The 112131-nt window shown below is 71.3% G+C and carries 97 protein-coding genes and 1 tRNA gene (2 of these 98 only partly in view); 46 read left to right on the top strand and 52 right to left on the bottom strand.

From position 1 onward, the window contains the following. Both DA075_RS23805 and DA075_RS38205 read right to left on the bottom strand, forming a co-directional pair. Positions 1-78, bottom strand: the start of a protein-coding gene (locus DA075_RS23805) for an ABC transporter substrate-binding protein (RefSeq protein ID WP_099955332.1). Its footprint begins 1272 nt before the window's first position; only the first 78 of its 1350 coding nucleotides appear in the window; it begins with the start codon at positions 76-78; its stop codon lies off the left edge, out of view. Positions 79-140: 62 nt separating this feature from the next. Continuing rightward, positions 141-3140, bottom strand: a complete 3000-nt coding sequence (locus DA075_RS38205) for an ATP-binding protein (RefSeq protein WP_276330916.1) — start codon at positions 3138-3140, stop codon at positions 141-143. 273 nt (positions 3141-3413) lie between these two features. Here DA075_RS38205 and DA075_RS23795 point away from each other — a divergent pair, with 273 nt between their 5' ends. Next, entirely contained in the window at positions 3414-3935 is a 522-nt protein-coding gene (locus tag DA075_RS23795; RefSeq protein WP_099955330.1) for a phasin, read from the top strand. Between the two features lie 231 nt (positions 3936-4166). Here DA075_RS23795 and DA075_RS23790 read toward each other — a convergent pair whose 3' ends face one another. Beyond that, the gene (locus DA075_RS23790; protein ID WP_099955329.1) at positions 4167-4406 is read right to left on the bottom strand and encodes a hypothetical protein; all 240 of its coding nucleotides are present in this window, start codon (positions 4404-4406) and stop codon (positions 4167-4169) included. 154 nt (positions 4407-4560) lie between these two features. On the opposite strand from DA075_RS23790, the gene DA075_RS23785 reads away from it, so the two are divergent. Further along, positions 4561-4872, top strand: a complete 312-nt coding sequence (locus tag DA075_RS23785; protein ID WP_099956764.1) for a hypothetical protein — start codon at positions 4561-4563, stop codon at positions 4870-4872. 98 nt (positions 4873-4970) lie between these two features. Here DA075_RS23785 and DA075_RS23780 read toward each other — a convergent pair whose 3' ends face one another. From DA075_RS23780 to DA075_RS23750, 7 genes are all read right to left on the bottom strand, one after another. Further along, positions 4971-5636 (bottom strand): L,D-transpeptidase, encoded by a 666-nt coding sequence (locus DA075_RS23780; RefSeq protein WP_099955328.1) that lies wholly within the window; start codon positions 5634-5636, stop codon positions 4971-4973. A gap of 178 nt (positions 5637-5814) precedes the next feature. Continuing rightward, the gene (locus tag DA075_RS23775; RefSeq protein ID WP_099955327.1) at positions 5815-6621 is read right to left on the bottom strand and encodes a transglutaminase-like domain-containing protein; all 807 of its coding nucleotides are present in this window, start codon (positions 6619-6621) and stop codon (positions 5815-5817) included. Positions 6622-6821: 200 nt separating this feature from the next. Then, entirely contained in the window at positions 6822-7067 is a 246-nt protein-coding gene (locus DA075_RS23770; RefSeq protein ID WP_099955326.1) for a hypothetical protein, read from the bottom strand. Positions 7068-7342: 275 nt separating this feature from the next. Further along, on the bottom strand, positions 7343-8005 hold the full coding sequence (locus DA075_RS23765) for a NepR family anti-sigma factor (RefSeq protein WP_099955325.1): 663 nt from the start codon (positions 8003-8005) through the stop codon (positions 7343-7345). A gap of 84 nt (positions 8006-8089) precedes the next feature. Further along, entirely contained in the window at positions 8090-9139 is a 1050-nt protein-coding gene (locus tag DA075_RS23760; RefSeq protein WP_244936307.1) for a transglycosylase SLT domain-containing protein, read from the bottom strand. A gap of 261 nt (positions 9140-9400) precedes the next feature. Further along, positions 9401-9625, bottom strand: coding sequence for a hypothetical protein (locus DA075_RS23755; protein WP_099955323.1), 225 nt, complete (start codon positions 9623-9625; stop codon positions 9401-9403). A gap of 96 nt (positions 9626-9721) precedes the next feature. Further along, a complete protein-coding gene (locus tag DA075_RS23750; protein WP_099955322.1) occupies positions 9722-10300 on the bottom strand; it encodes a hypothetical protein in 579 nt (192 codons plus the stop codon). 331 nt (positions 10301-10631) lie between these two features. Here DA075_RS23750 and DA075_RS23745 point away from each other — a divergent pair, with 331 nt between their 5' ends. The 3 genes from DA075_RS23745 (at position 10632) to DA075_RS23730 (ending at position 12058) form a co-directional block, all read left to right on the top strand. Continuing rightward, positions 10632-10931, top strand: a complete 300-nt coding sequence (locus DA075_RS23745; RefSeq protein WP_099955321.1) for a hypothetical protein — start codon at positions 10632-10634, stop codon at positions 10929-10931. 462 nt (positions 10932-11393) lie between these two features. Then, positions 11394-11678 carry a hypothetical protein gene (locus DA075_RS23735; RefSeq protein ID WP_099955319.1) on the top strand — a complete coding sequence of 95 codons (285 nt, stop codon included), beginning with the start codon at positions 11394-11396 and terminating at the stop codon, positions 11676-11678. 191 nt (positions 11679-11869) lie between these two features. Then, positions 11870-12058, top strand: a complete 189-nt coding sequence (locus DA075_RS23730) for a hypothetical protein (RefSeq protein ID WP_099955318.1) — start codon at positions 11870-11872, stop codon at positions 12056-12058. 32 nt (positions 12059-12090) lie between these two features. Here DA075_RS23730 and DA075_RS23725 read toward each other — a convergent pair whose 3' ends face one another. Next, positions 12091-12303, bottom strand: a complete 213-nt coding sequence (locus DA075_RS23725; protein WP_099955317.1) for a ribbon-helix-helix protein, CopG family — start codon at positions 12301-12303, stop codon at positions 12091-12093. A gap of 213 nt (positions 12304-12516) precedes the next feature. Between DA075_RS23725 and DA075_RS23720 the strand changes: the two genes are divergently transcribed. Next, positions 12517-12894, top strand: a complete 378-nt coding sequence (locus DA075_RS23720) for a VanZ family protein (protein ID WP_099955316.1) — start codon at positions 12517-12519, stop codon at positions 12892-12894. Positions 12895-12928: 34 nt separating this feature from the next. Here DA075_RS23720 and DA075_RS23715 read toward each other — a convergent pair whose 3' ends face one another. After that, on the bottom strand, positions 12929-13219 hold the full coding sequence (locus tag DA075_RS23715; protein ID WP_099955315.1) for a DUF6894 family protein: 291 nt from the start codon (positions 13217-13219) through the stop codon (positions 12929-12931). Positions 13220-13355: 136 nt separating this feature from the next. Continuing rightward, positions 13356-13432: transfer RNA gene (locus tag DA075_RS23710), tRNA-His, on the bottom strand. Between the two features lie 183 nt (positions 13433-13615). Here DA075_RS23710 and DA075_RS23705 point away from each other — a divergent pair. The 3 genes from DA075_RS23705 (at position 13616) to DA075_RS23695 (ending at position 17633) form a co-directional block, all read left to right on the top strand. Further along, the gene (locus DA075_RS23705; protein WP_099955314.1) at positions 13616-15436 is read left to right on the top strand and encodes a chloride channel protein; all 1821 of its coding nucleotides are present in this window, start codon (positions 13616-13618) and stop codon (positions 15434-15436) included. 63 nt (positions 15437-15499) lie between these two features. Then, a complete protein-coding gene (locus DA075_RS23700; RefSeq protein WP_099955313.1) occupies positions 15500-16579 on the top strand; it encodes a tartrate dehydrogenase in 1080 nt (359 codons plus the stop codon). A gap of 160 nt (positions 16580-16739) precedes the next feature. Further along, a complete protein-coding gene (locus tag DA075_RS23695) occupies positions 16740-17633 on the top strand; it encodes a DUF1236 domain-containing protein (protein ID WP_099955312.1) in 894 nt (297 codons plus the stop codon). Positions 17634-17653: 20 nt separating this feature from the next. Here the strand turns inward: DA075_RS23695 and DA075_RS23690 are convergent, their stop codons facing one another. Beyond that, entirely contained in the window at positions 17654-18781 is a 1128-nt protein-coding gene (locus DA075_RS23690; protein WP_123834407.1) for a helix-turn-helix transcriptional regulator, read from the bottom strand. A 295-nt stretch (positions 18782-19076) separates the two neighbouring features. Between DA075_RS23690 and DA075_RS23685 the strand changes: the two genes are divergently transcribed. Together DA075_RS23685 and DA075_RS23680 are read left to right on the top strand one after the other, a co-directional pair. Beyond that, positions 19077-20279, top strand: a complete 1203-nt coding sequence (locus tag DA075_RS23685) for a pyridoxal phosphate-dependent aminotransferase (RefSeq protein WP_099955310.1) — start codon at positions 19077-19079, stop codon at positions 20277-20279. Between the two features lie 525 nt (positions 20280-20804). After that, the gene (locus DA075_RS23680) at positions 20805-21050 is read left to right on the top strand and encodes a hypothetical protein (protein ID WP_099955309.1); all 246 of its coding nucleotides are present in this window, start codon (positions 20805-20807) and stop codon (positions 21048-21050) included. 244 nt (positions 21051-21294) lie between these two features. Here DA075_RS23680 and DA075_RS23675 read toward each other — a convergent pair whose 3' ends face one another. Further along, positions 21295-22215, bottom strand: a complete 921-nt coding sequence (locus DA075_RS23675) for a class I SAM-dependent DNA methyltransferase (RefSeq protein ID WP_099955308.1) — start codon at positions 22213-22215, stop codon at positions 21295-21297. 92 nt (positions 22216-22307) lie between these two features. On the opposite strand from DA075_RS23675, the gene DA075_RS23670 reads away from it, so the two are divergent. The 5 genes from DA075_RS23670 (at position 22308) to DA075_RS23650 (ending at position 27197) form a co-directional block, all read left to right on the top strand. After that, complete coding sequence (locus DA075_RS23670; RefSeq protein ID WP_099955307.1) at positions 22308-23387, top strand: ligase-associated DNA damage response exonuclease; 1080 nt, start codon at positions 22308-22310, stop codon at positions 23385-23387. Further along, positions 23384-25078: a cisplatin damage response ATP-dependent DNA ligase gene (locus DA075_RS23665; RefSeq protein ID WP_099955306.1), complete on the top strand. Its 1695-nt coding sequence runs from the start codon at positions 23384-23386 to the stop codon at positions 25076-25078. Before DA075_RS23670 ends, DA075_RS23665 begins: the two co-directional genes overlap by 4 nt. After that, on the top strand, positions 25075-25527 hold the full coding sequence (locus DA075_RS23660; RefSeq protein ID WP_099955305.1) for a secondary thiamine-phosphate synthase enzyme YjbQ: 453 nt from the start codon (positions 25075-25077) through the stop codon (positions 25525-25527). The genes DA075_RS23665 and DA075_RS23660 overlap by 4 nt, the downstream gene beginning before the upstream one ends. A gap of 519 nt (positions 25528-26046) precedes the next feature. After that, entirely contained in the window at positions 26047-26313 is a 267-nt protein-coding gene (locus tag DA075_RS23655) for a hypothetical protein (RefSeq protein ID WP_174800116.1), read from the top strand. A gap of 218 nt (positions 26314-26531) precedes the next feature. Beyond that, positions 26532-27197: a response regulator gene (locus DA075_RS23650; protein ID WP_099955304.1), complete on the top strand. Its 666-nt coding sequence runs from the start codon at positions 26532-26534 to the stop codon at positions 27195-27197. Between the two features lie 88 nt (positions 27198-27285). Here the strand turns inward: DA075_RS23650 and DA075_RS23645 are convergent, their stop codons facing one another. From DA075_RS23645 to ptsP, 3 genes are all read right to left on the bottom strand, one after another. Then, on the bottom strand, positions 27286-29007 hold the full coding sequence (locus tag DA075_RS23645; RefSeq protein ID WP_099955303.1) for a fructose-specific PTS transporter subunit EIIC: 1722 nt from the start codon (positions 29005-29007) through the stop codon (positions 27286-27288). A gap of 124 nt (positions 29008-29131) precedes the next feature. After that, positions 29132-30073, bottom strand: coding sequence for a 1-phosphofructokinase (gene pfkB, locus DA075_RS23640; RefSeq protein WP_099955302.1), 942 nt, complete (start codon positions 30071-30073; stop codon positions 29132-29134). Beyond that, the gene (gene ptsP / locus DA075_RS23635; RefSeq protein ID WP_099955301.1) at positions 30070-32616 is read right to left on the bottom strand and encodes a phosphoenolpyruvate--protein phosphotransferase; all 2547 of its coding nucleotides are present in this window, start codon (positions 32614-32616) and stop codon (positions 30070-30072) included. Before ptsP ends, pfkB begins: the two co-directional genes overlap by 4 nt. Positions 32617-32781: 165 nt before the next feature. Between ptsP and DA075_RS23630 the strand changes: the two genes are divergently transcribed. Then, positions 32782-33765 (top strand): LacI family DNA-binding transcriptional regulator, encoded by a 984-nt coding sequence (locus DA075_RS23630; protein ID WP_099955300.1) that lies wholly within the window; start codon positions 32782-32784, stop codon positions 33763-33765. Positions 33766-33842: 77 nt separating this feature from the next. Here the strand turns inward: DA075_RS23630 and DA075_RS23625 are convergent, their stop codons facing one another. Further along, the gene (locus DA075_RS23625; protein ID WP_099955299.1) at positions 33843-35249 is read right to left on the bottom strand and encodes a CoA transferase; all 1407 of its coding nucleotides are present in this window, start codon (positions 35247-35249) and stop codon (positions 33843-33845) included. A gap of 100 nt (positions 35250-35349) precedes the next feature. Between DA075_RS23625 and DA075_RS23620 the strand changes: the two genes are divergently transcribed. After that, positions 35350-36489, top strand: a complete 1140-nt coding sequence (locus tag DA075_RS23620; RefSeq protein ID WP_099955298.1) for a citrate synthase family protein — start codon at positions 35350-35352, stop codon at positions 36487-36489. A gap of 148 nt (positions 36490-36637) precedes the next feature. Next, positions 36638-37531 carry a collagen-like domain-containing protein gene (locus tag DA075_RS23615; protein ID WP_174800115.1) on the top strand — a complete coding sequence of 298 codons (894 nt, stop codon included), beginning with the start codon at positions 36638-36640 and terminating at the stop codon, positions 37529-37531. 224 nt (positions 37532-37755) lie between these two features. On the opposite strand, the gene rnd is transcribed toward DA075_RS23615, so the two are convergent. Together rnd and DA075_RS23605 are read right to left on the bottom strand one after the other, a co-directional pair. Beyond that, positions 37756-38910 (bottom strand): ribonuclease D, encoded by a 1155-nt coding sequence (gene rnd / locus DA075_RS23610; RefSeq protein ID WP_099955297.1) that lies wholly within the window; start codon positions 38908-38910, stop codon positions 37756-37758. An 85-nt stretch (positions 38911-38995) separates the two neighbouring features. Beyond that, positions 38996-39526 carry a hypothetical protein gene (locus DA075_RS23605; RefSeq protein ID WP_420813075.1) on the bottom strand — a complete coding sequence of 177 codons (531 nt, stop codon included), beginning with the start codon at positions 39524-39526 and terminating at the stop codon, positions 38996-38998. 176 nt (positions 39527-39702) lie between these two features. Between DA075_RS23605 and aspS the strand changes: the two genes are divergently transcribed. Genes aspS through DA075_RS23580 form a run of 5 tightly spaced genes read left to right on the top strand, consistent with a single transcriptional unit; the run spans position 39703 to position 44199 of the window. Then, positions 39703-41517 carry an aspartate--tRNA ligase gene (gene aspS / locus DA075_RS23600; protein WP_099955296.1) on the top strand — a complete coding sequence of 605 codons (1815 nt, stop codon included), beginning with the start codon at positions 39703-39705 and terminating at the stop codon, positions 41515-41517. Positions 41518-41526: 9 nt separating this feature from the next. Continuing rightward, complete coding sequence (locus DA075_RS23595) at positions 41527-42432, top strand: glycosyltransferase family 2 protein (RefSeq protein WP_099955295.1); 906 nt, start codon at positions 41527-41529, stop codon at positions 42430-42432. Then, positions 42426-43478, top strand: a complete 1053-nt coding sequence (locus DA075_RS23590) for an acyltransferase family protein (protein WP_099955294.1) — start codon at positions 42426-42428, stop codon at positions 43476-43478. Before DA075_RS23595 ends, DA075_RS23590 begins: the two co-directional genes overlap by 7 nt. Positions 43479-43534: 56 nt before the next feature. Then, the gene (locus DA075_RS23585) at positions 43535-43831 is read left to right on the top strand and encodes a nucleotidyltransferase family protein (RefSeq protein WP_099955293.1); all 297 of its coding nucleotides are present in this window, start codon (positions 43535-43537) and stop codon (positions 43829-43831) included. Further along, entirely contained in the window at positions 43831-44199 is a 369-nt protein-coding gene (locus DA075_RS23580; protein WP_099955292.1) for a HepT-like ribonuclease domain-containing protein, read from the top strand. The genes DA075_RS23585 and DA075_RS23580 overlap by 1 nt, the downstream gene beginning before the upstream one ends. 333 nt (positions 44200-44532) lie before the next feature. On the opposite strand, the gene DA075_RS23575 is transcribed toward DA075_RS23580, so the two are convergent. Continuing rightward, the gene (locus DA075_RS23575; protein WP_099955291.1) at positions 44533-44880 is read right to left on the bottom strand and encodes a MerR family transcriptional regulator; all 348 of its coding nucleotides are present in this window, start codon (positions 44878-44880) and stop codon (positions 44533-44535) included. Between the two features lie 80 nt (positions 44881-44960). Here DA075_RS23575 and DA075_RS23570 point away from each other — a divergent pair, with 80 nt between their 5' ends. Then, entirely contained in the window at positions 44961-45278 is a 318-nt protein-coding gene (locus tag DA075_RS23570; protein WP_099955290.1) for an MFS transporter, read from the top strand. Between the two features lie 27 nt (positions 45279-45305). Here DA075_RS23570 and DA075_RS23565 read toward each other — a convergent pair whose 3' ends face one another. Next, positions 45306-45875, bottom strand: coding sequence for a recombinase family protein (locus DA075_RS23565; protein WP_009867463.1), 570 nt, complete (start codon positions 45873-45875; stop codon positions 45306-45308). 146 nt (positions 45876-46021) lie between these two features. Between DA075_RS23565 and DA075_RS23560 the strand changes: the two genes are divergently transcribed. The 4 genes from DA075_RS23560 (at position 46022) to DA075_RS23545 (ending at position 53480) form a co-directional block, all read left to right on the top strand. Next, a complete protein-coding gene (locus tag DA075_RS23560; RefSeq protein WP_099955289.1) occupies positions 46022-48997 on the top strand; it encodes a Tn3 family transposase in 2976 nt (991 codons plus the stop codon). Between the two features lie 64 nt (positions 48998-49061). Beyond that, positions 49062-49925, top strand: coding sequence for an MFS transporter (locus DA075_RS23555; protein WP_099955288.1), 864 nt, complete (start codon positions 49062-49064; stop codon positions 49923-49925). Positions 49926-50097: 172 nt separating this feature from the next. Continuing rightward, a complete protein-coding gene (gene ligA, locus DA075_RS23550; protein WP_099955287.1) occupies positions 50098-52578 on the top strand; it encodes an NAD-dependent DNA ligase LigA in 2481 nt (826 codons plus the stop codon). 32 nt (positions 52579-52610) lie between these two features. Beyond that, entirely contained in the window at positions 52611-53480 is an 870-nt protein-coding gene (locus tag DA075_RS23545; protein ID WP_099956761.1) for a 3'-5' exonuclease, read from the top strand. Between the two features lie 147 nt (positions 53481-53627). Here the strand turns inward: DA075_RS23545 and DA075_RS23540 are convergent, their stop codons facing one another. The 4 genes from DA075_RS23540 to DA075_RS23525 form a co-directional block, all read right to left on the bottom strand. Further along, positions 53628-53855, bottom strand: coding sequence for an AsnC family transcriptional regulator (locus DA075_RS23540; protein ID WP_099955286.1), 228 nt, complete (start codon positions 53853-53855; stop codon positions 53628-53630). 187 nt (positions 53856-54042) lie between these two features. Further along, a complete protein-coding gene (locus DA075_RS23535) occupies positions 54043-54255 on the bottom strand; it encodes a cold-shock protein (RefSeq protein ID WP_099955285.1) in 213 nt (70 codons plus the stop codon). 229 nt (positions 54256-54484) lie between these two features. After that, positions 54485-54691: a hypothetical protein gene (locus DA075_RS23530; RefSeq protein WP_099955284.1), complete on the bottom strand. Its 207-nt coding sequence runs from the start codon at positions 54689-54691 to the stop codon at positions 54485-54487. Between the two features lie 26 nt (positions 54692-54717). Continuing rightward, entirely contained in the window at positions 54718-55083 is a 366-nt protein-coding gene (locus tag DA075_RS23525; RefSeq protein ID WP_099956760.1) for a DUF6496 domain-containing protein, read from the bottom strand. 165 nt (positions 55084-55248) lie between these two features. Between DA075_RS23525 and DA075_RS23520 the strand changes: the two genes are divergently transcribed. Next, a complete protein-coding gene (locus DA075_RS23520; protein ID WP_099955283.1) occupies positions 55249-55635 on the top strand; it encodes a hypothetical protein in 387 nt (128 codons plus the stop codon). A gap of 52 nt (positions 55636-55687) precedes the next feature. Here DA075_RS23520 and DA075_RS23515 read toward each other — a convergent pair whose 3' ends face one another. After that, positions 55688-55909, bottom strand: a complete 222-nt coding sequence (locus DA075_RS23515; RefSeq protein ID WP_048453142.1) for a hypothetical protein — start codon at positions 55907-55909, stop codon at positions 55688-55690. Positions 55910-56047: 138 nt separating this feature from the next. On the opposite strand from DA075_RS23515, the gene DA075_RS23510 reads away from it, so the two are divergent. After that, positions 56048-56620 (top strand): type 1 glutamine amidotransferase domain-containing protein, encoded by a 573-nt coding sequence (locus DA075_RS23510; RefSeq protein WP_099955282.1) that lies wholly within the window; start codon positions 56048-56050, stop codon positions 56618-56620. A gap of 117 nt (positions 56621-56737) precedes the next feature. On the opposite strand, the gene DA075_RS23505 is transcribed toward DA075_RS23510, so the two are convergent. The 3 genes from DA075_RS23505 to DA075_RS23495 all read right to left on the bottom strand — a co-directional run bounded on the left by DA075_RS23505 (position 56738) and on the right by DA075_RS23495 (position 67804). Next, positions 56738-65137: an ExeM/NucH family extracellular endonuclease gene (locus DA075_RS23505; protein WP_099955281.1), complete on the bottom strand. Its 8400-nt coding sequence runs from the start codon at positions 65135-65137 to the stop codon at positions 56738-56740. A 702-nt stretch (positions 65138-65839) separates the two neighbouring features. Continuing rightward, on the bottom strand, positions 65840-66868 hold the full coding sequence (locus tag DA075_RS23500) for a TRAP transporter substrate-binding protein (protein ID WP_099955280.1): 1029 nt from the start codon (positions 66866-66868) through the stop codon (positions 65840-65842). Between the two features lie 75 nt (positions 66869-66943). Then, the gene (locus DA075_RS23495; protein WP_099956759.1) at positions 66944-67804 is read right to left on the bottom strand and encodes an HTD2 family dehydratase; all 861 of its coding nucleotides are present in this window, start codon (positions 67802-67804) and stop codon (positions 66944-66946) included. 157 nt (positions 67805-67961) lie between these two features. Here DA075_RS23495 and DA075_RS23490 point away from each other — a divergent pair, with 157 nt between their 5' ends. Further along, the gene (locus tag DA075_RS23490) at positions 67962-69992 is read left to right on the top strand and encodes an elongation factor G (protein WP_099955279.1); all 2031 of its coding nucleotides are present in this window, start codon (positions 67962-67964) and stop codon (positions 69990-69992) included. 7 nt (positions 69993-69999) lie between these two features. Here the strand turns inward: DA075_RS23490 and DA075_RS23485 are convergent, their stop codons facing one another. From DA075_RS23485 to DA075_RS23475, 3 genes are all read right to left on the bottom strand, one after another. Next, positions 70000-71034 carry a cation diffusion facilitator family transporter gene (locus DA075_RS23485; protein ID WP_099955278.1) on the bottom strand — a complete coding sequence of 345 codons (1035 nt, stop codon included), beginning with the start codon at positions 71032-71034 and terminating at the stop codon, positions 70000-70002. A 72-nt stretch (positions 71035-71106) separates the two neighbouring features. Beyond that, positions 71107-71925, bottom strand: a complete 819-nt coding sequence (locus DA075_RS23480; RefSeq protein ID WP_099955277.1) for an alpha/beta hydrolase — start codon at positions 71923-71925, stop codon at positions 71107-71109. A 110-nt stretch (positions 71926-72035) separates the two neighbouring features. Continuing rightward, a complete protein-coding gene (locus tag DA075_RS23475; RefSeq protein ID WP_099955276.1) occupies positions 72036-73385 on the bottom strand; it encodes a dicarboxylate/amino acid:cation symporter in 1350 nt (449 codons plus the stop codon). 324 nt (positions 73386-73709) lie between these two features. On the opposite strand from DA075_RS23475, the gene DA075_RS23470 reads away from it, so the two are divergent. Together DA075_RS23470 and DA075_RS23465 are read left to right on the top strand one after the other, a co-directional pair. Further along, positions 73710-75590: a sensor histidine kinase gene (locus DA075_RS23470; protein ID WP_099956758.1), complete on the top strand. Its 1881-nt coding sequence runs from the start codon at positions 73710-73712 to the stop codon at positions 75588-75590. Further along, the gene (locus DA075_RS23465) at positions 75587-76927 is read left to right on the top strand and encodes a sigma-54-dependent transcriptional regulator (RefSeq protein WP_099955275.1); all 1341 of its coding nucleotides are present in this window, start codon (positions 75587-75589) and stop codon (positions 76925-76927) included. Before DA075_RS23470 ends, DA075_RS23465 begins: the two co-directional genes overlap by 4 nt. Before the next feature lie 4 nt (positions 76928-76931). Here the strand turns inward: DA075_RS23465 and DA075_RS23460 are convergent, their stop codons facing one another. The 8 genes from DA075_RS23460 to DA075_RS23425 form a co-directional block, all read right to left on the bottom strand. Further along, positions 76932-77942 (bottom strand): extracellular catalytic domain type 1 short-chain-length polyhydroxyalkanoate depolymerase, encoded by a 1011-nt coding sequence (locus DA075_RS23460; protein WP_099955274.1) that lies wholly within the window; start codon positions 77940-77942, stop codon positions 76932-76934. A gap of 200 nt (positions 77943-78142) precedes the next feature. Then, complete coding sequence (locus DA075_RS23455) at positions 78143-79054, bottom strand: outer membrane protein (protein ID WP_099955273.1); 912 nt, start codon at positions 79052-79054, stop codon at positions 78143-78145. 204 nt (positions 79055-79258) lie between these two features. Continuing rightward, on the bottom strand, positions 79259-80584 hold the full coding sequence (locus DA075_RS23450) for a bifunctional folylpolyglutamate synthase/dihydrofolate synthase (RefSeq protein WP_099955272.1): 1326 nt from the start codon (positions 80582-80584) through the stop codon (positions 79259-79261). Between the two features lie 180 nt (positions 80585-80764). Then, positions 80765-81718: an acetyl-CoA carboxylase, carboxyltransferase subunit beta gene (gene accD / locus DA075_RS23445; protein WP_099955271.1), complete on the bottom strand. Its 954-nt coding sequence runs from the start codon at positions 81716-81718 to the stop codon at positions 80765-80767. Positions 81719-81767: 49 nt separating this feature from the next. Further along, on the bottom strand, positions 81768-82589 hold the full coding sequence (gene trpA, locus DA075_RS23440; RefSeq protein WP_099955270.1) for a tryptophan synthase subunit alpha: 822 nt from the start codon (positions 82587-82589) through the stop codon (positions 81768-81770). A 107-nt stretch (positions 82590-82696) separates the two neighbouring features. Then, complete coding sequence (locus tag DA075_RS23435; protein ID WP_099955269.1) at positions 82697-83629, bottom strand: ABC transporter ATP-binding protein; 933 nt, start codon at positions 83627-83629, stop codon at positions 82697-82699. Positions 83630-83729: 100 nt separating this feature from the next. Beyond that, a complete protein-coding gene (locus tag DA075_RS36755) occupies positions 83730-84065 on the bottom strand; it encodes a hypothetical protein (protein WP_164712469.1) in 336 nt (111 codons plus the stop codon). A 175-nt stretch (positions 84066-84240) separates the two neighbouring features. After that, the gene (locus DA075_RS23425; protein ID WP_099955268.1) at positions 84241-86733 is read right to left on the bottom strand and encodes a GumC family protein; all 2493 of its coding nucleotides are present in this window, start codon (positions 86731-86733) and stop codon (positions 84241-84243) included. A gap of 195 nt (positions 86734-86928) precedes the next feature. Between DA075_RS23425 and DA075_RS23420 the strand changes: the two genes are divergently transcribed. From DA075_RS23420 to DA075_RS23395, 6 genes are all read left to right on the top strand, one after another. Beyond that, positions 86929-87501, top strand: coding sequence for a polysaccharide biosynthesis/export family protein (locus tag DA075_RS23420; RefSeq protein ID WP_099907610.1), 573 nt, complete (start codon positions 86929-86931; stop codon positions 87499-87501). A gap of 177 nt (positions 87502-87678) precedes the next feature. Further along, positions 87679-88899, top strand: a complete 1221-nt coding sequence (locus DA075_RS23415; RefSeq protein ID WP_414468090.1) for a glycosyltransferase — start codon at positions 87679-87681, stop codon at positions 88897-88899. A 183-nt stretch (positions 88900-89082) separates the two neighbouring features. Further along, complete coding sequence (locus tag DA075_RS23410) at positions 89083-90618, top strand: undecaprenyl-phosphate glucose phosphotransferase (protein WP_099955266.1); 1536 nt, start codon at positions 89083-89085, stop codon at positions 90616-90618. Between the two features lie 574 nt (positions 90619-91192). Next, positions 91193-91477 (top strand): hypothetical protein, encoded by a 285-nt coding sequence (locus tag DA075_RS23405; RefSeq protein WP_099955265.1) that lies wholly within the window; start codon positions 91193-91195, stop codon positions 91475-91477. Between the two features lie 144 nt (positions 91478-91621). Then, entirely contained in the window at positions 91622-91960 is a 339-nt protein-coding gene (locus DA075_RS23400) for a curlin repeat-containing protein (RefSeq protein WP_164712468.1), read from the top strand. A 70-nt stretch (positions 91961-92030) separates the two neighbouring features. Beyond that, complete coding sequence (locus tag DA075_RS23395; protein WP_123834405.1) at positions 92031-92381, top strand: hypothetical protein; 351 nt, start codon at positions 92031-92033, stop codon at positions 92379-92381. Positions 92382-92387: 6 nt separating this feature from the next. On the opposite strand, the gene DA075_RS23390 is transcribed toward DA075_RS23395, so the two are convergent. After that, positions 92388-93449, bottom strand: coding sequence for a CsgG/HfaB family protein (locus DA075_RS23390; RefSeq protein ID WP_099955262.1), 1062 nt, complete (start codon positions 93447-93449; stop codon positions 92388-92390). 183 nt (positions 93450-93632) lie between these two features. Between DA075_RS23390 and DA075_RS23385 the strand changes: the two genes are divergently transcribed. Beyond that, on the top strand, positions 93633-93995 hold the full coding sequence (locus DA075_RS23385; protein WP_099955261.1) for a hypothetical protein: 363 nt from the start codon (positions 93633-93635) through the stop codon (positions 93993-93995). A 28-nt stretch (positions 93996-94023) separates the two neighbouring features. Here DA075_RS23385 and DA075_RS23380 read toward each other — a convergent pair whose 3' ends face one another. Beyond that, positions 94024-95898 (bottom strand): serine/threonine-protein kinase, encoded by a 1875-nt coding sequence (locus tag DA075_RS23380; RefSeq protein ID WP_099955260.1) that lies wholly within the window; start codon positions 95896-95898, stop codon positions 94024-94026. Between the two features lie 32 nt (positions 95899-95930). Then, positions 95931-96257, bottom strand: coding sequence for a HesB/IscA family protein (locus tag DA075_RS23375; RefSeq protein WP_099955259.1), 327 nt, complete (start codon positions 96255-96257; stop codon positions 95931-95933). 116 nt (positions 96258-96373) lie between these two features. On the opposite strand from DA075_RS23375, the gene DA075_RS23370 reads away from it, so the two are divergent. Then, the gene (locus tag DA075_RS23370; protein WP_099956757.1) at positions 96374-97669 is read left to right on the top strand and encodes a deoxyguanosinetriphosphate triphosphohydrolase; all 1296 of its coding nucleotides are present in this window, start codon (positions 96374-96376) and stop codon (positions 97667-97669) included. A 960-nt stretch (positions 97670-98629) separates the two neighbouring features. Here the strand turns inward: DA075_RS23370 and DA075_RS23360 are convergent. Further along, the gene (locus DA075_RS23360) at positions 98630-99862 is read right to left on the bottom strand and encodes an ABC transporter substrate-binding protein (protein WP_099955257.1); all 1233 of its coding nucleotides are present in this window, start codon (positions 99860-99862) and stop codon (positions 98630-98632) included. 242 nt (positions 99863-100104) lie between these two features. Here DA075_RS23360 and secA point away from each other — a divergent pair, with 242 nt between their 5' ends. Then, positions 100105-102975 (top strand): preprotein translocase subunit SecA, encoded by a 2871-nt coding sequence (secA, locus tag DA075_RS23355; RefSeq protein WP_099955256.1) that lies wholly within the window; start codon positions 100105-100107, stop codon positions 102973-102975. Between the two features lie 220 nt (positions 102976-103195). Here the strand turns inward: secA and DA075_RS23350 are convergent, their stop codons facing one another. From DA075_RS23350 to DA075_RS23330, 5 genes are all read right to left on the bottom strand, one after another. Next, positions 103196-103612 (bottom strand): gamma-glutamylcyclotransferase family protein, encoded by a 417-nt coding sequence (locus DA075_RS23350; RefSeq protein WP_099955255.1) that lies wholly within the window; start codon positions 103610-103612, stop codon positions 103196-103198. A 16-nt stretch (positions 103613-103628) separates the two neighbouring features. Beyond that, the gene (locus DA075_RS23345) at positions 103629-105632 is read right to left on the bottom strand and encodes an acetyl-CoA carboxylase biotin carboxylase subunit (protein WP_099955254.1); all 2004 of its coding nucleotides are present in this window, start codon (positions 105630-105632) and stop codon (positions 103629-103631) included. 140 nt (positions 105633-105772) lie between these two features. Then, positions 105773-106222 carry a hypothetical protein gene (locus DA075_RS23340; protein WP_099955253.1) on the bottom strand — a complete coding sequence of 150 codons (450 nt, stop codon included), beginning with the start codon at positions 106220-106222 and terminating at the stop codon, positions 105773-105775. Between the two features lie 920 nt (positions 106223-107142). Further along, positions 107143-107871, bottom strand: a complete 729-nt coding sequence (gene phbB, locus DA075_RS23335; protein ID WP_099955252.1) for an acetoacetyl-CoA reductase — start codon at positions 107869-107871, stop codon at positions 107143-107145. A 325-nt stretch (positions 107872-108196) separates the two neighbouring features. After that, positions 108197-109378 carry an acetyl-CoA C-acetyltransferase gene (locus DA075_RS23330; RefSeq protein WP_099955251.1) on the bottom strand — a complete coding sequence of 394 codons (1182 nt, stop codon included), beginning with the start codon at positions 109376-109378 and terminating at the stop codon, positions 108197-108199. A gap of 316 nt (positions 109379-109694) precedes the next feature. On the opposite strand from DA075_RS23330, the gene phaR reads away from it, so the two are divergent. Beyond that, positions 109695-110291 carry a polyhydroxyalkanoate synthesis repressor PhaR gene (gene phaR, locus DA075_RS23325; protein ID WP_099955250.1) on the top strand — a complete coding sequence of 199 codons (597 nt, stop codon included), beginning with the start codon at positions 109695-109697 and terminating at the stop codon, positions 110289-110291. Positions 110292-110360: 69 nt separating this feature from the next. After that, positions 110361-110579, top strand: a complete 219-nt coding sequence (locus DA075_RS23320) for a hypothetical protein (protein WP_099955249.1) — start codon at positions 110361-110363, stop codon at positions 110577-110579. A gap of 188 nt (positions 110580-110767) precedes the next feature. On the opposite strand, the gene DA075_RS23315 is transcribed toward DA075_RS23320, so the two are convergent. Then, the gene (locus DA075_RS23315; protein ID WP_174800114.1) at positions 110768-111697 is read right to left on the bottom strand and encodes a LysR family transcriptional regulator; all 930 of its coding nucleotides are present in this window, start codon (positions 111695-111697) and stop codon (positions 110768-110770) included. A 172-nt stretch (positions 111698-111869) separates the two neighbouring features. Between DA075_RS23315 and DA075_RS23310 the strand changes: the two genes are divergently transcribed. Then, positions 111870-112131, top strand: the start of a protein-coding gene (locus tag DA075_RS23310; protein ID WP_244936303.1) for a YbfB/YjiJ family MFS transporter. The gene runs 941 nt beyond the window's last position; 262 of the gene's 1203 nt are visible here — the first part of the coding sequence; it begins with the start codon at positions 111870-111872; its stop codon lies beyond the right edge, outside the window.

Here is a 112131-nt window from a genome sequence, read left to right as displayed (position 1 = left end):
CGGCAGTCCCTCCGCCGCAGCGGCGGGGCCGGCGAGCAGGCAGAAGAGGGCGGCGATGGCGGCGGGGCGGGGCGACATGGCCGTGTCCTGACGGGGCTCGAACGGGCGGAGCCTACGCCCGGGACCGCCCGGGCGATAGCTCAGGATTCGAGCACCCGGGCGGCCGGAAACAGCACCTCGACCAGCGTGCCCTCGCCCGGGCGGCTGGTGATCCGCAGGGCGGCGCGGTTGGCCTCGACCAGGGCCTTGGTCAGGGGCAGGCCCAGGCCCGTGCCGCCGCCGCGGCGCTGGGCTGTGGCGATCTGGCGGAACGGCTGGAGCGCCGTCTCGATCTCCTCCGGGCTCATGCCGATGCCGGTGTCGCGCACCCTGAGCGCCACGCCGCCGCGGTCGGTCGTCGCCGTCGAGACGATCACCTGCCCGCCCGCATCGGTGAACTTGATCGCGTTCGAGATCACGTTGAGGGCGGCCTGGCGCAACGAGCGCTGGTCGGCCAGCACCGCCGGCAGGCCGGGGGCGAAGCTCGTGCGCATCACCACCCGCTGCCGGGCGGCCTGGGGCTGCATCAGGGCGACCGACGCCGCCACGAGGTCGTTGAGGCCGACGCCCGCGAAGGCGAGGTCGAGATGGCCGGCCTCGATCTTGGCCAGGTCGAGCAGGTCGTTGACCAGGCTGACCACGTGCTCGCCCGAGGATCGGATGTCGCGCAGGTAGTCGCGGTAGCGGTCGCTGCCGACGGGGCCGAACTGCTCCTCCAGCATCACCTCGGCGAAGCCGATGATGGCGTTGAGCGGCGTGCGGACCTCGTGGCTGATCGTGGCCAAAAAGTCGGATTTCTGGGCGCTGGCCCGCTCGGCCTCGCGCCGCGCGCGCACCAGCTCGGCCTCGGTGCGCCGGAAGGCCGAGACGTCGCGCAGGACCGCGGCGACGCGGCGCGGCGGCCCGCTCGCCACCGGCGCCACCGTGAGGACGAGGGGGAGCGGGCCGTCCGGCCCGCGCGCCATCACCTCGTCGCCGGTCGTCGCGGTGGCCCCGGCGCTCGCCCGCAGCAGGGCGGCCTGGGCCGCGGGGCGGCTCTCGGGGGAGAACAGGCCGACCAGGGGCTCACCCGCGACCTCGCGGGGATCGGTGCCGAGCAGGTCTCGCGCCCCCCGGTTCATTCCGACGATGCGGCCCTCCTCGTCGAGCACCACCACCCCGTCGGTGACCGCGTCGAGGATCGCCGTGGTCTCGCGCAGGTTGGCGTCGCGATGGGCGAGGTGGACCTCGGCCGCCGCCAGCGACTGGGCCGGATCGGCATCGGGCAGGCGCCGGATCGTCAGCAGGCTCGCGGGCGCACCGTCCCATTCGATCACCCCGGCGCTGACGCCGACCGGCACGCTGCCGCCGGTCCGGGTCGCGAGCGCGATCGGCGCGTCCTCGCCGGGGCCGGTGAGGGCGGAGGGGTCGCGGCCGCGGAAGATCACACCCGGGCCGCCGGCCGCCGCCAGGGCCTCGGGGCTGTCGTAGCCCGACAGGGTCAGGAGGTGGCGGTTGGCAAGCAGCACCTCGTCGCCGCGATGGACCAGGAGCCCGACCGGCAGCCGCTCGACGAGGCGGGCCAGCATCGCCTCGTCGCCGCGCTCGGGCCACCGCGCCAGGGCCTGCGCCCCCCGGAACGGCGTCACGGCGCCCCGGGTCGGCGCCCCGTGCTGGGCCGGGGAGGAGGGCGGTGCGGGCTGAGGATTCTCCGGATCGCCGGCGAAGCGCGCGCCGAGCGCCCGGGCGATCTCCCGGAACGCCGCGTGCTCGTTGAGGGACAGGGCGGCGGTGCGGGGCTGCTCCTCTGCCGGGGGCTCCTCTGCCGGGGGCTCCTCTGCCAGGGGCTTCTGCGCCGGGGGCTCCTCGTCGGAAGCGGCCGGCGCCTCGGGCGGGGAGGCGGCGGGCGGAGCCGGCGGCGGAGCGTCCGTGTGGGAGGATGCTTCGAGCGGCGTCGGCTCGGCCGGAGGCGCCTGCGGCACCGTCGCGTCGGGTGGCGTCGCGGGCGGAGAGGAGGGCCGGGTGCCGAAGCCCCAGCTCATCCCGAGATGCGCGAAGGGCGCCGCCATCAGGCCGGCGAACTCCGCCATGGTGGCCCCGGCGAGCGAGGCGAGGTCGGGCGCATCCGGATCCGGTGCGGAGGCCGGGTCGGGGCGGGGCGCGGCCTCCGGCTCGGCCCGAGGCGGTGCGACGGGCTCCCCGGCGGGAAGGCGCCCGATGGCGATCACCGCCGCGGCGCGCTCGCGCAGGCTCGGGCGGAGCGGCTTCGGCTCGGCCGCCTCCGGCCGGTCGGCCGCCGGGACGATCCGGTCCGGATGGACGACCCCGAAGCCGCTGAAGCCCGCGAAGGTGCGGCCGGCGCCGAGGCGGGGCGCCCCCGAGAGATCGACCGTGACGGCATTCCGGGTGCCGGCGATGCGCCAGCGCACCGGCACGGCCCGGAAGGTGTGCCGCTGCGCCAGAGCCTCCGACAGGACCGGCTCGGCCTCGACGGGGCCGGCGAGGAGGTCGTCCCAGCTCCGGCCGACCGGGGAGGCGCCGACCGTCTCGGGCAGCCGCCCCGTCACCTCGACGAGGCAGCCGCGGGCGTCGCTGCGCCACAGGAAGCGCAGGCCGGGCGTGGGATGGGGTGCCGGCTCCGGCGGAGCCGGCACCGGTTCGGGCGCGGGTTCGGGAAGGGATACAGGGGCCTGGCTCGGCTCGGCGGCCGGACCCGTCGGGGCCTGACCCCGGCGCGCGCGGCGCGCGGGCAGCGGGTCGATGATCGCGACGGCGAGGCCGGACTCGCCCTCCGGCAGGGGGGCGGGCAGGCAGGCGCAGAGCAGGGGCGGGGCGAGGCGCCCGGCGAGGCGCAGGCGCTCGAGCCGCGGCTGCACCGTCCCGACGGGCAGGCTCAGGGAGCCGCGCAGCTGCGCCGGAAGGCTCAAGGACGGGTCGATCCGCCCATCCGGACCGGCGATCGTCTCGCGCAAGGGCGCAGCGGCCGGCGAGGCGTGGAGCAGCTGCGTGGCGGTGCGGTCGAGGAGCAGGAACGCCCGATCGACGCCGGCAATTCGCTGGGCGAAGGCCGGAACGGCCCGCAGGGCCTCGATCGTCGTCTCGAAGAGCACGTCCCGACCCACTGCCTCTCCCCACGCCACCGCCGCACCCGCCGGACGATCGATTCCCCGACCGGTCCGATGCGAGAACCAGACCGACCCAGCCTGCTTTAAACCAACTGACCCATTCTCGCACCGGCACGAAATGCGCAGTCGCCGCGTTATCTCGCCGTCAACCTTAACGACCACCGGAAAAGGTGGCATTTCGCCCGAGACATGCTATTGTGCGGTGCACAATACGTGCCGGGCTCACAGCGTGCCGCGCCAAGGGCCGCGTCAAACATTGAGGAGACGAACATGACCCAGACCCCGAATTACGAGATCCCGACCGAGATGCGGGACTTTGCGGAGAAGAGCGTCGAGCAGGCCCGCAAGGCGTTCGATTCCTTCCTCGGTGCGGCGCGCAAGACCGCCGACACGCTCCAGGGCTCGGCCGAAATGGCCCGCAACAATGCCCAGGACGTGTCGAGCCGCGGTTTCTCCTTCGCCGAGCAGAACGTGAACGCCGCGTTCGACCTCGCCCAGAAGCTCGTCCGCTCGAAGGACGTGCAGGAGGCGATGCAGCACCAGGCCGAGTTCGTGCGCAGCCAGTTCGCCTCCATGCAGACGCAGGCCCGCGAGTTCGGCGGCCTCGCCCAGACCGCGATGCAGCAGAGCGCCGAGAACGCCAAGCAGGCGATGCAGCAGGGCGCCGAGCAGGCGCGCAACGCCATGCAGCAGGGTGCCGAGCAGGCGCGCCAGACGATGCAGAAGGGCACCGACGCCGCCCGCAGCGCCACCGACCACGCCGCCAAAGCCGCCAAGGACGCCGCGTCCTAAGACGCGCCTCCCGGCCGACCCGGCACGGCGATGGCCGCGCTCCGCGAGGGGCGCGGCCTTTTTCGCGTCGGCGTGGCACCGGCCAGCGGCCGTCCCGCAGGGCCGTCCACGAAACAAAGACGCGCGGGCCTTCGCTTCTCCCCACCCGCGGCGGAGGAGACGCTCGCGCCTCATTCACCCTCGATCCGGGTATTCCCGAGCCACGCACCGGGGCCTGGGGAGACCTGGCGCTCACACGGCATCCGGCGCCTTGTTGCGGTGCAGCGGGCCGATGCCGACCTCGATCTCCTCCAACTCGTCATCGGTATCGAAGTCGCCAGCGCCAGACCGGTGAGGCGGCGGATCGCAGGTGCGGATCAGCCGGACGATCTGCATCGCCCGGTCGGCGCAGTCGGGCGAGATGCGGGCGATGTCCTCCGCGAGTTCGAGGACCGCGTCGAGGGTGCGCTGCCACTGGGCCGAGGTGGTCACGGCGGATCTCCCTGGCTTCGATCCGTAAGGCTCGATCTCGCGGCGGGCCGGCCGCGATTTGCCGGGCCGCGGCGGTTCGGCTACCGATGCGGCACCGGGGGGCCCCGCTCGCGGCGTCCCGCACGGTAACTCCCCGCCAGAGAGGAACGCAATGATGCGAGGGTTCGTTCGCGCCGGCCTGTCGTCGGCCGTCCTTTTGATCGCGGTCCTGACCGGCTCGGCGCACGCGCAATATTACCGGGAGGACACGGCGCCCGGCTACGGCTACGACCGCTACGAGCGCCCGCCGCCGCGGCGCGCGGTCGGCTACAATTGCGATGCGGTGCAGCGCGGCTTCACCGGCCCGCAGCCATATTCCTGCCCGCTGCCCGGTCCGCGGCCGCTCGGCGCCCGCTGCTTCTGCGACGTGCCGATCGCGAGCTTCAGCGCGCCGCAGCCGCCGGCCCCGGGCCGCGTGGTGCCGTAAGGCAGGCAGCAAGCCGCCGCGTGGCGGTTCCCGTCGAACGAAAAAAGGGCCGCCCGAGGGCGGCCCTGTCCGGATCGAGAGGTGAGCCCGGCGGGCGCTTAGTTCAGCACCACCACCTTGGCGCCGACCTTGACCCGCGAATACAGGTCGGTGACGTCGTCGTTGGTCATGCGGATGCAGCCGGAGGACACGGCCTGGCCGATCGTGTCGGGCTCGTTCGAGCCGTGGATGCGGTAGAGGGTGCCGCCGATATACATGGCGCGGGCGCCGAGCGGGTTGTCGATGCCGCCGGCCATGTAGCGCGGCAGGTCGGGGCGGCGGGCCAGCATCTCCCGCGGGGGCGTCCAGGACGGCCATTCCCGCTTGGCGGTGATCGTCTTCGTGCCCGACCAGGTGAAGCCCGGACGGCCGACGCCGACGCCGTAGCGCAGGGCCATGCCGTCGCCCAGGACGAGGTAGAGCCGGCGCTCGGCGGTCGAGACCACGATCGTGCCCGGCGCGTAGGCGCCGTTGAACGGCACCAGCTCCCGTGGGATCGGGGCGACCTGCGCCTGATCGGTGCTGCCGGCGGCCTGACCCTGACCGTACTGGCCCTGGCCGTAATAGCCCTGGCTGCGCGTGCTCGGCGCGCCGTAAGGCTGGCCGGCGTAGTAATCCTCGCCGGGATTGGCGTCGAAGGGATCGTAGGGCGCAGCCTTGGCCGGCGCGGAGGCAAGCACGCACACGCTCAGAGCGCCCGCCAGGGCGGTAGCGAAGATCTTCATGGCCGGAGCCTTACCTCAGCAGTTACCTTTGCTGTACAATGCTGTCCCGGCTCAGTGGTTCCCGGTTAAAGCGACGCTAACGGCGTAGGTGGAGTACCGACTTCGGTGGAACGGTTCACGATCGGTTGACCGGCTCGGCGGCATCCGAGCGATGGGGTGCCACGGACGGCCGGGCAGGTCAGGTCACCTCGTCGGTATGGACTTGGAATCCGGCGAGCAGCGAGGGGCCGAAGATGGTCGAGATCGCTACGTCGGTGGCGTCGCGCCCTCGGGCCATCAGGATGCGGCCGATGCGCGGCCGGTTGTGGCGCGCATCGAACGTGTACCAGCGCCCGCCGAGATAGACCTCGAACCAGGCGGAGAAGTCCATCGGGTCGGGCACCGCCGGCACGCCGATATCGCCGAGATAGCCGGTGCAGTAGCGCGCCGGGATGTTCATGCAGCGGCAGAAGGCGACGGCCAGATGCGCGAAGTCGCGGCAGACGCCTTCGCGCTGGTTGAAGCCGTCGAGGGCGCTGCGGGTGGCGTCGGCGCGCTGGTAGTCGAAGCGGATGTGGTTGTGGACGTAGTCGACGATGGCCTGGACCCGGGCCCAGCCTTCCGGCGTGCTCCCGAAGAGCTGCCAGGCGGTGTTCGACAGCTTGTCGGTGTCGCAGTAGCGGCTGCCGAGGAGGTAGACCATCACGTCGTCGGGCAGGTCCTGCACCGGGTGCTGCATCGCGTCCGGGGCGACCTCGTCCGGCCGGCCGCTATCCTCGACCAGGAAGTCGGCCGAGATGGTCAGCCGTCCCGGCGGGGCGAGGATGCGGGTGCAGGTATTGCCGTAGCGGTCGGCGTAGTCGCGCGCCGGGACCGGCGGGTCGAAGCGCATCGCCGGCGGGGTGAGGCAGTCGCCGAGCCGGGAGGGATGCACGCTGAGCATCAGCAGCATCGGCGTCGGGGCCGGGGAGTCGAAGGTGATCGCGTACCCGGTCCGGATCCTCATGGCGGTTCTGGCTCCCGATGCTGCCGATGGAACGATGCCATCGGTACAACACAGGGTAAGGCCCCGGCACCGCCGTGGGTTGCGCGAAGAATCGGCAGGAACTGAACGAAGTTTCGCCGCTCCGACCAATCCGCGACCAGGATCTCAGCGGCCGGATGCGCCCGCTCGCCGGAAGCATGCTCGCCGGCCACGCATCCACGTCAGCTGCGCCGGGCCCGGGCCTCGAAGGCTTCCGCTATCGTGTCGTCATGGCGCCCCAAGGTCTCGAGCCGATCGGCCCGCCGGCTCTGCTCCAGGCTCTCCTCGCCGGGGCTCAGCTCGGCGAAGACCCGCGCCTGCTCGGCCTGCTGGCGGTGGCGCTCCGCCTGCTCGCGGAAGAAGGCCGCCTGCTGTCCCGCCGTCGCGGCGTATTCCGCCCGGTAGCTGTCGCGCTCGTTCGTCTTCATCTCCAGATCCCCCGATCTGACCGGCCGGTTCCTGCGGCCTCCGACCTCCGGAGGCCGCGCGGCGCTCGCCTGCGCGACCGTCCCACGGACATTAAGGCACGAAGATCGTCCCGATCAAACCCACCGGCAAACCCGCGGAACGGCAAGCCGGGCGGCGGGAGCGTCGGCCAGCCCTCGGCAGATCTGCGTCGGCAGGCCAATGCCTCGTCCGCTCGTTTTATGATGATGTTGCAGATGCTTGCAGCAAAACCGGCCACCACGTTCGCAGCATCTGCTCAGCCCACGGGCGGGCGCGGCGTGCGGGCCGCCTGCTCGGCGAGGGCCAGCAGGTCGGGCGCCCGGTCGAGCGGCACCGCCTGCGGCGGCAGCCGCGCCTCGGGCACGCGGGCCTCGGGCCGGGGCGGCTGCGCCACGACGAGATGGATGGTCGGCCAGAGCGTCGCGACCGCCCGGGCGAGCCCCGCCCCGTCGAGCGCGCCGTCGCGCTCGGTCGGCAGGCCGATCAGCACCAGGGCGATTTCGCCGCCATGCCGGCGCAAGGCCTCGAGGCCCGCCTCCGGATCGAGGCAGCGGATCGTCTCGAGGCCCGCCCGCGCCAGCAGCGCCGCGGCTTCGCCCGCCCCCGGCACGTCGCCGACCAGCAGGGCGAGCCGGCCTGCAGGGATTCCGGAAGGGATCCCCGTCGAAGGTCCGGCGGAGGCCTGCCCGCCATGGCCCGCCTGCCCGGCATGGCCGTTCCCCAGGCCCGCCCTCGTCTCGCGCCATTCCAGCTGGCGCAACAGGGCGCTCAGGCGCTCCGGCACCGCCTCGGCCACCAGGCCGTCATAGGCCGCGGCGAGTCCCGCCCCGAGGGCGTCGAGGGAGAGGGTAGGTGTCAATTGCGTGCCGCCCATCCGGCACCCGGCGCCCGCCGCGCCCATCGTCACCTCCTGAACCATTCGTCTCGCTCAGGAGGATAAGCCCCGACGCGCGGCGAGGTTTCCCCAGCAGGAGACGAACCGGCAAGGCTTTTTCTCACGCTCTCAGGGGGTATCGGCGGCGTAGGCCATCACGCCCATCAGGGCGCCGACGTCGCGATAGCGGGCGCCGCGGGTGCTCATCATCGCCTCGAACTTGTCGTGGACCTGCGCCACCGTGAGGCTGCGGGCCTTCCGGCGGCCGACGCGCTCGTAGAAGATCGGGCGGTTGGCCTTGGCGGGTTTCGGCAGCAGGGCGGCCGCCTCGGCCTTCGGCTCCTCGACCACCTTGGCCATGAAGCGTTCGGCGTCGTCCGGCCCGAGGAAGTGGGCAAGGTAGGTCTCGCCGAGGGTGAGGTCGCGGCCGATCCGGGCAGCGATGCGGGCCGCATCGCGCTTCAGCATCTCGCCTGCCATCAGGGCGGCCAGGGAGGGATCGCGGCGCAGGTCGAGGATGCGGGCGCGCTCCGCGGCGTCCGTGACGGCGTTGTCCTCGCCGATCAGCCCCGCCTCGCGGGCATAGCCGTGCTGGGCACCGAATTCCCGCATCACCTGCAGCCAGGTGCGCTCGATGAACTGGTAGAGGCCGGTGGCCGAGGAGGTCCGGGCCTGGACCTCGGTCAGGAAGCTCGACTCCTTGTCGGCCACCGCCATCAGCAGCACCGGGTCGGTGCGCACGGTCGCGGCGGCCCGCACGATGGTCTGGACGAGGTGGCGGCGGATCCGCATCGGCCCGAAGCTCAGCACCTCGTTGGGGTCGCCCCCGGTGCTGGCCGCCAGGAGGTCGTCATAGGAGACCCGGTCGACGCCCGCCGAGCCGAGGGCGGTGTCGAGGTCGTGCACCGGCTCGCGCAAGGGCGCCATCGTGGCGGTGTCGCGGGCGGGGGACGGCTGGACCCTGGCGGTCTGAATTTTGGGCGTCGGCATCACCAGGAGGTCGGCCATCATGGTGACGGCCGGGCGGGCCGCCATCAGGTCGGCGCCGTACTGGTGCAGAAGGGCGGAGAGGCCCGCCGCGAAGCACCCCGCCGCGAGCAGCGTCCGCGCCATGACGGGCACGCCGCCATGCGCGGCACGGGTGCCGAGCGAGAGGACGTCTCCGTGAGCCCCCGCCATCCGCAGGCCGCCCCGTAGTGCCGGTCCGTCCGCTCGACGCTGCATGTGATGGTTCGCCCCAGTTTCCACGCCTGTGAGACGCAAGAAGCCGGTGAGATGTGGCGATAAAACGGCGACGCTCGCAGAGCTCAGCGTCGCTTCACATAAGCTTCGCCGTAGGGAGCACCGAGCATTCGCGCCTCGTTACGGTCAAGCTTGACCTGCGGAACCAGGCCGGTGACTGTGCCGGGCGATGCTGCGGTGCAGCGACGGACGCGGCTCTCAGCGCGCGGCCGGCTGGACCGCGGTGTCGCGGTCGCGCTGGCGCTTGTTGGCCTGGTGGCGGCCGACGGCGCAGCCCGCAGCCGCACCCGCGAAGGTGTGGCCGACCGCGTGGCCGGCGATGCCGCCGACGACCGCTCCCTTGATGCAGCCCTTGGCTTCGGCGGCCCCGGCGAACCCGGCCAGGCCCACGGCCAGAACGGTTCCGGCGATCATCTTGCGCATGGTGGTCTCCCGTACGTCACGTGATGGACGGGGCTGAACAGCGCAGGTCGCGATCCGGTTCCATCACGTGCCGCGTGAGCCGACGCGCGATCATGTTCAGTCATGGGCGAGGACGTAGATCTGCAATGCGATCTCGACGGCGAGCAGGAGCGCGATGACGGCGAGCAGCAGGGCCAGCACGGCCTGGCCGCGGGTCTCGAACAGCGCCAGGGCCTTGGCGCCCATGCTCCCCAGCGAAGGCGTGACCGTCGCGGCCGACACGGGAACCGGGGCGGGAGCGGAGGCGGGACGCAGCGTCTCAGGGGGCCGGGGGTCCTCCTCGGCCTGCGGCTCGAAGCTCGGGCGGTAGGCGCCGACCGGCACCAGGATCCGGACCGGCCAGCGCCGGCCCTCCTCGGCATAGACCTCGTCGAGGACGCGGCGCAGGCGCCCGGCCTCGACCCGCACGCTCGGATCGTTGCTCGCGTCGAAGCTGTCGGCCCGGCCGAGGGCCTGGGTGGCGATGCTGTAGGCCTTGATGGCCTCGCCCCGTCCCGCCAGTTCCTCCTCGACGATGTAGCTCAGGAAGGCGGCCAGCTTCTGCGACCGCCGGAACGCGGGCGCGCGCAGGCAGCCGTCGAGGCTGCGGCGCACGGCTTCGGCGGAAACCGTGTCCGTGCTGGTCTCTTCGTTCATCACCTGTCAGTCCGGTCCGCAATGTCGTGCGGGATTGGCAATACAAGTTTTCGCACGAAAGGTTGCACCATACGTTATGCGTAACGACACGCGCCGCGCGACCTCGTCGCATTGAGGCGCGACGCCGTAACGGGTGCTGAACCGCCGTCCTGATCGTTGCGACCTGGTGCCGCGCCCGCCGGTCCGACTGACGCGGCGGGCTTCACGCCACCACGGCACGTGCCGCATTCCTCTTCGGCAACGGGTCGGAGGAGTTCGCGCGGCGCCCTTAACCGATCGCTAACCATAAGCGGTCGAGAATCGGGCAAAGCTGACCGCACCGAGGTGATCCATGGCCCAGCATCAGACCCGCCCGCTGCCCACGGCGTTCGCGCGCTACCCGATCCCGCTCGAGCTGCTCGCCGTCCTGCACCGGGCCAGCGAGGACGATGTCGATGCCCTGGTCTCGCGCATGCCGGAGACCGGACGGGCGCGGCTGGCGGCCTATTGCACCGACAAGGATCACCTGCACCGGCTCGGGCTGCGCATCGCGGGTACCTGCGACGAGGCCGCCCTGGTGCGGGTGGTCGGGGCCGATGCGGGGGCGAGCCTCTATGCCCTGTCACGCCCGGCCGAGGTGTTGCCGAGCTGAGGCGCCGGCGACCGCCGGTCCGGACATCCCGCTCTCTCACCGTCGAGGGGCTGCGCCACGCGGCCCCTCGTCGCGTTGGTGCCCTATGGCGCCGGCGTGTCGGCCCGGGGGATGCCAGCCTCTCCCGGCCTCGCAGCCAAGAAAAAAGGCCGCTCTTGCGAGCGGCCCGAAGTCTAGGGAGGAAACGCCCAAAGAGGGCAGCAAGGCCGCGACGCCATCGCGACCGTGCGATGCACAAACTAGCGTGCGTCGCACAAAACGCAAGCGGAATTTTCGAATTCGACCGCGGTCGAAACGAGTGGCAGCGCTGTCACCCCGGCACGCTTTCGAATCCGGGTTTCGGATCAGCGCGTTCGCGAAGATCGGGGCGTCGTGCCGCAGCCCAATGGCGAGGGATGGAGCGAGGAACCGGGGAAGTGCGGTGGTTGTTGAGCGGGAAGAACAACCTTCGGAGGAAATTCGATGACACGCTTTACCGCGCTCGGTGCCGGACTCTTCCTGCTCGCTGGGACGCTCGGCGCAGCTGCCGGTCCCTGCGCGCCCGGTCAGACCGCGCAGAAGATGGATAAGAGCTCGAACGTCGATCCGCCCTCCACCGCCTCGGTCACGCCCGGCGCGAAGGCCGAATCGCCTGGCACCGTCGGGGCGATGCAAAATCTCGGCTCGCAGACTGCGACCTCGCCGGCCGACGTCAGCCGGCAGTCGAAGGGCGACAAGACCGCCGCGCAGCAGGCCAACGACTGCTGACGCAAGTCCCGCCGGCACCGTGACCATGGCGCAGGCTCCTCCCGCGGGGGCCTGCGCTTCGCGTCGCACGCTGGCATCGTCTGCCGCAGTTGCATCCGGGCCGCGTTCCGCGCGTTGGCCCGAGACGGCCCGACGCGCCGCCCGGCAAGGCGTCGCCGGGCAAGAGCGCTCGTCAAGAGAGGAGGAGAGACATGGCCGACAGGACACCCGAGATGGCCCGGGCCCAGATCGCCTATGCGCTGCAGGCCAAGCGCGAGTCGCTGGCGGCGGCGTCCGAGGCGCTGCGGGCCTCGCCCGAGGACGGCGAGGCCCGGCGCCATGTCGAGCGGCTGACCGAGGATGTCGGCCGCCTGGAGATCCAGCTGCGCGGCGCGGCCTGACCGGCCCCAGGCCAAGGGGCAGGCGACGTGCGTCAGACGACAGGCGCGCCCTTCAGATAGCCCTTCACCCGCAGGTACTCCCGCAGGACGAGGCAGATCGCTTCGCCGCGGGAGAGCTGCTCCACCGCGGCGAACTCGGTCAGCGCCTGCGCGAGGTCGTCCGGGATGTGGAACGCCTCCTCCTCCCGGACGATCTCTGGCGGATCGCCGGCGGCCGGGAGGGAGGTCTCGGCAATGTCGGTCATCGGGCGCCTCCGGTTCGTCACCGGGTATCGTGTCAAGAGCAGGATCGTTCCGCTCCACCCATCGGCTTAACCCCGATCGCGAAGGGCGGGGGCGGTGCCGCACCGGATGGCGCGCTTGCCCGGCCGAGGCTGCATGGCAGACGATCGGCGGAGCGCCCGGACCGATCGGGCAGGGCGGATCCGGCAGGGCGGATCCCAGCGGAGGAGATGGGCATGGGACGGACCGCGCTGCCGGAGCCGAGGCGCATCGCCGGGATGGCGGGCCTCGCCTGCCTACCGGTGCTGGTCTGGCTGTCCTGGATCCCGAAGGACTGGGAGTTGCGCACCGGCACGGTCGGTCAGCTGGAGCACCTCGTCGCCTATGCGGGCACGGCCGGCCTCCTCGGCCTCGGCTTCCCCCGCCTGCCGGCCTGGCGGCTCGGCCTCGCACTCACCCTCCTCGCGGGCATCCTCGAGGTCGGGCAGATCTGGGTTCCGGGCCGCACCGCGCAAGCGATCGACTTCGCGGCGAGCGCGGGCGGCGCCCTGCTGGGGCTCGCCGTCGCGCGCACCGTCGCCGGCCGCCGGATCGCGGCCGGGTCGAGGGCCTGACCCCCGGCATTGCCGTCAGGCCCGAACGCTGCCCTCAGGCAGCCCGCACCATCCGCGGCCGGGCCGGCCGCGAGGCCAGCCGCACCGGCTCCTCCGGCCCGCGCACGGTGAGGGCGAGGCTCACGGTCATGACGGCAGTGCCCGCCCGGTCGCGGACCCGGACCTTCAGGTCGGAGAGATCGGCGCCGGGCAGGCCGGCCCCGGCGAACTCGATCGCCGTCCGGGTCGCCTCGCCGCGGATCTCGTCCTGGCTGCAGAGAATCAGCCCGATATCGTCCTGGCACTGCCAGGCCCCGGCGCTCAGATCGAAGAAGTAGCGCTGCACACCGTCCTCCCCTCGTTCCGGGGAAAGATGTGCACAGACCTCCTGGCCAATGCTTTAACAAATTTGAAAGGATTGGTTCGGATCGATCCGCCCGATCGAGGCGCGTTGCGCCGGGGCTTCGATCCGCGAGTGTCCGTGGTACCGCCACCCCGGCTCGAACGGGGGACCTCTAGATCCACAATCTAGCGCTCTAACCAACTGAGCTATGGCGGCTCGCGACGGGGGGCTGTGTAGTCCGGCCGGAGCGCCGTGGCAAGCGCCGATCCGAGCCTTTCGCGTCGAAAGGACGGGAAACTGCGCCGGCTACCGCCGCAATGGCGATCGACCGGCCGGCCTTCGCGCCCTAAACCGCTGCCGGCGCCCGCCGATTCCCTGAGAGCCCGCCCCGACGGTCCGATGACGCCGAAATCCGAGACGGTCCGCCGCTCCCTCACGGAGAGCGCCCTCGTGCTGGCGCCGGGCGCGCTGCGCGCCTGGGTGCGCGGCGGCGAGATCGGCCTGATCCTGCTCGCCGCCCTGGTCGGCTGCGTGTCGGGGCTGCTCGTCAGCGCCATGGGCTGGGCGGCGCAAGCGGCGCACGAGTGGCTGTTCGGCCTCGATCTCGACGAGCGCCTGAGCGCGGCGGCCCACGTGCCGCTCCTGGTGGCGCTCGGCGTGCCGGCCCTGGGAGGTGCGCTGCTCGGCCTGGTGATCTGGCTCGGCAGCCGCGTGCGGCGGGTGCCCGGCAGCCCGGTCATCGACCCGATCGAGGCCAATGCCCTCCATGGCGGCCGGCTCTCGCTGCGGGATTCGGTGCTGGTCGCGGTGCAGAACCTGATCTCGAACGGCTGCGGCGCCTCCGTCGGGCTCGAGGCCGGCTACACCCAGATCTCCGGCGGGGTCGCCTCGCGGCTGGGCTTGAGCTTCGAGTTGCGCCGCAACGACATGCGGGTCCTGGTCGGGTGCGCGGCGGCCGCCGCCATCGCGGCGGCGTTCGGGGCGCCGCTCACGGGCGCGTTCTACGCCTTCGAGCTGATCATCGGCACCTACGCCATCGCCTCGCTGACCCCGGTGGTGACGGCGGCGCTCGCCGGCGCCTTCGTGTCGCGGGCGGTCCTCGGGCACCAGACGGTCATCACCCTCGGGGCCACCCCAGCCGTAGGCCCGGCCGACTACCTGCCGACGCTCGGCCTCGGACTCATCTGCGCCGGGCTCGGCATCCTGATCATGCAGGGCGTCACGCTGGTGGAGGAGGGGGTGCGCCGCACGAAGGTGCCGCCGCTGGCCCGGCCCATCCTCGGCGGCCTCGCGGTCGGGGCTCTGGCCCTCGTGGCGACGCCGCAGGTCCTCTCGGCCGGGCACGGGGCGCTCCATCTCAACCTGACGGAGGACGGCGCCACGGTCGGCGCGGCCGGGCTGATCCTGATCTTCCTCGCCAAGGCGCTGGCCTCGGCGATCTCGATCGGCACGGGGTTCCGCGGCGGGCTGTTCTTCGCCTCGCTCTTCCTCGGCGCGCTCGCCGGCAAGATCTTCGTGATGCTGGCCCCGCCCCTCGTCGCGATGGTGCTGCCGCCGGTGACCTACGCGGTGGTGGGGATGAGCGCCCTCGCCGTCGCGGTGATCGGCGGGCCGATGACGATGACGTTCCTGGCCCTCGAGGTGACGGGCGACTTCCCCATCGCCAGCCTGGTGCTGGTGGCGGTGATCGCCTCCTCGCTCACGGTGCGCAAGACCTTCGGGTATTCCTTCGCGACGTGGCGCTTCCACCTGCGCGGGGAGTCGATCCGCAGCGCCCACGATGTCGGCTGGATCCGCAGCCTGACGGTCGGCCAGCTGATGCGCCGGGAGGTGCGCACGGTGCGCAGCGACACCACGCTCGCGGCGTTCCGGCGCGCCTTCCCGCTCGGCTCCGGCACCCAGGTCGTCGCCGTCGACGAGGCCGGGCTCTATGCCGGCATCGTGCTGGTGGCCGAGGCCCATGCCGCGCCGATCGACGACAAGGCCGACGAGACCCGGGTCGCCGACCTCCTGCGCTACCGCGACCAGGTGCTGGTGCCGCAGATGAACGCCAAGGAGGCGGTCGCCCTGTTCGACAAGTCCGAGAGCGAGGCCCTGGCCGTGGTCGAGAGCCGCGAGGCCAAGCGGGTGATCGGCATCCTGAGCGAGAAGCACACCCTCAAGCGCTACAGCGACGAACTCGACCGCCAGCGCAGGGCGAGCGTCGGAGAGGTGGCGTGAACGGCGATTGACCGGCAGGTCCGGATGCGCGACGGCGGGGGACCACAACAGGAGGAGACACCCATGCCGTCAGCCCAGCGCACCTACCGCATCGCCGTGATCCCCGGGGACGGCATCGGCAAGGAGACGGTGCCGGAGGGCGTGCGCGTTCTGGAGCAGGCGGCCAAGCGCCACGGCTTCACGCTGCAGCAGGACTGGTTCGACTTCTCGTCCTACGACTACTACGCCAAGCACGGCCGTATGATGCCGGAGGACTGGAAGGCGCAGATCGGCGGGCACGACGCCATCTTCTTCGGCGCCGTCGGCTGGCCGGAGAAGATCCCGGACCACGTCTCGCTCTGGAACTCGCTGATCCTGTTCCGGCGCGAGTTCGACCAGTACATCAACCTGCGCCCGGTCCGGCTGATGCCCGGCGTGCCGAGCCCGCTCGCCGGCCGCAAGCCCGGCGACATCGACTTCTGGGTCGTCCGCGAGAATACCGAGGGCGAGTATTCCTCGGTCGGCGGCCGCATGTTCCAGGGCACCGACCGCGAATTCGCCGTGCAGGAATCGGTCTTCACCCGCCGCGGCACCGACCGGGTGCTGAAATTCGCCTTCGAGCTGGCGCGCAGCCGGCCGAAGAAGCACCTGACCTCGGCCACCAAGTCGAACGGCATCTCGATCACCATGCCGTACTGGGACGAGCGGGTGCAGGAGATGGCGCGCCACTATCCCGATGTCGCCTGGGACAAGTACCACATCGACATCCTGACGGCGCATTTCGTGCTGCACCCGGACTGGTTCGACGTGGTGGTGGCCTCCAACCTCTTCGGCGACATCCTCTCCGACCTCGGCCCGGCCTGCACCGGCACGATCGGCATCGCGCCCTCGGGCAACATCAACCCGGACCGGGACTTCCCGTCGCTGTTCGAGCCCGTCCACGGCTCGGCGCCGGACATCGCCGGCCAGGGCATCGCCAACCCGATCGGCCAGATCTGGTCCGGCGCGATGATGCTGGAGCATCTGGGTGAGAAGGAGGCCGCGGCCGAGATCGTCGCCGGCATCGAGCGGGTGCTGGCCGAGCGCACGCTGCGCACCCGCGACCTCGGCGGCAATGCCGACACGGCGGCCTGCGGGCTCGCGGTGGCGGAAGCGATCGGCTGACGGGACAGGGCGCCCGCCGCGACCCGGCGCCCGCTCCCCGGGCTCGCGAGCCCGGGGAGCGGGCGCGACGCGGAACCATTTCCCACACCTCTCCGTTGCGGCCCGGCACTCCAGCAACCCGCGCCCTCGGCCGCGCGGGTGCGGTGCCGGGAGAGGGTTCATGAGCAAGCTGAGTCGCGGCAAGGTGCTTCGCGGAACGATGACGGCTGCGGTGCTGGTGCTCGGCGCGGCCACGGCGTTCGCGCAGGGCGGCGCTGGTGGTGCGGGCGGTGGCGCCGGGGGTGCGGCCGGCGGGGCCGCGGGCGGCGGTGCCGGTGGTGCCGGCGGCGGAGCGGGCATGGGCGGTGCCGGCGGTGGCGCGGGCGGTGGTGCCGGTGGCGCGGGCACGGGGGCCGGCGGCGCGGGCATGGGGGCCGGCGGCGGCGGGGCGGGCGGTGCGGCCGGTCCCCGCGGCGGTGCCGGTGCGACCCAGCCCGGCGGCGGTGCCGGGCCGGCGGGCGGCGCGGGCCAGCAGCCGGGTGCCGCCGGTGGCCGCGCCGGCGGCGAGGGAGCGCAGCCGGGCACCGGCGGGCGCGGGGCCGAGCAGGGCGAGCGCGGCGGACGTGGAGCCGAGCAGGGTGAGCGCGGCGGCGCTGAACGTGGCGGAGAGAGAGGCGAGCGCGGGGAGCGGGGCGCGGAACGCGGTGAGCGTGGCACGGACCGTGGCGAGCGCGGCGAGCGTGGCGCCGAGAGGGGCGAGCGCGGCGGGGCCGAGCGGGGTGCCGAGCGCGGCGGCCGGTCGGAGGCCCGGGGCGCCGTCTCGCGCCTCGACACCACGAAGCGCACCGAGTTCCGCCAGACCATCGTGCGCTCCGGCGTGCGGCCGGTGACGAACGTCAATTTCAGCCTCAATGTCGGGACCGCGGTGCCGCGCTCGGTGACGCTGCATACCCTGCCTCCGGCGATCCTCACCCTGGTGCCGGCCTATCGGGGCTTCCGCTACGTGCTGGTGCAGGACGACATCGTCATCATCGATCCCGACACCTACGAGATCGTGGACGTGATCCCGGGCTGACGCGCAGCTGAATGGCCGGCTCAGGCGCCCTGCCTGAGCCGGAGGATGAACACCGCGAGCTCGGATTGCCGCGACACCCCGAGCTTGGCGAAGACCTGGCGCAGCTGCGAGCGTGCGGTCTCGTGGCGGATGCCGAGGCTCTCGGCGGCCTGGACCAGGGAGCGCGACCCGTCCATCATCAGGGCGAGCCGCACCTCCGCCGGGGAGAGCCCGAACGCGGCCAGGCGGTCCTGCCCGCCGTCCTCGGCGGCGGTCCGGCGCAGCACCAGGAGGGCGAGCTGGTCCGGCGCGAGCAGGCGCGCCATCCCGAGGACGCCACGCAGGTCCTGGCGCAGGCCGATCGCGGTGACCTGCCAGGCCTCCGCGCCGACCCGCACCGGCCCCGGCATGCTTCCCGGGGCCAGACCATCGCCGCAGGCGAGGGCCGCCTCGCGGGCCATCGCCCCGGCGAGGCGCGGGTCGCGCACATGGATCCGGTCGAGGGCGCCGACCCGCAGCAACTCGCCCGCGTCCAGGAGGGCCTGGCCGGCGCGGCTCGCCTCGACGAGGCGCAGGTCCCGCGTCACCACGAAGGCCGGGTCCGCCACCCGCTCGAGCAACGTCTCCCCGGCCGCGAAGGCGGCGCTGGCCGAGAAGCAGGCCCGGTTGGTCTCGATCGCCCGGCGCATCCGCGGCCCGATCCGCTCCATCACGCCGGCGAGCCGGCGGTGCTCGCGCGTCGCCCGGGCGAGGTCGTGCTGCAGGTTCAGCACCGCCAGGCGGCCGTCGGCGTCGATGAGCTTGATCCCGCTCGACGCCGTCATGCCGCCGAGGCGCGACAGCCAGTCATTGTAGAATTCGGTGCGGCGCAGGGCCGAGACCGGCATCCGCTCCTCGGAATGCATCGACACCATCGTGGGCGTCGACAGGACCACGGAGAGCCACGGGTTCACGGCGCCGTAATGCGCCTCGTAGGCCGCGATGACGCCGGGGTCCCAGCCCCATTGGACCAGGGGCAGGCCGGTCCCGGCGGTCGCGTCGACGACCTGGAGCGCCGGCAGCACCCCGGGCAGGAGGCGGCCGATCTCCGCCATCACGGCATCCCAGGCCGTGGGATCGCAGGCGGCGTGGTCGACCGCAAGGCCGATCTCCTCGCTCGCCCTTTGCACGCGTTCCGCCTCGCCCATCGCCGCCGGTTCCGACTGATCGACCGGGCTTTCGCGCCCGTCCGGCACGGTGTCACGGGGCCGGCGCGCGTGTCCAGAACCCAAGTCCCGAAACCAGGTCCGGAATCGCCGATTTCACGAGATGGGACAGCCTCTTCTTCGGGCATCTCGCCGCTTGCCCGCGGTGACGCGCGGGACTAGGGTCCCGCCCGCTCGAAGACCCGGACGGCCCAGCCTCGGCCCGACCGGGCGTTGTTCCAAGATTTCCTGTTTTTCCAAGCTTTCCGGAGTCGACATCATGGGCTTTCTGGCCGACGCCCTCTCGCGCGTGAAACCCTCCGCCACCATCGTGATGACCCAGAAGGCGCGGGACCTGAAAGCCCAGGGGCGCGACGTCATCAGCCTGTCGGTCGGCGAGCCGGATTTCGACACGCCCGAGCACATCAAGCAGGCGGCGATCGAGGCGATCCGCCGGGGCGAGACCAAGTATCCGCCGGTCTCCGGAATCGTGCCCTTGCGCGAGGCGATCGCCAAGAAGTTCAAGCGCGAGAACGGGCTCGACTACAAGCCGAGCCAGACCATCGTCGGCACCGGCGGCAAGCAGGTGATCTACAACGCGCTGCTCGCCACCCTGAACCCGGGCGACGAGGTGGTGATCCCGCGGCCCTACTGGGTGTCCTACCCGGAGATGGTCGGCCTGTGCGGCGGCACCCCGGTCTTCGCCGAGACCACGATGGAGACGAACTTCAAGCTCCAGCCCGAGGAGCTGGAGCGCGCCATCACCAGTAAGACCAAGTGGGTGATCCTCAACTCGCCCTCGAACCCCTCCGGCGCCGCCTACAGCCATGCCGAGATGAAGGCCCTGACCGACGTGCTGGTGCGCCATCCGCATGTCTGGGTGCTCACCGACGACATGTACGAGCATCTGGTCTACGGCGACTTCACCTTCGTGACCCCGGCCCAGGTCGAGCCGGCGCTCTACGACCGGACGCTGACCATGAACGGCGTCTCGAAGTCCTACGCCATGACCGGCTGGCGCATCGGCTACGCCGCCGGCCCCGAGCCGCTGATCAAGGCGATGGACTTCGTCCAGGGCCAGCAGACCTCGGGCGCCGCGACGATCTCGCAATGGGCGGCGGTGGCCGCCCTCGACGGGCCGCAGGACCACCTGGCGCAGTTCCGGGCCGCGTTCCAGACCCGGCGCGACCTCGTCGTGTCGATGCTGAACCAGACCAACGGCCTGCGCTGCCCGACGCCGGAGGGCGCGTTCTACGTCTATCCGTCCTGCGCCGAGCTGATCGGCAAGCGCACGCCGGAGGGCAAGGTGATCGAGACCGACGAGGATTTCGTCACCGAGCTGTTGATGGCCGAGGGCGTCGCCTCTGTGCACGGCTCGGCCTTCGGCCTCGGGCCCAACCTGCGAATCTCCTACGCGACCTCGAACCAGCTCCTGGAAGAGGCGTGCAGCCGCATCCAGCGCTTCTGCGGCTCGCTGCGCTGACCCGGCCTCACGGCCGAGTGCCTGATTCGACCCGGCGGGCCCGTGCCCGCCGGGTTTTTCGTGAGCGCGGTCAAGCTTTCCGGCCGGCGCGTTTAGACGCAAGCGCGGAGGCCCCATTCCGGTTGCCCCGCGGCCCCGGTCTGGCTTACACGGGCCGTCCTCGATGCCGGCGCGCCCGGAGGCTTCCGGAACCCATCCGGGCTGTGCGGCAAAGAGGTCGGCGATGACGGGGTGGGGCGGACCAGTTCTCTGCAACCCATTCCTGTGAGGCTCAGTGGGCCGAGCAGTCGCAGGAGCGTCACGGGTTCGGGGAACAGGAACCGCGACCCTGGCGCATGGCCCACCAGAGTTTCCGACGACTCGTCGGACTCCGCTCGTCGGCTCCCGTCGTCTTGGCGGCCCGAGGCTCCCGTTGTGGGACGTCCTGAGATCAGCTGCGAGGGGCCGCGCGTTAAGCATTGTGGCCCAAGACTAGCGGGACGGGCCGGATCGGCGGCCCGGCGAGATCGTGGGTCCCGACCAGCCATGTGGCGCCTCCTCACCGGCGGAATCAAAGTCATCATCGCGATCGCCGCGCTGACCACGGCCGCGAACTGGATCGCCCTGCGCGACAAGGACCGGGCGCCGAGCCCGGCCCTCGCGGCGGCGATCGATCCGGCCACCACCGGCGCCATTGCGGCTCGCAAGACCGAGGCTGCACCCGCCCGCCTCGACCAGCGCAGCCTCGGCCGGCTGATGTCCGAGGCGTCGGGGGATGCAAGGCGGCGCTGAAACCCGAGCGACCTGATCTGACGATCAGCGGGGACGGGTTCATCCTACCCGACCTCATCCTGAGGTTTTGGCGATCGAAGACCGCGCGATCGCAGGTCGCGGAGCCTCGAGGGAGGCCTTCAGACATCTGCGGGTTCGCCGGAGGCCGCCTTCGAGGCTGCTGCGCGGCACCTCGCGATCAGGTCGCGGATAGGATGGAGACGAGCAGCTTGGGGAGCGCGAATCTCGTTCGTGCTCCGCGTCGTCATTCTCGCGCCAGCACCACCAGCCACCCTGGCACGCCCACGCCGTTCTGTCGCCGGATCTCCGCCGGCTCCACGAGCGCGACCGCCAATCCCGCCGCCGCCGCATCCTCCCGCACGCTCGCGACCCCGTGGGCGTAGCGCCCATCCGCCCCGAGGACGGTGCTGCGCTCGCCCGGATGCCCCTGCACCGTGAAGGCGAACAGGCCGCCGGGAGCCAGCACCCGGGCGGTGTCCCTCAGCACCGGGCCGATCTCGCGCAGGTAGATGAACACGTCGGCCGCCACCGCGAGGTCGGCGCTCTCCGGCGGCTCGGCAAGCAAGACGTCCCGCACATCGCCCTCGTGCAGGCGGGCGTAGAGGCCGGTGCGCCGGGCCTCCGCCAGCATCCCGGGCGAGAGGTCGATGCCGGCGAGCGTGCCGGCGATCCCGTCGAGGGCCCGGGCCATCAGGCCGGTGCCGCAGCCGAGATCGAGGATCCGCGGAAAGAACGCCTCCGGTCCGCGCAGGCGCTCCAGGGCCGCCCGGATCAGCGCCGGGCCGCAATAGCCGAGACCTTCGACCAGATGGCGCTCGAAGCGGCCGGCATAGCCGTCGAACAGCGCCCGGATATAGGCCGGCGAGATCGCCTCCCCGGCCGCTTCGCCGAGCTCCGCCAGATGCAGGCGGGCGCCCAGAGCATCCTCCGGATCGAGGGCGAGGGCGGCCCGGAACGCCTCCGCGGCGTCCGCCCGCGAGGCCGGATCGGCGGCGCGGGCGCGGCCGAGCAGCAGCCAGGCCGGGCCGTAGCCGGGCGCGCGTTCGAGCACCTGGGCGGCAAGGTCGGCGGCGGCGCCCGCGTCGCCCTCGGCCAGGGCGGCCTCGGCCCAGGCGTAGCGGCGGTCGGCGAGGAGGTCGCCGGAGGAGCGGACGGGCGGGGGCATCAGGGGATTCCGGGGGGAGGGGACGGACGGGACGGGCCGCCTATATACCCAGCCCCGCGCCCGGGAAGAGGCTTCACCGTTCACGAGGATCGATGCCGTCGCGCCCCACCGATCTGCTCACCCTGACCCGCGAGGGGCTGTACTGCCCGCCGGGCGATTTCCACGTCGATCCGGTCCGCCCGGTGCCGCGCGCGCTCATCACCCACGGCCATGCCGATCACGCCCGGGCGGGCCACGGCGCCGTGCTGGCGACGCCCGAGACCCTGCGCATCATGGCGGTGCGCTACGGCGAGGACTTTTGCCGGACCCGCCAGGAGGCGCGGCTCGGCGAGGCGATCCGGCTCAACGACGTCACGGTGCGCTTCCACCCCGCCGGCCACGTCCTCGGCTCGGCCCAGATCGCGATCGAGCAGGGCGGCTGCCGGATCGTCAATTCGGGCGACTACAAGCGGGCGCGCGACCCGACCTGCCTTCCCTTCGAGGTCGTGCCCTGCGACGTGTTCATCACCGAGGCCACCTTCGGCCTGCCGGTCTTCCGCCATCCGGTGGCGCGGGACGAGGTGCGCAAGCTGCTCGATTCGGTGCGGCTCTTTCCCGAGCGCACCCACATCGTCGGCGCCTACGCACTCGGCAAGGCGCAGCGGGTGATGGCGCTCCTGCGCGAGGAGGGTTTTTCCGACCCGATCTACCTGCACGGCGCGATGGAGAAGCTGACCGAGCTGTACCGCCGCGAGGGCGTGCCGCTCGGCGAGACGATCAAGGTCGTGGCGGCGGAGCGGCCGAAGCTCGGGGGCAAGATCGTGATCTGCCCGCCCTCCGCCATCCAGGATCTATGGTCGCGCAAGTTTCCCGATCCGGTCACCGGCTTCGCCTCGGGCTGGATGCGGGTGCGGGCCCGCGCCCGCCAGAAGGGCGTCGAGCTGCCGCTCGTCATCTCCGACCACTCGGATTGGGACGACCTCTGCCGCACCATCCAGGAGACCGGCGCCGGGGAAGTCTGGGTCACCCACGGCCAGGAGGACGCCCTGGTGCATTGGTGCGGCACCCAAGGCATCCGCGCCAAGCCCCTGCACATGCTGGGCTATGGCGACGAGGGCGAGGCCGAGCCGGAGCCCCGGGAAGCGGGGAGCCCCCAGGACGCCGGGAGCCAAGGTGCGGAGACGGCCGCGTGAACGACTTCGCCCATCTCCTCGACCGCCTCGCCTACGAGCCGCGCCGCAACGCCAAGCTGCGCCTGCTCCAGGACTTCTTTCGCCATACCGCCGATCCGGACCGCGGCTACGCGCTCGCCGCCATGACCGGCTCGCTCAGCTTCCGCGAGGCCAAGCCCGGCCTGATCCGCGGCCTCGTCGAGGAGCGGGTCGATCCGGTGCTCTTTCGGATGTCGCACAACTACGTCGGCGACCTCGCCGAGGCCACCGCCCTGATCTGGCCGGGACGAGGGGACGAGCCGGGCCCGGGCCACAACAACCCGCCGGTACCCACCCTGTCCGAGGTGGTCGAGGCCTTGGGCACGATCGGCAAGGGCGAGCTGCCGGCGCGGCTCGCCGCCTGGCTCGACGCCCTCGACGAGACCGGGCGCTGGGCGCTCCTCAAGCTCATCACCGGGGAACTCCGGGTCGGCGTCTCGGCGCGGCTCGCCAAGACCGCTGTGGCGAGCCTCGGCGGGCACGAGGCCGATGCGGTCGAGGAGGTCTGGCACGGGCTCGCCGCGCCGTATCCCGAGCTGTTCGCCTGGGTCGAGGGCCGGTCCGGCCCGCCCGAATCGGTCAACCCGGCGCCGTTCCGTCCCGCCATGCTCTCGCACCCGATCGAGGAGGAGGCGGACCTCGACAAGCTCGACCCGGAGGCGTTCTCGGCCGAGTGGAAGTGGGACGGCATCCGGGTCCAGCTCGCCGGCGGGCACGACCGCGACGGCCGCCAGGTCCAGAAGATCTATTCGCGCACCGGCGAGGACATTTCCGGCGCCTTCCCGGACCTCGCCGAGGCGATCACCTTCTCGGGTTCCCTCGATGGTGAATTGCTGATCCTGCGCGAGGGCCGGGTGCAGAGCTTCAACGTGCTCCAGCAGCGCCTCAACCGGAAGGCGGTGACGCCGAAGCTCCTCCAGGACTTCCCCGCCCATGTCCGCGCCTACGACCTCCTCGCCGAGGAGGGGGAGGACCTGCGGCCCTTGGGCTTTTCCGAGCGCCGGGCCCGGCTGGAGCGTTTCGTCGCCGGGCTCGACCATGCCCGCATCGACCTCTCGCCCGTCGTTCCCTTCGCCGACTGGCCGGCCCTGGCCGCGGCCCGGGCCGATCCGGCCTCGGTCGGCGCCGGGCCGGATGCGGACGCGATCGAGGGCGTGATGCTCAAGCGCCTCACCAGCCCCTACCAGCCCGGCCGGCCCAAGGGCCCGTGGTGGAAGTGGAAGCGCGAGCCCTACCTCGTCGACGCCGTGATGATGTACGCCCAGCGCGGCCACGGCAAACGCTCGTCGTTCTACTCCGACTACACGTTCGGGGTCTGGCGCGAGGCGCCGGACGGGGCCGAGGAGCTGGTGCCGGTGGGCAAGGCCTATCACGGCTTCACCGACGAGGAACTGGCCAAGCTCGACCGCTACGTCCGCAACCACACCACCAAGCGCTTCGGCCCGGTGCGGGAGGTGGAGTACGGCGTGACGAAGGGGCTGGTGCTGGAGATCGCCTTCGAGGGCGTGCAGCGCTCGACCCGGCACAAGTCCGGCGTGGCGATGCGCTTTCCCCGCGTCAGCCGCATCCGCTGGGACAAGCCGCCGGGCGAGGCCGACCGGATCGAGGCGCTGGAGCGCATCCTGGCCCGCGGCGAAAAGGAAGTGCACCCCGGACGGGAGATCGCCGAATGAGACGCGTCGAGATGATCGCCCAGGGAGCGCTCGCCCGCCAGGCCACCGGGCGCCTCGTGGTCGACACGAAGGGGCAGGGCTTCACCGAGATCACCGACGCGGTCGCGGGCTTCGTCCGCGAGGCGGCCTTGCGCCACGGGCTGCTCACGGTGTTCTGCCGCCACACCTCGGCCTCGCTGACGATCCAGGAGAATGCCGATCCGGACGTGCGCACCGACCTGATGACCGCCCTCGACCGGCTGGCGCCGCGGAACGCCGGTTACGTCCACGGCATCGAGGGGCCGGACGACATGCCCGCCCATATCCGCACCCTGCTCACCGACGCCGCGCTGACGATCCCCCTGGTCGACGGGCGGCTGGCGCTCGGCACCTGGCAGGGGGTCTACCTGATCGAGCACCGCGACCGGCCGCACCGGCGCGAGATCGTGCTGCATCTCGTCGGCGCCTGATCCATCGGCCTGGGGGCGGGCCGCTGATTCGACGGCCGGTGCTGTTGCGCCGCCGGCGGCGGCTGTCCCGCACGAGCCTGTTTCGCGGCCCGGCAGTGGCGGTCCGGGGAAAGCAGCGCGGCGTCGCCGATCGGTCTCGGGACGTCGCGATCGAGGCGAGAGTCTCGCGAAGGACGGCAGCCCGCCAGATCCGATCTCGCGTCTGCTGCACGTCCTGCCAAGCACGCCTGGCACTCGCCTTTGCGCCGTAGGTCGTCGGCCCCGCGCCTCCCGCACACTTCTGCAATCGGCTTGCGTGAGCCACGCCAAGGCAGCAGCAAGCCCCAGTTTGATAGTGGCTTATTCGAACTGATATCAATATTTTCTACGCGAAATATTGATCGTTGAGGATAAATTTCGCAATTTTCCAGCGCACATTCATAGTATAAATGAGAATGAACATATGCATAATATTTCTTATTGCGGTGCAGCAAACTTCGTGCTTATTTGCTCGTAACTCGTGAATCGACGGAGATCGCAGTGAGCACGATTGTGAAATATTTTGCATTTTCTCTCCTCGCCCTCAGTTCCTGGCCGGCCCATGCGCAGGATCGTTCATCCGCGATCACCGTCTTCCCGCCCATCATGCGGGAAATGGCGCGCGACACCGCCGCGCTGCGCCCCCGGGCGGAACTGACCACGACGCCCCAGCCGGTCCCGGCCGCCCCGGCCGCGCCTCGCCCCGATCTGGTTGCGCGGGGCTATGTCGAGCCCGTCGCGGCCGCGCTCACCGGCGCGCTCGATTAGGCGAGCGCCCGACCGCGCCGCCCGCGGACGCTGCCCGCGGTTCCGGGCGACGGGAGCGAGGGAGCCGCCGGCCCGGCCCGTCCTACGCACTCGGCCGGCCACCCCGCCGGCGTGGATAGCGCACACGCTCCGGTTTCAAGCCGGCCAAAAAAGCTATAGAGACAAAAGAAGTAGGCCGAGAAGCGCCAAGGAGCGCGGGTGCCGTGGCGGGGAGTGCGTTGGGTTCCGAGACCACCATCGTCGTCGCGGACGACCACCCGCTCTTTCGCGGTGCCCTGCGCGGCGCCGTGACGGCGATCATGCCCGGCGCCCGGATCATCGAGGCGAGCGGGCTCGAGCCGCTGACGGCGATCCTCGACCAGGAGCCCGAGATCGACCTCGTGCTCCTCGACCTGACCATGCCGGGGGTGCAGGGCTTCTCCGGGCTGATCTACCTGCGGGCGCAGCATCCGGCGATTCCCGTGGTGATCGTGTCGGCCAACGAGGACCCGGTGGTGATCCGCCGCGCCCTCGATTTCGGCGCCGCCGGCTTCATCCCGAAATCCCTCGAGGTCGACCGCATCGGCGAGGCGATCGGCCAGGTGCTCGCCGGCGGCCACTGGTCGCCGCCGGACATCGAGCTGTCGGCCTCCGAGGACAAGGAGACGGCCGACCTGATGCGCCGCCTCGCCACCCTGACGCCGCAGCAGGTGCGGGTGCTGATGATGCTGTCCGAGGGGCTGCTCAACAAGCAGATCGCCTACGAACTCGGCGTCTCGGAGGCGACCGTGAAGGCCCATGTCTCGGCGATCCTGCAGAAGCTCGGCGTCGAGAGCCGCACCCAGGCCGTCATCGCCTCCTCGCGCATCGGCGCGACGCTGAAGCCCCCGGCCGGGGTGGAGTAGGGCCCGTCACTGACGGACGCGCGGCGGGCGGCGGCGAGCCGGGTGGTCGGGACCCGCTCCGGATCGCCGCCACCGGGAAATCCGCCGCTCAGGCCGCCCGCTTCTTGAACACGCCCACCAGCAAGGCGGTGATCGCGGTGCCGGCGACGAGGGCCGCGACGGCGCCCAGCACCGGGGTGATGGCGTTCGGGATCGGCAGCACGAACAGCCCGCCATGAGGGACGCGGAGCGCGACTCCGAGGGTCATCGACAGGGCGCCGGCCGCCGCCGAGCCGGCGACCAGGGCCGGGATCACCCGCAGCGGATCGGCGGCGGCGAAGGGGATCGCGCCCTCGGTGATGAAGGCCGCACCCAGCACCGCCGCGGCGCTGCCGGCCTCGCGCTCCGCCGCGCTGAAGCGGCCGGGGAAGAGCCGGGTGGCGAGCGCGATGCCGAGCGGCGGGGTCATGCCGGCGAGCATCACGGCGGCCATCGGGGCGTAGATGCCCGAGGAGATCAGGGCGGCGGAGGAGGCGTAGGCCGCCTTGTTGATCGGCCCGCCCATGTCGACCGCCATCATGGCGCCGAGGATCAGGCCGAGCAGCAGCGCGCTCGCGCCCTGCATGCCCTTGAGCCAGCCGGTGAGCGCCGCCAGCAGCGCCGCCACCGGCACGCCGACGACGTAGACCATCAGGAGTCCGGTCACCAGGGTGCCGAGCAGCGGCAGGATCAGGACGGGCTTCAGGCCCTCCAGGTTCTTCGGCAGGCGGATGCGGCTGCTGAGGAACGAGACCGTGGTGCCGGCGACGAAGCCCGCCACGATGCCGCCGAGGAAGCCCGCATTGAGGCTGGCCGCCAGCATGCCGCCGATCATGCCCGGCGCGATGCCGGGCCGGTCGGCGATCGAGTAGGCGATGTAGCCGGCGAGCGCCGGCACGATCAGCGCGAAGGCCGCCTTGGCGCCGATCTCGCCCAGCGCGAAGCCGAGCGTCCCCTTGTTCTCCGGCGACATCGCGTCGATGCCCCCGAAGGCGAAGGCCAGCGCGATCAGCAGGCCGCCCGCCACCACGAAGGGCAGCATGAACGACACGCCGGTCATCAGGTGCTTGTAGGCGCCGGCCTTCTTCTCGGCAGCGGCCGGTCGGGCGGGGCCGGATTCGGTCGCCGCCTCGCCCTGCAGCTCGGCATCCTTCAGGGCGGTGGCGATCAGGCCCCTGCCGTCGCGAATCGCCGCCTTGGTGGTGGTGGCGTAGACCCGCTTGCCGGAAAAGCGCGAGCGATCGACCCCGGTATCGGCGGCGATCAGCACGATGTCGGCCGCTGCGATCTCCTCCGGCGTGAGCGCGTCGCGGGCGCCGACCGAGCCTTGCGTCTCGACCCGCACCGCGTGGCCCAGCGCCTGCGCGGCGGCCTGGATGCCTTCCGCCGCCATGAAGGTGTGGGCGATGCCGGTCGGGCAGGAGGTGATGGCGACGATGCGCGCGGTGCCGCTCTCGCCCGGCGCAGCGCCGGGGTCGCGGCCTGGATTCCTGCCGGCGAGCGCCCGGTCGATCACCCCGTCGACGTCGGTGAGCACGTCCTCGATCGCGGCCTCGGCCCGGCGCAAAGCCCCGAAGCGGCCCTCGCCGAGATCCCCGGTGCCGACGAGGAGCACCGCGTCGGCGCCCCGGATCGCCCCCTCGCTCAAGGAAGCGCCGGTCGCGCCGCGGCCGCGGAGTTCGAGGTCCAGGCGCTGGTTGCGCCGCCCCGCCGCCCGGCGCAGGGCCTCGGCCGCCAGCACCGCATGGGTGCTGAGATCGCCGCCCCCGACGACGGCCACCAAGTGGGTCATGGGATGTTCCTCCTGGGGTTTGTTGATTGCCGGATGACGCAGTCTTCGAGCGACCTGAAATGATTCAGTCCATCCCACCCACGACCTCATCCTGAGGTCGTGGGTGGGATCGTGTTCGTCGGATTCAAGACGGCAGCGCGCGAACCTCGACCGTTCCCGCAATCGCCTCGACCGCCTCGCGTCCCGGCAGGTTGGCCCCCGCCCGGGTCAGCTTGCCCGCCGCGAAGGCCAGGGCCAGGCGGGCGGTGCCGGCGAGGCGCGAGCCTGCGCAGAGGCCCGCGACCAGCCCGGCCACCAGGGCGTCGCCGGCTCCGACGGTGCTCGCCACCGCCATCGCCGGAGGGAGCGCATGCAGCACCCCCGCGTCGCGCACGAACACGGCGCCCTCCGCCCCGAGCGACACCACCACGAGCGGGATGCCGCGCCGCACGAGGCCCTGGGCCGCCTCGACCACGTCGGCGAGGGCGGGGAGGGGCCGGCCGGCCCATTCCTCCAGCTCGTGCCGGTTGGGCTTGACCGCATCGGGCAGGGTCCCGGCCGCGAGGGCGGCGGCCAGAGCCGGGCCGGAGGCGTCGAGCAGCACCCGCGCGCCCCGCTCCTTCAGCTCCGCCGTGAGTTCGGCATAGAGGCCGGGTTCCGCCCCCGCCGGCAGGCTGCCGGCCAGCACCGCGATCGTGCCGGGGCCGGCCGTTTCGGCCAGCCCGGCCCGCACCGCCCGCAGGGTCGAAGGCTCGAGGGTCAGGCCCGGCAGGTTGACGTCGGTGGTGCCGACGGCATCGACGAGCTTCAGGTTGGTGCGGGTCTCCCCCGGCACCCGGACGCAGCGGTCCTCGATGCCCTTGGCGGCGAACAGGGCCTCGAAGGCGGCGGCGTTGCCGGCGCCGAGAACCCCGGCGGCGGTGACGGGAATTCCCCAATCGGCGAGGCAGCTCGCGACGTTGAGGCCCTTGCCGCCGGCATCGTCCCGCATCGCGCGGGCGCGGTGGACCGCCCCCGGCTCCAGCCGGTCGAGGGTGACCGTCCGGTCGATCGCCGGGTTGAGGGTCAGGGTGAGGACGCGGGTCACCGGCGGGGCTCCGGACGGTCGAGGGCCCGCACCGATGCGGCGTCGGGCTGCGCGCAGGCCTCGAGGGCGAGCGCCTTCAGCGCGGCGAGGGAGGCGGCGCGCAGGCGCGCCTTCACCGCCGGCAGGTCGCGAGGGGTCATCGAGAGCTCGTGCACCCCGAGGCCCGCGAGGAGCCCCGCCCCGAACGGGTCGCCGGCGATGCCGCCGCAGACGCCGACGAAGCGCCCGTGCCGGGCCGCCCCCTCGCAGGTCATCCGCACCAGGCGCAGGACTGCCGGGTGGAGCGAATCGACCTCCGGCGCCAGCTCGGTGTTCTGGCGGTCGATGGCCAGCGCGTACTGCGTCAGGTCGTTGGTGCCGATCGAGAAAAAGTCGCAATGGGCCGCCAGGGCATCGGCCTGGATCGCCGCGGCCGGCACCTCGATCATGATGCCGAGCGGGACTTGCGGCGCGCCGATCTCGGCCCGGATCCGCTCGCAGGCCTCGCGCAGGGCCAGGACCTCGGGCACCGAGGTGATCATCGGGAACATGATCGAGAGCGGCGCGTCCTTCCCCGTCGGGGCACCCGCCGGCACGCCGTCACGCGCGGCGCGGTAGAGGGCGCGCAGCTGCGGCTGCATCAGGTCGGGCCGGCGCAGGAGCAGCCGGGCGCCGCGCACGCCGAGGAAGGGATTCTCCTCCTTCGGCAGGGCGAGGTGGGGCACCTGCTTGTCGCCGCCGATATCGAGGGCGCGCACGATCAGCGGGCGGCTGGCCAGCGCCTCCAGCATCGCCCGGTAGGTGGCGTACTGGTCGTCCTCGTCCGGGGTGTCGCCGCGCTCCAGGAACAGGAACTCGGTGCGCATCAGGCCGACGCCCTCGGCGCCCTGCGACAGGGCGAAGGGCACCTGATCGGGCGTGTTGACGTTGGCGCCGATGGCGAGGGCGTGCCCGTCGCGGGTGCGGGCCGGCAGGCCGCGCTCGCGCGCCTCGGCAGCTTGCGTCGCCCTCAGGGACTCGCGCCAGGCCTGCGCCGAGGCGAGGTCGCGCTCGCTCGGATCGACGTAGAGCCGCCCCGTGGTGCCGTCGAGGATCGCGGTCCTGCCGGCACTCAAGGCGAGCAGGCCGGGCCCGGCCGCCACCACCGAGGGGATGCCCAGGGTGCGGGCGAGGATCGCGGTGTGGGAGGTCGGACCGCCCTGCGCGGTCGCGAGCCCGAGCACCCGGGCGGGGTCGAGCCCGGCCGTGTCGGAGGGCGCGAGGTCGGTGCTGACGAGGATGCAGGGCTGGTCCGGAAGGGCGTGGCCGGCCTGGAGCGCGGGGTCGATCTGCGCCAGTACCCGGCGGCCGACATCGCGCAGGTCCGCCGCACGGGCGGCCAGCACCGGGTTGCCGAGAGCCGAGAGCTGGCCGGCCATCCGCTCCACCGCCTGGTGCCAGGCGAACGCCACGCCGTGGCCCTCGACCATCAGCTGGCAGGCCAGCGTGATCAGGTCGGTGTCGGCGATGAGATCGGCTTGCGCCTTGAAGATTCCCGCATCGGCCTGGCCGAGGCGCCGGCCGGTATCGTCGGCGAGGGCCCGGAGCTGCGCCGCCGTCGATTCCAGGGCCGCGTGCAGTCGGTCGCCGCCACGCGTCAGCGGCTCAGGCTCGTCCGGCACCGCGACCTCGGTGGGACCGACCACGTGGATCGGCCCGATGGCGAGGCCCGGGCTCGCCCCGATGCCGGGAATCACCTGACAGGTTTCGGCGGGGTTCCAGCCCGCCACCGGGGCGGCGGCCTTCGCGGCGGCCTCCGCCGCGCGGGCGGCAGCCGCCTTCTCGCCGGCGGAGAGACCGGTCACCGTGGCCTTGAGCCGGGCGAGAAGGGCGGGCGCGTCGTCGCCCTCGGCGGAGATCACCACCGCGTCGCCGGCGCGCAGGCCGAGCCGGAGCAGCGCGATGAGGTTCTTGGCATCCGCCACCTCGGCGCCGTGGCGGACCTGGATCCGGGCGGGGCTGGCGCGGGCCGCCTCGACCCAGGCGGAGGCCGGGCGGGCGTGCAGGCCGGTGGGATAATCGATGGTCCAGGCGAAGCTCTGGGCGAGGTCGGCGGCGGGGCCGGCGCTGCCGGGGGCGGCGGCCTCCTCGGCCAAGGCCGCGGCGATCTCGGCCGCCTCCGTCGTGGTGCGCAGGCGCTCCAGCCGGGCCTCGTCCTGGATCAGGCGGGTGAGGCGGCGCAGGACCGTGATGTGGGTGTCGGACTGGGCGGCGATCGCCACCACCAGATGGGCGTCCTGCCCGTCATGCCAGGCGACGCCGCCCGGCACCTGGAGCACGGCGAGGCCGCTCTCGCGCACCAGGGCGCGGTCGTCGACCATGCCGTGCGGGATCACCACGCCGTGGCCCAGATAGGTGTTCGCCACCCCTTCCCGGCGCAGCATGCTGGCCTCGTAGGCCGGATCGATGCAGCCGGCGGCGACGAGGAGCTGGGCCGCCTCGCGGATCGCGGCCTCCTTGGTCGCGGGGGCGGCGGCTGTGCGGATCAGGACGCGCGGCGTCAGCGGCGGTGTCGACGCGAGCATGGCGGGCTTCCTCCCGGAAGGCGATCGGGTTTTCCTTGGTGCCTATGAAAACGTTTTCATAGTCTGTGTCAATCTAGGGCCAGGGGCCGGCAACTGTCAGGACTTGCAACCGGCGGGCCCGACTGCCACAAGGGATGTGTCGGATCTGAAAACGTTTTCGAGGCGATGGCTGTCGGCATCCGTGACGTCGCCCGCGCGGCGGGCGTTTCCACCGCGACCGTGTCGCGGGCCTTGGGCAAGGGCCCGGTCAGCGACGCCCTGCGCGAGCAGGTCGAGGCGGCGGTGCGGGCGACCGGCTACCGGCCGAATCTCTCGGCCCGCCGCCTGCGCTCGCAATCCGCGCAGACCATCGGGCTCATCGTCGCCGACATCCGCAACCCGTTCTTCACGGCGGTCAGCCGGGCGGTCGAGGATGCCGCTTACCAGGCCGGGATGCGGCTGATCCTGTGCAACACCGGCGAGGATGCCGAGCGCGAGGCCCTGTACCTGCGCCTGATGCAGGAGGAGCGGGTCACCGGCGTCGTCTTCGCGCCGACCCGCCGCACCGCCGAGCGGCTGCGGCCGGAGGAGTTTTCGTTTCCCCTGGTGCTCATCGACCGCACCGGCCCGCCGGGCGGCCATGACGGGGTGGTGCTCGACAACGTCGCGGCCGGCGCCGCCCTCGTCGACCACCTGGTGGAGCAGGGCTATTCCCGCATCGCCGGATTGTTCGGCTCCACCAGCTCGACCGCCGAGGAGCGCCGCGACGGCTATGTCGCGGCGATGCGCCGGCACGGGCTGGAGCCGCAGATGCGCCATGTGCTGCCCGACGCCGGGCCGGCGCAGGCCGAGGTGGCGCGCTGGCTCGCCGAGCCGGGGGTACCTGAGGCCCTGATCGTCTCGAACGGCCTGATCCTGATGGGGGCGGTGCGGGCGGCCCGCGCGGCGGGCGTCGCCTGGCCCGGCGGGATCGCGCTGGCGGGCTTCGACAACGAGCCCTGGACCGAGCTGGTCGAGCCCGGCCTGACGGTGATCGAGCAGCCCGTGGCCGAGATCGGCGCCCAGGCGATCGGGCTCCTGTTCGACCGGTTGAAGAATCCGGGCCAGCCGGTGCGCAAGGTGGTGCTGAGCGGGCGGCTGATCGCCCGGGGGTCGACGGGGCGGCGGTGACAGCCCTGCCCCGGATGGTCGTGCTTGTTGTGGTCGCGGCTTTCCTGGGGGGGATTGCGGATGACTGGCCCTGTTCCTCACCAGGCCGGCGCCGCGGCGCCGAGGGGGCCGGCGGGCCGGTCCCACCGCATCGGCACGCCGTCGAGGGCGACGGGCGGATGCAGGCGCAGGGCGGGTCCCCAGCCGGTCGGCTCCGGCGCCTCGGCGAAATCGGCCCGCTCCGGAGCGGCGGGTTGCTCCTCGGGGCGGGGCGCCGGCGCGGCGGCGAGGAGGGCGGCGGTGCGGGCGAGGGACAAGCGTGCCACGCAACCCCGCCCCGTGGCGAGGCGCCGGGTCAAGCCGCGCAGGCAGGCGGCCGCCATCAGATATCCGGTGGCGTGGTCGAGGGCCTGGACGGGCAGCGGCACCGGCCGGTCTGCGCCGGCGCAGGCCATCCCGGCCTCGGCGAGGCCGCTGCTCATCTGGACCAAGCTGTCGAAGCCGCGCCGCGCCCGCCACGGCCCGGTCCAGCCATAGGCGTCGAGGCCGACATCGATCAGGCCCGGCCGCAGGCGGGCGCGGGCGACCGTGTCGAGCCCGAGGCTTGCCAAGGCGTCCGCCCGGTAGCCATGGACCAGCACGTCCGCCGTCGCGAGCAGGTCTTCGAACCGTGCCCGCCCGGCCGGATCCTTCAGGTCGAGGCGGGCGCAGGCCTTGCCGAGCGTGGTTTCCGGCACCACGCCGGGCTCCTCCCAGCCCGGCGGATCGAGGCGCAGCACCGTGGCGCCGAACCCGGCGAGGAAGCGGGTCGCCACCGGGCCGGCGAGCACCCGCGTCAGGTCGAGGACACGGAGGCCCGCCAGGGGGCGGTCTCCCTGGGCCCCCGACAGGCCCGCCTCGCCGGCCCCGCCCGCCTCCCAGGCGATCAGGGGCTCGCGCGCCACCGCCTCTCCCTGCGGATGGGCGGCCCAGGCCGCGGCCGAGCGCATCGCGGCGGCGCAGCCGCCGGCCGCGACGACGGCACCCTCGAGATCGTCCGCCCGCCAGCGTGCCACGGCCTGCGCCACCGCCTCCCGCTCCGGCGGGGCGCCGAGCACCGCCAGGGCGGCGTCGCGGTGATGCGGCGCGTTGGTGTGGAGCCGGATCCAGCCGTCGGCGGTGCGGTAGTCGCCGGCCACGGGGTCCCAGAGCGGCCGCAGGTCCCACCCTTGCGGGTGAAGCGAGCGGGCGAACCAGAACGCGGCGAGGCGCCGGTCGACCGTCACGCCGTGGGATGGACCGCGAGAGGATGGGAGCGGCCGCCGGCCGAAGCGGGCCTCGACCAGCTCGGCCAGCGCCAGACCCGCCGCCGCGACCGAGGCCGCCGCGAGGTCGCTGACCGGGAAGAGGGAGGGGAGGGCGCCCGCGCCGGTCGCCCGCACCGGCGCCGAGGCGTCAATGTCGAGGGCGCTCCGGATCGCATCCAGGATCGCCGCGAAGGCTGGATTGCCGGCCCCGATCGTCATCGTCCGCTCCTCGTCCGTTTTCGGTGACAGGAGCACGCCGAAGGGGTCAGATCGTCAATCTTGATTACGTGAATCAACCTCGCATGGCCGCGAAGTCCCCGTGACCGTCTACCTCACCGCCGCCGAGGCGGCCGCCCGCCTCGGGGTGAGCCGCCAGACCCTCTACGCCTATGTCAGCCGCGGACTGATCGAGGCGCATCCGACCGCCGACCCGCGGGTGCGGGCCTACGCGGCGGAGGCGGTCGCCCGCCTCGCCGCGGCCCGTCATCGCGGCCGGCGTCCGCGGGAGGTCGCCCGCGCCACCCTCGACTGGGGCCTGCCGGTCATGGAGACCGCCGTGACCCTGATCCGCGACGGCCGCCTCTTCTACCGCGGCATCGATGCCGTGATGCTCGCCGAGACCGCGGCCCTGGAGGAGGTGGCGGCCCTGCTCTGGGACCTGCCGCAGGCCGCCGCCTTCGGACCGGACATGCCCCGAACCGAGCCGCGCGGCGGCGATCTGCTCGGCGCCTTCGCGGCCGCGACGGAGGACGACCCGACGGCGACCTGGCAGCAGGATCCCGACCGGCTCGCGGCGGGAAGCGGTGCCCTGGTCCGCCTGCTCGGCGCCTGCCTCACCGGCGGTGCCCCGGACGCCGCGCCGCTCCACCGACAATGTGCCGAGGCCTGGGGCCTCGACCCGGCCGGGGCGGACGCTTTGCGCCGGGCGCTGGTCCTGTGCGCCGATCACGAGCTGAACGCCTCGGGCTTCACCGCGCGCTGCGTCGCCTCGGCGGGGGCGAGCCTCCGCGCGGCGGTGATCGGCGGCCTCGCGGCGCTCAGCGGCAGCCGCCACGGCGGCATGACCGCGCGGGTGGAGACCCTGTGGGACTCCCTCGACGAGGCCGATCTGGCCGCCTCCCTGCGCGGCCAGCTCGCCGGCCGTGCGCGACTGCCGGGCTTCGGCCATCCGCTCTATCCCGCCGGCGATCCGCGGGCCGCCGCTCTCCTGGCGCCGCTCCTCGCGGAGGATCCGCGCCTGCGGGCGTTCACCGCGACGGCCGAGGCGCTGACCGGGGCGAAGCCCGCCCTCGACTTCGCCCTCGTGGCCCTGCGCCGACGGCTCAGGCTGCGGCGGGGCAGCGCCTTCGGGCTGTTCGCCCTCGGCCGCTCGGTCGGCTGGATCGCGCAGGGACTCGAGCAGCGCCAGGCCGGCGGGCTGATCCGCCCGCGGGCGGTCTATGTCGGGCCCGAGCCATGACGCAGAACGGTCAAGCTCCACCATCGTCGATGACCCTCGACCATCGCGCCTGTGTTCAAAACCCGGTCGTGCTTGACTTTCCGCGTCGCGGAAAAACACTTGACGAGGGGATCCTGGCGCAACGGGATCGAGAATGCGGGGGCGGGCGATGGGACGCGGCGGAACCGGACGCTTCGCGTTGCGATCGGGCGCGGCCCTCGCGGCCTGCCTGACGATGGCGGCGCCGGCCCGGGCCGAGATCCAGATCCTGGCGGCGCGGATCACCGCGGGCGAGCTCTGGGTGCTGGGTACCGCCGACGGGCCGGACACCGAGGTCAGCCTCGACGGCCGCTTCACCGCCAAGGCCGATACCCGCGGCAAGTTCGAATTCCGCCTCCTCTACCATCCGGCGACCTGCATCGTGACCCTGCGCGCCGGCCGCCAGGAGCGCGGCGCGGTGGTGGGCGAGTGCGGCCAGCAGGGCCCCGCGGGTCCGGAAGGCCCGAAGGGCGCCGCAGGCCCCGAGGGCCAGGCCGAGATCAGGACCGTGACCGGGCCGCCCGGCCCTCCCGGTCCCAGGGGTGAAGCCGGCCCTCCGGGGCCACGCGGTGAGGACGGAGCGCGGGGCGAGGCCGGACCCCAGGGCCCGGCCGGTCCTGCCGGGCCGCGCGGCGAGGCGGGGTTGCGGGGCGAGGCCGGGCTGGCCGGTGCACGGGGAGAGCCGGGAGCGAAGGGCGAGGCGGGCCCGCCGGGCGAACCCGGAGCGCGCGGCGAGACCGGCCCGGCGGGGGAGGCGGGGCCGCGCGGCGAGACCGGCCTGCCCGGAGCCCCGGGCGCGCGGGGCGAGACCGGGCCGCCGGGCCCGGCCGGTAGTCCCGGCAAGCCCGGGCCGCGCGGACCCGCGGGCCCGGCGGGACCGCCCGGCCCGCGGGGTCCAGCGGGGCCGGTCTCCCGTGCGCCGGCCGCCGCAGCACGACCGCAGGCGCCGGCTCGGACGCAGATTCCTCAACCGGCGGTCGGCCGGCCGGCACCTGCAGCGCCCGCGGAGGGCGACGTGTACTGAAAGTCCGCTTGGCCTGGTTCTCCAGTAATCCCCTGTCCTGGGAGCCGGTCTGATCGGAAGCGCCGATCGATCAGGCATACAGGCCGACATGTCTCTGCGTCATCCCGGCTTCTCGCCTGCGGCGAGCCACGGGATGCCGTAAGGGATGTCGATGCGGGCGGCCGACGCGAACGGGCCGTCAGGCCGAGTGGCGATCCCGCTCCTCCGAACGGGCCCCGCGGCGCCTATGGCAGCTCCCGCACCACCACGCGCCCGCCCTCCGCCGACAGCGCCAGGCGCCCGGCCTTCAACGCCAGGGCCTTCTCGCCGAACAACCCGCGGCGCCAGCCGTGCAGCACCGGGACGTCGGCCGCGTCGTCCTCGGCCAGGGCCTCGAGGTCGTCGACGGTGGCGATGATCTTCGGCGCCACGCGCTCGTCCTCGCAGACGGCCTTCAGCAGCACCTTGAGGAGCTCGACCAGCGCGCCGTTGCCGCCGCTGCGGGCGCGGCCGCGCTCAGGGGTCGGCACGCTCGCGGGATCGCGCGACAGGCCGCGCTCGACGGCGGCCAGGATGTCGGTGCCGGTGCGCGAGCGCTCGAACCCAGCGGGAATCGTGCGAAGCCGCCCCAGGGCCTCGACGCTGCGCGGTGCCGAGGTGGCGATGTCGATCACCGCCTCGTCCTTCAGGATGCGCCCGCGCGGCACGTTGCGGCTCTGCGCCTCGCGCTCGCGCCAGGCCGCCACCTCCATCAGCACCGCGATCTCGCGGGCCTTGCGCATCCGGCTGCTCAGGCGCCGCCAGGCCTGGTCCGGATCGGCCCGGTAGGTGTCGGGGGAGGTGAGGACCGCCATCTCCTCGTCGAGCCAGGCGCCGCGGTCGGTGGAGATCAGCTCGCGGGCCAGGGTCTCGTAGACCTTGATCAGGTGGGTGACGTCCGAGAGCGCGTAGCTCAGCTGCGCGTCCGAGAGCGGGCGGCGCGACCAGTCGGTGAAGCGCGACGACTTGTCGATCTTCGCCTTGGCGACGTCGTTGACCAGCTGCTCGTAGGAGACCGAATCGCCGTAGCCGCAGACCATCGCGGCGACCTGCGTGTCGAAGAAGGGCTGAGGCAGGAGCCCGCCGAGCAGCCAGATGATCTCGAGGTCCTGCCGGGCCGAGTGGAAGACCTTCAGCACCCGCTCGTCGCCCATCAGCGCGAAGAACGGAGCAAGGTCGAGGCCAGAGGCCAGCGGGTCGACGAGCGCGGTCGACCCGTCCGGTGCCGCGATCTGGATCAGGCACAGCTTCGGATAATAGGTCGTCTCGCGCATGAACTCCGTGTCGACGGTCACGAAGGGTTGCGTGGCGAAGCGCGCGCAGGCGGAGGCGAGTTCTTCCGTCGAAGTAATCAGCTTCATAGGTCCGGCTATAGCGGAGCCGGCCGCCGAGGGCGAGACGTCGGCGGCGTGGGTTATGGGGATTGAGCGGCGTGGTAACCGAAAATCACGCGGCGCGCGGCCCGTTCCGGCGCGCCTCCCGGCGCAGAGCCGCGGCGCGGGCCTGCCGCGTCCTGTACGCCCGGCGGGTGAGCCAGTCGAGGATGTTGCGCTCCACCCGCTCGCCGCTGTCCCGGTCGGTCAGGCGGTGGATGCGGTCGGCGCGAAAGCCGCGATAGCCGTCCCGGTCGCGGTCGGTGCCGCCGACGAGCACGCGGCCCGGGCCGATCTTCAATTCGTGCGCCTGCAACCGGCGCACGCTCCAGGCGCCGTTGCCGTCTTCGTAGACGAGTTCGAACCGGCCCTCGATCGGCAGGACCCGCCAGGCGCCCTCCTGGCGTTCCAAGAACGCGTCCTGGCGTTCCAAGAACGTGTCCTGGCGTTCGACGTGCGCATCGTGATGGTCGGCAGGCATGGCGCGGGCCTCCGGTCGCGTCCCCCGGGCCGCCGCGGGCGCGTCCCGGGGCGGATCCGGCAGGGTATCGGGCAAGGGGTCTGGTGGCGGTTCGAAGGAGCCGAAAAAGCTGTTCTGATCCATGGGGATAATATAGTTGTTCGTTGTTTGTTCCACAAGCCGGGACGGGCCCGTTCCGCGGCCCTGCGCTTGACTTCGCTCCCCCCTTCGCGAATGGGTGCCGGCACGCTTCAACGTGCGGGCCGCCCGCCCGCGCGCCCGGCCTGCGGGCCCGATCGAGACAGCTGCAAGACACGCCCATGCACCGCTACCGTTCCCATACCTGCGGGGCGCTCCGCCCGTCCGAAATCGGCGCGACCGTCCGTCTCTCCGGCTGGTGCCACCGCGTTCGCGACCATGGCGGCGTGCTGTTCATCGACCTGCGCGACCATTACGGGATCACCCAATGCGTGATCGATCCGGATTCCGCGGCCTTCAAGGCGGCGGAAGCCGTGCGCTCCGAGTGGGTGATCCGCATCGACGGGCGGGTGCGCCAGCGGCCCGCCGGCACCGAGAACGCGGAACTCCCGACCGGCGCGGTCGAGGTCTACATCACCGACCTCGAGGTGCTGGGCGCCGCCGCCGAGCTGCCGATGCCGGTCTTCGGCGACCAGGAATATCCGGAGGAGACGCGGCTCAAGTACCGCTTCCTCGACCTGCGCCGCGAGAAGCTGCACGCCAACATCATGCGCCGCGGCGCGATCATCGATTCGCTGCGCCGGCGGATGCGCGAGGGCGGGTTCTTCGAGTTCCAGACCCCGATCCTCACCGCCTCCTCGCCGGAGGGCGCGCGCGACTTCCTGGTGCCGTCGCGCCTGCATCCGGGCAAGTTCTACGCCCTGCCGCAGGCCCCGCAGCAGTTCAAGCAGCTGACGATGATCGCCGGCTTCGACCGGTACTTCCAGATCGCGCCCTGCTTCCGCGACGAGGACGCCCGGGCCGACCGCTCGCCGGGCGAGTTCTACCAGCTCGACATCGAGATGAGCTTCGTCACGCAGGAAGACGTCTTCCAGGCGGTGGAGCCGGTCCTGCGCTCGGTCTTCGAGGAATTCGCGGAAGGAAAGCGGGTCTCGCCGAGCTTCGTGCGCATCCCCTACGCCGAGGCGATGCTGAAATACGGCGTCGACAAGCCGGACCTGCGCAACCCCGTCGTCATCGCGGACGTGACCGAGGAGTTCCTGCGCGAGGACGTGACCTTCAACGCGTTCAAGAACGCCATCAAGGCGGGCGGCGTGGTCCGGGCGGTTCCGGCCCCGAGTGCAGCCTCCCAGCCGCGCTCGTTCTTCGACAAGCTCAACGACTGGGCCCGCTCCGAGGGCGCGCCCGGCCTCGGCTACATCGTGTTCGAGGAGGAGAACGGCCAGCTCACTGGCCGCGGGCCCATCGCCAAGTTCGTGCCGGCGGAGGCGCAAGCCGCCATCGCCGCCAAGGCCGGGATCAAGGCCGGCGACGCGGTGTTCTTCTCTGCCGGCCCCGAGGCCAAGGCGGCGGGGCTCGCCGGCAAGGCCCGCATCCGCGTCGGCGACGAGCTGAACCTGTCCGACAAGGACCAGTTCGCCTTCTGCTGGATCACCGACTTCCCGATGTACGAGTGGAACGAGGACGAGAAGCGGGTCGACTTCTCGCACAACCCGTTCTCGATGCCGAACTTCGACCACGAGGCCTTCATGGCCCTCGACCCCGAGGACCACGCGACGATCCTCGGCATCAAGGCGTTCCAGTACGACATCGTCTGCAACGGCATCGAATTGTCGTCGGGCGCGATCCGCAACCATCGCCCCGAGGTGATGGAGAAGGCGTTCGGCCTCGCCGGCTACCCGAAGGAGGTTCTGGAGGCGAAGTTCGGCGGCATGCTGAACGCGCTGAAGATGGGAGCTCCGCCGCACGGCGGCATCGCGCCGGGCGTCGACCGCATCGTGATGCTGCTCTGCAACGAGCCGAACATCCGCGAGGTGGTGCTGTTCCCGATGAACCAGCGCGCCGAGGACCTGATGATGGGCGCACCCTCCGAGGTGACCACGAAGCAGCTGCGCGAGCTGCATATCCGCCTCAACCTGCCGCAGAAGCAGGGCTGATCGGCGCCGGTGCCCGGTCTCGTCGCGGTCGTCGTCGCGCATGACAGTGCCGGCGTGCTGCCGGCCTGCCTGGCCGCGCTCGCCCGCGAGCACGTGCCGGCGCTCGTTGTCGACAACGCAAGCCGCGACGGCTCGGCGGATCTCGCTGCCAGCTTAGGCGCGCGGGTGCTGCGGCTCCCCCGCAACGAGGGCTACGGCCGGGCCAACAATGCCGGGATCTGGGCGGCGGGCCGGGCCGAATACGCGCTGATCGTCAACCCGGATGTCGAGCTTCAGCCCGGCGCTGCCGACGCCTTGCTGGCGGCGGCCGAGGCTTATCCGGATGCGGGCTTGTTCGCGCCCCGCATCGTCGAGCCCGATGGGCGGTTCTTCTACCAACCGCGCTCGCTGCTGGCGCCCTATCTCACCAACCCGCGCGGGCGCCTTCACCCGCCGGAGGGGGATGCCTGCGCGCCGTTCCTGTCCGGCGCCTGCCTGATGGTGCGGCGCGACCTGTTCCTGTCCCTCGGCGGCTTCGACCCCGAGATCTTCCTGTTCTACGAGGACGACGACCTCTGCCGCCGGATCGCCGATGCGGGCAAGGCGCTCGTCCACGTCCACGGCGCGGTGGCGTTCCACGGGCGCGGCGCCTCGAGCGCGCCGGAGCGCGGCCGGGTGCGCCGCTCGCGCTGGCACCAGGCCTGGTCGCGATCTTATGTCTCGCGCAAATACGGCCTGCCGGACCCGACGGCCGCGATGCTGGCGAAGAACGGCGTGAAGGCGCTGCTCGCGCTCCTCGCCCTCCGCCGCTCAGGGATCGAGCGCTACGGCGGCTCGGTCGCCGGCGCCTGGGCGGCCCGGCGGGGCCGCAGCGCGCTCGCGCAGGAGGGGCTGGCGGCGGAGCCGGCCCTGCGGCCGGAGGCGGGCGCATGGTAACGGTCGCCGCCGGCCTCGCCCGGCCGCACAACGCCTTCGGGGCGATGAGACTGGCGCTGGCGCTCCTCGTCGTCGTCTCGCACGCCTTCAGCGTCACCACCGGCCACATCCTCGACGAGCCGCTGGCGCGCCTCACCGGCTACACGCTCGGCGAGCACGCGGTGAACGGCTTCTTCGCCGTCTCCGGTTTCCTCGTCACGATGAGCCTGATGCGGCGCGGCCCGCGCGACTACGTCGTGGCGCGGGCCTTGCGCATCGCGCCGGGCCTCGTCGCGGCGACGCTCGCCGTGTCGCTCGGCCTCGGCAGCCTGATGACGAGCTCAGCCCTCTCCGCCTATTGGGCCGATCCGGGCTTGTGGCGGTTCATCTCCGGCACGCTCACCACCTTCAAGAGCAACGCCGCCCTGCCGGGCGTCTTTTCGGACAACCCGTTCCGCTTCCCGATGGGGACGGTCTGGACACTCAAATACGAGGTGCTGTGCTATCTCGGCCTCCTGGCGGCGGGGCTCCTCGGCACCCTGCGGTGGCGCTGGCTCGCACCCCTCCTCGTCGCCGGCCTGGCTCTGGGCCTCGCGCTCGCCGGCCTGCGCGACGGCGAGATGCCGAAGGCCCTGGAGACGTCGTTACGCCTGCCGCTGATCTTCGCGGCGGGCGCGGCTTTGTTCCTCTACGCCGACCGCGCGCCCTTGAGCCGGCCGCTGGCGCTCGCGCTCCTCGTCCTCGCGGGCCTCGTCCACGGCACCGCCCTCTACCCGCCTTTGCTGTTCCTCGCCGAGGCCTACGGCGTGCTCTGCCTCGGCCTCAGCCCCCCGGTCCGCCACCCGATCCTCGATCCTCGGGCGGACCTGTCCTACGGTACCTACCTGTATGGCTGGCCGGTGCAGCAGAGCCTGCATGCCCTGTTCCCGGCGACCTCGGCTTGGATGCTTCTGGGGCCATCGCTCGTCTTCACGCTCGCGGTGGCGGCTTTGTCCTGGCGCTACGTCGAGCGGCCGGCGTTGGGATGGAAGGCGCGGCTGATCGGGCGGCGCGAGGCGATGGCCTGAGCGCTTCCCGATCGTGGCCTGTGGCCTCGCGTCGAGCCGCGCTGTATCATGGCATCATGACTCGCGGCGATGCCATCATCCAGCTCAAGGCGCATGCCCACAGTGTGCGGGACATGGGCGCAACGTCGCTCTACCTGTTCGGATCGACTGCCCGGGACGATGCCCGACCCGACAGCGATCTCGACCTGTTCATCGACTACGATCCCGAGAGCCGCTTCAACGGTCTCGATCTCGTCGGTATCAAGCTTTTCCTTGAGGATCAGCTGGGGACCGCAGTCGACGTGACTACCCGCGACAGCCTGCATCCGCGGTTGCGTGCACGCATCGAGCGATCGGCGGTCAAGGTCTTCTGATGGCGCCGCGTGAGTTTCGCCACGCTCTCGACGATATGCTCGCGGCGATCGACGGCATTCAGCGTGCGACGGCAGGCAAGACCCTTATGGATTACGCTGGAGACTGGTTGCTGAAGCACGGCGTGCAGCGCGGCATCGAAATCATCTCCGAGGCAAGTCGCGCAGTGCCGGACGACATCCAGGCGCGGCGGCCGGAGGTGCCGTGGCGCAAGATCCGCGGCATCGGAAACGTGCTGCGGCACGAATACCATAACCTGTCCGACCGCATCATCTGGGGTATCGTGGTGGACGAGCTTCCGCCGCTGCGGAGCGCCGTCGTATTTCTTCTGTTCGATGACGATCGGGAGGACAGGCCGGATGCGCCGTGAGGCCCCGCATTTGACGTGCCTGGCGTCAGGATCTGCATAGGCCGTCTCCGGTACCGCACGCACCAATCGTCTCTCAGCATTGGAGCGCCCATCCCCTCGCCCTCGACTCGCGGACGGGCCTCTCCTGCCTCACCTCCCTGGACGGCTGGCCGGTGCCGCAAAGCCTGCGCGCGCTTCGCGGTGGCGGCCCCGGCCTGCCGCTCCGTTGGCCGGCCTCCTCTGGACCGCGAAGGTGCCGTGGCGGCGGAAGACGATGATGTGATTGCAGCCCGATCGCGGTCCGTTGCCTCGCATCGGTTGCACGTCACCGCGTGAGGCGACGCGCGATGGCGATCATCCCACGTCGCTCAGGTAATCCATCAAGATCTGGCGGCTCGTTTCCAGAGTGGCGATTTTTTTGGAGATGCGGCGCATCTCTCGTTCCAAGGCCGGGCGAACTTCCTTGCAGGGCTGGAACCGCTCTCCGTGATCGTTGACGCAGGGCAGGACGATCCGCGCGGTCGAGAGCGTGAGGCCGGCGGCACTCAAGGCGCGGATGCGCTCGACCAGGCGAACGTCGTCCTCGCCATAATCGCGATAGCCGGAGGATCGGCGCGCCGGTTGCAGCAGGTGCTCCCGCTCGTAGTAGCGCAGCATCCGCACGCTGACCCCCGTGCGACGCGATAATTCGCCGATCTGCATCACCCTTCCTTTGCGGCTTGACCCTGACAGCGCTGTCAACCTTTAGCGATCGACACATGCCCGGTTCAAGGAGTGACGGCATGTGGTGGAGAATCGCCCTTCTGGCAGTGGGTACGTTCGCGATCGGCACTGACGGGTTCATCGTGGCCGGTGTCCTGCAGGATATCAGTCGCCAGCTGGACGTGAGCGTGGCCGCGGCCGGTCAGCTGGTCACGGTCTTCGCGGCGATCTACGCGATCAGCTCTCCTGTCGTGGCCTCCCTGACGGCGAGCTTGCCGCGCCGCAGGCTTCTGCTCGTCGCCTTGTCCGTCTTCGTCGTCGGCAACGGGGTGGCGGCGTGGGCCGAGAGCTACACGATGCTGAGGACAGCGCGACGGATGTACGCTGAGCAACGCTAAGGCCGAACGGAGCAAGAACGGCCATCTTCAGGTCAGGCGTGCCAGCCCTGCGGCGGCGACTTCCCGGTAGACGGTCGATCGTCCAAGACCAAGTTGGCTGGCGGCCTTCGTTGGCGAAAGGCCGGCTTGGACCAGCTTCAGCGCGGCCTGCACCCTGTCGGCGTCCACAGGCTGGCGGCCAGGAACCTTTCCCCTGGCGCGGGCTGCTGCGATCCCGTCCTTAGTGCGCTCGGCGATGAGCCGACGCTCGAATTGCGCAATGGCCCCGAACACGTGGAAGATGAGTTCCCCGGCGGCCGAGGACGTGTCGAGCTTCTCTTCCAGGCTGAGGAGAGCCACACCGCGGCCCTTCAGTTGCTCGACCACGGAGATGAGTTCCGCGAGAGAGCGGCCGAGCCGGTCGAGTCGCACCACCGCCAGCGTGTCGCCGCGGCGTGCATAGGCCAGGAGTTCGATCAGACCGGGGCGGTCCATCGATTTGCCAGACCGAACGTCGGTGAACACCCGGATGGCGCCAGCCTGCTCCAGCCGTCTGGCTTGGCCGGCAACGTCCTGGTCGCCGGTGCTGACGCGGGCATAACCGAGAACATCTGCCATGGGGACGCCGTCTCTCAACCGGTCGTTCTGTGGACGATCGCGCTATTGCGCTTCTCGGGCCGTCGACTCCGTCCACAGAATGCGTCCCTAGTGGCCTCGCTGTCCATCATCATCGTCGGCGTTCTCTGGACGCTCAGGAGCGGTCCATGGGACGACGCGACCTGCTCAGCGCCGAGGAGCGCCGCCGCATCTTCGGCGTCCCGACCGAGCGCGATGATCTGGCGCGGTTCTACACCTTCGAGGCCGCCGACCTGGATCTGATCGGGACCCGACGTGAGGATCGCAATCGGCTCGGGTTCGGCGTTCAACTGGCCCTGCTACGCCATCCTGGGCTGACGCTCGCCCAGGTCGCGGTGCAGCCGGATGTCGATCTCGCGCCCATGACGGCCTTCGTCGCCGAGCAGCTCCGGATCCCGGCCGAGATCTTCAGGGCCTACGGCGCGCGGGACCAGACCCGGACCGACCACGCTCGTGAGGTCGCGACGGCACTGGGGCTGCGGTCGGCAACCCGCACTGATCTTCCGCTGCTGATCGAGGCCGCCGCCGCTGCCTCCTGGGCCACCGACAAGGGCGGGGTAATCGTGACGGCCATGATCGCTGCCCTGCGTGAGGCGAAGATCATGCTGCCTGCCCCCGCGACGATCGAGCGAGCGGGCGTGACCGGTCGGGCCAAGGCGCGCACGCGGACCTACGCCGCCTTGCTGGCGGGGCTGGGATCCGATCAGATCAGGGCGCTCGACGCCCTGTCGAGCGTGGGGACGAGAACCGGTCTTACCCGGCTGACCGAGCTGCGCACCATCCCGGTCGCGGCAAAGCCCGACCATGTCGGCGACATCCTCGCCCAGTTGCAGGCCGTGCGCGCCCTCGGCATCGACCCTCTCGCGGAGAGTCGTGTGCATCCGGACCGGCTCGCGCGCTTGGCGCGCGAGGGCCGCCTGTCTCCGGCCTACCTGATGGACCGCTATACGACGGCACGCCGGCGAGCGACGATCGTGGCGCTGCTCCTCGACCTCGAGGCTCGGCTGATCGACGCCGCCATCGAGATGGCTGACAAGCTGATCGGGGGCGCCTTCACTCGGGCCAAGAATGCGCAGGCGCGCCAGTATACTTCCACAGCGCGCGACGTCGGGCGGCTCATGCGTATGTTCCGCGGCACCATCGACGCGCTCGTAGCCGCAGCCGGCGCGGGCGAGGATCCGCTGCATGCCGTGGACGAGGCAGTTGGTTGGGCCAAGCTGTTGCGGGCGCGGGGCGAGGTGGCCGAGATCGCGGACGCCGCCGGCGTCGACCCGCTCGTGCGCGCCGCTGATCGCCATGCCACTCTTCGCAAGTTCGCACCGGCGCTGTTGGAAGCGCTCGAGTTCAAGGCCGCTTGTGGGAGCGACAAGACGGTCGCGGCCGTGCACCTCCTGCGCGAGCTGGCCGGTACGCACCGACGTGAGGTCCCGCGCGATGCGCCCATGCCGTTCAAGAAGGAGTGGCACGCCCTGGTGATCCGCGCGGACGGCCGCATCGACCGGCGCCTCTACGAAACTGCCGTGCTGGCCCACCTGCGCAACAAACTCCGCTCGGGCGACGTGTGGGTCGAACGTTCGTCGGCCTACCGGCGCTTCGACAGCTACATGCTGGCCTCGGCCGAGGTGGTTCCGATCACCTCCGAACTGGGTCTCCCCGCGACGGCCGACGCTTGGCTGGAAAGCCGCGCTCGCGAGCTCGACCGCCGACTGAAGCGGTTCGCGGATCGGCTCGGGAAGGGAAAGCTCGATGGCGTCGCAATGCGTGACGGCCGGTTGTCCATCACCCCTGTCCGGGCGATCGCCACGCCTGAGGCGAAACGGCTCGCAGAGCGGCTCGACGCACTGATGCCGCGCGCCCGGATCACCGAGCTCCTCCATGAAGCCGCCCGCGGCACGGGGTTCCTCTCCGCCTTTACCAACCTGCGCACCGGCGATCCGTGTCCAAACGAGAACGCGCTGCTCGCCGCCATCCTGGCTGACGCGACCAACCTCGGCCTCGCGCGCATGGCTGAGGCCAGCCAGGGGGTGACCCGCGACCAGCTCGTCTGGACCGCCGACGCCTACCTCCGGGAGGAGACCTACAAGGCCGCACTCGCGCGCATCATAGACGCCCACCACGCCCTGCCGATCTCCGCCGTTTGGGGCGACGGGACGACCTCCAGCTCCGACGGCCAGTTTTTCCGCTCCGGCAAGCGGGGTGCCGCCGCCGGCGAGATCAACGCCCGCTATGGCGTCGATCCCGGCTTCAGCTTCTACACCCACGTCTCCGACCAGCATGCCCCCTACCACGTGCGGGTGATCTCGGCCGCGACGCACGAGGCGCCCTACGTCCTGGATGGCCTGCTCCACCACGGGTCGAGCCTGCCTCTGGCCGAGCACTACACCGACACGGGCGGCGCGACCGACCACGTGTTCGCACTCTGCGCCATGCTGGGCTTCCGGTTCTGTCCGCGCCTGCGCGACTTCCCCGACCGACGATTGATTCCCATCGCGCCACCGACCGCCTACCCGGCGCTGGCGCCGCTGCTCGGCAAGAAGGTCCGCGCCGATGTCGTCCGGGAGCACTGGGGCGAGATCCTGCGCCTGGTAGCCTCGCTGAAGGCCGGCCACGCCGCGCCCTCAGTCATGTTGAAGAAGCTGGCCGCCTACGAGCGGCAGAACCAGCTCGACCTTGCGCTGCAGGAGGTCGGGAAGGTCGAGCGCACCCTGTTCATGCTGGACTGGCTCGAGAACCCTGTCTTGCGCCAGCGCTGCCAGGCCGGATTGAACAAGAGCGAGCAACGCCACCAACTCACGCAAGCCCTCTACACGTTCCGTCAGGGCCGCCTTGTCGACCGCTCGCATGAAGCGCAGCAATACCGGGCCTCCGGTCTCAACCTCGTGATCGCGTCCATCGTCTGGTGGAACACGACCTACATCGCCGATGGCGTCGATCATCTCCGGGGCGCCGGCGAACAGGTCCGTGACGAGGTTCTGGCCCACACCTCACCCGTGGGCTGGGAGCACATCGCCTTCTCCGGCGACTTCCTCTGGGACCGCGCCGCGGCGCTCCCGCACGGTCGCCGCCCGCTCAATCTCGGCCGAACGACCCGTCGGGTCGCCTGAGCCAGCCCGTTCACGGTTCAGTCCGCCTTAGCGTTGCTCAGCATGCAGAAGTCGCGCTGTCCTCATGCTGATGGTCGGCCGGATCGTGGCCGCCATGGCGTCGGCGGCCTACACGCCCTGTGCGTCCGTCTCCGCCGCGATCCTGGCCGGGCCGGCCCATCGGGGACGGGCCTTGTCGGTCGTCATGGGTGGCATCACGGTCGCCACCATCGTCGGGGTGCCGATCGGCACGTGGCTCGGCGAGGCCGGCGGCTTTCGCGCCGCCTTCTGGCTGGTCACGGCCCTCGGCGTGGCGGCGCTCGCGGGGCTCGCCCTCTGGCTTCCCGAACTCCCCGCTCCGCCCGCGGTCACGCTTCGCGAGCGCGTGCGCTCCCTGCGGCTGCCGCAGGTCCCGGGAACGCTGATCGTCACGACCTTGGCGATGACCGCGGGCTTCACCGTCTACACCTATATTGGCCCGCTCCTGGCCGAGACGATGCACGCGGAGGGGCGGACCTTGAGCCTGGTTCTGTGCGCGTTCGGCATCGCCGGGACCGTCGGCAATGGGCTCAGTGGATGGCTCGCCGACCGGTGGGGCGCGACTCGCACGGTCGCGGCGAGCCTGATCGTTGTCATAGGCATCCTCGCGCTGTTCCCCTCCCTGGCCACGACGCTGCCGGGTACTCTCCTCGGCGTCGCGATCTGGAACAGCGCGGGGTGGCTGCTGCTGCCTGCGCAGCAACATCGCCTGCTTTCCACGGCGCCGCAGGTCGGCCAGATCCTGGTGTCCCTGAACGCCTCCGCCCTGTATCTCGGCATCGGCATGGCCGGTCTTCTCGGCGGATGGGTCATCCAGATCTGGAATGCCCGCGCCCTGGGTCCGGTCGCGGCGTGGGTGGCGGCCCTGGCGCTGATCGTTCACGTCCTGAATGCCCGTGACAGGCGATAAGGTGGGGCGGCGCCGGTCCCGACGCGGGATCGGCGGGCCGGCGGGTGCGGGCAGGGTTAACGAAATGTGAGACATCCTGCGGGCATGACAGGTCCCGATCCGCGCCCGCCGGCCCCCCGCGCCGGGCGCCCTACATTCAGGCCCGAACACCGAGCCCCCCTCACGAGCGTCCATGCCCCCCAACCGCGACCCCGCCTTCGACGACCTCGAGCAAAAGAGCGCGCAGAGCCTCCACGCCGCCCTCTCGGCGGAAATCGCGGAGCACGACCGGCGCTATCACGGCGAGGATGCGCCGACGATCTCGGATGCCGAGTACGATGCCCTGCGCCGGAAACTCGAATCGATCGAGGCGCGCTTCCCCGACCTCGCCGGCACCGGCGAGGCCTCGGCCAGCGTCGGCGCGAAGGCGTCGGACAAGTTCGCCAAGGTGCGGCACGCGGTGCCGATGCTCTCCCTCGGCAACGCCTTCTCGGACGAGGAGATCGGCGACTTCGTCGAGCGGGTGCGCCGCTTCCTCGGCCTCCCGGCCGCCGAACCGGTCGCTTTCACGGCCGAGCCGAAGATCGACGGCCTGTCGCTGTCCCTGCGCTACGAGGGCGGGCGTCTCGTCACCGCGGCGACCCGGGGCGACGGCGAGGTCGGCGAGGACGTGACCGCCAACGTCCGCACCATCAGGGAGATTCCCGAGGTGCTGGCCGGTGACGATTGGCCGGCCGTGTGCGAGGTGCGCGGCGAGGTCTACCTCTCGCACGCCGATTTCGCCGGGATCAACGCCCGCCAGGAGGAGGCCGGCAAGCCGCTCTTCGCCAATCCCCGCAACGCCGCCGCCGGGTCCCTGCGCCAGCTCGATCCCAGCATCACCGCCTCGCGCCCCCTGCGCTTCTTCGCCTACGCGGCCGGCGAGATGTCCGAACAGCCGGCCGAGTCCCAGTTCGAGATGTTGGAGGCCTTCCAGGCCTGGGGCCTGCCCGTGAACCCGCTGACGGTGCTCTGCGCCGACGCGGCCGCGATGCTGGCCCATTACCGGATGATCGAGGCGCGGCGCGCCGATCTCGGCTACGACATCGACGGCGTCGTCTACAAGGTCGACTCCTTCGCGCTCCAGCGCCGCCTTGGCTTCGTGGCGCGGGCGCCGCGCTGGGCGCTCGCCCACAAGTTCCCGGCCCAGCGCGCCACCACCGTGGTCGAGGCGATCGACATCAATGTCGGGCGCACCGGCTCGCTCAACCCGCTGGCGCGCTTGAGGCCGGTCACGGTCGGCGGCGTCGTGGTGTCGAACGCGACGCTCCACAACGAGGATTACGTCCACGGCGTCGATGCCGACGGCAATCCGATCCGCAGCGGCATCCCGGTCTGGCAAGGCCAGATCCTCCGCGACGACGTCGACCTCGCGCAAGGGTCCGACGTGCGCGTCGGCGACACCGTGGTGGTCCTGCGCGCCGGCGACGTGATCCCGAAGGTCGCCGACGTGGTGCTGGAGCGCCGCCCGAAGGACGCGGTGCCCTACCGCTTCCCCGAGACCTGCCCGGCCTGCGGCAGCCACGCGGTGCGGGGCCTCAACCCGCGCACGCGCAAGCTCGACGCGGTGCGCCGCTGCACCGGCGGCCTGATCTGCCCGGCGCAAGCGCAGGAGCGGCTGAAGCACTTCGTGTCGCGCAACGCCTTCGACATCGAGGGTTTTGGCGAGACCTACATCGAGACCCTGTTCGAAGCCGGCCTGGTGCACCAGCCCGCCGACCTCTTCCGCCTCGACTTCGAGCCCCTGAAGGCCGCCGTCGTGGCGCGGCGCCAGGCGCTCTCGGCCGAGCGGGCGCTCGCCGCCGGCAAGGAGGTCAAGAAGGCCGCCAAGAAGAAGGACGACGAGGACAAGGCGATCAAGAACCTCCTCGCAGGAGTCGAGGCGCGCCGAAAAATTTCGCTCAACCGGCTCATCTTCGCGCTGGGCATCGAGCAGGTCGGCGAGGCCACCGCCAAGGCCCTGGCCAAGCACTTTTCGGATATGCCGGCCCTGATGGCGGGCGTCGCGGCGGCGGCTTCCTGCCAGCCCGGGCCGGACTGGATCGCGCTCGCCAGCCTCAACCGCGTCGGCGCCACCACCCGCGACCGGCTCCTCGCCGCCGCGGCCGAGGCGCCGGATGCCGATCTTCTGGCCGGCGGCGCGGTGGCGCGGCTCTCCGCCCCGCAGCGCGAGGCCCTGGTCGAGGCCTATGGCGATTCCGCGGGCGTGCGGGCGGCGGTGGAGCGGGCCGCCGCCCAGGTGCCCGGCGACGCCTACCGGGCGCTCGCCGATGACGGCGAGATCGGCGCCGTCACCACCGCCTCGCTGATCCAGTTCTTCTCCGAGGAGCACAATGTCGCGGCGGTGAAGGCCTTGCTCGACGAGGTCGAGACCGAGCGGCCGGCACCGGTGGCGCAAGCCGCGGCCTTCGCCGGCAAGACCGTGGTGTTCACCGGCACCCTTGAGAAGATGACCCGCAGCGAGGCCAAGGCGACGGCCGAGCGGCTCGGCGCCAAGGTCTCGGGCTCGGTCTCGGCCAAGACCGACCTCGTGGTGGCGGGACCGGGTGCGGGCAGCAAGCTCAAGGACGCCGAGAAGCACGGCGTGACGGTGGTCTCGGAGGACGAGTGGCTGGCGATGGTGGCCTCCGCCTGAAATTCGGCGCCTTCCCGCGGGAAGGCGCCGGCATGACCTTTCCCCGCACCCTCGCGATCGACTTCGAGACCGCCAACGAGCGCCGCGACAGCCCCTGTGCCGTCGGTCTCGCCTGGATCGAGGGCGGGCGGGTGGTGCGGCGCGAGTCGCGGCTGATCCGCCCGGCGGAGATGCGCTTCTCGCCCGGCAACATCCGGGTCCACGGCATCCGCCCGCGGGACGTCGCCGACGCGCCATCCTTCCCCGAGGCGATGGCGCCGTTCCTGCCGGAGATCGCCGGCAGCCTGGTGCTCGCCCACAATGCCAGCTTCGATGTCGGGGTGCTCGCCGCGACGCTCCAGGCCTACGGTCTGCCTCAGCCGGCCTATGCCTCGCTCTGCACGGTGCAGCTCGCCCGCCGGCACTGGCCGGGGGAGGGCGGGCAGGGCCAGGGCACCTATCGGCTCTCCTCGCTGGCCGCCCGGGTCGGCGTGACGTTTCGCCACCACGATGCCGGCGAGGACGCCTATGCCTGCGCCGAGATCGCGCTCGCGGTGATGCGGGAAGCCGGAGCGCCCGACATCGCCAGCCTCGCCAAGACCCTTGGCCTCGCCCGCGCGCGGGCCGGCGAGGGGGCACGATCGCCCGACGGGATCGCCGCCCGGGCCCTGCGCGGCGTGGCGCCGAGCCGCACCCGCGCGCCGCTCCTGCACTTCGTCGTGCGGGGCAGCACCGGCACTCCCTACGACGTGCGCCTGATCGATGGCCGCGACGGCCCGCGCCTGCGCTGCTCTTGCGCCGGAGCCCGGTTCCGGCCCGATTGCCGGCACGTCCGGGCGCTGGCGAATGGCGAGATCGACGCGCTCCTGTCGGACAATCCAGGGGATGTCGCGGCGCTGGCGGGATTGTTGCGGGCGGGGTGAGCGGCGCCGTCTCGGCGCTGACCGCACCCCCTTCCCGGGCCGGGGGAGGGGGCGTCCAGAATCCCGCGTCCAGACACGACAAAGGCGGGTCCGCGCTCTCGCGCGGCCCGCCTCGTACGGTGACGGCGGTCTGGAGGCCGCGAGGCCTCAGTGGGCTTCGCGCACGGCCACGGCGTTCGGCGTCAGGCCGAAGCGCTCAGCGAGATGCCAGCGCAACTCACGGGAGGAGTGATAGCCGTAGCTCTTGTCGATCAGGTGGCTGACGTCGATCGGGCGTCTGCCCTCGCCGAAGCGGCTGATCTGGTCGACATGGAAAGTGGTGCCGTCGTTGAAGACGGTCGGCGCGCCGTCGCGCCGGGTGAACTCGAACAACATGGATGTCTTTTCTTCTATCTTTGCGCCGCTCCTGAAGCGGAGCGACTGTGCGTGGCAGGCGGCCGGGACGGCCGCCGGCGGAGCGTGTGACGAGCCCGCAGGCTCACAACGCTCCAGTGCGGCCGAGGTTCCGTAACCTTAACGGGATTATCGTTAAGGCAACGTGAACCCGGGCCGGTGGCCGCCCTTAGGCGACCTGCAGGTTCACGGCCGACATCTTCGAGCTGTCACGCCGATCGGCCTGCAGCTCGTAAGAGACCTTCTGGCCCTCGACGAGGCCGCGCAGGCCAGCCCGCTCCACCGCGGAGATGTGGACGAAAACGTCCTTGCCCCCGTTGTCCGGCTGGATGAAGCCGAAGCCCTTCTGGTCGTTGAACCACTTGACAGTACCAGTATTCACGCGGTCGTCCTCGTCTCGTTAGAAGTCGCAATGGGCTGCCCTCATGGGCGAGAGCAGCACGGCGCGACGGCGCCAAAAGTTCGGGAGGGGGCTCGTGTTCGCAGGACCCTAAAGAGCCCATGCGAGGCGCAATGCCCGGGGCCGCCCGCCCGTTGCCGCTGAGACCCATGTAGGAACCCAGTCTGGCCGGAACAAGGCAGGCGCCTGAGATCGTCGCGCCGGCCGCGTGTCAGCGATTGGTGCGCCCGCGCTGGTTGGGGTCGATCCCGCCTTGCGGCGTGGTGTCGTTCGCCACGTCGCCCTCGTCGGTATTGGCCCCGGCGAGGTCCTCCGGATCGCCGCCGGACATCGTCATGCCCTTCGAGGTGCCGATGCCGGGATTGCCCTTCAGGTCGGCGTCGGTCGGCGTCGTGGTCTTGGGCTGCTTCGAGGTCATGCGGGTTCTCCTGTCGGGAAGCCCGCCTAACGGTTGAGGGCCTGCTCCAGTTCGCTCCGGGTCATGCGCGAGCGCCCCTTGATGTCGCGGTGCCTGGCCTCGTCGTAGAGGGCGGCGCGGGTCGCCTGGGACCGCGTGTCGCGCTCCTTGGCCCGGGTGCGGCGGAAATTCGACCGGTTGGCCGATGGGCTCTCCTGGTTCGAGGCGCCGGCCTCGCGCAACGCGATGGCGATGGCCTGCCGGCGGTCGGTCACCGGCTCGCCGTCCCGGCGCTCCAGCTCGCCCGCCTTGAACTCGTGCATCACCCGGGCAATCGTGCCCTTCTGGGCCCCCGTGGTCTTGGTTTCGGTGGTCTTGTTCTCTGCGGTCTTGGTGGTCTTGCGCGCGGCCATCGTCGTCATCCGCTCGTTCGGGCGCTGGGCGCCTGTTCCATGCGGAATCAACGCGGCCGATGCCGAGGCGTTTCGGGCCGTGCAGGCCGGGTGTGCGTGGAAACCCTGTCGCCTCCGGCAGATTGCTCCCATATACGGGCGATATCGTAAAGTGTCGGACGCTCCATGGCGGGTATCTCGGTTTCCCTCGAAGGTTCCAACATCCAGCTCTCGTTCCAGAAGGACGACCAGGCCACCGCCGTCATCATGGATGCGAGCGCGGCCCGTGCCCTCGTGCGCGCCGTGGGCCAGCTCCTCACAGTCATGCACGAGCCGGACGACGCCGACGCGGACGATCTCGGCGACGAGGATGCGGCGATGCTCGACGTGACCTCCCCGGCGATCGAGGTCGGCACCGACGAGCAGGGCCAGGCAGTGGTGGCGCTCCAGGCCGGCGGGCTGCCGCCGTTCCAGCTCCGCCTCACCGACGAGGAGGCGCGGCACGTCGCCACCTCGCTCAACGAGATCCTGAACGCCCCGCGGGACGTGCGCAGCTCGCATGGCGGGCATTGATGGCGGACACCGATACGGAAAGGGCGCCTCGTCGAGGCGCCCTTTCGTCGTCTTAGAACCGCGTGCCCGGGTTGGTCGGTCCGCCGGGCAGGTAGTCCGGCTCGGAGCCCGGCCCGGTCGGGTCGGTGATGCCCGGGTCGTTGACCGGGTAGGGCGAGCGCGGACCGGTCGGGCCGGTATCGGGCAGCTCGTCGGGGGCGACCGGGGGCGGGATGTCGCCGGGGATGCCGCCGCCGGGGGTCGGCTCGTGGCCGGGTAGGCCCGGATTGGCCATGGTCGTGCCTCCTCTCGGGTTGGGGGGTGTGATGGTTTAAACCGCCCGGCGTGCCGCAGTTCCGTCGCGGCAATTCCCCGGAACCCGCCTGACCCAGGGTCGTTGCCAGGGCATTCGAACCCCTCGGAGGACGATCCGATGCCCAGCATCACGCAGGCGAAAATTCTTATCATGGCCACCGACGGCTTCGAGCAGTCCGAGCTCGAAGTGCCGAAGGCGAAGCTCAGCGGGGCCGGCGCCCAGGTGACGGTGGCCGCACCCCGGTCGCGCCAGAAGCCGGACAGCATCCGCGGCTGGGACAAGACCGATTGGGGCCGCCCGGTGCCGGTCGATGCCGACATCGAGAGCATCGACGCCTCGGCCTATGATGCCCTGGTGCTTCCCGGCGGCCAGATCAACCCGGACAAGCTGCGCCTGGAGCCGAAGGCGCTGGAGATCCTGCGCAGCTTCCTCGGCAGCGGCAAGGTGGTCGCCGCGATCTGCCACGCGCCCTGGCTGCTGGTCGAGGTCGGCGCCGCCAAGGGCCGCAAGATGACGTCGTTCGCCTCGATCAAGACCGACGTGATCAATGCCGGCGCCGAGTGGCACGACCTGCCCGTGGTGACCGACAAGGGCATCGTGACGAGCCGCAACCCGGGCGATCTCGACGCCTTCTCGGCCAAGATCATCGAGGAGGTCCAGGAGGGCCGCCACGAACGCGCCGCGGCCTGACGGACGGCGATCGCCCGACACCCCATGAACGAGAACGGCCCGTGCGGCAGACGCCGCACGGGCCGTTCTCGTCGGGTCGCGACTCGGGTTCTGCCGAGTCGCCTTGTCGAAGGAGGCCTATCCGATTGTGCCGGCACCGAAGGTGGTGTCGCCGAAGGCGGAGCGGCCCTCCGTCGCGCCGTATTGCAGGTAGTGCTGCATCGGGTCGAGCTTGGCCTGCGCCACGTCGCCATAGGCCCCGAGATACGCCGTCGAGTCGAAGCCCTTCGACGGGTCGCGGCCCTCCTTCCAGCCATACTGGTCGTAGTGCATCAGCGGGTCGATCCCCGCCGCCTTCACGTCCCGGTAGGCGTCGAGATAGCCCTTGGTGTCGAACACCGCGTTCGGGTTGCGCCCCTCCTTCCAGCCATAGGTCTGGTAGTGCTCGTAGGCGAAGGCGAAGGGGTCCTTGCCGGAAGTCGTCGCGGCGCGGGCCACGTCGGCATAGGACAAGAGGTAGAACTCGGCGTCGAAGCCCGGATGCGCCGCCAGATCGCTGGTCTTGCCGATGGCGGCGTAGATTGGCCGGCCCTCGTCCTGGCCGTACTCGATATAGTGCTTGAGCGGGTCGATGCCGGCGGCCTTCACGTCCGGGTTGCGGGCGAGGTAGAGCTCGTTGTCGAAGGCGGCGGAGGGGTCGCGGCCCTCCTTCCAGCCGGCCCGGTCGTACTGATCGAGCGGGTTCTGGCCCGAGACGCGCACGGCCTGGTTGGCGGCGAGGTAGCCGGAGGTGGAGAAGAGCGCGTTCGGGTCGCGGCCTTCCTTCCAGCCATAGGTGGCGTAGTGGGTGTCGGCGTCCTGGCCGGCGGCGAGCACGTCCTTGTTGTTGGCGAGGTAGAACAGGTCGTCGACGAGCGGGGCGCCGTCGGCGGTGATCACCGTCGCGTCGGTGAATTGGTAGCGCTCGAAGCCGGTGACCCGGTCCTGGCCCTCCGGCCCGACGATCAGCGCATAGGCGCCGTCGCGGGTGACGGCGGTGTCGGCGAGCTTGGAGTTGAACACCAGGGTGTCGGTGCCGGTCGAGCCGTCGGCGTTGCGGCCGCCGAGCAGGATGTCGTTGCCGGGTGAGTTGGTGATCGTGTCGTTGCCGGCGCCGCCATTGACGACGTCGTCGTAGGCCGTGCCGGTCAGCGTGTCGTTGCCGCTCGTGCCGATGCGATTGACGCCGCGAGCCAGCACCGTGTCGCTGCGGGCGGCGAGGTTCTGGATCCGGGTGTCGCCGGCCGGATTGGTGTCGGCGGTGCCGTAGGGCGTGCTGGCGTAGAAGGCGCGCAGGTACTCGGCCATCGCGTCCTGCTCGGTGCCCTGGGCCGCGAAGGTCGCGGTGTTGGGCAGCGAGGCGCCGGGCGTGGCGGAGGCGAGCGCCACCTTGTTCTCGCCGTAGGCCGGGAACGGGTAGTTGTCGCCCCCCAAGCCCGGCGCGGTCGAGGTGCCGGTCGCCAGGAAATCGAGGGTGACGGTGCGGATGCCGCGGTTCGGGTCGCCGACGAGCTGGCCGTTCTGCACCAGCGTGTCGAGGATCCGGCCGTTCTCGTCGACGACCGCCGCGTTGAGGATGCGCTGGCCCTCGCGGGTGACGTTGCCGTTGGCGTCGAGGGTCTGGGCGGTCTTGGTGGTGTCGAAGGAGAAGCTGAGGCCCCCGATCTGCGGGAACTGGCCCGGGGTCGCCCCGGCGGCGGTGGCCGAGACGGCGTGCTCCAGGATCCGCTTCATCTCCAGCGCCGAGACCGTGGTGACGGCGAGCGCGTTGTTGAAGCGCAGCGAGTTGGTGACGTCGAGCTGCGAGATGTCGCCCGATTGCTTGCCGGCGGACGCGTTGGCGGCCGGTGGCAGCTCGGCGGTGCCGCCGCCGGCGGTCGAGAACGAGCCGATCGAGTCGCGGATGCCGCCGCCGTTCTTGATCGAGACCGCGACCGTCGGATCGTACTGCTTGGCGTACCAGAGGTTGGCGTCGGCGGAGAGGTCGCCGAGGTTGGTCTCCTCGGTGCGGACCTCGCCGCGGCGCCCTTCGAGATAGACGCCGGTGCGGCCGAGGATGTTGCCGTCCTGCTGGCGGATGATGTCGGCGACGCCGGCGGTCTCCTGGATGCCGTCGTTGTTGACGTCGAGGCCCTCGACCATTTCCTTGACGAGGTAGCCCTTGGTGCCGGGTGCGAAGGCAGCGTCCTTCGAGCCCCAGAGCTGCGTCACCGTGGTGTCGTCGACCGCGACCGCGCCCGAGTTCTGCGGCGTGACCGAGTCGCGGATGATGTTGCCCTGGTCGTCGAAGGTGACGGTCAGGCGGCCGACATAGGAGTACTCGGAGGCGGTGTTGACCAGCGCCAGGGTCTGGCCCGAGGCGTTGGTGAAGAATTGCGGGTAGGCGCCGCCCGAGACGTCGCCCGGCAGCAGCCGGTCGTTGGAGTCGGACAACAGGGTGTGCGAGCCGCCGCCGATCAGCACGTCGACGTTGCGCAGGAGCGGGGCCAGGGCCTGCTCGTTGGCGAGCTGCTGCAGGTGGGTGCCGACGATGACCTTGTTGAGGCCCGGATTGGCCGCCAGCACCCGGTCGACCTCGGCATTGATCTGCTGGGCGAGCAGCGCGATCTCGTCGCGGCCGGTGAAGCCGTCGAGGGTGACGTTGCCGAGCGTGGTCAGCAGCGGCTCGACCTGGGTGGTGGCGCCGATGAACGCGATCTTCTCGCCGTTCTCGGTGATGATCGTCGACTTGGCGATCTTGTCGGCGCCGGTGCCGGTCTGGGTCGAGGTCGGGCCGGTCTGGGCGAAGGTGGCGTTGTCGCCGTCAGCGTGGACGAGGCCCGAGAGGGCCGACTCTCGCGAAAAATTCAGGTTCGTCGAGAGGTAGGGGAACTGCGCCCCGACCCAGGTGTCGTCGGCCGCGCCCGGAGCCGAGCCCAGATTCGCGCCGATGATGTTGGCGACCTCGTTCGGCCCGGAATCGAACTCGTGATTGCCGAACACCGCCGCCTGGACGCCGATGATGTTCTGGATCGTGATGTCGGCCCGGCCCGGCGAGGCGGCGAGCCGGCTGTAGGCGTTGGCGCCCGACAGCCCGTAATATTGGTTGTAGATGCCGTTATAGGTGGCGTTCAGCTGCGGGTCGGCACCGGCGATGAAGAACGGGCTCGGGATCCAGCCGTCGCCGGTCGAGAGGGTGATCGAGTTCGGGGTCGCGTCCTCGAGCTTGTCGACGATCGCGGCGAAGTTCGGGGCCCGCTGGGTCGCCAGGAGGCCGGCCTCCCAATCGGAGGCGTGCAGGATCTGGAGCGTGTAGGTCATCGGGGCAGCCTGCTGGGTGGTGAAGTCGAGCTGGTCCTGCGCGAGTCCCGCGAAGGCGTTTCCGGCCGTGTCGGTGATGGCGCTCGTCGGCACGACGACGTCGTAGGCGGTCCCCGCCCTGAGGTCGGCGCTCGGGTCGATCGTCACGGTGTCGCCGGAGATGGTGACCTGCGCGGCGTCGCTGACCGCGATGGTGCGGGTGTCGCCCGCCCCGTCGGTGAGGGTGATCGCGCCGGTGCCGGCCTTCACCGCCTCGCTGAAGCGCAAGACGATGTTGGCACTGGGCGCGACCCCGGTGGCGTTGTCGGCCGGGGTGGCGGAGACCAGCGTCGGGGCGGTCTGGTCGAGCTTAAGCCCGACCAGGATCGGGTCGTGGTCGGATTCGCGCGCCGCGACCTGTCCGTCGAAGTACGAGGCCGGCCGGTTGAAATCGAGGTTGTAGTCGATCGCATCCGCCTCGTCGGCGTTGACGTGCCACTCGGTCACGCCGGTGACCTGCCCGTTCAGGCTGCCATTGGCGAAGGCGTGGTCGAGGGCGCCGTAGGCTCCGTCGAAGACGTAGGAATACGGGTCCGCGAGGCGGTCCTCGGCGAGGTTGGTGAAGCCCCCGGCCTTGATCGTGTCGAGGGCGTCCTCCTTGAGGTAGGCGTTGAAGTCGCCGAGCAGGATCACGTCGGAATCCGCCGTGCCGGTCGGCTTCGTCGCCACCCACTCGGTCAGCGCCTTGGCGGCGAGCTCGCGCTGTTGCTGCCAGTTGCCCTGGCCGTCGCCCTGGTCGGCATCGGCGCCGGTGCCGGTGCCGCTCTTCGACTTCAGGTGGTTTATGACCGCCGTGAAGTCCTCGCCGGTCGCGTTCTCCCGGAAGGTCACCGCCAGCGAGGCGCGGCTGGTATTCACCCCGTTGAAGAGGTGGCCGATCGTGCTCTGCTGCAGCAGAGCGGGGTCGAAGCGGGCGACGTCGCTGTCGTCGAGCTTCTCGATCGTGGTGTTGAGCGCGACGCTGACCTTGCTCGGCTTGTAGATGAAGCCGACCGCGATGGCGTCGCCGCCAAGGAACTGGCCCTGGTCGAGCTGGCTGCCAGGGTTGACATACGCGTAGGTGCCGGCGCCGGCCCGGGCGTTGAGCTGGCCGACGAGGTATTCCAGGGCATTGCCCGGGTTGCCCGGCTGGAACTCGTTCTCCAGCTCGGTGAGGCCGAGCACGTCGGCGCCGGTGCCGATCAGCGTGGTGACGAGCTTGTCGGTCTGGCGCGCCAGCTCCTCGCGCGTGTTGGCACCGCGCGGCTGCTGGCCGATCGCGGTCTGGGCGTTCGACGTGCTGGCGAGGGTCGTGAAATAGTTGAGGACGTTGAGGCTGCCGACCTTGAGCGTGCCCCCGACCGCGTCCGGCGTGCTCGGGCGCGGATTGGTCCTCGCGAAGCTGTTGTCGCCGTCGTCGATGGCCCGCACCCGGAAGGCGCCGCTCGGACCGTAGCCGAGCGTGCCGGTGAGCCCGGTCACGGTGTCGCCCATCCGCGGCGCGGTGGCGGTGGAGTAGGTCGGGCCGAAGCCGTCGAGGGTCTCGATCGGCAGGTTCTGCGCGTTCAGCCCGTCGTCGTAGGTGATCGAGCGGGCTGCCGTCTGGGCGAGGTAGGCGGCGTAGGCCTGGGAGTTCGGCTCGAACGCGTTGGTGAAGGTCTCGGGCCGGCCCCCGGCCGCGAGGCGGATCTCGTTGAAGCGGTCGAGGTTGAACTGCTCGGAGATCGTCAGGGTCTGGGGGAAGCGGACCAGCATCCCCTCGTAGCGCTCGAGATCCGGTTGCGCGGTGGCGCCGGTGCCGACCGTGCCGGCGGCCGGCAGCGTCACGTCGACACCTTGCGCCTTCACCTCGGCCGCCGAGAGGGCGCCGGCCTGCACGACCTGGATGCCGGAGGCGGCGTTCACCATGAGCTGCGTCTCGCCGTTGAACTCGGTGACCGTGCCGGTGACCCGGACCCGGTCGCCCTCGTAGACGTCGACCAGGCGGGTGCCGGTGCCCTCGTAGACGAACAGGCCCTCCGAGGTCAGCGGGTTCGCGTCCTGGTCGGCCTTCTCCTCCTGGAGGTAGAAGCCGCCGAGATTGCGCTTGGCGTCGCCGTCGCCGTTCTGGAAGTCTCCGACGACGATCGCCTCGACCGTGACGGTCTGGCCGACGAGCGGGCTGGCGCTGCCGGTGCCCTGCACCGCCGAGATCAAGGTGACGTCGTCGTTGAGGATGGTGCCGGTGGCGGTAGCGTTGCCGGCAGCCACCGCAACGGCGATGCCGGGCTGGCTCGACGTGGCGCTGCGCAGGGCCAGCGAGAAGGTCTCGTTCGGCTCCGGCGTCGCATCGCCCTGCACGGTGACGCTGACCAAAGCCGAGGCGGCGCCCGCCGGGATCGTGCCGGTGACCGTCAGTGGCAGGGCCGGGCTGCCGGCGAAGTCGGCGGCGTTCGCCGGGTTCGCGCCGCTGCCGGTGAGCTCGGCGGTGAAGCTGACCGCGCCGAGGGTGCCGTTCGTGCGCTGCACCGTGAAGCTGAAGGTGGTGGCGCCGCTGTCGCCCTCGGCCCGGCTGACGCTGAGCGAATCGGCCGCGAAGGAGATCTCCTGCGTCGCACCCTGGGCCAGGGCGGCGTAGAGCGTCGCGCCGCCATTCGCCACCTCGTTGGCCGAGACCACGAGGTCGGTGCCGGTCGGGTTGCGGTCGGCGGCGATGAAGGTCAGCACCTCCGGACCGAGATCCGAGGCCGAGCCGGCGAGCGGCGGCACGTAGGAGACGTAACTGGCGTTCGCCGGGTCGGTGACGTCGTAGACCAGGATGCCGCTCTGGCGCTCCAGGCCGACGAAGGCGTAGATGCGGCCGTTGACCGTGCCGACCGTGATGCCCTCGGGCTCCGGCCCCTTGTTGTCGGAGCGGTCGTCCGGCGTGTTGGCGACGGTCTGGTCGTTGTTGAACCGGTCGGGCGCGATCTGGGCGAAGATCTTCTCGAATTCGCCGCCGGTCTCGCGCACCTTGGTGATCGTGCCGTCCTGGTTCTGGCGGAAGATCGAGATGCCGCGGCCGCCGAGCGTCGTGAGGTGGTCGATCACCCCGTCGCCGTCGGTGTCGCCGGTGCGCAAGAGCACGTTGAGGCGGGCATAGGCCGGGTCGGCCTTCAGCGCCTGGAGGGCGGGGGTCAGGCGGCTGTTCGGGACCGCGCTCAAGCGAGCGACATCGCCGGTGTCGTCGGCCCCGCCGATGACCCGCTGGTCGCCCTCGTTCGCGGTGACGAAGTAGGTCGCCCCGCCGGTCGTGAACGAGGCGATGCTGTCGGGCTGGAGCAGGCCGTAGATCGGGGTACCGGATGGCGTCGCGGCGATCCGGATCGAGGGGCCGCCATTCGGCCCGTCGCGGTCGGAGGCGTCGAACTCGTTGCCGGAGAGCGAATGGTCGACCGCCCCGAGGGGCTGGATCGCGATCGGCGCCGTGCCGGGATTGGTCAGGTCGATCACCGCGACGCCGTTCACCTCTTGCAGGGTGACGTAGGCGAAGCGGTTGTCGGGCGAGATCGCGATGTATTCGGGCTCGATATCGGCGGCGGCCGTCTTGCCGGGCGAGATCGCGAGACCGCGGGCGCGCAACGTCGCCTCGGAGCCGTCCAGCCCCTCGAACCCGATCGTGGTGACGAGTGCGGCGCCCGCCGCCCCGCCCGAGACGTCGATGATCGAGACGCTGCCGACCGGGTTGCTGGCCTGGCTCGCCTGCTCACCCTCGTTGGCGACGAGGAGCCGGCTGCCGTCGCGGGTGAAGACCAGCTGGTCGGGCCCGACCCCGACGGCGAGCGAGCGCAGCAGCGTGCCGTCGGCGTTGAACAGGGCGACGCGGCCGGCCGCGTCCCCGGTCGCGTTGGCGTAGGCCACCGCCACGAGGCCGTTGAAGACCGCGACCGAGTTCACCGCGCCGTATTGCTCGAGGCCCGACAGCAGGATCTCGCCGGTCTTGCGAAGCGAGCCGGCGGAGTCGAGGGCGACGATCTCGATCCGGTTCTCGTTGGTGTTCTGGACGTAGAGCCGGCTGGTCGAGGCATCGTAGGCCACCACCTCGGCGTTCGGCGCGGCCTGCGTCGCCGGATCGTTGGTGGTGGCGTAGGCGCCGAGGCGCACGAGCTGGAGCGCGTTGGTGGCGGCCGGCGGTGTCGTGGCGGTCGCGCCGGAGACGCCCTGGAGCGAGGGGGCGGCGTCGAAGATCGCCGTGCCGTTGATCCGGGTGCCGGTGTCGTCGTTGACGATCGTGCCGGTGCCCTGGCCCTTGGCCACCGTGGCGCCCGAGACGTTGGCGACGCTCACCGTGAAGGTCTCGGTCGGCTCCACCACCGTGTCGCCGGCGATGTCGACCGCGAAGGTCGCGCTGGTCTGGCCCGCCGCGATGGTCTGCCGGGTGAGGCTGCGGGCGGTGTAGTCGCTGCCGGCCGTCGCGCTGCCATCCGCGGTGGCGATGTCGAAGGTGACGCCGCCGGCAGGCGCCGCACTGCTCAGCGACACCGTGAAGGTGAGCGGCTTCGTGCCCGCATCGCCCTCGGCCGTCTGGACGTCGTCGATCGAGAGGGCCGGCAGGGCTTGCGTGGAGTTCACCGTGAAGGCGTCGTAGCTGCCGGCGCCGATCCGGGTGGTGGCGTTCTGCGTCCAGGACGAGGCGGTGCCGACCGCCGCCAGGATCTGGTCGCGGGTGCCCGAGGTCGGGCCGGCGTAGCGGCCGTTGGCGGAGGGCAGGGCGACCGCATTCTGGCCGAGGGTCAGGCCCGGCGGCAGGGCCGAGGTGCTGGCATTGGTGGCATTCGGGGCGAAGGTCGTGCCGCCATCCGCGAAATTGATCGCGTAGAGAAAGGTCGGGCTCGTCGCCGCGCCCTGATAGGCCAGGATCTGGTCGCCCGAGGCGTTGAGCGCGAAGTTCTGCGCCGTGAAGACGGGCCAGTTGGTGCCGCCTGCCGTGCTGTCGGTGGTCGGGCGGATCACCGTGCCGGCGGCGAGCGCCGCCGGCGCCGTGTAGGTGTAGGTGCCCTCGCCGGTGCGGAAGGCATTGGTGCTGGAGTTCCAGCCGTTGTCGGTGAAGGTGATGGCCGTGCCGGCCTCGACGTCCCTGAGGACCACGAAGGCGAAGTCGTCCGGGTTGGTGGCATCGTAACCGACGATGGCGATGTCGCCGGCGGCAAGCGTCGTGGCCATGGGTTCCAGTGTCTCCGGGCGCGCGGGAACGGCGGCGGCGCGGGGACGCGCACCACCCTTCAGCGCGGGGCTGTTAGGTCTTGAGGAGGTCAGGGAGACGCGCAGCGGCCCAGGGCTCGCCGGCGATCAATCGACGTGTCGGACCGGGAAGGACGAGTCTGCCTTGTTACAGCATGTGTCGGACTGTGTTCGCTCTGTATGGGCGTTGTGCGACAGCGCTGTGAAGGTTGCTGCGAGGGCGGGCGGGGGCATCCTCGGGCGCGGGGGCAGACGTGGTTCTCGGACGCGGAGGCAGCGTCGAGCCGATTGTTTCCCGGCGCAGTATCGGAGCGGGAATTCTGAAAGCAAGCGGAGTTGATGTATCAATCAAGCATATCTGAAGTTCTCCGCCTCATCCCGGGGCCGCGTAGCGGAACCCGGGATCCATTGCCGCCGACGTTGCAGGATGAAGCGGACCACGTTCCGTTCTTTTCCAGAGCGTCAGCGGCGACGGGTCCCGGGTTCTCGCCTGCGGCGAGCTCCGGGATGACGTGGCGGGCATTGACTGTGTCGTGATGTGTTCTGTCGCAGGACCGACAGCGACGTGGTTTGTCCCGGGTTCCCGGCTTCCAAGCCCGGGACGAGCTCGGGACCGTCGACGGCAAAGCCTGTTCGGGGACGTGGGCGACACGTCCCCGTCAGCGCGTTCCAGGCGGCGGCCGCTTACTGCGTCCCGCCCTTCGCCTCCTTCTGGAACTCCTCGATCACGTCCTTGCCGACGCGCTTGGCCATGTCGGCGGTGACCGGCTCCAACGCCGCCTTCCAGGCCGCCTTCTCCTCGGCAGTCAGGGTGACGAAGGTGGTCTTGCCGGACTTCTTCATCTCCTCCAAGGCGTCGGCATTGTCCTTGTCGGCGACCTCGTTGGCGTAGGCACTCGCCTCCTTCATCGCCTTGTCGAGTTCCGTGCGGACATCCGCCGGCAGGCCGTCCCAGAACTTCTTGTTGGTGATGACGGCGTAGCCGATATAGCCGTGATCGGAGAGGGTGATGTATTTCTGCACCTCGTGGTGCTTCTGGGTGAACATGTTCGAGGGCGTGTTCTCCGAGCCGTCGACCACGCCGGTCTGCATGCCCTGGTAGACCTCCGAGAAGGCCATCACCTGCGGGATCGCGCCGAGCGCGCGGAACTGCGCCTCCAGCACCTTCGAGGATTGGATCCGCATCTTCAGCCCGCGGAAATCCGCGGGCATCCGCAGCGGCTTGTTGGCGCTCATCACCTTGAAGCCATTGTCCCAGTAGGCGAGCCCGGTGATGCCCTTCGACTGGAGCTTGTCGAACAGGCGCTTGCCCAGCGCCCCGTCGGTGACCCGGCGCAGGGCCGCCTTGTCGGGCAGGATGTAGGGCAGGTCGAAGACCTCGAACTCCTTGGCGCCGAGCGGCCCGAACTTCGCCAGCGACGGCGCCAGCATCTGCACTGCGCCGAGCTGCAGTGCCTCGACCTCCTCCTTGTCCTTGAACAGCTGCGAGTTCGGGTAGACCTCCACCTTCACCTTGCCGCTGGTGTACTTCTCCGCCAGCTCCTTGAACTTGTCGGCGCCGCGGCCCTTCGGCGTGTCGGGCGCGACCACGTGGCTGAACTTGATCACGATCGGCGCCTGGGCGAGGGCGGCGCCCGACAGGAGGAGCAGGGCGGTGCCGGCCGCGAGGGCGCGGCGGGTGAGCGCCCGGACGGGGTGGGATGGTGTCGGCATGGCGTTTCCTCAGGCTGTTCTTTGTTCGGCGGTGAACCTGACAGTTCGATCCCCCCGCCGCAATGCGCCGATCGCCTAACGCTCCGATGCCTCGGCCTCCGAGATTGCCTCGGCTTCCATGTGGACCGCGCCGCCGATCGCCGTCCAGCCGCGGAATCCTTCCGCCTCGCGCCGTCCCGCGACCGCAAAGCGGGATCCGGCGATCATCGGCGCGACGCCGCGGTAGCGGAACCGCGCCGGCACCCGGCCGAGGCGGGCGGCGGCGAGGTTGAGGAGCAGGCTCGCCTGCATCGGCCCGTGCACCACGAGGCCGGCATAGCCCTCGACCTGGGTGGCATAGGGGTGATCGTAGTGGAAGCGGTGGCCATTGAAGGTCATCGCCGAGTAGCGGAACAGCAGAACGGAATTGGCGTCGACCGACCACGCCGCCTCGTCCTCGGCGGGCGCCGGCATCGGCGGCGGCGCGGCGTCGCCCGGCCGGCTCGCCTCGCGGTAGACGATGTCCTGCCGGTCGCGGATCGCCGGGCCCCGCTCGGTCAGGTAGTCGTGCCGCACGGTGACGAAGCACAGCGTGCCGGTGCGACCTCGCTTCACCGCCACGTCGGCCACGGTCTCGCGCCGCACCACCCGGTCGCCGACGCGCAGGGGCGCCAGCGTCTCGACCTCGCCGCCGGCCCACATCCGCCGCGGCAGCGGCACCGGCGGCAGGAACCCGCCCTTCGCCGCGTGGCCGTCGGGGCCCAGCGCGTCGGCCGCCGGCGTCTCGGGGGCGAGGCACCAGTGCAGCGCCAGCGGCGCCTCGCCCTCCTGGACCGGGGCGAGGTGAGGGGCCAGCGTCGCCCGGTATTCGGCGACGAGCCGCGGCGTCACGAGGTCCTCGACCTCCCGGGTGCGGCCGATCCAGCCGCGCAAGTGGTCGATGTCGATCTCGGGCATCGGACGTTCCCCCATCTGGCGTGCCTCGCCCACGTCGGGGCCGGCCTCCATCACTCCTATATCGGCCCGCCTTCGCGCCTGCACACCTGCCGCCTGGACCCCGGCCCGGCCCGGTGCTTAACTCCCTGTCAACAAAGACTAAGGTGGGAGACGTCACGTGGCTGCGCAGCACAGGTGCATCGCGATCGTCGGTCCGTTCCAGAGCGGCAAGACCGCCCTGCTCGAGGCCATCCTCCATCGCACCGGCGCGATCGATCGCCCCGGGCGCGCCGGCTCCCGGGTCGGCGACACCTCGCCCGAGGCGCGGGCCCACGGCATGAGCGTGGAGCCGGCCTTCGCCACCACGCGCTTCCTCGATGAGGCCTTCACCTTCGTCGATTGCCCGGGCTCGATCGAGTTCGCCCACGACCTGCGGGCGGTGCTCCCGGCCTGCGACGCCGCGATCGTGGTCTGCGAGGCCGACGAGCGCAAGCTGCCGGCGCTCGAACTGACCCTGCGCGAGCTCGAGGCCGCTGGTCTCCCCCGCCTCCTCTTCATCAACAAGGCCGAGACCGCGCCGGGCTCGCTCCGCGACGCGCTCGCGCTGCTCCAGCCCGCCTCGCGGGTGCCGCTGCTGATGCGCCAGATCCCGCTCATTGAGGGCGAGGCGGCGGTCGGCTTCATCGATCTGGCGCTGGAGCGCGCCTTCATCTGGCGCGAGCAGGCCCAAAGCGAGGTGGTGGCGTTGCCGGACGGCGAGCTGCCGCGGGAGAAGGCCGAGCGCTACACGATGCTGGAGCGCCTCGCCGACCACGACGACGCGTTGATGGAGGACCTGATCGCCGACATCGAGCCGCAAGCCGACCGGGTCTTCGCCGACCTCGCCCGCGAGCTGCGCGAGGGCCAGGCGGTGTCGGTGCTGTTCGGCTCGGCCGAGCACGGCCACGGCGTCACCCGCCTGCTCAAGGCGCTCCGGCACGAGGCGCCGGGCCTGCCCGAGACCCGGGCACGCCTCGGCGTCGCCGGGGAGGGCGCGCCGCTCGTCCAGGTGATGAAGACCCTGCATACCGGCTTCGGCGGCAAGCTCTCGGTCGGGCGCGTGCTGCGCGGGACGATCCGCGAGGGGGACGCGGTGACGGGCTCGGGCGGCGGCAGCGCCCGGGTGGCGGGCCTGACCCAGCTCGCGGGCGCCGCCGGCAGCCGGGTGCCGGAGGTGCAGGCGGGCGAGGTCGCCGGCTTCGCCAAGCTCGACCCGATCGCCACCGCCGAGACCCTGGCGACCGGGTCCGAGGCGCCGGCCGCCCTCGCCACCCTGCCGGCACCCGAGCCGGTCCATGCCGTGGCGCTGCGGGTGCGCGACCGCAAGGACGACGTGCGCCTCTCGGCGGCGCTGGCGAAGCTCGCCGACGAGGATCCGGCGCTCATCGTCGAGCACCGCGCCGAGCTCGGCGACCTGCGCCTGTCCGGCCAGGGCGAGATGCACCTGCGGGTCGCGGTGGAGCGGCTGGCCTCGCGCTTCGGCATCGGGGTCGAGACCGAGGGGGCGCGGGTCGCCTACCGGGAGACGATCCGCGGCCCGGCCGAGGCGCGGGCGCGGCACAAGAAGCAGACCGGGGGCCACGGCCAGTTCGCCGACGTGGCTTTGGCGGTGCGGCCGCTGCCGCGGGGCGAGGGCTTCTCGTTCGAGGACGAGGTGGTCGGCGGCGCGGTGCCACGGCAATACATCGCCTCGGTCGAGGCCGGCGCCCGGGCCTTCACCGCCAAGGGGCCGCTCGGCTTCCCCGTCGTCGACATCGCCGTGACCCTGAAGGACGGGGCGGCGCACGCCGTCGATTCGTCGGACGCCGCCTTCCAGGCCGCGACGCGGCTCGCGCTGGAGGACGCCCTCGCCAAGGCCGGGCCGGTGCTGCTCGAACCCATCCTGGCCGTGTCGATGGCGGTGCCGAGCGGGGCCACCGCCCGGGCCACCGGCCTCGTCACCGCCCGCCGCGGCCAGATCCTCGGCTTCGACGCGCGCCCCGGCTGGTCCGGCTGGGACGTGGTCGAGGCGCTGATCCCCGAGGCCGAGATGACCGACCTGATCGTCGAACTGCGCTCGGCCACCGCCGGGGTCGGCACCTTCACCACCCGCTTCGACCACCGGGCCGAGCTGACCGGGCGCGCCGCGGATGCGGTGCTGTCCCGCCAGCCGGTGCGCAAGGCGGGGTGAGGGGGCTCTACACCACGTGGTCCGGCGCCAGCGCGCAGGCCGGGCCGCCGGCGAGTTCGACCTGAAGCGTCACGTGGGCGATGCCGAAGCGGCTCCGCAGGGCGGCAGCGCAGTCGTGCAGGAAGGCGTTGCCGGGATGGCCCTCGGGCATCACCAGATGGGCGGTCAGCGCCGTCTCGGTGGTGCTCATCGGCCAGACATGGAGGTCGTGGACCTCCGCCACGCCCGGCCGCTCGGCGAGGCAGCTGCGCACCGCCGCCGGGTCGATGCCCGGCGGCACGGCGTTCAGCGACAGCACGACGCTGTCGCGCAGCAGCCCCCAGGTGCCGGCGACGATCACCGCCACGATCACGAGGCTGGTCGCCGGGTCGATCCAGGTCCAGCCGGTTCCCATGATGACGAGGCCCGCCACCACGACGCCCGCCGAGACCGCGGCGTCGGCCAGCATGTGCAGGTAAGCGCCCCGCACGTTGAGGTCGTCCTTGCTGCCCGAGGCGAACAGCCAGGCGGTGACGCCGTTCACGGCGATGCCGATCAGCGCTACGATCGTCACGGTGAGCCCCGGGACCGGTGCCGGTTCGCTGAAGCGCTGCACCGCCTCCCAGGCGATGGCGCCGACCGCGACCAGCAGGAACATCGCGTTGAACAGGGCGGCCAGGATCGAGGACGAGCGCAGCCCGTAGGTGAACCGCGCCGTCGGCTGGCGCTGGCCGAGCGTCGCCGCCGCCCAGGCGACGACGAGGCCGAGCACGTCCGAGAGGTTGTGGCCGGCATCGGCCAGCAGCGCCACCGAATCGGTCAGGACGCCGTAGGCGCCCTCGATCAGCACGAAGCCGGTGTTCAGCGCGATGCCGATCGCGAAGGCGCGGCCGAAATTCGCCGGGGCGTGGACGTGACCCACCCCATGACCATGGCCCGCGCCGTGGTGGTGGCCGTGACCATGGCCATGTTCGTGGCCATGGTGGTCGTGCTCGCCATGGTCGTGCGCGTGGTCGTGATCTGGCCCATGCCCGCTCTCTGTCGCTCGCGCGGGCCGTTCCAGTCCGCGCCGTCACTCCGGCGCGGTAGCTTTAGGGCGGGACCCGCATCAGGGCGAGCCCCGGCGGGCGCCGCTTTACCGCGCGGCGAGCCGCAGCGCCGCCTCGGTCAGCGCCCCGTCGGGCCGGATCATCTGGTCGAGCACCGTGAAATGGTCGTCGCCGGGCAGCGGCAGCAGGTCGCCGGGCAGCCCGGTCCCGGCCCAGGCGGCCTGGTAGACCTGCGATTGCCGGCACAGCTCCGGCAGCTCGCCCGCCCCGTAGGCCACGGTGAGCGGCCCGGCCTTCGCCGGCAGGTGCCGGATCGGCGAGAGCGCGACGACCTCGTCCTCGGTAAGGTGCAGCGCGTCGTCGAGGGCGGTGCGCCGGATCGGCGCGAGGTCGAAGACGCCACTCAGTGCCAGCCCCGCATCGACCTCCGGGCAGGCCATGGCGAGCGCCGCGAGGTGACCGCCAGCCGACCAGCCCGAGACGACGAGGCGGGGCGGGTTCGCCTGGGCGCGCAGACCCGCGAGCGCGGCCGGGATCTCGGCGCAGAGCGCCGTCATCGTCGCCTCGGGGCAGAGGGTGTAGCCGATCATCGCCACGTCGAGGCCGCGGGCGAGGGGACCTTCGGCGAGCGCCGAAAAGCCCTGCCTGTCGTTGCGCTGCCAGTAGCCGCCATGGATGAAGGCCAGCAACGGCGCGTGCGGCCGGCCGCAGCGGAAAAGGTCGTAACGCTGCCGCGCGCCGTCGCCATACGGGAGGTCGAGTTCGCCCGGATGCGCCTCCCGGAAGGCGGCGCTGCGCTCCCGCAGGGCCGCCATGAAGGCGCTGCTGCCGGGAACCGCGCCGGAATTGTCGTAGGCCCTGCTCAGGGTCGCGCGGTCCATCCCGCGCCAGTCGCTGTCCGCCATCGTGCATCCTCCCGAAGCCAGGGCGGGACGATAACCTGGAAAACGGGAGGGGCGGCCCCGCGCCGCGCGCAGGGCCGCCCCCTTTTCTCGCTTGGGTCCCGGGAGGCGCCTTACTCCGCGGCCTGGAGAGCCGGGACCGGAACGACGTCTTCGAGCGGCAGCGGGTTGCCGTCGAGGGCGGCCTTCAGCCGGGCCTCGTCGACCTCACCCTCCCAGCGGGCGACCACGATGCAGGCCACCGCGTTGCCGATGAAGTTGGTCAGGGCCCGGCACTCCGACATGAAGCGGTCGATGCCGAGGATCAGCGCCATGCCGACGACCGGCACGGAGGGAACCACCGCCAGGGTCGCCGCGAGGGTGATGAACCCCGAGCCGGTGACGCCCGCCGCGCCCTTCGAGGACAGCATCGCGACGAGGAGCAGCAGGGCCTGCTCGCCGAGGCTGAGGGGCGTGTCCGTCGCCTGGGCGATGAACAGCGCCGCCATCGTCATGTAGATGTTGGTGCCGTCGAGGTTGAACGAGTAGCCGGTCGGGACGACGAGGCCGACGACGGGCTTCGAGCAGCCGGCGCGCTCCATCTTCTCGAGCAGCGAGGGCAGCGCCGACTCGGAGGACGAGGTGCCGAGCACCAGCAGCAGCTCCTCCTTGATGTAGCGGATCAGCTTGACGATCGAGAAGCCGTTGTAGCGGGCGACCGCGCCGAGCACGAGGAAGACGAAGATCGCCGAGGTCAGGTAGAACGCGCCGACCAGGTAGGCGAGGTTGGCGAGCGAGGCGATGCCGTACTTGCCGATGGTGAAGGCCATCGCGCCGAAGGCGCCGAGGGGGGCGACCTTCATGATGATGTTGACGACGCCGAAGATCGCCTCGGACAACACCTTGATGATGTCGAGCACCGGCTTGCCGCGGTCGCCCAGGAAGGCGAGGCCGAAGCCGAACAGGATCGAGAAGAACAGGACCTGCAGGATCTCGCCGCTGGAGAACGCCCCGACCGCCGTCGTCGGGATGATGTTCATCAGGAAGTCGGTGATCGACTGCGTCTTCGCCTTCTCGGCGTACATCGCGATCTGCTTGGGATCGAGCGACTTCGGGTCGATATGCATCCCTGCGCCCGGCTGGACGAGGTTCGCGATGATCAGCCCGACGATCAGCGCCAGCGTCGAGAAGGTCAGGAAGTAGAGGAGCGCCTTGCCGCCGACCCGGCCGACCTTCTCCAGGTTGGTCATGCCGGCGATGCCGGAGACCACGGTGAGGAAGATCACCGGGGCGATGATCATCTTGACGAGCTTGATGAAGGCGTCGCCGAGCGGCTTCATGTCGGCGCCGAGCTGCGGGTAGAAATGCCCGAGCGCGATGCCGATCGCGACGGCGATCAGCACCTGGAAGTAGAGGGTCTTGTAGATCGGCTTCGGGGCCGGCGGCGCGTGCGGCGCGGTCAGCGGGGACGGGATCGTAGCCATCGGACGTTCTCCCTTTATGGCTCGTTGCGGGACGGGCGACCGGCGCGGAAAGCGCTGACGCTCTTGCTATTGGCCTTGCGGCGGGATGACCTTGGGCTAAGCCTGCCGCATACCGGCAGGCTGCGGACGGACACGGAATGGCAACCGGCGTGCCAGCCGGGGCGAGTTCGAAATTTTTTGTTAAGTGCGCGCCAATAAAAGGTTTTTCAGAATGACGGAGGAGACGGCCCGGTGGAGCCTTCCGGCGCGCCGCAACGCGGGCCCGGATACGGTGCGGAAATCCGCCACCATCCGGAATCCGGCCCGCCGCCCCGCGGGGCGGCCGTGACCGGTTGGCGCGCGCTGCCGCGCTCCCCGGCCCTGCCGTGGCTCCTCGGCCTCGCGGCGGTGCTGGCTGCCGCCCTGCTGGCCGGCCGGTACGCCGAACGGGCGGCGCTGGCGGACCTTCGGCGCTCGGCCTCCGCGACCCTGGCGCTCCACGTCGCCGCCTTCCGCAGCGAGATGCAGAAGCAGGGCTCGCTGCCGCTGGCGCTCGCCAGCGACCCGGAGATCGCCGCGGTCGTCGGGACCGCGCCGGATCCGGCTTTGCTCGCCCGGGTCAACGACCGCCTGGCGGAGATCGCCCGGGCCTCGGGGGCGGCCGTCATCTACGTCATCCGCCAGGACGGCACCGCGGTCGCGGCGAGCAATGCCGGCGAGCCGGGCAGCTTCGTCGGGGCGACCTACGCCTTCCGGCCCTACTTCCAGCAGGCGCAGGGCGAGGGGGCGGGGCGGCAATTCGCGCTGGGCACCGTCAGCGGCCGGCCGGGCCTCTATCTCAGCCGCCGGGTCGCCGGCCCGGAGGGGCGGACCGGCGTCGTGGTGGTCAAGGTCGAGTTCGACGGCATCGAGACCGCCTGGCGGCAGGGCAGCGAGACGGGCGGGGAGAGCGTGATGATCACCGATCCCCGCGGCATCGTGCTGGTGGCGAGCGAGCCGGCCTGGCGCTTCGGCGCCCTGCGGCCGGTGCCGGACGAGGAGCGCCGGCTGATCCGCGAGCGGCTGGAATTCGGCGACGCGCCGCTCCAGCCCCTGCCGCTCCATCCGGCGGCGGACGGCACCCTGGTGCGGGTCGGCAACGGCGCGGAGCCGGCGCGCCTGGCGCTCCCCCTCGACGCCCCGATCCCGGGCACGACCTGGCGTTTGCATACGCTCACCCGGGTCGGCGTCGCGGTCGGGCGCGAGCGGGTCCAGGCCCAGGCCATCGCCGGCCTCGTGGTCGGCCTCGCCTCCTTGGGCCTCGCCGAGATCGTCGGCCGGCGCCGGCGGGTGCGGGCGAGCCTCGCCGAGGCGGCGGCGCGGCGCACCGAGCTGGAGGAGCGGGTGCGGGCGCGGACCCAGGCCCTGACCGAGGCCAACCGCAAGCTCAAGGCCGAGATCGCCGAGCGGCAGCTGGCGGAGGCCGAGCGTCAGCGGCTCGGGCGCGAGCTCGCCCATGCGGGCCGCCTCGCGGCGCTCGGCCAGTTCGCCGCCAGCATGGCGCACGAGGTCAACCAGCCGCTCGCGGCGATCCGCTCCTACGCCGACAATGCCGGCATCCTGATCCAGCGCGGGCGCTTGGCCGAGGCGACCGAGAACCTCTCTGCCGTCGGCCGCCTGACCGAGCGCATCGCCGGCCTCACCCGCCAGCTGAAGGGCTTCGCCCGCAAGGCCTCGGGCCGGCGCGACCCGGTGGCGCTCACGGGCGTCGTGCGGGCGAGCCTGGAGGTGGTGGAAGGACGGCTGGCGGGCATCGATCTCGCCCTCGCCCTGCCCGAGCCGTCGCCTTATGTCCTGGGGGAGGGGCCGCGGCTGGAGCAGGTCGTCGTCAACCTGGTGCAGAACGCCCTCGACGCCGTCGCGGGCGTGAACGAGCCACGCATCGCCGTGACGGTGCGGGTCAACGGGGGAAGCGCGGTGCTGGAGGTGAGCGACAACGGGAGCGGTCTGCCCGAGGGAGGCGCGTCGATCTTCGACGCGTTCTTCACCACCAAGGCCAGCGGCCTCGGCCTCGGCCTCGCCATCTCCCGCGGCATCGTCGAGGATTACGGCGGCGCCCTGTCGGCCTGGGCGTCGCCCGAGGGCGGCGCCCTGTTCCGGGTCGAGCTGCCGCTCGCGCCCGCCGCTGCCGTTTCGGGAAGCAATGCGGCTCGGGGAGCCGATGCGGCTCGGGGGGCCGCCGCATGAGCGCGCCGTCGCAACGCGTTGTCTTCGTCGACGACGAGGAGGAGGTGCGCCGGGCCAACGGCCAGAGCCTCGACCTCGCGGGCTTCGCCGTCGAGACCCATGCGGATGCCGAATCGGCTTTGCGGGCGATCCTCGCCGACCCGCCGGGCGTCGTCGTCACCGACGTGCGCCTGCCGGGTCTCGACGGGCTCGGGCTGTTTTCCGCCCTCCAGGAGGCCGATCCCGAACTGCCGGTGATCCTGATCACCGGCCACGGCGACATCACCATGGCGGTGCGGGCGATGCGCGCCGGCGCCTACGACTTCCTGGCCAAGCCCTACCCGGCCGAGACCCTGGTCGCCTCGGTGCGCCGCGCCCTGGAGCGTCGCGCCCTGGTGCAGGAGAACCGCTCGTTGCGGGCCCGGCTCGACGCCGCGGTGGCGGAGGACCCGGCCTTCCTCGGCGTCTCGCCGGCCATCACCCGCCTGCGCCTGTTCGTGCGCGAGGTGGCCGAGGCCGATGTCGACGTCCTCGTGCTCGGCGAGACCGGCTCCGGCAAGGAGGTGGTGGCGAGCGCGCTCCACCGCTGGAGCCGCCGGGCCAAAGGCCATTTCGTGGCGATGAATTGCGGGGCGCTCCCCGACACCGTGGTGGAGAGCGAGCTGTTCGGCCACGAGGCCGGCGCCTTCACGGGCGCGCTCAAGAAGCGGGTCGGGCGCATCGCCCATGCCGATGGCGGCACGCTGTTCCTCGACGAGATCGAGAGCATGGCGCTCAATATCCAGGTCAAGCTCCTGCGGGTGCTCCAGGAGCGGGTGGTGGAGCCGCTGGGTACCAACGCGGTCCAGCCGGTCGACATGCGGGTCGTGGCCGCGACCAAGATCGATCTCGGCCAGGCCGCCGCGCAGGGCACGTTTCGCGATGATCTCTATTATCGCCTGAACGTCGTCTCGGTGGCGATCCCGCCCCTGCGCGAGCGGCGCGAGGACGTGGCGCTCCTGTTCGAGCACTTCCTGCGCAAGGCTGCCGCCCGCTTCAACCGCGAGCCGCCGCCGGTGACCCCGGCGATCCGCGAGCATCTGAGCCGGCACGACTGGCCCGGCAACGTGCGCGAGCTCGGCCATTTCGCCGAGCGCTGCGCGCTGGGCCTCTCTCCCACCGGCCCGGCCCAGGCCGAGCCCGCGAAGGCGGCGACGCTGGCCGAGCAGATGGACCGCCACGAGCGCAGCCTGATCCGCGACGAGCTGATCATGGCCGGCGGCGACGTCCGGGTGGCGGCCGAAGCCCTCGGCACGCCACGAAAAACCCTCTACGACAAGATCGCCCGCCACGGGCTCGACCCGAACGATTACCGGTGAGGGGTCATCCCCGCCGGGGATGCTTTTGGAAGAACCGCCACATCTCCCGCGTGGCGTCCGGCCCCTGCGGATCGGTGTAGCTGCCCTCCGGGCTTCCGCCGGACCAGGCGTGGCCGGAGCCGTGGATCACCCAATGCTCGAAGGCCGGGCGGCCGGCAGAATCGGCGTAGAGGCTGTGCGCGAAGGCGCGGCCGCCCGGGGCCTGTCCCTCCGCGCGCCGGATCAGGCGGCCGCCGGCCGCGGCGATCAGCGCCTCGCCGTTCCTCGGGTTCACGGTGCCGTCCCGGTCGCCGTGGAACACGATGGTGGGGAGCGGAGGCGCGGTGCCGGCGGCGCCGTTGCGCATCGCCGCGATCGCCCCCGGCAGGTCGCGGGCGGCGAGCGCGCACAGGCCCGAATGCACCCCGACCGCCGCGTAGAGGTCCGGGTAGGCCGTCGCGACATTGGCCGCCGCGGCGCCGCCGGCCGAGAGACCGGCGATGAACACGCGCCGCGGATCGACCGCGTAGGCCCCCATCACGGTGCGGGTGATGCCGGCGATCACGCCGGTCTCGCCGCGGTCGCGATCCTGGTCGGCGGGGCTGAACCAGTTCCAGCAGCGGCCCTGGTTGGCGCTCCGCGTCTGCTCCGGATAGGCGACCAGGAACGTCTCGGATTCCGCCAGCGCGTTCATGGCCGTGCCGGCGGCGAAATCCTCCGGCGATTGGGTGCAGCCATGCAGCATCACCACCAGCGGCGCCGGCCGGCCGCGATAATAGCCGCCCGGCACGTAGAGGCGATAGGCGCGCTGCCCCGGCGCCCCTGAGAAGGTCTCGGACAGGAAGCGCCCGGGCGAGGGCGGCGCCGCGCCGGGACGGGGCCCCCGCAGCCGGTCGCGCAGCCGCGCCAGGCCGTCATCGGCCTGGTGGGCCAGATCCTGCAAGCCCCGCGGCAAGGCCGCCCAGGCGCCGCCGAGATCGCCGGACCGGAGGCGGCGGGCGATGTCCGCGAGGGCGTTGGGCCGCGTGTCGCGCATGGTGCGGGGTCTCCGGCGGGGCGTCCCTGTGGGGAGCCATGATTCGCCAGCGTGCCGGAGCCGCAGCCCGGCTTCAACGAGGATGAGTTCGCCCGTCGGCGGCGTCGGTCCCCTCACCGGCGCGCGAGCCGGGTCGACAAACGCGAAGAGCCCGGCCGTGAGGCCGGGCTCCGTTCCGTCAGGTGACGGACGATCGGATCTTAGTAAGAGCCGAACTTGTAGTTCAGGCCGGCGCGGACGACCGCGAACTCGGTCTCGCGACGGTACAGGTTGGCCGGGCCGACCGACACCACGCCCGGCGAGAACACCGAGTACTGGGTGCCGTTGGTGGTCTGCGCGAACACGCCGTTGTTGCGGTTGCCCTGATCCAGGTTCACGTACAGGCCTTCGACCTTCAGGGTCACGGCCGACGAACGGAAGAAGTTCAGGAACGAGTCGGTGGGCAGAGCGTACTCGACGCCGCCGCCGACGACCCAGCCGGTCTGGAAGTTGTCGGAGGAGCTGTTCGGCAGGCCGAAGTCGCGACCGCCGCCCGAGCCGTAGGCGAAGCCGCCGGTGGCGTAGACGAGGGTGCGGTCCCAGGCGTAGCCGAGACGGCCGCGCACGGTGCCGAAGAAGTCCAGGCCCGAGATGCCGTTCGGGTTGAACACCAGGGTGCCGGGCACGATGCCGCCGCCCGGAGCGGTGGCGAAGGCGTAGCGGTTGCGGCTGCGGCCGAAGTCGACGTACTGGGCGTCGGCCTCGATGCCGACGACCACGCCCGAGCCCGGGGTGAACTGGTAGTTGTAGCCGATCTGGCCGCCGCCGACGAAGCCGTCGTTGCTGTTGCGGTTGTCGAAGGCGAGCACGCCGGTGGTCGGAACGCCGGCGGCGGTCACGAACACGGTGTTGCCGAGGGTGGTGCCGGCCGGCACGCCGACGACGGTCGCGGCGCGGGTGTCAGCGGTGTTGAAGCCGTAGCCAGCGTTGAAACCGGCGTAGAAGCCCGTCCAGGTGAAGACCGGCACCGGCGTGAAGACCGGCGGCGGAGCAACGCGACGCGGCAGGTCCGCGGCCGAGGCGGCGGCGGTCAGCGCGGTGAAGGCAGCGAAAGCACTCAGGAGTTTCTTCATGATGGTCCCCAGCAGGTTCCCCGATCGAAGCCAAGCTAGACCATTTCCGTCGCGCACGATGTAGCAGTTCAGCCACATCGGTGTGGCAATGACACGGCTGGCGGTCGGAGGACCGGACAATGTCAAGCCTGCCGGCAAACCATCCCGCGGTTCCCACTCATATACCGGTATTACATGCCCCAGCGTCAGCTAAAACGGAAGGGATCAGGTCGGCGGTGTGCCGTTGGCGGAGAGAGCGGCCCCGGCGAGGTAGAGTGAGCCGCAGATCAGCACCCGCGGCGGGCGCTCCCAGGCGCGGTCGCTCAAGGAGACCAGTGCCGCCTCGAGACTCGGCGCCGTCGCAGCGCTCAATCCCACCCGCCCGGCGATCTCCGCGACCTCCTCGGCCGGTCGTGCCGCCATCTGGCCCGGCAACGGTACCGCCACCAGGAAGCGGGCGAGGCCGGCGAAATTGGCCAGGAAGCCTTCCGCATCCTTGGTGCCGAGGAGCGCTGAGACGAGCACGAGCGGCGCGTCGCCGCGCTCCTGCAGGTCCGCCATGGCGGCGGCGAGGATGCGCCCGCCATCGATGTTGTGGCCGCCGTCGAGCCAGAGCTCCGAGCCCGGCGGGACGAGGCCGGCGAGCCGGCCCCGGCGCAGGTGCTGCAAGCGGCCCGGCCATTCGATGGCGGAGAGCCCCGCCTCGAAGGCCTCGGTGCCGATGTCGCCGAAGCCGGCGGCGCGCAAGGCCGCGATCGCCGTACCGGCATTGACGATCTGGTGGCGCCCGGCGAGCCGCGGCCGCGGCAGATCGAGGAGACCGTCCTCGTCCTGGTAGACCAGCCGGCCGCGCTCCTCGTGGGCGGAGAAATCCTGGTTGCCGACGAAGATCGGTCCGGCGCCGATCGCCTCGGCCCGGGCGCAGAGCACCGCGTCGGCCTGGGCGTAGTCCTGCGGGGCGATCACCGCGGGGCAGCCGCGCTTGAAGATGCCGGCCTTCTCGCCAGCCACCGCCTCGACGGTGTCGCCGAGATATTCGGCGTGGTCGCGGCCGATCGGCGTCACCACGGCGCAGGCCGGCCGGTCGATGACGTTGGTGGCGTCGACCCGGCCGCCCAGGCCCACCTCGAGCAGCAGCACGTCGGCGGGCGCCTCGGAGAACAGCAGCAGGGCCGCCGCGGTGGTGATCTCGAACACCGTGATCGGTGCGCCGGCATTCACCGCCTCGCAGCGGGCGAAGGCCTCCGCCAGCCGGTCCTCCGGCACGAAGCGGCCGCCGCCGACGGCGCCGAGGCGGATGCGCTCGTGGAACCGCACCAGATGGGGCGAGGTGTAGACATGCGCCGAGAGGCCGCCGGCCTCCAGGATCGCCCGCATGGTGGCGATGGTCGAGCCCTTGCCGTTCGTCCCCGCCACGTGGATCACCGGCGGCAGGCGCCGCTCCGGATGGCCCAGGGCCGCGAGCAGGCGTTCGATCCGGCCGAGGGACAGGTCGATGGTGCGCGGGTGCAGGGCGAGGAAGCGCGCCATCAGGGCGTCGGAGGATTCCATCGGCGTTCTCGCGGGGGCTCGACCTGGCTTCCCGCCGGTCGGGCGGCGGGGCGCGAGAGAGGATCAGAGGCGGGGCGGGCCCGCAAGCCCGACGAAGTCGGGACCAAGCCGGCAAGCCCGACGAAGTCGGGACCAAGTCCGCAGGCCCGACGAGCGATCGGGACGGGCCTGCCCGGCGCCTCACGCCGGCACGGGCTTGGCGTCGGCCTTGGTGTCAGGCTTGGCGTCCGGCTTCGCCTCCGCCCTGGCCTCGGCCTGCGCTGCCGCGCTCTCGGCCGGCACCTGCATCAGCAGCCCGCACAGGCGCGCGATCGTGCCCTTCAGGTCGCGCCGGTGCACGACCTGGTCGACCATGCCGTGCTCCTTCAGGTACTCGGCGCGCTGGAAGCCGTCGGGCAGCTTCTCGCGGATGGTCTGCTCGATCACCCGCGGGCCGGCAAAGCCGATGAGCGCCCCGGGCTCGGCGAGGTGCACGTCGCCCAGCATCGCGTAGGAGGCGGTGACGCCGCCGGTGGTCGGGTTGGTCAGCACCACGATGTAGGGCAGGCGGGCGCTGTTGAGCCGGCGCACCGCCACGGTGGTGCGGGGCATCTGCATCAAGGACAGGATACCCTCCTGCATCCGCGCCCCGCCGGAGGCCGCGAACAGCACGTAGGGGGTGCGCTTCTCGAGCGCCGTCTCGGCGCCGCGCACGAAGGCCTCGCCGGCCGCCATGCCGAGCGAGCCGCCCATGAAGCCGAAATCCTGCACCGCCAGGGTCATCGGCAGGCCCGAGACGCGCCCGAAGCCGACCTTGAACGCGTCGGTCATGCCGGTCTTGGCGCGGGCGTCCTTGAGCCGGTCGACGTAGCGCTTCTCGTCGCGGAACTTGAGGGGATCGGCCGCCACCTCGGGCAGCGGCACGTCGAGCCAGGTGCCCTGGTCGAACATCAGCTTCAGGCGCTGCTGCGCGGTGATGCGCAGATGGTGCTCCGAGCCCGGAATCACCCAGCCATTGGCCTCCACCTCCTTGTGGAACACCATCTGGCCGGTCTCCGGGCACTTCACCCAGAGGTTCTCCGGCGTCTCGCGCTTGAACAGCGTCTTGATCTTCGGGCGCACGACCTCGGAGATCCAGTTCATCGCCTCGACCATGATCGCTCCTCGGCCGTCGGGTTCGTATCAGCGGATATGGGGATGGTGCTCAGCGGGCGCGCACGCCGGCGGCAAGCTCGCGCACGAGGCTCGTCACCGCCTCGACCAATCCGGCCTGGGCCCGGCCTTCGCCGTCGAGGGAGCCGGCGAGGGAAGCGACGATCGCCGAGCCCACCACCACGCCGTCGGCGGCGCGGGCCAGCGCCGCGGCGTGCGCCCCGGTCTTGACGCCGAATCCCACCACCACCGGCAGGTCGGTGTGGCGGCGGATGCGCTCGACGGCGCCGGCCACGACGCCGAAATCCGGGGTCGCCGTGCCGGTGATGCCGGTGATCGACACGTAGTAGACGAAGCCCGCGGTGTTCGCGAGCACCGCCGGCAGGCGCGCCTCGTCGGTCGTGGGCGTGGCGAGCCGGACGAAGGCGAGGCCGGCCGCGATCGTCGGCAGGCAGAGTTCGTCGTCCTCCTCCGGCGGCAGGTCGACCACGATCAGCCCGTCGATCCCCGCCGCCTTGGCCTCGTCGAGGAAGCGGGCGACGCCGTAGATGTAGATCGGGTTGTAGTACCCCATCAGGATCACGGGCGTGGCGGCGTTCTCCTCCCGGAAGCGGCGCACCAGGTCCAGGGTGCCGGCGAGCGTCTGCCCGCCTTTCAGCGCCCGCAGGCCCGCCGCCTGGATCGCCGGACCGTCCGCCATCGGGTCGGTGAAGGGCAGGCCGAACTCCACGATGTCGGCTCCGGCCTCCGGCAGGGCGCGCAGCACCCGGAGCGAGGTCTCGGCATCGGGATCGCCCGCCATCACGTAGGTGACGAGGGCGGCGCGGTTCTCCGCGCGGCAGCGGGCGAAGGTGTCGGCGAGGCGGGTGGACATCGGGGGCGACCTCGGAGGCGGCGCTGCGCTCGATAAAAGAGAGCGTGCGCCGCGGACGGGCGGAACGGATCGCCGCGCCTACACCATCGGGGGCCGCAGATAAAGTTTCACGCCGGCCGGCCGCCTTCCGCGGCGGCGCGCAGGGCCGACAGCGTCACCGCGCCGTCGCCGATCCCGACCCGCTCCTCCCCGCTCGCGAGCATCAACGCCAGGGCATCCTTGAGGGAGGCGTCGGGGGACAGGCGGGGCGCGTCGCCGGCGGGACCCGGCTCGGCGTGGTCGCGGGCCGGCAGCAGGGAGAGACGCCGCAGGAGCCGGTCGTCGCCGACGAATTCCGCCGCGAAAGCGTCGGCGGGGGCGGCGAGGAGGGACGCCGGCGCCGCGACCTGGACGAGGCGTCCCTCCCGCATCAGCGCGACCGTGTCGCCCATCCGCACCGCCTCGTCGATGTCGTGGGTGACCATCAGAACGGTCTTGTCGAGCCTCCCCAAGATCCCCCGGACCTCGTCCTGCAGGCGGGTGCGGGCCACCGGATCGACGGCACCGAACGGCTCGTCCATCAGCAGCACCGGCGGATCGGCGGCGAGTGCCCGGGCGACGCCGACGCGCTGGCGCTGACCCCCCGAGAGCGCGTCCGGGCGCCGGTCGCGGAATTCGCCGGGGTCGAGTCCGACGAGGTCGAGCATCGCGTCGACCCGCTCGGCGATCCGCGCCCGCGGCCAGCCGAGGAGGCCCGGCACCGTCGCGACGTTCTGGGCGACCGTGCGGTGCGGAAACAGCCCGACGCCCTGGAGCACGTAGCCGATGCGACGGCGCAACCCGATCGGGTCGAGGCCGGCGACGTCCCGCCCCTCGACCAGGACCCGGCCCAGGCTCGGCACCACCAGGCGGTTGACCATCTGCAGGGCGGTCGACTTGCCGCAGCCCGACGGGCCGATCAGCACGCAGGTCGCGCCGGCCTCGACCGCGAGGTCGAAGGCGTCGAGCGCCGGTCGGGCCTGCCCGGGATAGGTCTTGGCCGCGCCCTCGAAACGGATCATCGGCGCATTCCTGGTTGGGAACCTTGCCTGGTCGGGACTCTCGCCTGGTCGGGATCCCGTCCGGTCGGGACTCTCGCCTCGGCGTGGCTCTCGGCCTTGCTCAGCAGCCGTGGCAGATCGACCCGAGGGTGCGCTTCATCCTCACGTCCCAGGCCTTGTCCCGGGCCGCGGTGGCGGCCTGGGCCTTGCGCTGAGATTCTGCCGAATCGGCCTTTGCGACGGCCGGCTTGGCCGCGGTCGGGCCGACAGCGGCAGGACCCGCGCCATCGACCCGGCGGGGCTGGCGCCGGCCGGCGGCGGGGGACGCCGGCGCCGGCGCCGCCTCCGGCGCGGCGACGCCCGCGGGCGTCGACCCGAGCGGGGCGGGCGTCTCGGTCTGCGCCGCGGCGGTACCGGCGGCGAGGGCGAGGAGGGCGGAGGCGACGAGGAGGCGCATGGTGGGCTCTCGGGGGCGCCCGCCTAGGTCGCGGGGCGCCGAAAAGGGGACGATCCCGCCACCTTATGCATTTTTCCACCGCGAGGGACACCGGCGCCGATCGGCGCATCCGGCGGCAGGGCCCCGTACCGCGGCGCGCGGGATTCCCTGTCGCCGCGCGGGACGGGGCGCCCGCTCAGGCCGACCGGCGCAGCGGGTAGGACGGCATCGGCACCTCCGCCGGCGCCCGGTCCCGGGCGACGATCACCTCCGGCACGCCGGCGGCCTCGGCGGCGTCGTACAGGCCGACGAGGCGCGGGTCGTCGGCCTCGGCGTTCGAGGCGATCACCACGGCGTCCATCCAGGCCGAGACCGCGCTCACCAGCGGCCGGGTCTCGGCAGAGAAGCCGTCGCCCAGGCAGGCGATCACCCAATCATAGGCCTCGCCGAGGGCGTCGACGGTGAGCCCGAGGGCGTCGCGCGCGGCGATCAGCGTACCGACCTCGCCGCGGCCGCGGCCGATCAGGTTCAGGCGCGGGCCGGCATCGGGCTGGATCACCGTTGTGAAGTCGGCGTGGCCGGCGACGAGGTCGATGAGGCCCGGGCGGGAATCCTGCGGCTCGTCGAGGCGCACCAGGAGCGCGCGGCCGTGCAGGGAAGCGGCGAGGCCGAGGCTGCGGGCGAGGCCGTCGAGATCGGTCTCGCCTCCGGTGCCGACGAGGAGCAGTCGCCGGCCGCCGCCCGCGGTCTCGATCGCGTCGAGCCGCGCCACCAGCACGTCGAGGTCGTAGCGGGCCTCGAACGGCAGCCGGGCCGGCACCATGCTTGCGACAGGGGGGGCTTCGACCGGCTCCGCCGCCGCGGCAGGCGGGACCGGATCGGCGGGCGCAGGCGGCGGCGGCACGAGGTCGGCGGACGCCGCCGCGAGCGGCGCCGGCTCGACGGCCGGGGCCGGCTTCGCGTCCAGGACCGGCGCGGCCGTGAGAGCCGGCACGGGGGCCGCCGCCTCCGGCTCGGACGGCGCGAGGGCGGAGGCCGCCGCGGGCGTGGCCACGGCGACGGCCGGCGCCGCCGCGAGGGGGGCTTCCGGCTCCGGCTCGATCCGCGGCCGGCGCAGGGGCGGGCGGCCGCGCCCGCGTCCGGGTGGATCGCCGGCGAGCAGCGCCCTGGCGACGATGCTGCCGATGGCGAACAGGAAGGCGATCACCGTGGCGAAGAGGACGATCGGCAGCTTCTTGGGGAAGGACGGCAGGTCGGGCACCACCGCGCGCGAGACCACCCGGGCATCGGCCGGGGCGGCGCTCGCCGCGTCGCGGGCCGCCGCCTCGCGGAAGCGGCCGAGATAGGATTCGAGCTGCTCGCGCTGGGCCTTCGCCTCGCGCTCCAGGGCGCGCAGCTCGACCTCGTCGCCGTTCGCCTTGGCGACGATGCCGCGCTGCCCGTCCACCGTCGCTTGCAGGCTCTCGACCCGGCTGCCGGCGATGCGGGCATCGTTCTCGAGCGTCCGCACCGCGCGGTCGGCGGCGGCGCGGATCTGCGTCTCCAGGCCCTCGAGCTGGGCGCGCAGCTCCTTCATCCGCGGGTGCTGCGGCAGCAGGGTGCGGGCCTCGAGGGCGAGCTGCGCCTTCAGGCCGATGCGCTGCTCGACCAGGCGGCGGATCAGCTCGTTGTTGGCGACGTCCGGGATCTCGAAGCCGCGGCCGTCCTTCAGCATCTCGCGGATCAGCTTGGCCTTGGCGCCGGCATCGGCCTGGGCGGCGCGGGCCTGGGTCAGCTGGGTCGAGAGCTCGGCGAGCTGCTGCGCCGCGAGCGGCTGGTTGGCCGCGCCGCCGCTGCCGATCAGCCCGTTGCGGGCCCGGAACGTCTCGACCTTCGCCTCGGCCTCCGCGACGCGGCTGCGCAGGGTCTCGATATTGGTGCCGAGCCAGGTCGAGGCGTAGCGCGCGGTGTCGACCTTCGCGGCGGCGAGCGAGGAGAGGTAGAGGTCCGAGATGGTGTTGGCGGCCTTCGCGGCCAGCTCGGGATCCTTCGAGCGGAACTCGATCGTCAGGATGCGCGACTTGCCGGCCGGATAGACCAGCAGCCGCTCGAAGTACCGTTCCAGCACCCGGTCGACCGGCTCGCGCTCGAGGGGGTTCTGGGCGAGGCCGAGCATCACCAGCACCTGCTGGAGGCCGCCGACGCCCTGGACCATCGGGTCGAATTCGGGGTTGCCGACGAGGCCGAGGCTCTTGATCGCCTCGCGGGCGATGTCGCGGGACATCACCACCTGGACCTGGCTCGCCACCGCCTGCTCGTCGATCGGCTGGGGCAGCTCGCCCCGGTCCTGCTGCAGCCGCGTCAGCGCGCTGTCGCGGCTCTCGAGCAGGAGCTTCGCTTCCGCGGTGTAGCGCGGGGTCACGACCTGCACGAAGGTCACTGCGAGGCCGAAGGCCGCCAGGGTCGGCAGCAGGATGACGAACCAGCGCCGCCCCAGCAGGCGGCCGACATCGCCGAGGGTCAGGCCGTCCTCGTTCCCGCGCTCCCGGGTCACCGCATCGGGGCCATCCTCCCCGACTGCCTGCGAGCCGTTGGACCGCGCCTTGGACCGGTCGGAAATCTTGGACCTGGAATCCTTGCCGTCCCGGCCGGCCAGGCGGTCGGGCAGGCGGGCATGCGACCGCTCGGCGAAGGGAAAGACGCGGGGCATTGCGGACCGTCGGTGAGGAGGCGGGGTCTGGCCCGGACCGGGCCCTGCCGCCAGCACACGCGATTAAGGTTGCTGCCCAGTTAAGACGTGGGTCCCCACCGACAATCGCGGCCGGGGTCAGGTGAGGGTTCATTAACCACGGCACTCTACGCCTGGGGACAAGATCACGGATACGAGCTGAACTGGCCGGAAGCGATGAACCGACGCGCCCTTCTCACAGGCCTGGCGACCACGCTCGCGCTCGGCGGCTGCCTGCGTCCCGAGTACCGCACCGCGCTCCTCGACGAGACCGGCACCGGCTCGATCGGCGCCGCCTACTCGCTCGCCGCCGGCGACCGGCTGCGGGTGATCGTGTTCGGGCAGGACAACCTTTCCAACATCTACGCGGTGGACGGCGCCGGACGCATCGCCATGCCGCTGATCGGCCCGATCAAGGTCGCCGGCGGCTCGACCGCCCAGGCCGCCCGCGCCATCGAGGCCCGCCTGCGCGACGGCTACGTGCGCGAGCCCCACGTCACGGTGGAGGTCGAGGTCTATCGTCCGTTCTTCATCCTGGGCGAGGTCACCACCTCGGGCCAGTACCCCTATGTGAGCGGCATGACGGTCGAGACCGCGGTGGCGATCGCGGCGGGCTTCGGCCCCCGCGCCGCCCGCGACTACGCCGTGCTCACCCGCGAAGGACCGACCGGCCTCGTCTCCGGCATCGTGCCGATGACCTATCCGGTCCGCCCCGGCGACACGATCGTCGTCAAGGAGCGCTGGTTCTGACACGCGGCGGCGCCCGTACAATCGACGACTTGCGCCAGCCAACGGTTAACCAAGGCCTCACTCACCGCGAAGCGGAGTGATCGTCCCGCCGGTCGCTTAACCTCATGGCCACATGCCTGGGGCGAGATGACGACAGCCGCCTGCCGCGGCGCCGTCATTCGTTTCGAGGACATGCCCGTGGCCGGCTTCGAACTTCGCCTCGCCGCCGATCCCGCGCCGCCGGAGGCTGCGCCGCCGGAAGCTGCCCCGGCTTTCCGGCGCGAGGCCTCTCCGCGGGAGCGGATCCTGCATGTCTTCCGGGCTCCGGTCGGCGGCCTGTTCCGCCACGTCGTCGACGTCGCGCGGCTGCAGGCGGAGGCTGGCCACGCGGTCGGCCTGTTCTGCGACGCCAGCACCGGGGGGGCCCGGGCGGATGCGATGCTGGCCGAGATGGCGCCGCACCTCTCCCTCGGCGTCACGCGCCTGCCGATGCGTCGCAACCCGCATCCGAGCGACCTCGCTGCGCTGGCCGCGCTCTCCGGCATCGTGCGCCGCCTGAAGCCGACCGTGCTGCACGGGCACGGCTCCAAGGGCGGCCTGTTCGCCCGCCTGGCGCCGGCCGGGGGCGGGGAGGGGCCGGTGCGGGCCTATACGCCGCATGGCGGCAGCTTCAACTACCGCCCGGGCACGGCGCTCCACCGCCTCTACATGCTGGCGGAAGGCCTGCTCACCCACCGCACCGATGTCTTCCTGTTCGAGAGCGACTACATTGCCGGGCGCTACCGGGCCTATGTCGGCCCGACCGACCGGCTGGTGCGGGTGGTGCACAACGGCATCGCGACCGCCGAATTTGCCCCGATCGTCGCGGGCCCGGACCCCTTCGACCTCGTCTATATCGGTGAGCTGCGCGAGGCGAAGGGCGTGCCGGTGCTGTTCGAGGCCCTGGCCCGCCTGCGCCGGGAGCAGGGGCGGCGCCTGACCCTCCTGGTGGTCGGCTCGGGTCCGCACGAGGCCGCCCTGCGCGACCTCGCCGCCGCGCTCGGCCTCGCCCGGGACGTGCGTTTCGAGCCGCCGCAGCCGATCCGCGCGGCGTTGAGCCGCGCCACCGTGATGGTGGTGCCCTCGCTCGCCGAGTCGCTCCCCTACGTGATCCTCGAGGCGGCGGCTGCGGCCCAGCCCCTGGTCTCGACCGATGTCGGGGGGATCCCGGAGATCTTCGGCCCCGCCGCGCCGACCCTTGTTCCGCCGCGCGACGTCGCCGCCCTCGGCCAGGCGATCCTGCGCAAGGTCGACCAGGACCCGGCGCAGCGCGCCAGCGAGGCGGCGGCGCTCAGCGCCTTCGTCCGCGGCCGCTTCTCGATGGACCGGATGGCCGAGGATGGGCTGGCCGGCTACGCCGCCGCGCGACTCCGCTGCTGAGCACGGCCCAGGCCGTGCAGGACCAACGGCCATCGCGGCGGAGGCCGCGCCGATGCCGCCTATTTTCCACAATCCCGACGCGGTCGGCTTAAGCCTTCCCTCAAGGCTGTCCGGCAGGATCGCAATCCTAAGCCCCGGCGGATGCGGAGTTTTCGCCGTCGTGACCGAGACCGGAACCGTGCCATGAGTGCGTTCGACGTCCGTGACATCCTCAAGACCGTGGCGGCCGAGCAGGCCGGGTCGCAGGGCCGCCCGATGCCGCCGCGCGAGGCCGTGCCGCCTGCCGAGACGATGGTGCCGGTCCAGCCGGGGCCGGTCGTCTCGCCGGTGGTCTTCACCGGCTGCGTCCGGGCGTTCGAATTCGTCCTCGTGGCGCTCGCGGGCCTGTGCGCCCAGCGCTGGCTGCTCGCGGGCGTGGTGCCGCTCCATCTCGGCTACGTCGCGACGATCCTCGGGCTTTCCGCCCTCACCGTGGTGGTGCTGCAGGCCCTCGGCGCCTACGGCATCCGTGCCTTCCGGGCCTTCTTCACCGTCGGCGCCCGAGTCGTGCTCGGCTGGTCGCTCGTGATGCTGCTCGCCGCGACCGGGCTGTTCCTCGCCAAGCTCGGGGACCACTATTCGCGGCTCTGGCTGGTGAGCGTCTATGGTGGCGGCCTGGCGCTGCTGCTGGTCGAGCGGCTGGCGCTGTCGCTGGTGGTGAGCGTGCAGACGCGCCGCGGCCGCTTCGACCGGCGCGTCGCCATCGTGGGCGGTGGCGAACCGGCCGAGGCGCTGATCCGGGCGATCGAGGCGCAGGGCGATTCCGGCCTCAAAGTCGTGGGCCTTTTCGACGACCGCAACGACGGCCGCTCGGCCGACGTGGTCGCGGGCTACCCGAAGCTCGGCACCGTCAGCGACCTCGTCACCTTCGCCCGCCGCACGAAGGTCGACCTGATCGTGTTCACGCTGCCGATCTCGGCCGAGGCGCGCATCCTGGAGATGCTGGCCAAGCTCTGGGTCCTGCCGGTCGACATCCGCCTCTCGGCCCACGCCTCGAAGCTCCGCTTGCGCCCCCGCAGCTACTCCTATCTCGGCTCGGTGCCGGTGCTCGACGTGTTCGACCGGCCGATCGCCGACTGGGACGTCGTGGTCAAGGGCGTGTTCGACCGCGTGGTCGGGGCGATCCTGCTGGTCCTGCTCTCACCGGTGATGCTCGCGGTCGCTCTCGCCGTGAAGCTCACCTCGCCGGGCCCGGTCTTCTTCCGGCAGAAGCGCCACGGCTTCAACAACGAGGTGATCGACGTCTACAAGTTCCGCTCGATGTACATCGACCAGTGCGACTACGCCGCCGCCAAGGTCGTGACGAAGGGCGACCCGCGGGTGACCCGGGTCGGCCGCTTCATCCGCAAGAGCTCCCTCGACGAACTGCCCCAGCTCATCAACGTGGTGAAGGGCGACCTGTCCCTCGTCGGGCCGCGCCCGCACGCCATCCAGGCCAAGGCCGCCAACACCCTCTACGACCAGGTCGTCGACGGCTACTTCGCCCGCCACAAGGTCAAGCCAGGGATGACCGGCTGGGCGCAGATCAACGGCTGGCGCGGCGAGACCGACACCAGCGAGAAGATCCAGCGCCGCGTCGAGCACGACCTGTACTACATCGAGAACTGGTCGGTGTTCTTCGACCTGCAGATCCTGGCGATGACCCCGCTGGCCCTGTTCAAGACCGAGAACGCATATTGACGCATGCGCGCCCCGGCGCGGCCCCTCACGAAGGCGGGGAATCCCGTCACCGGCTGTGAGTGCAGTCCGGCGTCAGGTCCTCCTCGCCGGACAGGCCCATGCCGGTGCGGCGGCGACGGTGTTCCTCCGCCGCTCGCCTCGGTCGACCGACATGGCCCGAAAAACTACGCATGACCTCGGCATCGCAACCGTGCTGATTGTTTCCGATTGGCGCATGAAGCGTAGACGATAATCGGCCGATCGATTTCGCGAAAATCCATATTCGACCGCCTGTTCATCGGCGGGCGAGGGAAAGCATGGTTGTAATATAAATAAAAAAGTTCAGTCGATGTCATGATTCTGATCCATGTCGATGTTTCGTCGGTCGGGGAAAAGTTCGGCCAGTCGGCGCCGATCCCCGCCTTGATCGATCCCGGCGCAGAACTGTCGTTGAGGCATAAAATCGTTTGCCCGCTCCAGTTGCAAGTCCTCTCGATTGCATAACCGTTAAAAGATCGTTAATGACGCTGGTATCGTCGCACGGCGATGACACAAGGCTCGCGTCTAAAGCGGTCGTACTCGGAGGACATGCAAGATGTATCTGCGCATTCTCGCCGCCGTTGGTGTTGCCTCCCTGGTGACGGCGACCGCCGCCGTGGCCGGCAACACCGCTATCATCAACCAGAACGGCGTGTATAACGGTGCCTATACGGGGCAGCGCGGCCAGAGCAACACCGCCATCACTTACCAGAACGGCACGTTCAACGGCGCCGGCATCCGCCAGCGCGGTCCCGACAACGCCGCCGGCATCAGCCAGTACGGCTACTCCAACGGCGCCCGCGTGATTCAGACGGGTCCGCGTCCGAGCTACATGCCGTAGGGGCTCGGATCGCGATTCCGCCAACGCCGCGCCGGGCTCGGGAGCGGCGTCCGGGCCATCGCGACGGCTCGCCGCCACGGGCGGCGGGCCCACTGCAGCGGGAGCGGCATGCCGGGAGCGAGTGCCATGTGGGCGCCGGAATTCATGAGAGCGCTTGGTCCGGCGGGACTCGGTCCGCCTGCAAGGGGCCTGCGGGCCTTCGGCGTGCTGGCCGGGCTGGCGGCGGGCCTCGCCGCGGGCGCGGCCGCCGGCCAGACCCTGACCATCACGCAGATGCGTCAGGCCAACGTCTACGGCACCGTCCAGGTCGGCCCGCAGGTCCGGCCGACGGACGTCACGCAGGTTGGCCGGGCGAACATGGTCGGGATCATGCAGGCCGGCGCCAACCCACGCGCGAGCGTCACCCAGACCGGACGTGCGAACGCCGCCTTCATCGGCCAGTACGAGAACATCCTTCCGCGCGGCGCCCTTCGCATGCCGTGACCGGTGCGGCCGCGGACTGGAATCTTTACCCGCCCGCGCGACCCTCCCGGCCTGTTCGCGGGAGTGATCGATGACGCGTACGATGATGGTCGCCTGCCTGGCCGCCTGGGCGCAGCTTCACGCCGGGCGCGCCGAGGCGCAGGCTGTCGCGGTGCAGCAGACCAGCGCGCGCAACTACGTCTACGTCATCCAGGAGCGCAATCCGTTCTACAGCCGCTCCAGCACCCTGACGGCGACGACCGGCCGGACGACGGTGACCGAGATCGTGGCGATCGGTCCTGATCCGGCGCCCCTGAGCATCCGCCAGACCGGCGTGGCGAACCGGGCGACGGTCTACCAGCTCGGCGCCGCGCCGAACCTCGACATCCGCCAGCAGGGCGCCGTGAACGCGGTGCGCAACCAGCAGACCGCGATGCCATGACGGGCGTCACCGCATCGCCAGCCGCGCGGTATCGTAGGCCGCGATCACCGTCGGGGCCGGTATGCCCTCGACAAAGGTGCCCCGGAACTCGGCGAGGCGCCCCGCGGGGGCGAGCGTCCCGGCCGGTGCCGCGTCGGAGACCTGCGCCGGCGGCAGCGCGGCGACGGGCAGGGGCGTCGCCTCGGACCGGCGCACACCGTCCGGCTTGCGGATGGCGCGGGCCAACGGCTTGCGGTCGGAGGCCGGGGTAGGGGAGGGCGGAACCTTGCGGATCCAGATGCCGCGCTCGCTACCCTGGCGCACCAGCTCTGAGACGCCGGCCTCGATCGCCTCGCGCACCGCGGTCTGCACCGCCTCCTGGACGCTGCCGGAGACCTGGGCGTCGAGGACGCGGCGACCGAGCACGCGGGTGACGCTGGCATTGCCCCCCGCGGTCACGATCGGGCGCGACGCGTTGATCGAGGTGACGACCACCCCGTCGCGCACCCGCACCAGGCGCAGGTTGACGGTGACGAGGTCCTTGCTCGCACTGAGGCCGCCGCCATAGCCCGCGTACAGCGCGTTGGCGGCGACCGCCTGGGTCGGCGAGTCGTAGGAGACGACGCCGCCGGTGACGATGTACTCGGCGAACTTCAGCGGGTCGATCAGATCCTTGGGATCGCGCTTGAGGAAGGCGTAGGTGTCCTGGATCAGCTTGCGCTCGCGCAGCAGGCTGTCGAGGTAGCCGCGCTCGACCACGTTGAACCAGCACCCCTGACCGGCGGTCTTGAGCGCGTCGACCAGGATCGTCGAGGCGCCCTGGGTGATGGCGCGGGAAAATTCCGGGAAGCCGACCCGGGCGGAGGACTTGTTCTGCCCGGTCAGGTCCTGGAAGTCGTAGACCGCGACGTTGAGCGGCGCCGCCGGGGCCGGCGGCAGGGCGGCCAGCTCCTGGCCCGTCATGGTGAGGTTGCCGACCGCCGGGCGGATCCCGAGCGAGCCGGTATAGTCGTAGCGCGCACAGGCCCCGAGGAGCGACGGCAGGCCGAGGAGCGACAGCCCGAGGGCGAGGGAGCGCATCCGTCTCATCACGATCGACCTCGCGCCGTCCCGGCGTCACCATGAGATGTGTCTCATGGTTAATTCAACAGTAAGATTAATTTATCATGAAACATGACGAGGCGGTGGATCGTTGATGCATCGCAACACGGGCCCCGGGTCGAAGCAAGGTGGCCTGTCGTTTTACGGTTCATTCATCTTTGGGAGAAGGCCATGTCGTCGCACGGACCGCGCCTGTTCCATTTGGCGGCACTTACCCTGGTGGCAGTCGCCCCGGCGGTTCTCGCCGCGACGGAGGCCGTCGCGCAGGCCGTGCCGGCGACAAACGACGTCGCCAACTGCACGCTGATCGCCGATCCGACGGCCCAGAGGCTGTGCCTGGAGAGCGCGCGGCAATCGCGACCGGCCGCCACCTTCGACCCCACCGCCCAGAAGCAGCGGGCCGAGCGCCGCCCGCCGCCCGGCCGCGACGCCCTGAGCCCGGTGCCCAAGGCGACCGGCGGTGCCGGCGCGAAGCCCGCCGCCACGAGCCCGGAGAGCTACCGGGAGACGAAGTGGCGGCTGCAGATCCCGTGACCGGATCGCCGGGGCGAGCCGCGAGCGCTCACTCCGCCGTGGCGTTCACGGTCAGGCGGTCGAAGATCTTGCCGGGGCTGGGAGCGGTGCTGAAATCCATCAGCCCGAGCCCGCCGGGATCCTTGGCGGCGGCGCTGACCGAGAGGCGGCCGGGCTTGACGACGAAGCGCGACACCGCCTGGCCCAGCGCCTTGGCGGAGGGCGAGCCGCCGAGGACCGCCGGGATCCCCAGCATCGCGGCGGTGCCGTATTCGCGCTGCAGCTCCTCGGGCTTCAGGCTCTGGGCCTTGGCCTGCTGATCGACGAAGCGCTGGAACAGGCCCCCGTTCTCGAGGGTGAGCGCCAGGGACTTGGCGCTGGCGCCGAGAAGCGCCAGGGAGGAGACCATCGGCTCGGGGTCGAACACCTCCTTGCCGATCCCGCCGATCGTGCCGGTGATCCGCGCGGTGCCCATGTCCTTGCCGGTGAAGGTCACGTCCCGGAAGGTGACCTCCCGGGTGGCCTCGTCCCAACGGGCGTCGACGGTGCCGGAGAGATCGAGGGCGGTGTAGCCAAGGCCCGCCAGGTCGGCGAGGACCGGGGCCGTGGTGCCGGGCGGGACCGCGCAGGTGAAGCCGTCGAAGGCCAGGCGCGAGGCGGTCGGCACGCCGTCGCGCGGCTCGCTCATGGCGAGGTCGGCGCTGCGCACGGCGAAGCGCATGGGGCCCGAGGCGGCCAGCGGATCCCGGGCTGAGGCCTGCGCCGGCAGGTCGACGTCGAGGTTTTCCAGGGCGAGGCGGCCGAGCCCCGGGGCATAGCGGCGCAGCTCGGCCTGGTCGAGCGGGCCGGCGGCGGCGCGGCGCAGGCCCTCCAGCACCGGCTTGAGCGACAGGCCGGAGAGGGTCAGGCCCTTCAGGGCGACGCGGCCGGCCGGGGCATCGACCGACAGGCCCTCGGCCTTCATCCGGCCCGCACCCTCCTCGGTGCCGTAAGTGATCCGGGCAAGGCTCGCCTGGATCGGGCTCGGCTTGGGGCCGCCGCCGGGCGCCGCGAAGGTAATGCCGCCGATCTCCAGCCCGCCGATGCTGATTCCGTCGAGCAGGTCGGCGGCGAGGCCCGACAGGCGGGAGCGCTCCGGCCCCTCCATTCGGCCGGTTCCTTGGCCGGCGCCCTCCGCCAGAGCCCGAACCGACTCCGCCCACGGGATCGTGGTCGGCCGGCCGACGAGGTCGCGGGCGTCGATGCGGGCGATGCGCAACGCCGCCCCATCGGGGCCGGTCAGGGCGATGTCCTCGGCGGTGACGCCGCCATAGACGCGGATCGGCGCCGCATCGGGACCGCCGGGCTCGGTGAACAGGCGCGCGAGGCCGGCCAGATCGACCTCGCGGGCGTTGAGCCGGCCATAGGCGCCGGCGGCGTCGGGGCCCGGCCCCTCGACCGTCAGGACGGCACCGCCGGCCTCCAGCGTGCCGATCCGGCCCGCCGCCACGTCCCGGGCGACGACGTCGTGATAGACCGCGACCTGCACCCGCCCGCCGGCCGGCTGCTCGACCCGCAGGACCGGGATCACGATCTCGCGGGCGGAGAGCTTCTCGAGACGGGTCCGCCAGGGCGCGGGACCTGCCGGGTCGAGAATCGCCCGCGCCTCATCCCGCGAGAGCGCGGTGCCGCGCAGCTCGAGCTTCGGCGCCTTCAAGGTGACGGGCCCGAGCGGCAGCACGACATCGTCGAGGGCGACCGAAGCGCCCGGGGCGACGGCGCCTTGGGCCACGGCGTCCTGGGTCGGCGTGCCGGGAGTCGCAGGACCCTGAGCCTGCGCCGGGCCGGCGAAGGGCGGCACTGCCGGCAGGGCGGCCGTCAGCGTCGCGCAGGCGAAAGCGCCGAGCGCGGCCCGGGCCACGCCCGTTGTCGAGAAGCGGGTCATGGCGGAGCGTCCCGGAATCGTGGCAGGCGGGATTACAGGGAGAACGAGGTACCGCAGCCGCAGGAGGCGGTGGCCTGCGGGTTCTCGATCTTGAACGACTGGCCGATCAGGTCGTTGACGAAATCGATCGTCGCGCCCTCCATGTACGGGAGGGAGGTGGGATCGACCAGCACCGTGGCGCCGTCCCGCTCCACCGCCAGGTCGTCCGCGGCGCGGTCCTTCGCGATGTCGAAGGCGTACTGGAACCCGGAGCAGCCGCCGCCATTCACGCTGATGCGCAGCATCGAGCCCGGGGGCTCGGCGCCCATGATCTCGTTGATGCGGCGGGCGGCGCGGGGCGTCAGGGTGATCGGGGTCATCGACGGCTTCTCGGGTGGGGGTCCGACGTGCGATGGCAACATAAGAATGGACGGCCTGCGCCGCAACAGCGGCGCATGAACGGGCAGGGGTTGCCGTGCGCCTGCGTCAGCGGCGCATGAATGGGGGTGCCGTGCGCCCGCAACAGCGGCGCACGGGTGGCGATGAGGGCTGGAACGTGAGACGGACAGGCGAGCGCTGGCGGGCCTCCTACGGCAGCGATCCGTACGCGTCGCGCGGGCGGCTGATCCCGGAAAGCCCCTCGCCGACCCGCACCGACTTCCAGCGCGACCGCGACCGGATCGTGCATTCGGCCGCCTTCCGACGCCTCAAGCACAAGACGCAAGTGTTCGTCCACCACGAGGGCGACCATTACCGCACCCGCCTGACCCACACCCTGGAGGTGAGCCAGATCGCCCGGGCGCTCGCCCGGGCGCTGGGCCTCGACGAGGATTTGGCCGAGGCCCTGGCGCTCGCCCACGACCTCGGCCACACCCCCTTCGGCCATACCGGCGAGGACGCTCTGCATGCCTGCATGGCCGAGCATGGCGGCTTCGACCACAACGCCCAGGCCCTGCGGCTGGTGACCCGGCTGGAGCGGCGCTACGCCACCTTCGACGGGCTCAACCTGACCTGGGAGACGCTGGAGGGGCTGGTCAAGCACAACGGCCCGCTCCTGACCCGGGACGGCCGGCCGACGCCGCATTACGCGAAAGCCGGCATCCCGGTGGCGATCACCGAGTACAACGCCCAGAACGACCTGGAGCTCGCGACCTTCGCCGGCCCCGAGGCCCAGGTGGCGGCCCTGGCCGACGACATCGCCTACGACGCCCACGACCTCGACGACGGCTTGCGGGCCGACCTCTTCGCCCTCGACGACCTGACGGAGGTGCCGTTCCTCGCCGGCCTCCTCGACGAGATCGGGAGCCTCTATCCGGGCCTGGAGCGCTCGCGGGTGGTGCACGAGCTTGCCCGCCGGGTCATCACCCGCTTCGTCGAAGACGTGATCGCCGAGGCCGGGCGGCGCCTCGACCGGCTGCAGCCCGCCGACGCCGCCGCGATCCGCCACGCCGCCGACCCGGTGGTCGCGTTCTCGGAGGCGATGGCGGCGGCCGACCGGGACATCAAGACCTTCCTGTTCGCCCGGATGTACCGGCATCCCGGCGTGATGGCGGTGCGCCGGCGCGCCGCCTCGCTCGTCGAGGATCTGTTCTCCGCCTTCCGGCGCGACCCGACCCGGATGCCCGAGGAGTGGAGTGCCGGCCTGTCCGGCCCCGACGATCCCCGCACCCTGCGCCGCGTCGCCGACTTCATCGCCGGCATGACCGACAATTACGCGGTGAGCCAGCACCGCCGGCTGTTTCCCGAGACGCCGGACCTTCACTGGGTGATCTGGCCGGGGTCGGAGGGATGAGGGGGCTTGCTGGCCTTCCCGGCCACTCGCTCCGCTTCATCCCCTCCTCGCCTTCATCCGGAGATGGCCTGCGATCGGAGATCGCTGCACGATCCGGCCTCGAAGAAGCGCTCCAGCAGTCCGAGCGATACCTGGAGGCGTCCGTCGAGGCCTCCGCTGGGCTTCGGTGCCTCAGGATGAGGGCGCGGGTGGGAAAACCCGCCGCCTCGATGGCCTCGCGCAGGCCGGCCACTGCGTGGGCCTGGATGTTCCCGGGGAGTGTGCAGTCTCGGGGTGTGCAATCTCGTGGTGTGCAATCTCGTGGTGTGATGGTGCATCACCGGCGCTGACGCGTCATGCGGAGGATGCCCGGTCGTCGTCGCGAGAGGCGACGCGCCGGGTCACGCCCTGCACCACGAGCGCATCGCCCTTCCCGTCCCTTCTGCGAACGCCTTGATCCGCCATCGGTTCGAGGGTCGAGGGTCGGGGCTCGGCTCGGATACCGGATCATGCACGGGCGCGGGTGCCCGTCTCGCCGTCCAAGAGCCAGTCAAGTGACATCAACGCCAGCGCGGCCGCTTGACCGGGGCCGTGCCCTCGACCACCGGCAAACGTGTCGCGGTCGCCTTCGTCGATCGGGGCTACACCGGGAAGACGCGGGCCATGGCCGTCCGCGCCCCCGGCATCGAGCCGGAGCGTCGCGAGCTGCCTGCGGCCACGCAAAGCTCCGTGCTGGTCCCGCCGCGACGGGCGGTTGATCGCTGCCGTCCCTGGGCCACCCGCCTGGGCAGGCTCGTTCAGCATGACGAGCGCTACGCCCCGACCGGGCCAACCCTCGTCGCCTTCGTCCGTCCGGCGGTCAAGCAAGCCCCTCGACTCGCCTCGAATCCGTAACAAGCTCGGGATCCCGGGCGCTCGCCTGCGGCGAGGCCCGGGATGACCCTGTGACGTGTCAAGGTCCTCGCCGAGGTCCCTTCGCCCTCACTGCGTCAGCGGGCAGCCGCTGGCCTTGGCCGAGAGGAAGGCCTTGTCGCCGGGAATCGTGGCGAGCAGCTTGTAGTAGTCCCACGGCGCCTTCGACTCGGTCGGCGACTTGACCTGGAACAGGTACATGTCGTGGACCATGCGGCCATTGGCCTGAACGGTGCCGCCGCGGCCGAAGAAGTCGTCGACCTTCAGCTCGCGCATCTTGGCGGCCACGGCGTCGGTGTCGTCGGTGCCGGCGGCCTTCACGGCCTTCAGGTAGTGCAGCACCGAGGAGTAGGTGCCGGCCTGGATCATGTTCGGCATCTTGCCGGTCTTGGCCATGAAGCGCTTGGCGAAGCCGCGCGCCTGGTCGTCGAGGTCCCAGTAATAGCCCTCGGTCAGCACGATGCCCTGCGCCGCCTTGAGGCCGAGACCGTGGACTTCCGCTAGCGTGAACAGCAGGGCCGCGAGGCGCTGGCCGCCCTGGACGATGCCGAATTCCGCCGCCTGCTTGATCGCGTTCGAGGTGTCGAGGCCGGCATTGGCCAGCCCGACGATCTTGGCCCCCGATCCTTGCGCCTGGAGCAGGAACGACGAGAAGTCCTGCGCGCTCAAGGGATGGCGCACGGCGCCCACCACCTTGCCGCCCTTCTGGGTCACGTACTGGGTGACGTCGGCCTGGAGCGCGGTGCCGAAGGCGTAGTCGGCGGTGAGGAAGAACCAGGTGTCGCCGCCGGTCTCGACCAGCGAGCCGCCGGTGCCGACCGCCAGCGCGTGGGTGTCGTAGGCCCAGTGGAAGCCGTAGGGCGTGCACTGCTTGCCGGTGAGGTCCGAGGTGGCCGCACCGTCCACGATCGTGATCTTGCGCTTCTCCTTCGACAGGCCCTGCACCGCGAGCGCCACCGAGGAGGTGGTCAGCTCCATGATCGCGTCGACACGGTCGGTGTCGTACCATTGCCGGGCGATGTTCGAGGCGATGTCCGGCTTGTTCTGGTGGTCGGCGTCGACGATCTGCACCGGCACGTCGAGGACCTTGCCCCCGAAATCCTCGACCGCCATCTTCGCCGCCTCGACCGAGCCGCGGCCGCCGAAATCGGCGTAGACGCCGGACTGGTCGTTGAGGATGCCGATCTTCACCACGCCGTCGGAGGCGCCCTTCTGGGGGGATTGGGCGTGTGCGGCGGTCGCGAGAGCGAGACCGGCGGCGAGCGCGGTGGTGCGGGCGAGCGCCCGGCTCAAACGTGTCATGTCGTCCTCCCCGGCCGCTTCGTTGCCCGTGCGGCCGTTATCCTGCCTCTGGCAGCACGGCAGCTAGGGCGGTGCCGGGGCGGGAATCAAGCGGCCTTGCCGCCCTCCGCCCCCCGTCTTTCGCAGCACGGCCACGGTTGTGCCTTCGCGCCCGCTGCCTTTTGGGTGCACGGCTCCCTATATGGGCCTATAAGGCGCCCGCGGCGCGCGCCACTACCGTTACGATCGATCGCAGGTTCACGATGCTGGGTTCCCTTGCCAAGAAGATCTTCGGGTCGTCCAACGACCGCCGGGTGAAGGGATACCGACCCCGCGTCCAGGCCATCAACGCCCTCGAGCCCGAGCTGGCGGCCCTGTCCGACGAGGCCCTGCGCGCCCGCACCGACGCCCTGAAGGCCGAGCTCGCCGCCGGCAAGTCCCTCGACGACATCCTGGTCCCGGCCTTCGCGACCGTGCGCGAGGCGGCCAAGCGGGTGCTCGGCCAGCGCCACTTCGACGTCCAGCTGATCGGCGGCATGGTGCTGCACGAGAGCGGCATCGCCGAGATGAAGACCGGCGAGGGCAAGACCCTGGTGGCGACGCTCGCCACCTACCTCAACGCCCTGTCGGGGAAGGGCGTCCACGTCGTCACCGTCAACGACTACCTCGCCCGCCGCGACGCCGAGTGGATGGGACGGGTCTACCGCTTCCTCGGCCTGACCACCGGCATCATCGTGCACGGCCTCGACGACGTCGAGCGCAAGGCGGCCTATGCCTGCGACATCACCTACGGCACCAACAACGAGTACGGCTTCGACTACCTGCGCGACAACATGAAGTACGAGCTGGGCCAGATGGTTCAGCGCGGCCACAACTACGCGATCGTCGACGAGGTCGACTCGATCCTGATCGACGAGGCGCGCACGCCGCTGATCATCTCGGGTCCCATCGACGACCGCTCCGACCTCTACACCACGATCGATGCGATCTTGCCGCGCCTGGTACGCGAGGATTACGACCTCGACGAGAAGCAGCGCACGGTCTCGCTGACCGAGAACGGCAACGAGCACATCGAGGAATTGCTGCGCGAGGCCGGCATCCTCAAGGAGGGCGACCTCTACGACGCCCACAACGTGACGCTGGTCCACCACGTCAACCAGGCTTTGCGCGCCCACACCCTGTTCACCCGCGACAAGGACTACATCGTCCGCAACGACGAGGTGGTGATCATCGACGAGTTCACCGGCCGCATGATGCCCGGCCGGCGCTACTCGGAAGGACTCCACCAGGCCCTCGAGGCCAAGGAGCGGGTGACGATCCAGCCCGAGAACCAGACGCTCGCCTCGATCACCTTCCAGAACTACTTCCGCCTCTACAAGAAGCTCGCCGGCATGACCGGCACCGCCTCGACCGAGGCCGACGAGTTCCAGGAAATCTACAACCTCGAAGTGGTCGAGATCCCGACCAACAAGGAGGTCGAGCGCGTCGACGAGGACGACGAGGTCTACCGCACCGTCGACGAGAAATACGCCGCGATCATCCAGGAGATCGACAAGGCCCATGCCCGGCTGCAGCCGGTGCTGGTCGGCACCGGCTCGATCGAGCGCTCGGAGCACCTCGCCGGCCTGCTGGTCAAGCACGGCTACAAGCCGCTCGACTACAGCGACCCGTCGGCGCTGGAGGATGTCTACGCCGCCGCCCGCGAGGGACGGGTGACCAAGCGCTTCGCGGTGCTGAATGCCCGCTTCCACGAGCAGGAAGCCTACATCGTGGCCGAGGCCGGCGTGCCGGGCGCGATCACCATCGCCACCAACATGGCCGGCCGCGGCACCGACATCAAGCTCGGCGGCAACCTCGACATGCGGATCGAGCAGGAGCTGGCCAATGTGCCGGAGGGGCCTGAGCGCGACGCCCGCATCGCGGGTCTGAAGGCCGAGATCGAGCAGAACCGGGCGCGCGTGCTGGGCTCGGGCGAGCCGGCCGACCCGGCCGCCGGCCGCAAGGCGGCGCTGCCCGGCGGCCTCTACATCCTCGGCACCGAGCGCAACGAGAGCCGGCGCATCGACAACCAGCTGCGCGGCCGCTCCGGCCGCCAGGGCGATCCCGGCCGCTCGAAATTCTACCTCTCGCTTCAGGACGACCTGATGCGGATCTTCGGCTCCGACCGCATGGACGGCATGCTCCAGCGCCTCGGGCTCGAGGAGGGCGAGGCGATCATCCATCCGTGGATCAACAAGGCGATCGCCAAGGCGCAGCAGAAGGTCGAAGCGCGCAACTTCGACATGCGCAAGAACGTGCTCAAGTACGACAACGTCATGAACGACCAGCGCAAGGTCGTGTTCGAGCAGCGCCGCGAGTTCATGGCGCAGGAGAGCGTGCGCGAGACCGTCGACGAGATGCGCCAGGGCGTGATCGAGGACGTGGTGGCGCGCCACGTGCCGGAGGACGCCTATCCGGAGCAGTGGGACATCGCGGGCCTGCGCGAGAGCATCACCCGCGACCTCAACCTCGACGTCCCGGTCGAGGACTGGGCCAAGGAAGAGGGCATCGCCGACGAGGAGATCCGCGAGCGCCTGCGCAAGGCCGCCGACGAGGCGTATGCCGAGCGCACCGCCCGCAACACGCCCGAGGTGATGGCCTATGTCGAGAAGCAGGTGCTGCTCCAGAGCCTCGACCATCTCTGGCGCGAGCACCTCGTCACCCTCGACCACCTGCGCCAGGTGATCGGCTGGCGCGGCATCGCCCAGCGCGACCCGCTCAACGAGTACAAGTCGGAGGCGTTCGACCTGTTCAACAGCCTCGTCGGCTCCCTGCGCGAGCAGGTCACCGGCCAGCTGATGCGGGTCGAGATCATGTACCAGGAGCCGGAGCCGCAGACGCTGCCGCCGATGTTCGCCCAGCACCTCGACCCGGTGACCGGCGAGAACGAGTTCGCCTACGCGGAGGGCGCGGCCGGTGGCGGCGGCGGTGCCTACGAGTTCGCCGGTCAGGCCCTCGCCGCCGACGCCCCGGTGCTGGAGCGCAATCCCGACGACGCCGCGACCTGGGGCCGGGTCGGCCGCAACGAGCCCTGCCCCTGCGGCTCGGGCAAGAAGTACAAGCACTGCCACGGCCGGTTCGCCGCGGAGGAGTGATCTCGGCAAGACGCAGCGCACGCCGCCAAGAGACCCTCCCCCCTCTGCGGGGGAGGGGGGCCCTGCGTCAGCAGGGGGCGGGAGAGGGACGTGGCTTCCGGAAGAGGCCGTGCCTGCGTGACGGGCGCAGACCTGGATCAGCGTCGCGCTGCCCCTTTGCCGCCCCGCTTCCGCGGGGAACCTTCCCCCGCAGGGGGTAGGGTTCAGGCGTCGCGGGTGCTTACCGCTTGAGCGCCGCCAATCCCCGTAAATACATCTCCGGCAGGCCGTTCTCCCGGCCCGCCGCGATCACGCCCTCCAGGTAGCCCGGCCTCGGCACGCCGCCGCTGCCGCGGCCCAGATACACCAGCGCCCGCCGCACCCCACCTTCGGTCGAGACCGGCTGCTGCGCCTTGACGTAGAGCCCGCTCGCCACGCCCTCGTAGCGGTCGAGGGCCGGCACGTCGGCGAGGCTCAAATCCCACAGCACGCCCCAGACCGTGCCGGAGGGACAGCGCTCCACCGAGGCGTAGCCCTCCCGCATGATGACGAGGCGGTGGCGGTTGAGCCGGCCGAGGCCGAGCACCCGCGAGGCGGGGCAACGCCGGGCCATGGCGGCCCGGTCCATGTTGGAGCCGTAGGCGAAGTAGAGCGGCACGAAGAGACCGCTCGGCTCAGGCGAATTCGAGGATCACCGCGTCGACCGCCAGGCTGTCGCCTTCCTTGGCCTGGATGGTCTGGACGGTGCCGTCGCGCTCGGCGCGCAGCACGTTCTCCATCTTCATCGCCTCGACGATCGCCAGCGGCTCGCCCGCCTTCACCTCCTGGCCGGGGGTGACCATGATGCTCTTCACGAGGCCCGGCATCGGGCAGAGCAGCTGCTTGCCCGACCCGGCGACCTCCTTGACGGGCATCAGGGCGGCCAGCTCCGCCTCGCGCCTCGTGTAGACCCGGGCCTCGGCGGCGGCGCCCGCATGCTGCAGAGAAACGCCGTTGAGGAGGGAGCGGACCTGGATCGCCGCCGGCTCACCATCGATCGTGCCGGTCCAGACCGGTTCGCCCGGGAGCCAGTCGCTCTCGACCATCCATTCGGTCCCGTCCGCGAAGGCGACCACGACCCCATCGTTGGTGGTCTCGACGGTCGCCTCGAAACGCTGGTCGCCGAGCAGCACCACCCGCTCATTCTCGAAGCGCAACTGGAACGGCTCGCGCATCTGGCCCGAGATGCCGCGCTTGCGCTCGTTGAGCAGGTGGTCGATCGCGGCGGCGGCCGCCGCCATCCGGCGCGCCACCTCGCCCGCGGGCTTGGGCGCCTCGAACCCGTTCGGGAATTCCTCCGCGATGAAGCCGGTGGAGAGCCGGCCTTCCTGCCAGCGCGGATGGTGCATCAGCGCCGAGAGGAACGGGATGTTGTGGCGGATGCCGTCGATCGCGAAGGCGTCGAGGGCCTGGGCCTGGGACGCCACCGCTTCGTCGCGGGTCGGGGCCCAGGTGACCAGCTTGGCGATCATCGGGTCGTAGTGGATCGCGATCTCGCTTCCCTCCTCGACGCCGGTGTCGTTGCGCACGATCGCGTCGCCGAGGGGGCCCTCCTCCGGCGGCCGGTAGGTGGTGAGCCGGCCGATCGAGGGCAGGAAGTTGCGGGTCGGATCCTCGGCGTAGACGCGGCTCTCCACCGCCCAGCCGTTCAGCGTCACGTCATCTTGCGCGATCGGCAGCTTCTCGCCGGCCGCGACCCGGATCATCAGCTCGACGAGGTCGAGGCCGGTGATCATCTCGGTCACCGGGTGCTCGACCTGGAGCCGGGTGTTCATCTCGAGGAAGTAGAACGACTTGTCCTGGCCGGCGACGAACTCGACGGTGCCGGCGGAATCGTAGTTCACGGCCTTGGCCAAGGCCACGGCCTGCTCGCCCATCTTGCGCCGCGTCGCCTCGTCGAGGAGCGGGGAGGGCGCCTCCTCGATGACCTTCTGGTTGCGGCGCTGGATCGAGCACTCGCGCTCGCCCAGATAGACGACGTTGCCGTGCTTGTCGCCGATGACCTGGATCTCGATGTGGCGCGGATCGGTGATGAACTTTTCCACGAAGACCCGGTCGTCGCCGAAGGACGAGGCGGCTTCCGAGCGGGCGCGGGCGAAGCCCTCCGCCACCTCGCCGGCCGAGTGCGCGATGCGCATGCCCTTGCCGCCGCCGCCGGCCGAGGCCTTGATCATGACCGGATAGCCGATCTCGTCGGCGATGGTGACGGCGTGCTCCGGGCTCTCGATCACCCCGAGGAAGCCCGGGACGGTCGAGACTTGTGCCGCGGAGGCCGCCTTCTTCGATTCGATCTTGTCGCCCATGGCGGCGATTGCCGCGGGGTTCGGGCCGATGAACACGATGCCGGCGGCTTCCAGCGCCTTGGGGAAGGCCTCGCGCTCGGAGAGGAAGCCATAGCCGGGATGGACGGCCTGGGCGCCGGTCTGCCGGCAGGCCTCCACGATCTTGTCGATGACGAGGTAGGACTGCGCCGCGGCGGCGGGGCCGATATGCACCGCCTCGTCGGCCATGGCGACGTGCAGCGCGTCACGGTCGGCGTCGGAATAGACCGCCACCGTCTTGATCCCCATGCGGCGCGCCGTCTTGATGATGCGGCAGGCGATCTCGCCACGGTTGGCGATCAGGATCTTGTCGAACATCGGAGCGCGCACTCGAGCCTAAGGGGGAATCCGGGCCGGGGTGGGTCACACCCAAGCTCATCCCCGTTAAAGCATGGCGCGCGCGCCGCAAAGCCGGGTGTTCTCGGCCGAATGGGCGAAGCCCATGTCGAAGCCCATGTTCACGCGGCCACCGCGTAGGACAGGATCTCCTCGATCGCATCCTCAGCCCCGGCCCGGGTCCGGTTCGCCTGGAGCGCGAAGCTGATCAGGGCCGGGTCGTTGGTCTCCGCCTCGCGCACCACCTCGACGGCGATGCGGGCGCCGGTGGCGGTCGGGCCGCGGCCGCAGCCGAGCGAGGCGGCGAGCCAATGGGCGGTGTCGGCGTCGATATGGCCGGTCGGGCGCTCGCCCCACACGGCGAAATCGACCGTCGACGCGATCAGCCACTCGGCGAAGGCCGCATCGGCCCTCGGGATCGCCCGGTCCAGGCCGAACAGCATGTCGGCCTCCTCGCGGCAGGTCAGCCCATCGGGCAGCACCGCACGGTGCAGCTCGCGCACGTCCTCCAGGCTGATGGCGCCGGCGGCGATCATACGGTTGCAGAAGTGTTGCAGCGAAGCGTTGATCATCTGTCTGTGCCTCCCCGGCTTTTGTTGCGCCGGTGCTTGTCCCTGTGTGAGGAGGACTATGCAGGGCGGGTGGCCTTTGACAGGTTAACGGCTGGATCTGAATCCCTGTTCAGGTTAAAGCCTGGCAACGGGGTGTCGTTGCTAAAGCGTTGCATCGATCCGTCAATTGCGTCGGTCGATGCCGGGTCCGCTGGCGCTGCCGCGGTGATGCGCGCGAGCGCCCGCCCGGTCGCGACGGCGGTCGAGCTGGCGGTCCGGAGGTAGGACGGACGGCCTTCCCCGCCGCCGGCCCGATGGCGGGACGATGCCGTCGAGGCCCGCCGATGGAGGTCAGCTGCTTGTCGGCCGCCGCCGGTGCGCTGCCGTGGCGGTCCGGCAGCTCGAAGACCGCATGCCGAGTCCACGACGGGACAGGATCCCCGTCATGCCGGCGAGCGGCCATGGGCCGGGTCCGGCCCATCCGGCTTCCCGGTCGAGCCTCGGGACCGGCGCGGTGCCGCGATGCGCGCCGCGAGTCGCCGGCGCGGCAAGATACTGCCGGCGCTCATGAGGATCTGCGCCACGCGCGTCGCGCGGAGGAGTGCGCCGCCACCCGTCATCGCGACGTTGATCCGCCTGCTGCCCCTGGCGTCGCCGGGTCAGGCGGGACGCATCCCCCTTCGAGCGGGAGCCGGAGAGAGCGGCCAGGGGCAAGCTGCGCAACCTGGGGCCAGAGCCCGCCATCACCCTCGTCGCGCCGCTGCGAGGGCCGGGGAGGCAGATGAGTGGCCGTCTTTCCGGATCGACCGGCCCAGGTCGATGCTCACGACCCCGTGCGGAACCGGTGGGTTGTCGAGGCCCGATGCAAGGCGGGGCGGGAACCGCCGGGCCAGCCCGACGGCTTCGGAAAGGGGGCGCCCCGGACGAGGCGCCCCGCCTCGTCACACGAAGTACTGGCCGCCGTTGATCGTCAGGGTCGAGCCGGTGATGAAGCCCGCCTGCTCGCCGGCCAGGAACTCCACCGCGCGGGCGATCTCCTCCGCCTCGCCGAGGCGGCCGACCGGGATGTGCGGCAGGATCTTGGCCTTGAGCACGTCGGCGGGGATCGCCTTGACCATCTCGGTGGCGATGTAGCCCGGCGCGATCACGTTGACGGTGATGCCCTTGTTGGCGTTCTCCTGCGCCAGCGCCTTGGCGAAGCCGATCACGCCGGCCTTGGCGGCGGAGTAGTTGGTCTGGCCCATCTGGCCCTTCTGGCCGTTGATGGACGAGATCAGGATGATGCGGCCGAAGCCCCGCGAGCGCATGCCGTCGATCAGCGGCCGGGTGCAGGTGAACATCGAGTCGAGGTTGGTGCGGATCACCGCCTGCCACTGCTCGAAGGTCATCTTGTGGAACATGCCGTCCCGGGTGATGCCGGCATTGTTCACGAGGGTGTCGATCGGGCCGAGCTCGGCTTCCGCAGCGCGGATGCCGGCCTCGCAGGCCGCAGGATCGCCGACGTCGAACTTGAAGACCGAGATCCCGGTCTCGTCCTTGAAGGCCTGCGCGGCCTCGTCGTTGCCGCCGTAATTGGCCGCGACCTTGTATCCGGCCTCCTTCAGACCTTTCGAGATCGCAGCGCCGATGCCGCGCGTGCCCCCGGTGACCAGTGCGACGCGTTCTGCCATGTGCCCTCTCCTTGATGAGCGTTCGAGCGATCCATCCCTCGGCGCGGCTCCGTGGTACTTTACGGAAGGCGGCCGTTCCACAACGAAGGCGGGTGTTGTCCCGCTTCTTCAGGTACTAACTGAGAGGGAGCGGCCGGGCTCCCGGCCGCTCTTCGTCTCAATCGTAATATTTCAGCGCGCGACGCGACTTGTACCATCACGCTTTCGCATCGACGTGTCGATGCGAAAGCGTCCGGCGCAGCAGCGCCGGCGCCCATTCGGGGTTAGCCCGCGCCTTCGAACGAGTTCGCTCGAAGGCGCGGCGGTGTTCGTGCTCGACGCTGTCTCAGCGCTCGAGGCACATGGCGACGCCCATGCCGCCGCCGATGCAGAGCGTGGCGAGACCCTTCTTGGCATCGCGGCGCTGCATCTCGTGCAGGAGGGTGACGAGGACGCGGGCGCCCGAGGCGCCGATCGGGTGGCCGATGGCGATGGCGCCGCCGTTCACGTTCACCTTCGTATCGTCGAAGCCCAGGTCCTTGTTGACCGCGAGCGCCTGGGCCGCGAAGGCCTCGTTGGCCTCGATCAGGTCGAGGTCGGAGGCCTTCCAGCCGGCCTTCTCGAGGGCCTTGCGCGAGGCCGGGATCGGGCCGGTGCCCATGATCTTCGGGTCGACGCCGGCGGTGGCCCAGGAGCGGATGGTGGCCAGCGGCTTGAGGCCGCGCTTCTCGGCCTCGGCCGCCGACATCAGCACCAGGGCGGCGGCGCCGTCGTTGATGCCGGACGCGTTGCCGGCCGTGACCGTGCCGTCCTTCGAGAAGGCCGGCTTCAGCTTGGCCATGCCCTCGGGCGTCGCACCCTCGCGGATGTACTCGTCGGCATCGACCACCACGTCGCCCTTGCGGCCGGGCACGGTGACGGGGGCGATCTCGTCCTTGAACCGGCCTTCCTTCTTGGCGGCCTCGGCCTTATTCTGCGAGCGGGCGGCGAACGCGTCCTGCTCCTCGCGGGTGAGCTGCCACTGCTGGGCGATGTTCTCGGCGGTGTTGCCCATGTGGTAGCCGTTGAAGGCGTCCATCAGGCCGTCCTTCAGCATCGTGTCGACGAGCTTCAGGTCGCCCATCTTCTGGCCGCCGCGCAGGTACTGGGCGTGAGGGGCCATCGACATCGATTCCTGGCCGCCGGCCACGATGATGTCGGCGTCGCCGTTGGCGATCTGCTGCATGCCGACCGCGACGGTGCGAAGACCCGAGCCGCAGAGCTGGTTGAGGCCCCAGGCGGTCTTCTCCTGCGGGATGCCGGCGGCCATGGCGGCCTGGCGGGCCGGGTTCTGACCCTCGCCGGCGGCGAGCACCTGGCCGAAGATCACCTCGTCGACCTCCTCGGGGGAGACCTTGGCACGCTCCAGGGCCGCCTTGATGGCGACCGCGCCGAGCTTGTGGGCGGGCACGGTGGCGAAGGCCCCGTTGAACGACCCGACCGGGGTGCGGGCGGCACCCACGATGACGATATCAGCCTTCTCAGCCATGCGCCTCTCCTCTGAGCCTCTCCCAGCGTCGCGGGATGCCGCCGGCCCGCTCCCGGCGGCGCGTGTCCTGCGTGCTTTGGGGTGGATGAAAGCGTTGCCCTGGACGAAGTCAAGGCGTTCACGACCGGTTCTGGCGCTGGCAGCGCGGCCAGTTTGCGTGGACGACGCGCAGATTGCTATTTTCGCCAGCACACGAAGGCCTTAAGGTCCACTCATGAGAACCGGTGAAAATTCGGCTCGCCCGGCCCCGGCCAGTTCCCGCCGGGTTCGCCAAGGGGTCGGCCAAGAGGTTGGCAAAGAGGGAGGCCACGCACCGATGGCGGAGAGCGGCAAGTCGACACCCACCGTCATCAAGAAGTACGCCAACCGGCGTCTCTACCACACGGGCACCTCGACCTACGTCACACTCGAGGACCTCGCCGCGATGGTGCAGGCCGGCGAGGATTTCGTGGTCTACGACGCCAAGTCCGGTGAGGACATCACCCGCTCGGTGCTGACCCAGATCATCTTCGAGCAGGAGAACAAGGCCGGCGCCGAGAACCTGCTGCCGGTGGCCTTCCTGCGCCAGCTGATCCGGTTCTACGGCGACAGCATGCGGGCGATGGTGCCGAGCTTCCTCGAATACTCGATGGATCATCTCGCCCGCGAGCAGGACGGCCTGCGCGAGAAGATGTCCCAGACCTTCGGCCCCACCGCCTTCCAGCACGCCATGGAGGAGCAGGTGCGCGCCAATATGAGCTTCTTCAGCGAGGCCATGCGGATGTTCACGCCGTTCGGCCCGGGCGGACAGCCCGCCGGCGACAAGCCGGCCGAGGCCCCGGCTTCCACGGCCGCCCCCAAGGGCGAGCTCGACGACCTCAAGCGCCAGATGGCCGAGATGCAGAACCGGCTCGAAGCCCTGGCGAAAAAGTAGGCCGGCGGGGAGGGAACACGGCAGGCGGCTTGCGGCGTTGGTCCGTCGTCACCTCGCAGGGCCGCCGCCATGTCCCAGCCCGATACGCCCGTCCCGGACCCGGACACCACCGGCCGGTCCCTCGTCCCGACCGGGGCTCCGGAGCCCGGCTCCCGGGTCGTGCCGGCCCGGCCGCTGGCAACCTTCCTCGTCCAGCTGATCGACGGGCCGAGCGGGACGTTGCGGCCGTCGCGGCTCGACCGGTCGCGGGTGGCCTCGGCGCGGTATGCGGCGGGCCGCGATCTCTGAGGGTTCGAACCCCTCGTATCGCCACGCGCTGCGACCTTCCAGGCTCGGTTGCGCGGTCTAGAGCGGCGACCGGTCACGTTACCATCGGGCGCCGCTCTAGATCTTTGATTTTGCCGCATTTTCTGCGACGAACCGGTGTCCACTTCGTCGGAAAATGCTCCAGAAATATCGGGAAGAAGCTGGGATCGTCAGGGGCCAGTCGAGCGGGTGCTCAGGCAATGCCTTGACGTATCGGCCACCTCCTGCTCCTCCACCCGCGGCAACAGCCCCATCAGCGAGCGCAGGGCGGGGCTCGCCTCTCCCGACCAGACCAGGTGCGTGCGGTTGAGCCGCAAATGGATCGGCAGCGCGTGACGCGCGACTGCCGTGCCCAGTACCGCGTGGTCGAGCACCTCCGCCGGCACGACCGCCGCCCCGGTGCCGGCCGCCACGCAGGCGACGATGGCGTGGTAGGAACTCATGTCCAGGATCCGCTCCGGCGACCGGCCCTCCGCGGCGAGCCACTCGAACAGGCGCTGGCGGTAGGAGCAGCCATGTGGGAAGGCCACCACGGTCCGGGTCATCGCACTCTCGTCCGCCGCACTCCCTTCGGCCGCACTTCCTTCGGCCGTCTTGGCGGTGATCAGCACCAGCTCCTCGTCGAAGGCCGGCACCGACGACAGGGTGCCGCGCTCGAACGGCTCTGACACGAAGGCCGCCTCGACCTCGTGGCGCCCCAGCTGGTGCAGCATCGCCCGGGTCGTGCCGGTTTGCAGCTCGATCGTCACGTCGGGATAGCGGGTGTGGAATGCCGAGAGGATCGGCGGCAGCCGGGCGCCGGCGGCACTCTCCAGCGAGCCGAGCCGCAGCACCCCGCGCACGCCGCCGCCGCGCAAGTCCCGCTCGGCCAGGTCGGCCAGCTGCAGCAATGTCTCGGCGTGGCCCAGCAGGGTGCGCCCCGCCTCGGTGAGGGTGAGGGAGCGGCCCTCGCGCCGGAACAGGGCGACGCCCAGCCGCTCCTCGAATTGCTTGATCCGGGTCGTGACGTTGGACGGCACCCGGTTGAGGAGACTCGCCGCCCGCGTCACGCCGCCCTCCCGCACCACGCTACGGAAGATGTGGAGGTCGTCGAGGTCCATCATTCTCATGGTGAGAAGGATAGATCAGGAAAATTCATTTTCCAAGAAGGGATGGCAGGTGTCTGATCGTCCCCATGAGACCGTCCCCATGAGACCGTCCCCATGAGACCGTCCCCATGAGACCGTCCCCATGAGACCGTCCCCATGAGACCGTCCCCATGAGATCGCCCCCATGCGCATGTCCGAACTCTCCCTCGCCCGTCCCGGCGCGCGCCCGGCCAACGGACCAGTCGTCCTCGGGGGCATCCTCGCCCTCGCGGTCGCCATGGGCATTGGCCGCTTCGCCTTCACGCCGCTCCTGCCCCTGATGCTGCGCGACGGCGCCTTGAGCGCTGCCGCCGGCGCCGAATGGGCAGCGGCCAACTATGCCGGGTACCTGATCGGGGCCCTGACGGCGGCGTGGTTCTCCGGCGATCCCGGCCGCGGCCTGCGCC

The organism is Methylobacterium currus (assembly GCF_003058325.1).
GTDB classification, from domain to species: Bacteria; Pseudomonadota; Alphaproteobacteria; order Rhizobiales; family Beijerinckiaceae; genus Methylobacterium; species Methylobacterium currus.
This window is presented reverse-complemented; position numbering and strand designations above follow the sequence as displayed.

What these genes read in the sequence shown, in the direction of transcription:
- DA075_RS23510 (WP_099955282.1), top strand. Translation starts at nt 56,048, where the DNA reads ATGCCCAGCATCACGCAGGCGAAAATTCTTATCATGGCCACCGACGGC.
- DA075_RS23780 (WP_099955328.1), bottom strand. Translation starts at nt 5,636, where the DNA reads ATGAAGATCTTCGCTACCGCCCTGGCGGGCGCTCTGAGCGTGTGCGTG.
- DA075_RS23670 (WP_099955307.1), top strand. Translation starts at nt 22,308, where the DNA reads ATGCCGTCGCGCCCCACCGATCTGCTCACCCTGACCCGCGAGGGGCTG.
- DA075_RS23580 (WP_099955292.1), top strand. Translation starts at nt 43,831, where the DNA reads ATGGCGCCGCGTGAGTTTCGCCACGCTCTCGACGATATGCTCGCGGCG.
- DA075_RS23330 (WP_099955251.1), bottom strand. Translation starts at nt 109,378, where the DNA reads ATGGCTGAGAAGGCTGATATCGTCATCGTGGGTGCCGCCCGCACCCCG.
- DA075_RS23795 (WP_099955330.1), top strand. Translation starts at nt 3,414, where the DNA reads ATGACCCAGACCCCGAATTACGAGATCCCGACCGAGATGCGGGACTTT.
- DA075_RS23530 (WP_099955284.1), bottom strand. Translation starts at nt 54,691, where the DNA reads ATGACCTCGAAGCAGCCCAAGACCACGACGCCGACCGACGCCGACCTG.
- DA075_RS23560 (WP_099955289.1), top strand. Translation starts at nt 46,022, where the DNA reads ATGGGACGACGCGACCTGCTCAGCGCCGAGGAGCGCCGCCGCATCTTC.
- DA075_RS23570 (WP_099955290.1), top strand. Translation starts at nt 44,961, where the DNA reads ATGTGGTGGAGAATCGCCCTTCTGGCAGTGGGTACGTTCGCGATCGGC.
- DA075_RS23540 (WP_099955286.1), bottom strand. Translation starts at nt 53,855, where the DNA reads ATGTTGTTCGAGTTCACCCGGCGCGACGGCGCGCCGACCGTCTTCAAC.
- DA075_RS23420 (WP_099907610.1), top strand. Translation starts at nt 86,929, where the DNA reads ATGAACCGACGCGCCCTTCTCACAGGCCTGGCGACCACGCTCGCGCTC.
- DA075_RS23775 (WP_099955327.1), bottom strand. Translation starts at nt 6,621, where the DNA reads ATGAGGATCCGGACCGGGTACGCGATCACCTTCGACTCCCCGGCCCCG.
- DA075_RS23315 (WP_174800114.1), bottom strand. Translation starts at nt 111,697, where the DNA reads ATGGACCTCGACGACCTCCACATCTTCCGTAGCGTGGTGCGGGAGGGC.
- DA075_RS23695 (WP_099955312.1), top strand. Translation starts at nt 16,740, where the DNA reads ATGAGCAAGCTGAGTCGCGGCAAGGTGCTTCGCGGAACGATGACGGCT.
- ptsP (WP_099955301.1), bottom strand. Translation starts at nt 32,616, where the DNA reads ATGCTCGCGTCGACACCGCCGCTGACGCCGCGCGTCCTGATCCGCACA.
- DA075_RS23405 (WP_099955265.1), top strand. Translation starts at nt 91,193, where the DNA reads ATGTATCTGCGCATTCTCGCCGCCGTTGGTGTTGCCTCCCTGGTGACG.
- ligA (WP_099955287.1), top strand. Translation starts at nt 50,098, where the DNA reads ATGCCCCCCAACCGCGACCCCGCCTTCGACGACCTCGAGCAAAAGAGC.
- DA075_RS23735 (WP_099955319.1), top strand. Translation starts at nt 11,394, where the DNA reads ATGACACGCTTTACCGCGCTCGGTGCCGGACTCTTCCTGCTCGCTGGG.
- DA075_RS23400 (WP_164712468.1), top strand. Translation starts at nt 91,622, where the DNA reads ATGAGAGCGCTTGGTCCGGCGGGACTCGGTCCGCCTGCAAGGGGCCTG.
- DA075_RS23725 (WP_099955317.1), bottom strand. Translation starts at nt 12,303, where the DNA reads ATGACCGACATTGCCGAGACCTCCCTCCCGGCCGCCGGCGATCCGCCA.
- DA075_RS23385 (WP_099955261.1), top strand. Translation starts at nt 93,633, where the DNA reads ATGTCGTCGCACGGACCGCGCCTGTTCCATTTGGCGGCACTTACCCTG.
- DA075_RS23745 (WP_099955321.1), top strand. Translation starts at nt 10,632, where the DNA reads ATGGCCCAGCATCAGACCCGCCCGCTGCCCACGGCGTTCGCGCGCTAC.
- DA075_RS23380 (WP_099955260.1), bottom strand. Translation starts at nt 95,898, where the DNA reads ATGACCCGCTTCTCGACAACGGGCGTGGCCCGGGCCGCGCTCGGCGCT.
- aspS (WP_099955296.1), top strand. Translation starts at nt 39,703, where the DNA reads ATGCACCGCTACCGTTCCCATACCTGCGGGGCGCTCCGCCCGTCCGAA.
- DA075_RS23750 (WP_099955322.1), bottom strand. Translation starts at nt 10,300, where the DNA reads ATGAACGAAGAGACCAGCACGGACACGGTTTCCGCCGAAGCCGTGCGC.
- DA075_RS23395 (WP_123834405.1), top strand. Translation starts at nt 92,031, where the DNA reads ATGACGCGTACGATGATGGTCGCCTGCCTGGCCGCCTGGGCGCAGCTT.
- DA075_RS23370 (WP_099956757.1), top strand. Translation starts at nt 96,374, where the DNA reads ATGAATGGGGGTGCCGTGCGCCCGCAACAGCGGCGCACGGGTGGCGAT.
- DA075_RS23525 (WP_099956760.1), bottom strand. Translation starts at nt 55,083, where the DNA reads ATGGCCGCGCGCAAGACCACCAAGACCGCAGAGAACAAGACCACCGAA.
- DA075_RS23480 (WP_099955277.1), bottom strand. Translation starts at nt 71,925, where the DNA reads ATGGCGGACAGCGACTGGCGCGGGATGGACCGCGCGACCCTGAGCAGG.
- DA075_RS23475 (WP_099955276.1), bottom strand. Translation starts at nt 73,385, where the DNA reads ATGGCTACGATCCCGTCCCCGCTGACCGCGCCGCACGCGCCGCCGGCC.
- DA075_RS23390 (WP_099955262.1), bottom strand. Translation starts at nt 93,449, where the DNA reads ATGAGACGGATGCGCTCCCTCGCCCTCGGGCTGTCGCTCCTCGGCCTG.
- DA075_RS23625 (WP_099955299.1), bottom strand. Translation starts at nt 35,249, where the DNA reads ATGACGATCGGGGCCGGCAATCCAGCCTTCGCGGCGATCCTGGATGCG.
- DA075_RS23465 (WP_099955275.1), top strand. Translation starts at nt 75,587, where the DNA reads ATGAGCGCGCCGTCGCAACGCGTTGTCTTCGTCGACGACGAGGAGGAG.
- DA075_RS23720 (WP_099955316.1), top strand. Translation starts at nt 12,517, where the DNA reads ATGGGACGGACCGCGCTGCCGGAGCCGAGGCGCATCGCCGGGATGGCG.
- DA075_RS23410 (WP_099955266.1), top strand. Translation starts at nt 89,083, where the DNA reads ATGAGTGCGTTCGACGTCCGTGACATCCTCAAGACCGTGGCGGCCGAG.
- DA075_RS23360 (WP_099955257.1), bottom strand. Translation starts at nt 99,862, where the DNA reads ATGACACGTTTGAGCCGGGCGCTCGCCCGCACCACCGCGCTCGCCGCC.
- DA075_RS23340 (WP_099955253.1), bottom strand. Translation starts at nt 106,222, where the DNA reads ATGATCAACGCTTCGCTGCAACACTTCTGCAACCGTATGATCGCCGCC.
- secA (WP_099955256.1), top strand. Translation starts at nt 100,105, where the DNA reads ATGCTGGGTTCCCTTGCCAAGAAGATCTTCGGGTCGTCCAACGACCGC.
- DA075_RS23520 (WP_099955283.1), top strand. Translation starts at nt 55,249, where the DNA reads ATGGCGGGTATCTCGGTTTCCCTCGAAGGTTCCAACATCCAGCTCTCG.
- rnd (WP_099955297.1), bottom strand. Translation starts at nt 38,910, where the DNA reads ATGAAGCTGATTACTTCGACGGAAGAACTCGCCTCCGCCTGCGCGCGC.
- DA075_RS23645 (WP_099955303.1), bottom strand. Translation starts at nt 29,007, where the DNA reads ATGACCCACTTGGTGGCCGTCGTCGGGGGCGGCGATCTCAGCACCCAT.
- DA075_RS23605 (WP_420813075.1), bottom strand. Translation starts at nt 39,526, where the DNA reads ATGGATCAGAACAGCTTTTTCGGCTCCTTCGAACCGCCACCAGACCCC.
- DA075_RS23320 (WP_099955249.1), top strand. Translation starts at nt 110,361, where the DNA reads ATGTCCCAGCCCGATACGCCCGTCCCGGACCCGGACACCACCGGCCGG.
- DA075_RS23450 (WP_099955272.1), bottom strand. Translation starts at nt 80,584, where the DNA reads ATGGAATCCTCCGACGCCCTGATGGCGCGCTTCCTCGCCCTGCACCCG.
- DA075_RS23435 (WP_099955269.1), bottom strand. Translation starts at nt 83,629, where the DNA reads ATGATCCGTTTCGAGGGCGCGGCCAAGACCTATCCCGGGCAGGCCCGA.
- DA075_RS23630 (WP_099955300.1), top strand. Translation starts at nt 32,782, where the DNA reads ATGGCTGTCGGCATCCGTGACGTCGCCCGCGCGGCGGGCGTTTCCACC.
- DA075_RS23505 (WP_099955281.1), bottom strand. Translation starts at nt 65,137, where the DNA reads ATGGCCACGACGCTTGCCGCCGGCGACATCGCCATCGTCGGTTACGAT.
- DA075_RS23730 (WP_099955318.1), top strand. Translation starts at nt 11,870, where the DNA reads ATGGCCGACAGGACACCCGAGATGGCCCGGGCCCAGATCGCCTATGCG.
- DA075_RS23765 (WP_099955325.1), bottom strand. Translation starts at nt 8,005, where the DNA reads ATGGTTCAGGAGGTGACGATGGGCGCGGCGGGCGCCGGGTGCCGGATG.
- DA075_RS23500 (WP_099955280.1), bottom strand. Translation starts at nt 66,868, where the DNA reads ATGCCGACACCATCCCACCCCGTCCGGGCGCTCACCCGCCGCGCCCTC.
- DA075_RS23425 (WP_099955268.1), bottom strand. Translation starts at nt 86,733, where the DNA reads ATGCCCCGCGTCTTTCCCTTCGCCGAGCGGTCGCATGCCCGCCTGCCC.
- DA075_RS23565 (WP_009867463.1), bottom strand. Translation starts at nt 45,875, where the DNA reads ATGGCAGATGTTCTCGGTTATGCCCGCGTCAGCACCGGCGACCAGGAC.
- DA075_RS23495 (WP_099956759.1), bottom strand. Translation starts at nt 67,804, where the DNA reads ATGCCCGAGATCGACATCGACCACTTGCGCGGCTGGATCGGCCGCACC.
- DA075_RS23375 (WP_099955259.1), bottom strand. Translation starts at nt 96,257, where the DNA reads ATGACCCCGATCACCCTGACGCCCCGCGCCGCCCGCCGCATCAACGAG.
- DA075_RS23585 (WP_099955293.1), top strand. Translation starts at nt 43,535, where the DNA reads ATGACTCGCGGCGATGCCATCATCCAGCTCAAGGCGCATGCCCACAGT.
- DA075_RS23700 (WP_099955313.1), top strand. Translation starts at nt 15,500, where the DNA reads ATGCCGTCAGCCCAGCGCACCTACCGCATCGCCGTGATCCCCGGGGAC.
- trpA (WP_099955270.1), bottom strand. Translation starts at nt 82,589, where the DNA reads ATGTCCACCCGCCTCGCCGACACCTTCGCCCGCTGCCGCGCGGAGAAC.
- DA075_RS23755 (WP_099955323.1), bottom strand. Translation starts at nt 9,625, where the DNA reads ATGCGCAAGATGATCGCCGGAACCGTTCTGGCCGTGGGCCTGGCCGGG.
- DA075_RS23555 (WP_099955288.1), top strand. Translation starts at nt 49,062, where the DNA reads ATGCTGATGGTCGGCCGGATCGTGGCCGCCATGGCGTCGGCGGCCTAC.
- DA075_RS23590 (WP_099955294.1), top strand. Translation starts at nt 42,426, where the DNA reads ATGGTAACGGTCGCCGCCGGCCTCGCCCGGCCGCACAACGCCTTCGGG.
- DA075_RS23675 (WP_099955308.1), bottom strand. Translation starts at nt 22,215, where the DNA reads ATGCCCCCGCCCGTCCGCTCCTCCGGCGACCTCCTCGCCGACCGCCGC.
- DA075_RS23760 (WP_244936307.1), bottom strand. Translation starts at nt 9,139, where the DNA reads ATGGCGGGGGCTCACGGAGACGTCCTCTCGCTCGGCACCCGTGCCGCG.
- DA075_RS23455 (WP_099955273.1), bottom strand. Translation starts at nt 79,054, where the DNA reads ATGAAGAAACTCCTGAGTGCTTTCGCTGCCTTCACCGCGCTGACCGCC.
- DA075_RS23680 (WP_099955309.1), top strand. Translation starts at nt 20,805, where the DNA reads ATGTGGCGCCTCCTCACCGGCGGAATCAAAGTCATCATCGCGATCGCC.
- DA075_RS23515 (WP_048453142.1), bottom strand. Translation starts at nt 55,909, where the DNA reads ATGGCCAATCCGGGCCTACCCGGCCACGAGCCGACCCCCGGCGGCGGC.
- DA075_RS23785 (WP_099956764.1), top strand. Translation starts at nt 4,561, where the DNA reads ATGCGAGGGTTCGTTCGCGCCGGCCTGTCGTCGGCCGTCCTTTTGATC.
- DA075_RS23615 (WP_174800115.1), top strand. Translation starts at nt 36,638, where the DNA reads ATGGGACGCGGCGGAACCGGACGCTTCGCGTTGCGATCGGGCGCGGCC.
- DA075_RS36755 (WP_164712469.1), bottom strand. Translation starts at nt 84,065, where the DNA reads ATGCGCCTCCTCGTCGCCTCCGCCCTCCTCGCCCTCGCCGCCGGTACC.
- DA075_RS23460 (WP_099955274.1), bottom strand. Translation starts at nt 77,942, where the DNA reads ATGCGCGACACGCGGCCCAACGCCCTCGCGGACATCGCCCGCCGCCTC.
- DA075_RS23770 (WP_099955326.1), bottom strand. Translation starts at nt 7,067, where the DNA reads ATGAAGACGAACGAGCGCGACAGCTACCGGGCGGAATACGCCGCGACG.
- phbB (WP_099955252.1), bottom strand. Translation starts at nt 107,871, where the DNA reads ATGGCAGAACGCGTCGCACTGGTCACCGGGGGCACGCGCGGCATCGGC.
- DA075_RS23660 (WP_099955305.1), top strand. Translation starts at nt 25,075, where the DNA reads ATGAGACGCGTCGAGATGATCGCCCAGGGAGCGCTCGCCCGCCAGGCC.
- DA075_RS23545 (WP_099956761.1), top strand. Translation starts at nt 52,611, where the DNA reads ATGACCTTTCCCCGCACCCTCGCGATCGACTTCGAGACCGCCAACGAG.
- DA075_RS23685 (WP_099955310.1), top strand. Translation starts at nt 19,077, where the DNA reads ATGGGCTTTCTGGCCGACGCCCTCTCGCGCGTGAAACCCTCCGCCACC.
- DA075_RS23575 (WP_099955291.1), bottom strand. Translation starts at nt 44,880, where the DNA reads ATGCAGATCGGCGAATTATCGCGTCGCACGGGGGTCAGCGTGCGGATG.
- DA075_RS23345 (WP_099955254.1), bottom strand. Translation starts at nt 105,632, where the DNA reads ATGTTCGACAAGATCCTGATCGCCAACCGTGGCGAGATCGCCTGCCGC.
- accD (WP_099955271.1), bottom strand. Translation starts at nt 81,718, where the DNA reads ATGGTCGAGGCGATGAACTGGATCTCCGAGGTCGTGCGCCCGAAGATC.
- DA075_RS23705 (WP_099955314.1), top strand. Translation starts at nt 13,616, where the DNA reads ATGACGCCGAAATCCGAGACGGTCCGCCGCTCCCTCACGGAGAGCGCC.
- phaR (WP_099955250.1), top strand. Translation starts at nt 109,695, where the DNA reads ATGGCGGAGAGCGGCAAGTCGACACCCACCGTCATCAAGAAGTACGCC.